Source organism: Micromonospora sp. NPDC006431, assembly GCF_042870725.1.
Taxonomy (GTDB): Bacteria; Actinomycetota; Actinomycetes; order Mycobacteriales; family Micromonosporaceae; genus Micromonospora.
This window is the reverse complement of record NZ_JBIAHQ010000012.1, coordinates 1-101,693: the sequence shown is the minus strand read 5'-3', so window position 1 is coordinate 101,693 and position 101,693 is coordinate 1. Positions and strand designations below refer to the sequence as shown.

Genomic DNA, 101,693 nt, shown 5'->3' with positions numbered 1-101,693 from the left:
TAGCCCGCGGTGGCGCGGGGCCGCCCCCGGGGGGCCTCCCCCCACCCCCCCCCCCGGGGGCCCGCAAAAAGGGGGGGGGTTGGGGGGGGGGGGGGGCGGGGGGCCCGGCCCCCCCCCCCCCCCACACCCGGCGCGTGAAGGCACCATTCGGCGGGGTACTCGACAGCGTCCTTGCTCTCCGCGCAGAGGCAGTAGTCAACCCGGACCCGTCCTACCTGGCCGCAGTGCGCCAGGGCCAGGTGTCGGTCGACGGTGGTAGCGGACTGGTCGGCGATGGCGGATGGCGTGTCACAGTTCGGCGATGGCTTCGGCGGTGGTGGGCGGTGTGCCAACGGCTTCGATGGGGATACGAGTTGCGGGCTGGGTTGTCGGGTGTGCGGCGCTGACGCGGTCGAGGCGGAGCCAGCGGATCGCTTGACGAGTGTGGCAGTGCCCGACGAGGTACCAGTGTCCTTGGGTGCGGGCCAGGAGCACGGGATCGAGTTGCCGGGTGCTGGGCGTGCCATGCCGGTCGCGGTAGTCCACGACGAGGACGCGCTGTGCGTGGAGTGCTTGCTCGATCGCGTGCCGAGTCCGGGCATCGCCGGGTGTGTCGGTGTGGTCGATCCAGACACGACCGTTCAACGCGGTGGCGTTTTCTCGTGCGCGGGTGTCCATCACGCTGAGCACCTTGACGAGGGCAGCGCGCGCGTGGCTGTCGAAGGGCTGTCCGCGGTGGGCGGCCACGGCGGCGGCGAGGCCGGAGACCTCGGCGTCGGTGAAGTTCACCGGCGGGAGGGTCGCGACGGCGTCAACCACGTAGCCACCACCGGGTCCGGGTCGAGCCCAGACCGGGAAGCCGCCGTGTTGCAGAGCCGAAATGTCTCGTTTGATCGTGCGGACGCTGACCTCGAAGACCTCGGCGAGTCGTTCCGCCGAACGCCCGGCGGACCCCGCGCGCCGCAGTTCCTCACGCAAGGCGTAGAGACGGTCGGTGCGGTTCATCCAATAAATAGTGACATACCGGTGACATCGCTGGGGGGTGACGCTGGTGTCATGAGCACTTCGCGCGACCCGATCATGTTCCTCAGCGGCGCCGGGCTTCCCGCCTGGATCTGGGATGACGTCCGCCGCGACCTCGGCGAAGGGCAGCAGACCTGTGTCGCTTCCCGACCGCAGGGCGGCCGAGCCCGGTTGCGCGACTACGCCCAGGCGGTCCTCGACTCCGCACCGCCGGGTGGGTACGTGATCGTCGCGCACTCGGCCGGTGGTGTGATTGGCGCCGAAGTCGCCCGGCTCGTACCCGAACGCGTCAGCGCGTTCCTGGCGATCAGTGCCGTGATCCCGCGGTCGGGAGAATCGTTCATCTCGGCGATGCCGGTGCCGAACCGGTGGGTGCTCAGCGCCGCGATGCGATTCGCCGGTACCCGGCCGCCGGACTCGGCGATCAGACGTGGCCTCGCCCATGGTCTGCACGAGGAGGTCGCCGACCGCATCATCGCCGACTTCACCCCCGAGTCAGCCGCCCTCTACCGAGACCGGACCGCTCACCGGTCGTGGAGCGGGTGGCGCGGTTACCTGCGCACCACCGACGACCATGAGCTGCCGATGGCGCTGCAACAACGCTGCGCCAAGCGACTCGGCGCAGCTTGGCAGAACGACCTGAATACAGGGCACCTACCGATGCTCGAAGACCACCAAGCCGTCGCGGCTGCGATCACGCGATTCCTCGATGCACGGCCGTGACACCGATCGACTGGGGCGTAGCTGGTAGTTGGTCCGGGAATGCCGGCTCGTCAGGCAGCTGCCGGGGGGCCGCGAGGCGTGTTCGGAAACCGGCGCGCTGAGCAGCCGCGAAACTCAGATCATGCGTCGTAGCGCGGTTTCCACGGCATCGATCAGCGGATCACCTTCGGTCCGTGGGTGCCGTGCGAGACCGAGCTCGACGTCCGGCAGGGTGGGCAGGGCTTCCGCGTCGTGGCAGGCCATGACTGGTTCGAGGTTCGCGGGCATGAGCGCCGCGACGCCGAGCCCCGCCCGTACCGCGGCGAGCACACCGAGCAGGGTGTTGCTTTCGAAGGCCACCCGCCAGCGCCGATCGGCACGTTCGAGCGTTTCCAGTACTGACGTACGCCAGAAGCACGGGTTCGAGAACAGCACCACCGGCAGCGGATCGGCAGCCACGTCCACGCCCTGGCCGATTGCCCAGACCAGCGGGCGGCGTACCGTCCAGCGCGGCGGCCCGGGAAGGTACGGCACCTCGTCGAGCACGAGTTGGACGCGGCCCGCGTCGTAGGCCTCCCGCATCGCGGCGTTGGAGAAGGTGAGCACTTCCAGGGTCGCGCCGGGGTGCAGCCGGGCGAGGTCGGCGAGGGCCTGTGGAAGCTGGGACGCGGCGAGGTCTTCGAGCAACCCGACGCCGCAGCGGCCGGTAAGCGCGCGCCCGGTTTCGGTGAGTGCCTGTGCGGAGAGCGAGAGGATGCGTTCGGCGTACGGCAGGAGCTCCTCACCTGCCCGGGTCGGCGAGACGCCAGACGGCGACCGGTGAAGCAGCGGACGGCCGACGACGCTCTCGAGCTTGCGCAACTGCTGGCTGAGCGCGGGCTGGGTATGTCCGAGCGCGGTCGCGGCGCGGCTGATGCTGCCCGCCCGGACGGCGGTGACGAACGACCGCAGCAACGCGGTCTCAAGATCCCTTGCCATAAGAATTCATTATGCCAGGTCCAAGCAGTTAACCACTTCCTATGAGCTCACGGACGACCTAGCGTCCCGCAGGTGACCAGATACCGACAGGTACTCGCCGTGCCAGGGCTGGCACCGCTGCTGGGCGTTTCGCTGCTCGCCCGTGCCGCGATCACGGCCGACGTGATGGCGCTGACGATGTATGTCGTGCTGGGCCTGGACATGAGCTACACGGCAGCAGGTGGTGTCGCGGCGGCCCTGACCGCCGGGGTGGCGCTGGGCGGGCCGCTGCTTGGCCGCATGATCGACTGGCGGGGCCTGCGCACTGTGCTGCTGATAACTGTCGTACTGCAGGTCGTGTTCTGGCTGAGCGTGCCGATCCTGCCGTACGGCATCCTGCTGGGCGCCGCCTTCGCGGCGGGTCTGCTGATGGTGCCGGCCCAGCCGGTGACCAGGCAGGCGATCGCCGCGATGACGACGGCGGGACAGCGCCGGGCCGCGTTCGCGCTGGAATCAGTGCAGGGCGAGCTGTCGTACATCGTGGGCCCGGCGGTAGTGATCCTGGGTGCGGCGAAGATGTCCCCCAATGTGGTCGCGTGGGGGGTCGGCGCCGCGATCGCGGCTGGCGGAGCCGGGATCGCCCTGCTCAACCCGCCGCTGCGTGCCGAGGACGAGGCGGATGCCGGCGCGGTCGCACGGCCCCCGCACCGGGAATGGCTGGGCGCCGGCATGATCGCCGTACTGATGATGGCGTTCGGCACCACGACGCTGCTCAGCGGCGTCGACCTCGCCATCGTCGCCACGCTCGAAGAAGCAGGTCAGGTGTCCTGGGCCGCCGTGGTCGTAGCCGTGTTCGGCCTGGCCTCCGTCGCCGGCGGGCTGATTTATGGCGCGCTGCCCCGACCGCTGCCCACGTGGCTGCTGCTCGGCTTGCTCGGGCTCGTGACGATTCCCGCCGGGCTTGCCCACGACTGGCCCTGGTTGTGCGTGGCCATTGTCGGCGCCGGGGTTCTCACCGCGCCGACCCTTTCCACGGTGGCCGACGCGGTGAGCCGACTGGCGCCGGCGAGCGTGCGCGGTGAGGCGACAGGTCTGCAATCCTCGGCGCAGAGCGCGGGTTTCGCGCTCGGATCCCCGATCGTCGGGCTGGCGATCGACGTCTCCGTGCCAGCGGGCGGCTTCGCGGCAGCCGGGCTGGCCGGCCTCGCCGCCGCGCTGACTGGATGCCTGCTGTCCCGCCGCTCGCCCGCCCGAACACCGGTGATCCTGTATCCGGTCAGTCGGTAACGCCGGCGGGGAACTGGTGGCGGGCTCGGCCGGCGGCGCGCAGCTCTCGCAGGTCGGGAATGTGGTGGTAGAGCGTGCCGGGGCTGATGCCGAGCGCGAGCCGGTCCAGTGCCGGGTATGACGAGGGTGTCGCCGGGGTGCATGAAGTCCAGGCAGGCGGCGAGCGGCGACCGCGCGGGGCGGCCGAGTCCGCACTGATCCATACCACCGCCGGGCTTAGCAGCGTTCCCAATATCTGTTCGGGCGATGTGCGTGCCGATCCGTCATTACCTGCTCAGGCGCGCATGACGGTGGCGATCGGGATGCGGGCGGCGCGGATGGCCGGGATGAGGCCGCCGAGCAGTCCGGCGATCAGGCCGGCGATGACGCCTGCGGCCCCTGCCTGCCAGGGGAACACGAGGTCCCGTAGGAGCTGCTCCCGATCGCCGAACAGTGTGCTGATCGCGGTGAGTGCGAGCGCGGACAGTCCGATGGCGGCGGCTGCGGTGAGCAGGCCGGTCAACAGTGTCTCCGCGAGGACGATGCCGGCCAGCAGCGACCGTGAGGTGCCCACCGCGCGCCGCAGCGCGAATTCCTCGACCCGCTCTCCGACGGTCGCGAGCCCGACGTTGAGGATGCCGGCGACGCCGATGAGGAGGACCAGGCCGGCCATGCCGAGGAAGATCGAGCGGATGAGTGCCAGCTCCTTGGCGATGTCCTTCCGTGCCTGGATCGTTTCGAAGTGGATCTGATCGGCGGGTATCCCGCTGGCCGTGAGGCGGATCCGCAGCAGCTGCTCCACGTCGGCTGCGGTGGGCGCGAGCATCACTTGCAGCCCGGGGCCGTAGTCGCCGCCGTTGCTCGCGCGGGGTACCCAGTTCTGCAGCTCATCGGCTCGGGTGTAGGCGGTCGGCTGCGGGTTACCGTCGTCGATGATGCCGATGATGCGCGGTGTCGGGTTGGCGGTCGCCCCGTCAACGCGCATTTCGGCTGGTACCTGGTGGCGCGTGAAGCCTTTGGCCGATTCGAGGTTGATGACGATCCGGGGGGACAGCGACGGGTCGGAGGAGAAGTCCAGCCACTGGCCGGACACCGGCCGGAAGGGCCGGAACTGGCGGATGTCGCCGGTCAGCGCGTTGAGGCTCAGCTCGATCGCCTTGCCGGGCACGGGAACGGCTGGGGCGTCGCCGGCCGCCTTCATCGGCTGGCAGTAACCGCGGGGGTCGCAGTACATGTCGCCGCCACCGGGACCCGCGTACTGTCCGCCGCCCGGCTGGTCGAACGGTGCCGCGCCGGGGTTGACCGGGCTGACGTTCGGCTCGCCGATGATCGCCTGGGTGGTGGAGACCGCGACCGCGTCGTTGCGTCCTTTTAGGGTGTCCTGACTGATCTGGATGGTGTCGGCGTTGCCCGGCAGGTAGGTCTGCCGGGTGCCGTCCTTGCCCATGTGCAGCTCCAGATCAGCCAGCCGGGCGCTTTTGGCGGTCTCGGCGCCGACCTGGACGACCACCACGGCCATCACTCCCAGGAACAGGCTCACCATCGACAGGAGGGTGCGGGTCTTGCGGGCCCGGATGCCCTGACCTCCGATGATCAGAGCCGACCGGAACCGCCCAGAGAGCCGGATCACGCGGCCACCCCGCTCGGCTCAGCATCGGCCCGCACCGTTCCGACCTCCGCTGTGTGCCGTGCTGGCCCGCTCACTGACGCACGCTCCTCGTGTCGGTAGCCGGGTGGAGTTTTCCGTCGCTGAGGCGTAGCACGCGTTGCATCTTGTTGGCGTGGTCCCAGTCGTGGGTGACCAGGATCAGGCCACAGCCCCGGTCGGTCGCCGAGCGCAGCACCTCGATCACCAGGTTGCCCGTCTCCGTGTCCAGCGCGCCGGTTGGCTCGTCGGCCAGCAGCAGACGCGGCTCCCGCACGAGCGCCCGGGCGATCGCCACCCGTTGCTGCTCGCCGCCGGACAGGCGGGCCGGCCGGTGCTTGGCGAGATGGGCGATGCCGACCCGGTCGAGGGCCGCCAGGGTCCGGGCCCTGCGTTTGCGGCGCGGTAGCCAGCCCTGGCCGTTGACCAGGGCCATCGCCACGTTCTGCGCGGCGGTCAGGTGCTTGAGCAGGAAGAACCGCTGGAACACGAAGCCGAACTCGGCGCTGCGCAGAGCTGCCGCCTTCCGTTCCGGCAGTCGGGTGATGTCCCGGCCATCCAGCAGATACTGTCCACCGTCTGGCCGGTCGAAGAGGCCGATCAGGCTGAGCAGTGTGCTCTTGCCGGATCCCGAGCGTCCGAGGATGGCCACGCTCTCACCACCGTCGACGGTCAGGTCGGTGCCGTCGAGGATGATGCGCGGCGTCTTCTGGCCCTTCAGCGTCTTCGTGATGCCGTGGAGCTGCAGCAACGCCGTCATTTTCCACCCATCGGAGCGGACGGGTCGCCCTCTACGCCTGGTTTGGCGGGTGGGAGGTTGGGGCCGGGGACGGCGACCGTCTCCTCGCCGGTGAGACCGGACTTGATCTGCACGACCTTGCCGTCGCTGAGCCCGAGCACGACATCCCTGGTCTCCCGGGTACCGTCCGGCTTGACCACATCCACCTTGCCGCGGCCCTGCCCGCCGGCGACCGCTTCGACCGGGAGTACCAGCGCCTTGCTGGCCCTCGCGGTCACCACCTCGAGCGTCGCGCTGGCACCGTTGATCAGCTTCACGTTGGTGGGGGCGGTGCACACCAGGCGCATCCCGGTCGGCTCCGACGGCTCGGTCCGCTCCTGCTGGCGTGGCGGCGCCTGGACGACTGGCGCGGCGGACGGTTGGCCGGACGGCGCGGCGGACGGCTCGACGGCCGGCGGGTCCGGGATGGTGCCGGCGGGCAGGGCGGCGATGGTGCCGAGCACCTTGCACGGGAAAGGCCCGGGGCCGTTCTTGATCTGGGCCTGGACCGTCGCGAGAGCATCCGAGATCTGGTAAGCCTGGGCACCGTCGATGTCGGCGACGAGCCCGTAGCCGACCTTCTTCGCCGAAACGATGGGCATTCCGGCGGTGACTTTGGAGCCGTCATCCACCAGTCGGCCGGCGAACACCGCACCCGCCGGGACCTCGATGCGGTGCGCCTTGCCGGACGCCCAGACGCTCGCCACCCTCGTCGGCTTGGTCGGCGTACTCCGCGGCGGCGTGACATCGCGATACCGCACCTGCCCGGCGACTGGGGCCACGATCCCGAATACCGGGTTGATGGTCACCTTGCCGGACAGGCTCACTTTGTTGGCAAGGTCTTGGCGGGTGGGCTGCACGGTGGTCATTGTCGTGCCGCGGGGTGCGAGACCAGGCGTCTCCGCCTGCGCGCTCGGCTCGCTGCAGCCGGTAGCGGAGGCCACAACCATCGCAAGGACGCAGAGTGACAACAGCCTTCGCACCCGTACCCCTAACTCGATCACTTCGGGCGAACATCTGACAAGACGCCTGGGCTCGGCGATCGGTTGCCCACAGAGCGGGGCGACCTCGACGACGGGTCGACCCGCCGAAGAGTACCGCCGGCCCTCCTGCTCCGCTGCCCGCCGCGCGTAGAGGCCGATATCTGCCAGATCCGCTGGAGCTGACTATTCCGAATCGGAGCTATTTTCATTCGCCCAAGCAGCGACCGCCGCTCACTCGCCTCAAACTCCCACCCGGCCTCGCCTCCGGACAGGCGGTTCGCCGGCGATTCGGCGGCGGTTTCCCGACCACCGCGGCGCGACTGCGCCGGTGCCGCCAGTTGCTGAATCCCGGGCCGTACCGACGCGTGCCTCACCTCCCGCCGCCGGCCCGCTCCGCGGCATGGCCGGACGTGACGGATCGGGCCGGCATCGGCGAGGATGAGGCGGTGAGGGGGCTGTGACGGTGGAGATCGAGGTTTCGGCACGGGAAGCCGAGGTGCTCGCCCTGCTGAACGAGCGGTGCAGCAACGCCGAGATCGGGCAGCGGCTGTTCATCTCCGTTCGCACCGTTGAAAGCCACGTCTCGTCATTGCTGCGCAAGTACGGCGTCGCCGACCGACACGACTTGTCGGCATTGACATCGACCGCCCCGGTGGCGACAACGAACCGGGCGGACGCCGTCGTCGCCGGACTCCCCATACCGCGGACCACCTTCGTCGGTCGCCGACAGGAACGGGAGTCACTGTCCAGAACGCTACGCGACGCCCGGCTGGTCACACTGGTGGGTGCCGGCGGGGTGGGAAAGACCCGACTCGCCGTCGAACTGGCGACCGATCTGGTGTCCCGGTTTCCTGCCGGCGGCGCCTTCGTCGACCTGGTGCCGGTGCGCGACGGCTCCGTGCCCCAGGCCGTCGCCGCCGCGCTCGGCCTCACCCCCACCCCGCGCCAGCCCTTGTCCGAGGCGATAAAGGACGAACTCGGCGCGCAACGGTCGCTGTTGGTGCTGGACAACTGCGAACACCTGTTGGACGCGGTGGCGGCATTCGCCGAGCAGGTCCTCAACGGGTGCCCCGGCGTCACCGTGCTGGCCACCAGCCGGGAACGGTTGGGCGTGCCCGGGGAGCAGGTCGTGCAGGTGCTGCCGCTGCCCGAGCCCGATGGGCGGGCCCTCTTCGACGACCGCGCCCGGGCGGCCGGCGCCGACGTGCCCGGCGACCCGATGGTGGTCGGTGAGCTCTGCGCCCAGCTCGACAACGTACCGCTGGCGATCGAGCTTGCCGCTGCCCGCAGCGCCTCGCTGGGAGTGGACGGCTTGCTCGCGGCGTTCAGCGATCCGCTGCGGGTGTTGACCGGCGCGCGACACGCCGATCAGCGGCACCGCTCGCTGCGGGCCGTCCTGGACTGGAGTTACGGCCTGCTGGACCCAGCCGAGCAGGCGCTGTTGCGGCACCTCTCCGTGTTCGTGGGTGGGTTCGACCTGGCCGCCGCGGCCCGGGTGCCGCTGGTGGGCGATGTGGCCGGGACCGCCGACCTGCTCGGCCGACTGGTAGAGAAAAGCCTGGTGACCCGGGACCGGGATATGCGTCGCTGGCGGATGCTGGGTACCGTCCGGGCGTTCGCGCGGGAACAACTCGTCGCCGACCCGACCCGGGGTGAGGTGTACGACCGGTACCTCGAATGGGCGACATCGACGGCCACCCAGCTCGTCGAGCGGTTGAACGGTGCGTGGCGCGAGGACTTCGACCTCGTTGCCGACGATTTGCGCGCAGCGCTGCTCGGGCCTCGCGGTGGCGTCGGCTCGGCCCCGCACCAACTGGCTCGGGCGCTCGGTCGCCTGACGTTCAGCCGTCGCTTCCTGGCCGCGTCCCTGGACTGTTACCGGCAGGCGGCCGCGCGGGCACCGAGCCCCATCGAGGCGGTGGCGGACCTGCGCAACGCGGCGGACTGCGCGCTGGTCGGCACCGCGACCGGACGGCAGGTGCTGGATCTGTTGCTGACCTGTGCCGACCTTGCCGGGGCGGCGGGCGACGGCAACGCCCAGGCGCTGGCCCTGGCCCGGGTTGTCGAGATGGTCCACCGGTTCGATGGCCGCATCAGCAGCGACATGTCACGCGAACGGTTGACCGTCCTGCTGGAACGGGCCCGAGCCGCCGGCAACCCCGCCGATCCCGCGGTCGCCGCCGCCCTGGCGATCGCCGAGGCGTGGTACGCCGGAGGCCGCCGGTTCCACCCGGACCCGGATCTCGCCGCCGTCGCCGCTGCGGCCGCCCGCCGCTGTGGCGTGCCGGTGTTGGTCAGCGCAGGTCTGGACCTGCTGGGTACGGCCGCGGCGCAGGCCGGACGACCAGCCGAGGCGCGGCGGATCGGGGCGGAGCGGTTCGCGCTGCTGAGTGCGCTCGACCCCACCGACCCGCAGGCGGCACCGGAGATCGGTGACACCTTCCACGTCGCGGCCACCGTCGCGTTCCAGGCCGGTGACCTGCCCGCCGCACTGAATGTCGCGCGACGGATGATCGATGACGACCTGCTCGGAGGCCGTACTCATGCCATCGGCACCCTCGTGCCGGCCCTGGCGCTCACCGGTGAACTCGACGAGTCGCTGGCGCAGGCGGAGGCCTTGTGGGAGGGGTGGCAGCGGGTCGGCCGGCCACCGACGGGGGACGTGGCGGGTGCCATGGCGTTCGCCATGCTGGCGTGCGGGTTCCGAGGCGATCGGGACAGCATGTCGCGGTGGCGGAACCGGCTCGCGGCGAGCGCCTCCGCCGCCGGCATCGAACTGTCCGCACTCGCGTCGGCGGTGTACGCGGACTGTCGCAACGCCCTTCACCTCGGCGAGTTCGACGACGCGTCCCGGCTGGTCGAGCTGGCATTCAACACCTTTCCCGGCTACCGGTACGAGACGTACGCCCGCGCCGCCGCCGCGGAGCTGGCGGTCGCCGCCAGCTTGCCGGGCGCGGCGCGGTGCCTCACGCTCGCCGAGGAGGCGATCACCGACAACGCGTGGGCGACCGCCTGCCTGGCCCGGGCTCGGGGGCGATTGACTGGGGACGTCGAGGCGCTCGCCGCGGGGCTGGCCGGGTTTCAGCAGGTCGGAGCCCGCATCGAGTACGCCAGCACGCTGGCGCTCCTGCCCGGCCGGGAAGCCGAGGGCCGAGCCGAGCTGAGGTCGCTGGGTCTGGCGGCAATGGGGGGCTGACCGCCGTCCCCGTTCCGTGGTGCGTTCCGTGGTCGGATCCGTGTGGCCACGGATGTGCCGGCGAGCCGGACGGCGGAGGCTGATCACCGACGGTAACGCCATTCCGGCGTTCGTGATCAGAGGAGTGGCCATGACGGGCACGGTGCAGCACCCAGGTGAAGTGGTTCACCGCATCTATCTCAAGGCCAGCCCCGAGGAGGTCTGGGCCGCGCTCACCCGCTCGGAACTGACCAAGCGTTACGGGTACGGCGGCCGGATCGACATCGACCCGCGCCCCGGTGGCGCCTACCGCGGCTACGCGAGCGAGGCCCTGGTAGGCAGCGGAGTCGACATGGTCATCATCGAGGGCGAGATCATCGAGGCCGAACCCGACCGGCGGCTCGCCCTGACCTGGCGGATGACCGCCGACCCCGCCATGGCGACCGAAGGACCCACCCGACTCACGTACGACATCGGCCAGGACGAGCGCGGACTGACCACCCTAACCGTGACCCACGACCTCACCGGGGCTCCACACACCGCGGCACTGGTCACCGGCGCCACCCCAGGCACCGGGGGCGGCTGGTCCTTCGTGCTCAGCGACCTCAAGTCGCTGTTGGAAACCGGCGCGGGCATCGCCGGTTGACCACACCGGGGTCGGCGTAGCCCTCACGCCGGCCCGGCCAGCACTCATCCCCATCGGCAACGCCCGCAAAGGACACCCAATGAGACATCCAAAGTTTCACCCGCTCGCAGCCGGCGTCGCGGCAGCACTGTTCCTTACCGCGCCCGCCCAAGCGGCGACCGCCCAGGCGCCGGCGGCGCAGTCCGGCCACGCCGGAGCACCCTCCTCCGCCGACTGGCGGGCGGCGTGGATCGCCGCCGCGCACCACCCGTTCGAAGGGTTCGGGACGCCGAACTGGTCAGTCAACGGGTTTACAAATCAGTCGTTGCGGCAGGTGGTCCGGGTCAGCGCCGGTGGCTCGACCGTGCGGGTACGAGTGTCCAACCGCTTCGGCGACCGACCGCTGAAGGTGACCGGCGCAACGATCGCGCTCGCCGCAGGCGGAGCGGCCGTGCGACCGGGCAGCCTCCGCTCGTTGACCTTCGGCCGATCGACGGCGGCGATCATTCCCCCCGGAGGCGAACTCACCTCGGACCCCGCGCCGCTGCCAACACGCGCGCTGGACTCCCTCGCGGTGACGCTGTACTTCGCCGGCCCCACCGGCCCGGCGACCGTCCACGAGAACGCGACGGCCACCACCTACCGAACGGCCGGCGACCGGCGGTTCGATGCCCGGGCCGGCGCCTTCGCCGAGACCAGCACATCCTGGTACTTCCTCGCCGGCATCGACACGGCCGGCCAGCCGGGACACGCCCACGGCGTGGTGGTGACGTTCGGCGACTCGATCACGGACGGGTACGGCACCACGGTCGACGCCGACAACCGGTACCCGGATGAGCTGGCCGAACGGCTCGCCTCCGGTCGTCGCCCGATGAGCGTGGTGAACTCCGGCATCAACGGCAACAAACTGCTCGCGGACTCGACCTGTTTCGGCGAGGCGGGCGTGTCCCGGTTCGGCCGGGACGCGCTGGACCAACCGGGAGTCCGCGCTGTGGTCGTCCTCCAGGGCGTCAACGACATCGGTGGCGGCGGCTACCCCGACTTCGGCTGCGGTGCGTCCCCGGTGGTGACTGCCGAACATGTCATCGACGGGCATCGGCAGCTGATCCGGGCGGCGCACGCCCGGGGCGTGCGGATCATCGGAGCCACCATGCTGCCCATGAAGGACGCGTTCGGCTACGACACGCCCGCCAACGAGGCGGTCCGCGACGCTGTGAACACCTGGATCCGCAATGGCGGCGAGTACAACGCGGTGGCCGACCTGGACCGGGCGCTCGCCGACCCGGCTGACCGGGATGCGCTGCGGCCAACCTACGACTCCGGCGACCACCTGCACCCCAACGACGCCGGCGCCGCCGCGATCGCAGCGGTCATCGCTCCTCTTCTCATCCACACCGGCCGGTAGTCCGGGCCGCTGCGTCACCCGGCAGGCGGTTTGGACCCGCCTGCCGGGTAGTGGAAGTCTGCGCCGATCGGGAGCCACTGCCTGCGGCTGTCCGGGGCGCGCGTACCGCTGACCGGCTGGGGAACCTTGCTGGCCGTCTGACCGTTATCCATTGCGGAGCCGCCCGGGGTCACGGTCTGGGCGGCTCTGCTCCTTGGTTGACCTATGCTCGCGGTCATGTCCCCGGTGAGTGCGGGCGGCGCGAGCCGCTGGTTCGGGTCGCTGGCGCAGTCCACCGGCGATGCGCAGGTCTTCGTCTTCCCGTATGCCGGTGGCATCGCCGCGTCGTTTATGGAGTGGCAGGCGATGGCTGAGCCCGAGATGTCGTTGCAGGTCGCGCTTCTGCCGGCCAGGGGAGCCCGGATGCACGAGCCGCCCGTGGACGACATTACGGAGCTAGTGGATCAGCTGACGACGGCGGTCATCGAGCGGGCGTCGGGGCCGTTCCTGCTGTTCGGGCACAGCCTGGGTGCGCTGATGGCGTTCGAGGTGACCCGGGAGCTGCGTCGCCGGGGTGCGCCCGATCCGCTGGCGCTGCTGGTCAGCGGGGCCGAGGCGCCGCAGACCCGGCTGATCACGCAGCGCTATCACCAACTCGACGACAATGGCCTGATCGAGGCGTTGCGCGACTTCGGGGCCACCCCGGCAGGATTGCTGGCGGACCGGGAGATGATGGAGGTCATCCTGCCGGGTGTCCGGGCCGACTTCGCCCTGTCCGAGCGGTACGCCTACCGTGCCGAGCCGCCGCTGGAACTGCCGGTGCACGTGCTGCTTGGCGACGGAGACGAGCACGTAGACCTGGACCGGGCGGCCGGGTGGGCGCTGGAATGCACGGCTCCGCCACGGCGACATGTGTTCGCCGGCGGGCATTTCTTCCTGACTGACTACCAGTCGGAAATCTTGGAACTTATGCGCCGCATCGTCACCAGTCACACCGCTGTGACGTAATCCTCGACAAAGGATGTGTAAGGACTCCTGCCCACACCAGGGGCTTCCATGATGTCGGGTGTTCGACATGGCGGACCGGCGAAATGCGGTGCTAGAGTTCGCCATCCGTTCATCGAAGGGACGTCGCTGACGAGGCGGCAAACCGTTGCGTGCGCCGAGGTGCTCATGAGCCCGTCGTACTTGCCGTCCTTGTTTCTGCGTGAGTACTTGCATACGGTGGCGACCCTCCACCCCCAGCTGCGCGAGGTGCTTGATTTCGAGCGCCCGGGTGCGGCCGCGGCGCTGGCGGAGCTGGCCACCACGGTGAGCGAGTTCGACACCGACTCCACCGGCCGGGGCGACTCTTATCGCCGGGCCCAGCGCGACACCCTGGTGCGCTGGACCGGGATGCGGCAACTGCTGGAGCTGGCCGCTCCGGCCGGATCCGAGCCGGTCACCCTCATCCTGGACGTGCTCGGCGGCGACGGCACCGTAGCGCGCGCGGCGAGCAGCCAGTCCGCCTGCTTCGAGTCCAAGCTGGCGTTCATCACCGGCGACCTGTCCGGCCACATGGTCGACAAGGCGCTCGCGCACGGCCTGCCCGCCGTACGTCAGGCCGCGCACTTCTTGTTTCTGCGCGACGCCAGCCTGGACGCGGTGCTGCTCGCCTACGGAACGCATCACATCCCGGCACACCAGCGGCCGCTGGCGGTGGGGGAGGCGGCCCGGGTGGTCCGCCCCGGTGGCCGGATCGTGCTGCACGACTTCGACGAGTCGAGCCCGATGGCCGGATTCTTCGGTGAGGTGGTGCATTCGCACGCCTCCGGTGGCCACGACTACCAGCATTTCAGCCGGGAGGAACTGGCCAGCCTGTTCGCCCAGGCCGATCTGCCGGTGCGCATCGTCGACCTCTATGACCCGCTGATCGTGCGCGCTGACACCGCCCAGTCCGCGTGCGCTCGGATTCGCGACTATGTCGGCGACATGTACGGGGTACGGGAGTTTTTCGCGACGCTGAGCGATGACGAGGTGTGGCGGTTGCTGACGCACCACTTCGACCACACCGGCTACCTGGCCGCGCTCGGCGGCCGTGACGGCATCCCGGCGCGGCCGGTGGTCTACCGGGCCGACGGGCAGTTCGTCGCCGAGGTGCCCCGGATGGCGATCGTCGCGGTCGCGACAAGGACGGCGTGACCTCCATGTCCAGCCCGCGCTACCTGCTCGATCTGGTACACCGGCCCTCGGGCGCCGACGCCGACCGGCCCGCGATCGTCGCCCCCGACGGTGAGCTGAGCTACGCACAGCTGTGGGAGCGGATCGGCGCGACGGCCGAACTGCTGCGCCGGGCCGGGATCAGGCCGGGTGACCTGGTCGGCCTCTACCTGCACCGGTCCGCCGACTACGTGACGTCGCTGCTGGCGACGCTCACGGTGGGCGCGGTCGCGGTGCCGGTCGATCCCGAGCTGCCCTCCGGCCGGGCCGAGCAGATGCTCGCCATAGCCGCACCCCGGCTCGTCCTGTACGCGGACCGGCCCGCTACCGTCGCCGCGCTGGCGGGCACTCGCTGGCGCGATGTGCGTACCGCCAAGGCGGCGGCGGGAACCGATCTGCGGGATCGCGCGGGCTGGCTGCCGCCGGGGGAGCAGGCCGCGCTGGTGTTGTTCACCTCGGGTTCCACCGGCCAGCCGAAGGGTGTCGTGCTGCACCACGCCGGGCTGGTCAACCGGCTGGCCTGGGGCCACGACTGGTTCGGGTTCGCCGCCGACGACCGGGTGCTGCACAAGGCGTCGATCGGGTTCGACGCGTCGGTGCACGAGATCTTCTCCCCGCTCATCGCGGGGGGCACCCTGGTCATCGCGGGGCCGGGCCTGCAATTCGACAGTCTCGGCCTGGTCCGGCTGATCCAGCGGGAAGCCGTCACTACCGCGCATTTCGTGCCGACCATGCTGCGGCACGTGCTCGACGAGCCGGAACTCGCCGGATGCGTCACGTTGCGGCGGGTGCTGTGCGGCGGTGAGGCGCTGGACATGCAGCTGGTCCGGCGGTGGCGTGAGGCGCTGCCGTGCGGGCTGTTCAACGGGTACGGCCCGAGCGAGACCTCGATCAACGTGTCCTACTGGGACTGCTCTGAGGCGTACGCGGGCAGCATCGCCCCGGTCGGTCGGATCATCGGCGGGGTGTCGACGCGGGTGCTGGACGAGCAGTTCCGGCCGGTCGCCGACGGCGAGACCGGTGAGCTGTGGATCGGCGGGGTCGCGGTCGGCCTGGGCTACCTGCGCGACGACGAGCGGACGGCGGAACGTTTCCGGCCCGATCCGGCACAGCCGGGTGCCCGGCTCTACCGCACCGGTGACCTGGTGCGGGTCGCGCCGGCGGGTTTCCTGGAGTTCCGGGGCCGGGTTGACGACCAGGTCAAGATCCGGGGCATCCGGGTGGAGCCGGGCGAGGTCGCCGCGATGCTGCGCAAGCATCCCGCCGTGCACGACGCGGTGGTCGTGGCCGTGCCGGACGAGGATTCCGGGCCGCGCCTGGTCGGGTACGTGGTGCCGCAGCCCCGGCGGGCCCCGGCGATCGGCGGGCTGCCCCGGTTCCGTCTGCCCAACGGCATGGCGGTGACGGCGGCGTCGCCGGACGAGGCGGTCTTCCTCTACCGGCAGATCTTCGACCATGCGGAGTATTCGCGGTTCGGCGTACGCCTTGGTGACGGTGCGGTCGTTGTCGATGTGGGCGCCAATATCGGCCTGTTCTCGCTCTGGGCGACGCGGCAGGCGCGCGACGTGCACCTGATCGCGGTCGAGCCGAACCCGGACACGCTGCCTTACCTTCGGGCCAACCTCAGCCTCTACGCCGAGTCCGCAACCATCGTGGAGGCTGCGGTGACCGATGCGGCGGGCACGGCCGAGCTGATCTCGTTTCCCGAGCTGAGCTACCTGTCCGGCCTGGGCGCCGACCGGGTCGAAGCCGCATCGGACCTGGTCCGGTCGCATTACCGGCAGGGCGGCGGCGACGCCGACGACGCCGAGCAGGCCGCGCTGCTGGCCGACGCGCACCGGCGCCTGACCGCGGTGGCGCACGTGGTGCCGACGGTGACCCTGTCCGAGCTGCTGGACCGGTTCGGGCTGGACCGGGTTGACCTGCTGAAGGTCAACACCGAGGGCGCCGAGCTGAGTGTGCTGCGTGGCCTACGCCCGGAGCACTGGCCCCGTATCGGCCAGGTGTGCCTGGAGGTCGAGCGCAGCAGCGTGACCGCGCCGCAGGTGCGCGATCTGCTGTCGGCGGCCGGGTTCGAGGTGCACGAGATCGGTGACTGGAACGTCGGCGCGGACGCCGATGTCAGCTACATCTACGCGATGCGGCCGCACGAGCAGCCGAAGACGGCCTCGCCCTGGGACGAGCCCGCCGACCAGCTGCTGACGCCCGGGCTGCTCCAGGGATACCTGGCGTCGGTGCTGCCGCCCGCGATGCACCCGGACCAGCTCGTCTTCGTCGACAGCCTGCCCCGCCTGCCCAACGGCAAGGTGGCCCGGCTGGAGCTGCCGCCGCCACCCCGCGGGCACGCGGAAGCGGCCCTGGAGCAGGGCAGCGGCCTCGCCGACCGGCTGCGCGAGGCGTGGCGGGTCACGCTCGGCGTCGATGCCGTCCATGACGACGACAACTTCCTCGCCCTCGGCGGGCACTCGCTGACCGCGCTGCGGGTGGCGCACCGGGTGCGCGACATGGCCGACCTGGAGGTGTCCCCGGCGAGCTGCCTGCGCGCTAGGTCCTTCGCCGACTGGTTGGCCCGGGTCACGGACGCGAGACGCGATGTCAGCCCCCCTCGATAACGCGCCGCGGCACGTCGTCGTGGTCGGCAGCGGCCAGCTCGCCCGCTCGCTGTGCGATTCCCTGGCCTCCATTCAAACCCCCCAGCCGGTACGCGTGACCGTGCTGGCCCGCGACCTGGCCGCCGCCCTCGGCGCGGCCCGGGGCGCGCAGGTGCGCGCCACGGTCGCCGGGACCAGGGTCAGCTTCACCGCCCAGCCGTTCACCGCCGAACCGTCCACCGACCCCGGCGACGGGTACGCCGCCGACGCCGCGTCGATGGCCCGGCTCCGCCCTGACGTGCTGGTCTGCGCCGCGTCGCCCCAGTCGCCATACGAGCGGGTGCACGCGCCGTCGGCCTGGACGGAGTTGGTCGCCACGGCCGGCTTCGGGGTGACGCTGGCGTTGCAGGCCGAGCTGGTGTCCCGGCTGGCCGCCGCGCTGGCCAGCGGCACACCGGACGCGTTGCTGGTCAACGGCTGCTTCCCGGACGCGGTCAACCCGCTGCTGGCAGCGCTGAATCTGCCCGTGCTGTGCGGCATCGGCAACGTGGCGACCCTGGCCGCGTGTCTGGACGCCGCGCTGGGCCGTCCCGGGCCGCGGCGGCTGGCGGTGCTCGGCCACCATGCCCACCTCGCCGCGCCCGGCACGGACAGCACCGGGGACGACACCGCCGAGGTACGCGCCTGGCTGGACGGCCTGCCCGTCCCGGACGTCACCGGGCTGCTGGCCGGCTACCGTGCCCTGCCCCGGCCGCAGCTGAACGCGCTGGCCGGACATGCCGCTGCCGCCCTGGTGGCGGGGCTCGCCGCCGACGCGGGTGAGGTCGTGGCCAGCCTGCCCGGGCCGCTGGGGCTGCCGGGCGGCTACCCGGTCCGGCTCAGCGGTGGCCGGGCCGAGCTGCGGCTGCCACCCGAGCTCAGCGCGGCGCAGGCCGTCGCCTGGAACACCGCCGCCGGGCACCGTGACGGCGTCGAGGTCAGCGACGGCCACGTGCGCTATCCGGAGCGTGCCCGGGCAGCGCTGTCGGCGTACCAGCCGGAACTGGCCGAAGGCTGGCCCGTGACCGAACTGCCTGAGGTCTTCGCCCGGTTCATCGCCCTGCGCGACCATCTGCGAACGGCGCCACCGACGCCGGCGCATGCCCCCCGTGTGTTGGAGGACTCCCCATGTCCGTGACCGCCCCGACCACACGCAACCTGATCACCGACTATTACGACGTCATCGCGTCAGCGGTGGATCAGTGCGGCGCCGTCCCCGGTGGCCCTGCCGGAACGCCCGGCTTCGCGCCCGGCTTCGACCTGCCCGAGCTGACCCCGGCGGTGCGCGAGTACTACGCCGCCGCCACCGCGAGCTGGTCCCAGCTGGGCGAATACGGCGGGCACCACCTCCAGCTGCTCGACCTGACAGCGAACCCGGGTACCCAGACCACCAAGACGTTCGCGTCGATGGTGATCGTCGCCCGCGCGGTGGAATACGTCCGGCGCACCGGAACCCGGCTGTGCATCTTCACGCCGACCTCCGGCAACAAGGGCGTCGCGCTGCGCGACTCGGTGGCCCGTGCCTACGCGGCCGGGCTGGTGACGCCGGAGCAGCTGTCCATCGTGGTGCTGGCACCGCAGTCGACCCGGCACAAGTTCCGCCACGACGCGCTGGCCGCCGACCCGCAGTCGCGCCAGGTCAACCCGCTGCTGCGGTACACCGGCAGCGACCCGGAGGGTGTCAAGGCGCTCGGCCGCGCGTTCGTCGACGAGTACGCCGCCACGATGCACGACAAGCACGGCGTCACGCTGTGGTACACCCTGGACCTGAAGAACTACCTGGTCGCGGACGCCGCCCGGGCCGCCTTCGAGGCTGACGTGGCCCCGGCCAGCGCCGCCCGGCCGCGCTGGCACGCGCACGCCGTCTCCAGCGCTTTCGGCCTGCTCGGCTACAACCTGGGCCGCGACGTGCTCGAAGCGGCGGGCAAGGCCAGCCCGGTCGACCGCCCCGGCTTCCTGCTCGTGCAGCACCTCGGTACGCCCGACATGGTGCTCAGCCTGCGCCACGGTTCGTTCGAGCGGGACAACTGCCCGGCCTACACGCTGGATGAGGGCGTGGGCGCCTGGACGCAGGACAAGGACGCGCACTTCCCGGCCGTCACCGATGACCCGGCCGAGGTGCTCGACCCCACCTTCTACACCCACCGCCCGGTGACCTCCCCGGCGATGAACGCGTTGATCGAGCGGCACGGCGGCGACGGCATCGTCGTGTCGCGGCGCGAATGCGCCCAGCGCTACCCGGTGGCCCGCGACTGGCTGGCCAACGCCGGGCTCGAGCTGCCCGCCGACCCCGAGCAGTTGCGGGAGTGGTCGATCGTGATGGCGCTGACCGGTGTCTGCAACGCCATCGACCGCGGCCTGGTGCCGGCCGGGCACGACATCGTGGTGCACGGCACCGGCAGCTACTCCAACGACTTCACCGTCGCCGACGCCGACGCCGAGGTGTCCACGGTCGCCGACGTCGTGGCGGCCGTCGTGAACAGATGGTGAGCCTGGCGTACTCCGGCAGCCCGCTCGGCCTGTCACCCGAGCGGGCTGCCTGGCTTGCCGCGCAGGCCCACGCCGCCGGGGTAACCCCGGCTGCGGTGGTCCTCACCGCGACCGCCCTGCTGGTACGCCGGTACACCGGCGCCCAGGTCGTGACGCTGCGGCACGGCGACGACCTGGTGGCGCTGGACCTGACCGCCGACGCCCCGATCCGTGAGCTGTGGCGGTCGGTGCGCCCGGCACCGCCGGGTTCCGCCGCCGACGCCAGCGTACAGTTGGGCCCTGACCTGGGCGAAGGCGCACTGTCGGGGCTGCCCGGTGACTACGCCGACGACCTGGGCGCCGACCTGGCCGAGTTCCTGTCCGCGCTGGACCCGGCCGCGTCGTCGGCCGACGTGCTGTCGTCGGCCCGCTACGAGCAGCGCCCGGCACCACAACTGGCTCGGCTGCACGGCGGCGACGGCACCGAAGCCGACCGTGTACGCGGTGACACGATCCCGTCCGCGTTCGCATCGGTCGTCGCCGCGTACCCGCAGCGGGTGGCGGTGCTGGCCGACGACGCGACCGTGACCTATCGCGAGCTCGGTGCCGCCGTGGCCGCGACCGCCGTGGCCCTGGCTGATCCGGGCAACGGCGGAGCGCCGCCTGCGCCGGTCGGGGTCCTGTGCCGCCATGGTGTCGCCACGATCACCGGCATCCTGGCGGTGCTGGCGTCGGGGTCGGCGTACGTGCCGCTGGACACCGTGTTCCCGGTGGTCCGGCTGGCCGGGATGCTGCGCGATGCCGGGGTGCAGGCCATCGTCACGGACCCCGAGCACGCGCGGCTCGCCGCCACGCTGGCCGCCGAAGCCGGGCTGCCGGAGCTGCCGATCGTGCACCTCCAGCCGGGCACCTCCCCGCCGGACCTGTCTGGGCTGCGGGGGCACGCGCGGCCGGACGACCCGGCGTACGTGCTTTACACCTCGGGGTCGACCGGGATGCCGAAGGGTGTGGTGCAGAGTCACCGCAACGTGCTGTTCGGCGTACGCAATCACGTGCGCAACTTCGCCATCCGGCCGGATGACCGCACCAGCGTGCTCACCTCGTTCGGCTACGACATGGCGGTCACCGACACGTTCAGCGCCCTGCTGTCCGGCGCCGCCGCCGTCCCCGTCGACGTTCGCGCACACGGCCTCGGCCACCTGAGCAATGCCCTCGCCGACCGGGGCGTCACGATCTACCACTCCACCCCGACCGTCTACCGATACCTGGTGGCGAGCCTGGGCGAGCGCGGGCGACTGCCGTCAATCCGTGCCGTCGTGCTCGGCGGCGAGGAGGTGACCAGGCACGACGTAACGCTGGCCCGGCGGTCGTTCGCGCCTGGTGTGGTGTTCGTCAACGGGTACGGCACCACCGAGATCAGCTTCGCCGCGCAGCACCACCTGCCGCCCGGTGCGGAGCTGGAGCAGGCCGTCGTGCCGATCGGGCACCCGCTGCCGGGCGTCGAGGTGGTGCTGGCCGACCCGGCCGGGCGCCCGACCTGCCTGACCGGCGAGGTGATCGTGCGTACACCGCACGTCGCGCTGGGGTACCTGGGCCTGCCGGAGCTCACGGCGGCCCGGTTCGTCGAGCACGGCGGGGTGCGGGCGTACCGGACCGGGGACATCGCGCGGCGGCGGCCCGACGGGATGCTGGTCTACCTGAGCCGCAGCGACCGGATGGTGAAGATCCGCGGCTATCGGGTGGAGCTGGGCGAGATCGAAGCCCACCTGGCCGGGTTGCCCGGGGTGGGCCAGGCGGCCGTGGTGGCCCGGCGCAGCGCGGCCGCGTCCGGCACCGGCGAGCACGAGATCCTCGCGTACGCGGTCCCGGCCGTGGGGGCGAGCATCGAGCCGGGACGGCTGCGGGAGCAGTTGGCGGCGGTGCTGCCAGACTTCATGATGCCCCGGGCTGTGGTGGCGGTGGCGGAGCTGCCGATGGGCCCGACCGGCAAGCTCGACCAGGCCGCCCTGCCCGATCCGGATGCCGAGGCCGTGCGAACCGTCCCAAGGACGGGCGGGCCGCCGTCGGGGCCGCTCGAGGAGACGATCGCGGCGATCTGGTGCGCGGTGCTGGGACTGCCCGCTGTGGACCGTCGGGTGAGCTTCTTCAAGTTGGGCGGGCATTCGCTCCAGCTCGCCCTGCTGCAGCGGCACCTGGAGGAACGCCTCGACCGGCGGGTGCCGCTGGCCCGGCTGATGGAGTTCCCGACGGTGGCGGCGCTGGCGGCACACCTGGCGGCGGCGGGCGCGGACGGCGTACCGGCGGATGGTCGTTTGGCGGCAGTCGGGAACCGGATGGCGCGGCGCAGAGCCGCGCGGGGCGGTGGCGGCGGGGAGGGCGAGACGTGAGCGAGGACGATCAGATCGCGGTGGTGGGCCTGTCCTGCCGGGTGCCCGGCGCGGACGACGCACCCGCCATGTGGCGAAACCTGCTGTCCGGGGTGGACTCGGTGCGCCGGTTGACCGCCGCCGAGGGCGCCCTCACCGACCCCGACTGGGTGCCGGTGTTCGGGCGGCTCGACGACCTGGACGGCTTCGACGCAGACCTGTTCGGCTATCCCGCCGAGCTGGCGGCGCTGCTCGATCCGCAGCACCGGCTGTTCCTCGAGGTCGCCTGGCGTGCCCTGGAGGACGCCGGGATCGATCCCGACCGCGACCCGGCCCAGGTCGGCGTGTTCGCCGGCTGCGGCCCCAATCGCTACCTGCACCATCATCTGCTGGGTAATCCCGCTCTGCAGCCCGGCTTCGGTGGCCTAGCTGAGGACTGGGACGACGCGTTGACCGGCTCGGGCTGCGACTACCTGCCTACGCGCACCGCGTACGCGCTGGGGCTGGCGGGACCGGCCGTGGCGATCCAGACGGCCTGCTCGACGTCGCTGGTCGCGGTTTGTCAGGCGGCGCAGAGCCTGCTGGACTACCGGTGCGACGTGGCGATCGCGGGTGGCTCGGCGGTGGTCTCGACCCGGCAGGCCGGTTATCGCCTGCGGTCGGGCGGCCTGCTGGCCACGGACGGGGTGTGCCGCCCCTACGACGCGGCCGCGACCGGGCAGGTGTTCGGCAACGGTGCCGGTGCGGTGGTGCTCAAGCGCCTCGCCGAGGCGCGCGCCGACGGCGACAACGTCTACGCCGTCGTCCCGGGCTGGGCCGTGAACAACGACGGTGCCGACCGGCCCGGCTTCACCACTCCGGGCGTGGCGGGGCAGGCGGCGGTGCTGGCGGAGGCGCTGGCGTCGGTGGGCTGGGACGCGGCCGATGTGGGCTATCTGGAGGGCCATGGCACCGGTACCACGGTGGGGGACGCGATCGAGGTCGACGCCCTGACCCGGGTACGCCGCGGCAGCCGCAGCCCGCTGCTGCTCGGCTCGGTGAAGGGCAACCTCGGCAACCTCGACGCCGCCGCCGGCGTGATTTCCCTGATCAAGGCCGTGTACGCCGTCCACACCGGACAAGTGCCGGGGACGGCACACTTCACCGGCGCGCACGGCGACGTCGACCTCGCCGCGGCGGGCGCCGAGGTCAGCGCGCAGACCCGGCCGTGGGCCGGAAAGCGGCGGGCCGGGGTCAGCTCGTTCGGCCTCGGCGGCACCAACGCGCACGTGCTGGTGGAGCAGGCGCCCGGCGCGAACGACCATGCCAAGTCGGAAAGCCCTGGCGGCGAGCCTGGACAAGAATGCCGCGATCGGGTGGTGCTGGGGCTGTCGGCGGGCAGCCCGGCGGCGCTGCGGGAACTGGCCCGGCGGCTGGCCGAGCGGCTGGCCGTGGGTGACCTCGCCGTGGCGGATGTGGCGCACACGCTGGCCGTGGGACGGCGGCGACTACCGCACCGGGGTGCAGTCGGGTGCACCGACGCCGAGGAGGCGGTGGGGCAGTTGACCGCGCTCGCGCAGGGTGGACCGGTGGCCGACGACGCCGGTGCCCGCTCCTGGCTGGACGGTGGCGAACTGCCCGTGGTGCCGGGGCGGCGGGTTCCGCTGCCCGGCTATCCGTTCCAGCGGACCAGACACTGGATCGAGGCAGTGCGATGACCAGCCCCCATCTGCCCTACCCCGAGCTGTGCCTGCCCGACCTGGTCGCCGGGCACGCCCAGCGGCGTCCCGACGCGCCCGCGGTCGTGCAGGGTGACCTGACACTGAGCTACGGCGACCTCGTCGGCCGGGCCAGCGCCCTCGCCGCGTCGCTGCGCGCTCACCGCATCGCCCCGGACGACCTCGTCGGTGTCTGCGTGGATCGCCGCCCGGACCTGGTGGTCGCCCTGCTCGGCGTGCAAGCGGCGGGCGCGGGGTATGTCCCGCTCGACCCGGCGCTGCCGCCGCAGCGGCTGCGCGAACTGGCCGCCGAGGCCCGCCTTCACGTCATCGTGGGTACGCCCACCACCGCGCCCGAAGCCTTCGGCGACCTGACCATGCTGGGCGTACCAGCCGAAACGGCGCCCTGGCAGCCGGCGCCCGCGACGCTGTCCACCACGGCGTACGCGATGTTCACGTCAGGGTCGACCGGGCAGCCCAAGGGTGCGGTGATCGAGCACCGGGCGCTGACCGAGAAGGTTATCAACATCGCCGACTTCGCCAACTTCGGCGAGGTGACCCGGTGCCTGGCCTTCGCCTCGATCGGGTTCGACGCGTCGGTGGCCGACATGCTCGCTCCGCTCGCCGCCGGGGGCACGGTCGTGCTGGCCGGCGACCCCGAACGGGCCGACCCGACCCGGCTCTACCGGGTGTGCGCCGCACAGGACGTCGACGTCGTGGTGCTGCCGCCGCCGATCCTGCCGTTGCTGGACCCGGCCCGGCTGCCCGGCGTACGGCTGGTGATGACCGGTGGGGAAGCGACCGGCCCGGAGCAGGTCGGCCGGTGGACCGAGGGGGGCCGCCGGTTCATCAGCGTCTACGGCCCGACCGAGGCGACGGTGCTGGTGACCTGGTTCGAGGGCAGCGGCATCTGGACCCGGCCCATCCCGATCGGCAAGCCCGCCGCCAACCACCGCATCCACCTCGTCGACGACAGCCTGCGCGAGGTCGGTCCCGGTGAGATCGGCGAGGTGCTGGCCGGTGGGCCAGGGCTCGGCCGCGGGTACCTGTTCGACCCCGCGCTCACAGCGGAGCGGTTCATCCCGGATCCGTTCACCGAGCAGCCCGGGAGGCGGCTCTACCGCACCGGTGATCTGGCCCGATGGTTGCCGGACGGGAGCCTGGAATTCCTCGGCCGGGCCGACCGGCAGGTCAAGATCCGGGGACAGCGGATCGAGCTCGGCGAGGTGGAGGCGGTGCTGCGCCGCCACCCTGAGGTGGGCAACGCCAGCGTCCAGGCGCGCGGCGGCCCCGGCGGCCAGGAACTCGTCGCGTACGTGGCGACCGGCCTGGACGTGGCGGACCTGCGCGCCTACTGCGCGCGGCTGCTGCCGCCCGCGGCCGTCCCGGCGCGGATGTTCACCACGGCCGCGCTGCCGATCACCATCAACGGCAAGATCGACACCGAGCGGCTGGCCGCACTCACCGCCGCCGAACCCGCCCCGGCACCGCAGGGCGAGGCACCGGCCACCGACACCGAGCGCCTGATCGCGCAGGCCTGGGCGGTGCTGCTGGACGAGCCGGCCGTTGGCCGCGACGCCGACTTCTTCGACCACGGTGGGCACTCGATCACCGCGATGCGGCTGGTCGCCGACCTGCGGGAGCGGCTGGGCCGAGACATCGCGATCGAAGACGTGCTGATCGGGCGTACGCTGCGGGGCATCGCCGCCCGCGCCGACGCCGCCGCCGAGGCCAGCGCGGCCACCGTCGCCCGGGGCCGTCCGCCGGCCCTGTCCCCGGCGCAGCAGCGGCTGTGGTTCCTCGACCGCTACTTCCACACCGCCGCGTCGGCCTACAACGTGGCCTTCGCCGAACGGCTAACCGGCCCCCTCGACATCGCGGCCCTGGCCGCGGCGCTCACCGCCGTCGCGGACCGCCAGCAGATCCTGCGCTGGCGCATCCCGGACACCGACGGCGTCCCGTACGCCGTGGCCGACCCGCCCGCGCCGGTGCCGTTGCCCGTGCGCGAACTGGCCCCGGGCGCGGACCTCGCCACACACCTCGCGGCGGGTGCAGCGACACCGTTCACGCTGGCCACCGACACGCTGTGGCGGGCCGAACTGATCCGGACCGGCGCCGCCGAGCACGTGCTGGCCGTCTACGCCCACCACGCCGTGTTCGACGGCTGGTCCCAGTCGCTGTTCTACGCCGACCTCGCCACCGCCTACCGCGCCGCGCTCGGTGACGGGGCGCCGCTGCCGCCACTGCCCGCCACCTACGGCGACTATGTCGCGTGGCGCGCCGACCGCTCCCGGCGACGCGCCGAGCAGGACCTCAACTGGTGGCTGGAGCACCTGACCGGCGTACCCGTCGTGGTGGAACTGCCCGGGCGACGAGACCGGCCCGCCGAACAGACCTTCACCAGCGCGACCGTGACCACCCGGCTGGACCGGGCCGCGACCGCCGCCCTCACCGACCTCGCCGCCGGGCTCGGCGCGACCCCGGCCGCCGCCGTGCTGGCCGCGTTCGCGCTGGTGCTGGCCCGCCGCACCGGCCACCCGGACCTGGTCATCGGCACGCCCACGGTGGACCGGCGAGCCACCGACTTCGAGCAGATGGTCGGATTCTTCATCGAGATTGCACCGCTGCGGCTGCGTCAGGCCCCCGACGCGGGCTTCGCCGAGCATGTACGCGCCGCGTGGGAGGAACTCCTCGCCGCGCTCGCGCACCCGGAAGCGCCGGTGGAACGCATCGTCGGCGGGCTCGGCCTCGGCGGCCTGCTGGACCGCAGCCCGCTGGTGCAGGTGCTGTTCAACATGTACACCTTCGACGAGCCGAAGCTGGACCTGGCCGGGCTCGGCAGCGAACCGGTGCCGGTGCCCGCGCCCGGGTCGCCGTTCGACCTCACCCTCTACGGCGTGAGCAGGGACGGGCAGCTGCGAGTGGAGATCGTCTTCAACCCGGATGTCTACGGCACCGGCCTGATGGCGGCCGTGCTCGGCGAGGTCGAACAGATGCTGCGGGCCGGAGCCGCCGATCCGCAGCAACCCGTGTCACAGCTGCCCGACTGGACGGCCATCCCGGCCGGGACGCCGGGCCACGCGACCCGGGCCGCCCGGGTCAAGCGGGCCGTGGGCCGGTCGGGCGCGATCACCGAACGCCCGGCCACCCCCACCGAACGCCAGATCGCATCGGTCTGGTGCAACGTGCTCGGCGTACCAGAGGTCGCGGCGACGGACAGCTTCTTCGACGTCGGCGGTGGCTCATTGGCCGTCGCCGTCGTGCAGCGGCAGCTCAACCGGCTGCTCGGCACGAACCTGCGGCTGGTGGACCTGTTCCGCCATCCGACCGTCCGCACGCTCGCCACGCACTTGGACAGCACCCGAGCGTCCACGGAATCACCTGGTGACAGCGCCGAGGACGCGGCGGTGGAACGGGCCACGCGCCGCGGTGCCGTCCGCCTGCAGCGCACCCGGCGCCGCCCGACCGGCGAGCCCGCCATGGAGGAGGATCCGGCGTGACGCACCTGGTCCCACTCGGCGACACCGGCTGGTCGGTCTGGCGTGACGTGCTGCTGCGCAGCGCCGGGTTCCCCGCCGACGGGCTGGACCGCTTCGCCGCACCGGACTGCGCCGACGCCGCCGACCGGCACCTCGCCGGTGACCTCGACGCGCCGGCGTTCACGGCCGCGTACGCGCACGCCACCCGGGCATCCTCGGCGGCGGTGTGCGAGATCGCCGCCGACCCGCTGTTCCGTGAGGCCGTGACCTGGCAGAACCCGGACGTCCTGGTGGCGCTCGACGGGCTGGTCAAGGACGGCCCGGACGGGCCACGCAACGTCCGCCGCCGGGGCCGGGAGAACGTCGTCGCCGGGTACTGGCAGCGCTATGTCGCCAAGTGCGAAACCATCGGCTTCTTCGGGCCGGTGTGCTGGGGCACCGTCGAACCCGGCCCGGCCACCATCACCACCAAGCCCGGCCCCGGCCTGCTCCGCCAGCGCTCCGTCTACCTCGAATACTGGGCCCTGTCCGCGTACTCGGACAGACTGGCGGCAGACCCGCGGGTGCGGGCGTGGCTGGCCCCGGCCCTGGCGCCGCACGCCTGGTTGGACGGGCGGGTCGTGCACCGGCCCGCCCAGCGCCCGACGCCGGTGTCGCTGACCGAGTCGATCGCGCTGGCATCGTGCGACGGCAGCCGCCCCGCGCGGGAGATCGTCGACGACCTGGTTCGCGACGAGCAGGCCGGCGTACGCCGGACCGAGGAAGGGTTCCTGCTGCTGGCGCACCTGGCCGAACGGGGCCTGCTGCGCTGGGACTTCGACCTGCCGCAGGGCTTCGCTGCAGAGGCGCGCCTGCGCGAGCGGATCGACGCCATCGGCGACCCGGCACTTCGGGAAAACGCCCTGGCCGGGCTGAATCGGCTGACCGGAGCCCGGAGCAGGGTCGCCGACGCCGCCGGTGACCCCACCGCGCTGGCCGACGCAATGTCCGCATTGGACGCCGAGTTCACCGACCTGACCGGGTTGCCGCCGCGCCGGCGGGCCGGGCAGAACTACGCCGGGCGGGCACTGTGCCACGAGGAGACCGCCCGCGACGTGGAGTTCACGGTCGGCACCGGCCTGCTCGACTCCCTGGCCCCGGCACTGGCCCTGCCGCTGCAGGCGGCCCGCTGGCTCACCGCCGAACTGGCCACAGCGTACGGCGACGCGCTGCGCGACCTGTACGCCGAGTTGAGCGGCGACGGACCGGTCCGGCTCGGCGACCTGTGGTTCTTCGCCCAGGGTCCGCTGTTCGGGCCCGGCGACCGGCCCGTCGATCGGGTCGCGCACGAATTCGCCTCCCGCTGGGAACGGGTACTCCGGCTCGCCGACCTGCCCGCCGACACCACGCGACTGCAGGTCAGCTCGGCCGAGCTGGCGCCCCGGGTGGCCGAGCAGTTCCCGGCGACCCGTCCCGGCTGGAGTGCGGGCCGGGTGCACAGCCCGGACCTGCAGATCTTCGCGGAGTCACCGCAGGCGCTGGCCGACGGCGAGTTCGCAGCGGTGCTCGGTGAGCTGCACGCGGCGTACACGACGTTCAACGCCGAACTGTTCACGCACTGCCATCCCGACCTCGACCGGCTGCGGCACGCGTACGCGGCGGACCTGGGCTCGGGACGGCTGCGCCCGATCTACCCGGTCGAATTCCCCCGGGTCGGCGGCCGGTTGTCGCCGTCGCTGTTCGGGCCGGGCGACCACCAGCTCGCGTTCGCCGACGCACCGGGGGCCGGGCGGGACCGCCTCGTGCCGGCCAACGCCGCCCTGGTGTCCGAAGCGGACGGTGCCCTGGTGGCGACCGGGCCCGACGGCACCCGCTGGCCGCTGGTCGAGGTGTTCTCCGACCTGATCGCGGTGCACGCCGCCGACGCGTTCAAGCTGATGACCGAACGCCCACACAGCCCCCGGGTCACCGTGGACAAACTGGTGCTGGCCCGGGAGACGTGGCGCACCACGGTCGGGCAGACCGGCCTGACCAGCGCCATCGACCAGGCACAGCGCTACCTCGCGGTACGCCGGTGGCGAGCCGCGCTGGGCCTGCCGGAGCGGGTCTTCATCCGGGTGGCCACCGAACTCAAACCCACATACGTCGACCTGACCAGCCCGCTCTACGCCAACCGGCTGTGCCTGCTGCTGCGGGCGGCACACCAGGCGGGCGGCAACGACGTGCCGGTGACGGTGTCGGAGCTGCTGCCCGGGCTGCCGCAGGCGTGGCTGCCCGACGGCCAAGGCCACCACTATGCCAGCGAGCTGCGCCTGCACATCAGCGATTCGGCCGAGCCAGAGGGAATGCCGTGACGAACGAGACAGTGGAGCCGATCGCGATCGTCGGGCTCAGCCTGCGCGTACCCGGGGCGTCGTCGGCGGAGGAGTACTGGCGCAACCTGGTCGACGGCACCGAGTCGTTCACCCGGTTCAGCCGGGCTGAGCTGCTGGCGCGCGGGGTCGGCGAGGACGAACTCGACGATCCGGCGTACGTGCCGGTGGCGGCGGTGCTCGACCAGTTCGACCATTTCGACGCGGGTCTGTTCGGCATGAGCCCGCGCGACGCGGAGCTGGCCGACCCGCAGCAGCGGCTGTTCCTGGAGCACGCGCACGCCGCTCTGATCGACGCGGGCTGCGACCCGGCCCGCTACGGCGGCGAGATCGGCGTCTACGCGGGCAGCAACGCCGACCTCTACCAGTGGCTCAACGTCCGGCGGAACCCGCAGGCGCTGGCGGGCGCGGGTGAGCTGCGGGTGTCGCTGGGCAACAAGCCCGACTACCTGGCCAGCACCGTGTCGTTCCGGCTCAACCTGCGCGGCCCGGCGATGACCGTGCAGACCGCCTGCTCGTCGTCGCTGGTGGCGATACACCTGGCCAGCGAGGCGCTGCGCAACGGCGAGTGCGACACGGCGCTTGCCGGCGGGGTGTGCGTGGAGCTGCCGCACGCCGTCGGGTACGTCGCCGACGACGGGTACACCTCCGCCGACGGGCACTGCCGCCCGTTCGACGCGCAGGCCAACGGCACCGTCTACGGCAGCGGCGTCGGGGTCGTCGTGCTCAAGCGGCTGTCCGACGCCCTCGCCGACGGAGACGACATCCGGGCCCTGATCATCGGCAACGCGGTCAACAACGACGGCATGACCAAGGCGAGCTTCACCGCGCCCAGCGTCAATGGCCAGTTGGAGGTCGTCGTGCAGGCCCTCGCGGTCGCCGGCGTCGCCCCGCGCTCGGTCAGCTACGTGGAGGCGCACGGCACCGGCACGGTCCTCGGCGACTCGATCGAGATCGCGGCGCTGACGGCGGCCTACGGGCGGCGCACCACCGAGCGAGGCTGGTGCGGGGTCGGCTCGACCAAGGCCAACATCGGCCACCTCAGCGCGGCCGGTGGCGTGATCGGCCTGATCAAGACCGTGCTGTCGATGCAACACCGGCTCATCCCGCCCAGCATCAACCACGACCGGCCGCACCCGGAGATCGACTTCGAGGCGAGCCCGTTCTACGTGGTGTCGACGCTGACCAAATGGGAGCCCGAGGAACAGCGGCCGCTGCGGGCCGGGGTGAGCTCGCTCGGCCTCGGCGGCACCAACGCCCACCTGGTGCTCCAGCAGGCACCGCCTCCCGCACCCGCCACGGCACCGCATCACGGCGGCGGCGAGCTGATCCAGGTGTCCGCCGCGACCCCGGCCGCGCTGGCGGCGGCGTGCGCCCAGGTGGCCACCCGGCTCACCGACCGGCCCGAGCTTCCGCTGCGCGATGTGGCGTACACCTTGCGGGAGGGACGGCCGGTCCATCAGCACCGGGCCGCCGTCGTCGCCGTGGACCCGGCCCAGGCGGCCGCGGCGCTGGCCGACCCGAAGCGTCGAGCCAGCGGGGACGCCGCCACGGCGCCCCGGGTGGGCCTGCTCTTCCCCGGCCAAGGCTCGCAACACCCCGGCATGGGCGCGCGCCTCGCCGCAACCGAGCCGGTGTTCGCGGCCGCCGTCGACGAATGCGCCCGGATCCTCGGCTGGGACCCGCACGAGCTGATCTTCAGCACGAAACCCGGTGCCGACGAGCGACTGGCCGAACCCCCGGTGCTGCAACCCGCCCTGTTCACCGTCGAATACGCCACCGCGATGCTGTGGCGACACTGGGGTGTCACACCCGCCGCGATGATCGGCCACTCCATCGGTGAGCTGGTGGCGGCGACCGTGGCCGGGGTCTTCGACCTGCCCGACGCGCTGCGGCTCGCGGCTGCCCGGGGCCGGCTGGTCCAGGCCGCGCCGCAGGGCCGCATGCTCGCCGTGCAGCGCGGCGCCGACGAGATCTCGCCCCTGCTGCCCGCCGGGGTCGCCGTGGCGATCAGCAACGGACCCCACACCTGCGTGCTGGCCGGCGCACCAGAGCCGGTGACCGCCTTCGCCAACACGCTGCGCGAACGCGGCGTCAGCTGCACGCTGCTGCGGTCGCCGTACGCGATGCACGTGCCGCTGCTGGACCCGCTGCGCGACGAGTTCGCGGCACTGGTGGCGGCGGTGCCGCGCCGGGCGCCGAGCCTACCGGTGTGGTCGGCCGCGACCGCCGCACCCTTCACCGACGGGCAGATCACCGATCCGGCGTACTGGGGGGAGCAGCTGTGCCGGCCGGTGCGGTTCGGGGCCACGGTGGCAGGGCTCGCCGCGACGGGTGCCGCCGACGAGTGGCTGCTGCTGGAGTGCGGTCCCGGCCGCCAACTCGCCGGGCTCGCCCGGCTCAGCCTGCCGCAGGGGGCCAGGGCGCCGCTGCGGACGCTGCCCACGCCGGGGGAGAAGCTGACCGACCGGCAGACCGCCTACGATGCGGCGGGCCGGTTGTGGACGACCGGGGTCCCCGTACGCCTGCCCACGCCCGGCAAGCCACGCCTGGTGCCCCTGCCCGGGTACCCGTACCAGCGGACCCGGCACTGGATCTCCCCGGCGCCGGTGGCCGCACCTGCCGAACCGGCCGCCGACCGCCGCTACGACGACGGGGTCGTCGAGGTGCCGGTCTGGCACCAACTGCCCGCCACGGCACCCGCCGAGGCGCCCGGTCAGCTGCTGCTCTTCGCGGCCGGGGAGCGCGGAACGGCCCTCGCGGCCCGGCTGCGTGAGCGCGGCACCGACGTCACCGTGGTCCGCCCTGGGGCTGCCTTCGCCGTCCGCCCGAGCGGCTACCAGCTGCGTGCGACCAACGCCGCCGACTATCAGCGGCTGCTCGACGAGTGCGCCGACGACGCTCGGGCCGCCCGGATCGTGCACGCGTGGGCGCTGGACGGCGACCCGGCCGGCTCCGATGTGGATGCCGTGTCGGCGGCCCAGGAACACGGGTATTACGCGCTGCTGACGCTGCTGGACGCGCTGCCGGCCGCCGGCGTGGAGCTCGACGTGGTCACCGCCGGAGTGGCCGACGTGACCGGGGCCGACCTGGTGCGCCCGGAGCACGCCACGGTGGCCGGGGTGGTGCGCTCGGTGCCGCTGGAACGCCCGCAGGTGCGCTGTCACTGGGTCGACGCCGACCCGGGCGACTTCGGCGTGGACGCGGTGGTGGACGAACTGCTCGGCACCGAGCGGGCCGAGACGGTCGCGCTGCGGCTGGGCGGGCGCCGCTGGACCCGCGATTTCGCTCCGGTCCGGCCGGCTGGCCGTACCACCTCCGGGTTGGGTATCCGCGACGGCGGGCGTTACCTGATCACGGGCGGGCTGGGCCGGGTCGGCGGCGCGTTCGCCGCCGAGCTGGCCCGGCGTGGCGCGCAGCTGGTGCTGGTCAGCCGCACCGCGCAGCCGCCGCTGGCCACGATCGAAGCCCTGAAGCAGGCGGGCGCCCGGGTGCGTCACCTCACCGCCGACGTGGCCAACGTAGCCACCATGCGGGCGGTACGCGCCGAAGTCCTGCGTGACCTCGGCGGCCTCGACGGCATCATCCACGCCGCGAAGCTGCCCGACACCGGCCTGTCCGCCGGGTCGCGGCTGGCCGAGGCGGCGGCGGAACTGCGGCCCAAGGTCACCGGCACGCTGGTGCTACGCGAGGTCTTCGGTGACCTGCCGCTCGACTTCGTGGCGCTGGCCTCGTCGGTGACCGCGCTCGCGGGTGGCCTGGGCCGGGCCGACGACACGGCCGCCAACGCGTTCCTCGACGCGTACGCGCGCAGCCCGCACGGCTGGCCGGCCCGCCTCGTGTCGCTGGCCTGGGGCGCGTGGCAGGAGGAGGGCGTGCCCGAACACGACGGGCTGCCCCCCGCGGCGGCCGTCGCCGCGTGGCAGCGGGTCCTCGCCGAGGGCCGCACCGGCTCGGTGGCGATCGGCGCCTACCCGGTGGCCGCGGTCGCGGGCCACGAGCGGCGACTCGGCTCGGCCGCCGCCACGGTGACCTCCACCGTGGCCGCCGCTGATGGCGACCTGACCGCCACCATCGCCCGGATCTGGGGTGACGTCCTCGGTGTCGCCGAGGTCAGCCCGCACGACAACTTCTTCCGACTGGGCGGCACATCCCTGGTGGCGGCGCAGCTGGTGCTGCGCATCCGCCAGGCCGTCGGCGCCCGGCTGTCCATGCGGGTGCTGTTCGACGCGCCGACCGTCGCCGCGATGGCCGCCCGGATCGAGTCGCTGCGCGGCGCCTCACCGGCCGCCGACGCGGAGGCACCCATCCCGCGCCTCCGCAGACCGGGGAAATCGGCATGACCGACTGCACCGCAGCGCAGCAAGGGCCAGGAGAGCATGCCGAGGAGGATCCGGCGTGACCGAGGTGCGGCACGACCTCACGGCGGTGGGCGACGTCTACACCGTCCCCGCCTCCTACGCTCAGGAGCGGGTCTGGTTCACCGCCCAGCTCAGCCCCGCGCAGCCGCTGTTCACGATGACCGATGCGGTCACCCTGCCGCCCGGCGCGGGGCCGGAGCAGGCGCTCGCCGCGCTGCGGGCGGTCACCGAACGGCACGAGGCCATGCGCACCACCCTGCGCCTGACCGACGGCGAGCTCTACCAGGACATCCACCCCACCGTGCCGATCGAGCTGCCGGTGACCGACCTGTCCGGGCTGACCGAGCCGGACCGGGAACGCGCCCGCACCGAGATCGTCGCCGAGTACGCCCGCCTCGACCTGCCGACGGACAGCGCACCGCTGTGGCGGGCGCGGCTGCTGCGGCTCGGCGCGGACACCTGGTGGATGCTGTTCGCCGGGCACCACGTCATCCTTGACGGCACCTCACTGCTCAACCTGCGTGCCGAGCTGACTGAGCTGTGCGCCGCTGCCGTCGCGGGCCGGGCGCCGGACCTGCCCGACCTGCCCATCCAGTACGCCGACTACGCCGCCTGGGAACGCGATCGCCTCGACGGCCCTCGGTGGGGTCAGCTGCGCGACTACTGGCGCCAGACGCTGACCGGCCTGCCCGCCGTGCACGCGCTGACCACCGACCATCCGCGCCCGTCGACTCGCACGTTCAGCGGCAGCGACATACGCCGCACCCTGCCCGAAGGCCTGACGCAGGCGCTACCCGAGCTGTCCCAGCAGGCCGCCGCAACCCCGTTCATGGTGCAGCTGGCGGCCTATGTCGCGCTGCTGCACCGGCTGTCGGGCAGCGACGACATCGTGGTCGGCATGCCGGTGGTAGGCCGCGATCGTACCGAGTTGGCGCCGCTGCTGGGCATGTTCATGAACATGCTGACGCTGCGGGTCGACGTTTCCGGTGATCCGCCGTTCCTGACCCTGGTCCGCCGGGTGCGCCACGTCGTGCTCGACGCGTGGGACCACCAGGACATGCCGTTCCAGAAGCTCGTCGAGGACCTGGCGGTGCGGCGCGACCCCGGCGTACCGCCGCTGTATCAGGTCACGTTCCACCATCTGCCGACCGGCCGCGGTGAGGCGTTCGGCGGCGCCATGGACGACCTGTCGCTGGAGATCGCCGGGGACGAACTGCGGCTGGAGTACAACACCGCACTGTTCGAGGCCGCCACCATGGAGGCGTTCGCGGACCGCTACCTGCTGCTGCTCGCGGCCGCTGCCGCGGCGCCGCGGACCAGGGTGGGCGCGCTGCCGATCATGTCGGACGCCGAGCGCGCCCGGGTCGTGACCGGCTGGAACGCCACCGACGCCCCGGTGCGCCAGACCACCCTGGCGGAACTGTTCGACGGCCAGGCCCGGCGTACGCCGGACGCGGTCGCGCTGGTCGACGGCGGCACCCGGCTGACCTACGCCGAGTTGTCCGCCGCCGCCGAGCAGGTGGCACGCCGACTGATCGCGCACGGCGTGGGGCCTGAGTCGATCGTCGCCATCCACGAGCCCCGCTCCAGCCGCCTGGTCGCCGGGTTGCTCGGCGTTCACCGGGCCGGTGCGGCGTACCTGCCGTTGGATCCGGATTATCCGGCGCAGCGGCTGGCCTACATGCTCGCGGACGCCGGTGCCGAGGTGCTGCTGGCCGACGAGGTGCCGGAGGGGTTGGCGGTACCGGGCGTGGTGCTGCCGCTGACCGGTCCGGACCAGCCCGAGACCGCTGCGGGCGTAGCCGCCGGGCCAGGCAACGCGGCGTACCTGATCTACACGTCAGGGTCCACCGGGCGACCGAAAGGCGTGATCAACGAACACGCCGGCATCGTCAACCGGCTCGACTGGATGCAGGACGCCTTCGAGCTCGGACCGGACGACGCCGTGCTGCACAAGACGCCGATCGGGTTCGACGTGTCGGTGTGGGAGGTGTTCTGGCCGCTCATCGTGGGTGCCCGGCTGGTACTGGCCCAGCCCGGTGGACACCGCGACCCGGCGTACCTGCGGGATCTGATCGAGCGGGAGCAGATCAGCACCGTCCACTTCGTCCCATCGATGCTGGACGCCTTCCTGGCCACGGCCGGTCCCGCCGACCGCGCCCGGTGCGGGTCACTGCGGCGGATCGTGTGCAGCGGCGAAGAGCTGCCGCTCGACCTCGCCCGCCGGACCGTGGCCGCCCTCCCGGCCGCCACGCTGCACAACCTCTACGGGCCCACCGAGGCCGCGATCGACGTCACCGCCTGGGCGGCTACGCCCATCGCGCTGGCCGGGGTCACCCGGGTGCCGATCGGCGGGCCCATCCGTAACGTCCGTACCTACGTGCTCGACCAGGCTTTGCAGCCGGTGCCGGTCGGCGTCGCCGGGCAGCTCTACCTCGGCGGGGTGCAGGTGGCCCGGGGCTACCTGCACCGCCCCGAACTCACCGCCCGCACGTTCGTCCCCGACCCGTTCGACGACACCGGCGGGCGGCTCTACGCCACGGGTGACCTGGCCCGCTGGCGCACCGACGGCACGCTGGAGTTCCTCGGCCGCATCGATGACCAGGTGAAACTGCGTGGCTTGCGGATCGAGCTGGGGGAGATCGTCGCCGTGCTGCGCGAGCAGCCGGGCATCGGCTCCGCCGCCGTCGCCGTACGCGGCGCCACGCCCGCCGAACAGCGGCTGGTGGCGTACGTGACGCTGGCAGCGGGGACCGAGGCCCTGGACCAGGCCGCGCTGCGGGAGGCGCTGAAGCGGCTGCTGCCGGAATACATGGTGCCGTCGGCGTTCGTGCCGCTGGACGCGCTGCCCCTGTCTGCCAACGGAAAGCTGGACACCGCCGCGCTGCCCGCGCCCGTGCACGACGGCAGACCCGCCGCCGTGCGCCGGCCACCGGTCACCCCGGTCGAGCAGGCCATCGCCGCCGCCTGGCAGGACGTGCTGGGGGTCAAGGACGTCGGGCTCGACGACGACTTCTTCGAACTGGGCGGGCATTCGCTGCTGGCGATCCGGATGCTGGCCAAGCTGCGCGACGCGTACGGGCACATCGACGTCGGCGTGATGGACGTGTTCCAGCACTCCACCGTGCAGGGGCTGGCCGCGCTGATCGACGGCCCGACGGACCAGGAGCGCCGGCGGCCGCTGCTCTACGAACTGACCAAGCCGGTCCCGGCGGGGCAGCGGGTGCGGTCCTACGTGTGCGTACCCTATGGTGGCGGGCTGGCCAGCATCTACCAGCCGCTCGCGGACGAACTGCCGCCCGGGCACACGCTGTTCTCAGTGGCGGTCCCGGGACATGACGTCGGGGTCAGCGACACGGAGCTGCCGTTCGATGAACTGGTCGACCGGTGCGTGGCCGAGATCCAGGACCGGGTGCACGGCCCGCTGGTCCTGTACGGCCACTGCGTCGGCGGCGCCCTGCTGACCGGTATCGCCCGGCGGCTGCACGAGCAGGGCCGCCCGATCGAAGCGATCTACGCGGGCGGCGTGTTCCCGACGGCCCGGCCGGACAACATGCTCGGCCGCCTGGTCGACTGGGTCGATTCCCGTGGCGCAGACCGGCGTTACGAGACGTTCCTACGCTCGATCGGCGCCGAGCTGGCCGACCTGGACCAGGCGCAGGTCGACCGGTTCGTCTACCACGTGCGGCGGGAGGCCGCCGAGGCGCAGGAGAAGTTCACCGAGTGGCTGGAGGCTGAGCCGGTCCAGGTGGCCGCGCCGGTGATCTCCGTCGTGGGTACCCACGACATGCTCACCGAGTACTACGAGGAGCGCTACCGCGAGTGGAGCTTCCTCGGCGAATCCACCGCGCTGGTGGTCCTCGACCAGGCCGGGCACTACTTCATCAAGCAGCGGGCCAAGGCGCTCGCCGAGGTGGTCACCCAGACCCATCTCCGTCTGGCCGAGCCCTCCACCGCGCAGGCCACCGCGGACCGGCTCGCCGGTGACGCCTGGGAACTAGCCGCCACCAGCACCGACCCCGTCACAGCCGATGCCGGCGCGCAGCCCGCCGTACGCCGCTTCCTGGCGCTCACCGCCAGCCAGCTGATCTCGGCCACCGGCTCGGCGCTGACCCAGTGGGCCGTACCCGTCTGGGTCTACCTGACCACCGGGTCGATGCTGTCGTTCGGGCTGTCCGGGGTGATCGCCTACCTCCCGGCACTGCTGACGCTGCCGGTCGCGGGTGCCGTCGCGGACCGGTTCGACCGGCGCAAGGCGCTGCTCGCCGCGTGCGCGGCCGCGGTGACCGCGGAGGCGCTGCTGGCCACGCTGCTGTGGACCGATCAGCTGGGGCTGGCCGCCGTCTACACCCTGGTCTGTGTGCTCGGCGCGGCGTCGGTGTTCCAGCGCATCACCTACCTGGCCGCCATCCCGCAGGTCATGCCGAAGCGCTACCTGGGGCACGCCAACGGTATCGCCCAACTGGCCGTGGGGCTCAGCTCGCTGGCGGTGCCGCTGCTGGCGGCAGGCCTGCTCGCGGCGATCGACCTGACCGGCATACTGCTGATCGACATCGTGAGCTACGCCGTCGCGATGACCGTGCTCGCGGCGGTGAAGTTTCCCAAGCTGCTCGGCCGCCGCCGCAAGGAGCCGTTCCTGGCCGAGTTGATCGGCGGGGCGCGGATGGCGTGGGCGGAGCCCGGGTTCCGGGCCATGCTGGGCTTCTTCTCGCTCTACAACCTGTGCCTGTCCAGCCTGCTGCTGGTGCCGCCGATGGTGCTCGCGTTCGGCACGATGGGCCAGGTCGGCACGGTCGCGTTCGCCGAGGCGCTGGGCGCTGTCCTGGGCGGACTCGTGATCGCGGCATGGGGTGGCCCGACCAGGCGCCGGATGCCCGCCCTGATCGCGATCGCGTTCGGGGTCGCGATCAGCCTGGTGCTCAGCGGCGTACGCCCGAACCTTGTGCTGGTCGCGCTCGGCAGCTTCGGCGTGGGACTGGGCCTGGGCCTGCACAACGGCATCTACCTGTCGATCATCCAGGTGAAGGTGCCACAGCGGTTCCACGGCCGGGTGCTGGCGATCATCCAGACGCTGACCTGGGCGACGTTGCCGCTGGGCTTCGCCGTACTGGTGCCGCTGAGCGGGTCGGTGCTGGAGCCGATGTTCGCTCCGGGCGGCGCCCTGGCCGACAGCGTCGGTGCCCTGATCGGGACCGGCGCCGGCCGAGGGCTCGGGTTCGCGTTCGTCATGTCCGGGCTGGCCCTGGCCGTGGTGTCGCTGGGCGCCTACGGCCAGCGCCGGTTGCGCCTGTTCGACACCGAGACCCCCGACGCTCCGGCGGATGCGACCGAGTGGCTACCGCAGCTGCGCCGCCGCCGGGTCGACGATCTGTAGCCGCAGTTCCGAGGCGTACGCCTGGCCGGCCGCGTCGGTCAGCCAGGCGTCGTCCGGGCCGGGCAGCAACTCGGTGATGGTCAGCCCGATCCCGTCGCCGCCCTTGGAGTGCGCGCCGCGCAGCAGGGTGCACAGCAGCCGGGTGTAGACGCCGCTGGTCAGGTCGACGAAGCTGGGTTTGAGCTCGGTGTCGACCCGGACGAAGATCTGCTCGGGCAGGCCGAGGGCGAGCCTCCAGCGCCGCACCGCGAGGTAGCGTTCCCGCTCGCCCTTCACCTTGTGCAGCCCGGTGTCGCCGACCGTCGTGCGCCACGTCTCGCGGACCAGCACGAGTCCGTCGACGACGATACGTGGGGTATGCCCGGCGTTCCCGGCCAGCTTCCACGTGTCGAACACCTGGTAGTCGAACAGCGGCGCGAACACCTCCAGCAGCGGCCACTGCCGACCGTCGCCCGCGTGCACCCGCAGGCTGCCGTCGGCTTCGGGCCGCACGGTGAGGCCGGTGATCGGTACGAGGCGGTCCGGGTCGGCGCCGGGGGCGCTGACGAAGCCGAGCTGCGCGTCCGCGGGTCCGTGCAGCCATTCCGCGATGCGGGCCGTGTGCCGGGGCCAGTCCACCGGGGCCAGCAGCCGCACCCGGCCCTCGGGCAGGTCAGCCCGCATACCGTCCCGCAACCGCCGCGGTTCCGGGTGCCCGTACGCGAAAAAGTGCGTGTCGAACGCGGCCAGGGCCACGTGTAGTTCGCCGAGCACGACGGTGAAGTCTCCCCGCAGCAGGGCCGCCTCGTCCGGGGCGCAGAGATGCACGTCGGGGCTGTGAATCCGGGCGGCGGCCCAGCCGGGCGCGGTGGCCGTGAACGCCGCGGCGACCCGCTCGGTCAGCTCGGCGGCGTCGAACCGCAGCTCCCGGGCGTCGGCATCGGCGTCGGCCAGGCCAAGCACCTTCGCCCACCGGGCCAGAAAATCGGCGGCGACGGCGGCGCTGGGCGGGTTTGCCCCGAACACGACCGCCTGAGCCAGGAACCACAGGTCGGGCAGGGGAACGTCCGCAATGGCCGAATCGGCCGACAGGTCGCGGTAGAGGGCGGCCAACGCTTCGGCGTACGCGTCGCCGATCGCTGCCGTCAACCACCGGACCGACACCAGCAGCGGCTCCACCGGAGCAAGCCGTTCCAGCAGCGTGTCACCGAAGCTGATGTCCAGGTCGCGCACGGTTTCCAGGTGGCACAGAGTACGCCCCGCGTACACCTCACCGGGGTGCTGCCGCGCGGCCTGACCGGTCAGCTCGACGAACTTGCGCTCCAGCGCGGACATGGCTGCCGCCAGGGCGTCCGGACCGTCGGCGGCGGCCACCGCGTCGCGCAGCGCGCTGATGGTGGCCAGCTCACCGAGCACCCGTTCACGGACCAGGTCGTCGCCGATCGCGGCGAGCTGTTCGCGCAGCACATCCTCGGCGGTGAGGTCGATCGGCAGGTCGAACCCGATCCGCAGCACGCCCCGCTCGGCGAGTTCGTCGAGCTGCGCGTACACGTCGGCGGCGCGGCGGAACCCACTCGCCGGGTCCGCGACCAGCGCGGAGGCGAGGTCCGCGACGCGCGATCGCCGCTGCGCCAGAGCGAGCAGCGCGGCCGCCGCCGCCGGCAGCGCCTGCGGCGCGCGGTGCGGATGCAGCAGCACCCCGCCCCGCAGCGTCAGCTGGGGCGCCAGCCGCACCGGCAGCCAGTCCCGCACGCCCTCCGCGCGGGCGAAGGCCGCGCCGAGCGCGTCCAGCGCCCACCGCTCCAGAAAAACCCGGCGGGTACGCGTCAAAGCCGCACCCGGGCGCACCGTGGCGACCGGACCGGGGCCGCCCAGTTCGGTCCAGCAGATGGGACCGAAGAAACCGACGGTGTCGTTCTTGAGGCAGTAACGCTGCCAGTATTTCGCGATGACCTCCTCGCGGTGCCGTCGACGCAGATTGCGCGGGGCGTGCGGGCCGTCGCGCCGGATCGCGTCGACCGCGAGCAGGACGCCCGGATTCTGCCAGGCCAGCGCAGTGCGGAACGTATCGTCGCAGGCGATGTCGTAGACGGCCCGGCCGAGATCCGCTGCGGCGGCGTCGAACGCGGCCTCGAAGGTGTCCGCGCCGCAGGCACCGGTGAGAAAGCTGTCGGCGGCCGCCGCGAGCGCGGGCGCGGCGAACCGCTGCATCCCGGCCACTGGGAATCCGGCCGACCGCAGCAGCGCTGAACGCCACACGTGCCACGGGGTTCCGGCGAGGGGCGTGAGATGCTCTGAGGGCATCTGGCAATGGTATGCATCCAAGGATCTGCGGTGGGACGGGCAACGATGAGCTTCGGGCTGGTGTCCTTTGGCGAGGCGCTCGGCGATCCGGTACCGGTGGCGGACGTGGTGGGGCAGTACACCGACGACGTGAACCGGATCCTCGGGTACGGCTACCGCCAGGTGCACCGCAGCGCGCCGGAGGTGGGCCTCACCGACCTCGCCGAGCGGGCCGCCCGCCAGGCCCTCGACGCCGCCACGCTCGCCGCCGCGGAGGTGGACCTGCTGGTGCTGGCCATCACCGACCTCACCGAGTACCTCTACTGGGACGCCGCCGCCGACCTGGCGCACCGGCTCGGCGCGGTTAACGCCGAAGCGGTGCTGCTCACCCAGGCATGCACGACGGGTGTGCTCAGCTTCGACACTGTCGCGGGCAAGTTCGCCACCCACCCGCGGTACGCCACCGCCCTGGTGGTGGCCGCGAACCGGACCTGTGAGGCGTACTGGAACCGGATGGACACGCAGCCGATGGTCTTCTCCGACGGCGCGGTCGCCACGGTGGCCCGGCGCGGGCATTCCCGGCTGCGCTGGCTCGCCACGGAGGCCGCCACCGACGGCCGCTACGCCCCGTTCTACCGGCTCGACGTGGGCGGCGCGGCGGCCCCCTTCGGCCCAGGTGCCGAACCGCCTGCCGTACGCGACGTGTGGAACGTGATGGAGTTCTTCGACTACGACGCCGAGCAGTTCGAGCAGTTCGCCCGGGACCTCGACGAGCGGGCCGTGCGGGTCACCGAGCGGGCCTGCGAGCGGGCGGACGTGAAGGTCGCCGACCTGGCGCGCCTGATCCTGGTCAGCGACAACGAGCGGTCCATGGCGTCCCTGGCACAGGCGCACGGGGTGCCGCTGGCACGTACCAACCGGGAACTGGCGGCCGAGCACGGGCATCTCGGTGCCGCGGACCAGCTTTTCGGGCTGAGCCGCCTGCTCGCCGCCGGTGAACTCTGCGAAGGCGACCGGGTCGCGCTGATCTCGCTGGGCCGGGGAATGCACTGGGCCTGTACCATCGTCGAGGTGTAAGCATCGATCGCTCGATCGGTTTTGACAGCGCGCCGCCGCTGCCGCCTGAAATCCGTTCTGGGAAGGGACACTGGATGTCCAGTCGCCTGGTGCGGCTCGTCGCCGACGTGCTGGCGTTGCCGGTCGATCAGGTCGACGCGCAGACCGGTCCCGCGACCACAGCGGCCTGGGTGAGCTTGCGCCACCTCCAAATCGTCGCGGCAGTCGAGGACACGTACGGGATCGCAATCACCCCACGGGAGATCCGGGCCGTTCGGACGGTGGCGGACCTGCGCGAGCTGCTCGCGCAGCGGGGCGTCGAGGAATGACGTTCGCCGCGCCGTCTCCGCTTAGCGACGCCGACCTCGGCACCGGGCTGCTCATCCGCCGCTTCGAGGAGGAACTGCTCCGCCTGTACGCCGACGGCCACATCACCGGCACCACGCACACCTGCGTCGGCCAGGAATACATCCCAGTCGCACTGGCCCCGCTGCTGACCGGGGACTTCGTGTTCAGCAACCACCGAGGGCACGGGCACTACCTGGCCCACTGCGCTGACCCGGACGGCCTACTGGCGGAACTGCTCGGCCGGGAGGGCGGGGTGTGCCAGGGGCGCGGTGGCAGCCAGCACCTGCGCCGGGAACGGTTCCTGTCCACCGGCGTGCAGGGCGAGAGCCTGCCCGCCGCGGTCGGCGTGGGGCTGCACCTCAACCGCACCGGGCAGAACGCGATCGTGGTGACCTACATCGGTGACGGCACCTGGGGCGAAGGCGCCCTCTACGAGGCGCTCAACATGGCGCAGCTGTGGCAGGTGCCGCTGCTGGTCGTGGTCGAGCACAACCGGATCGCCCAGTCCACCCCGACCACAGAGCAGCTGGCCGGGACCATCGGCGGCCGGGTCGCCGGGTTCGGGATCACCTTCAGCGAGTCAGACTCGCTGGACCTCAACGAGGTGCGTGCCGCCGCCGCGCCGCACATCGAGCGGGTCCGCGCCAACCGGCAGCCGCATGTGCTGGTGCAGCACACGGTCCGGCTCGGCCCGCACAGCAAGGGCGACGACTCCCGCCCCGCCGACGAGATTCGCCGGCTGCGCCACCTCGACTGGCTGCAGCGGTACGCGGTCGCGTGGCCGGCACAGTTTTCGGCCGCTGACGCGCAGGCCCGGCAGCGGGTCGCGGAGATCTCGGCCGCGGCGCTGGCCCGGCCCCTGGTGAGCGGCGGCGTGGCGTGACGCGCGCCGAACGAATGAGCCAGAACCTCAACCGCGCCCTGCACGAGCTGTTCGCCGCCGACGAGCGGGCCTGGCTGCTGGGCGAGGATGTCGTCGACCCTTACGGCGGCGCCTTCAAGGTCACCCAGGGCCTGTCGACGGCCTACCCGGACCGGGTGCTGTCGACGCCGTTGAGCGAGAACGGCATCACCGGCGTCGCGGGTGGCTTGGCGCTCTGCGGTGACACGGTCATCGTCGAGATCATGTTCGGCGACTTCGTCGGCCTCGCCTTCGACCAGATCATCAACTTCCTCACCAAATCCGTCGCCATGTATGGCGAGCACACCCCGATGCGGGTCGTGATCCGCTGCCCCGTCGGAGGTGGGCGGGGCTACGGCCCGACGCACAGCCAGAGCGTGCAGAAGCACTTCATCGGCATCCCGCACCTCGCGCTCTTCGAGCTGTCGCCACTGCACGACGCGGCCGACGTGCTCGCCGCCGCGCTGCGCCGCGGCGAACCGTCCATGCTGTTCGAGGACAAGATCCTTTACACCCAGCGGAGGTACGTGGACAACCGCGTCGACGACCGCCTCGCCTTCGAGCTGCTGGGTGCGGACCGCAACTGGGCCCGCGTCTACGACCCGGCTGCCGCCGCCGCGCCGACGTTGGTCATCGCGCCCGGCGGGGTCGCCAACCGGGCGATCGCCGCCGCCAAAAAGGCCTGGGAGCAGAGGCGCAATGTCGAGGTGCTGGTCCCAGCCCGGCTCTACCCCTTCGATGTCGACGGTGTGCTCGGCCTGCTCGACGGTGCGGACGGCGTGATCATCGCCGAGGAGAGCACGGCTGGCGGCACCTGGGGGAGCGAGGTCGCCACCCGGCTCTACGCCGCCGCGTGGCCGCTGCTGCGTCGGCCGATCGAACTTGTCAGCTCGGCCGCCAGCATCATTCCGTCGGCACCGCACCTGGAACGGGCGGTCCTGCTCAGCACGGACACGATCCTGGAACGGATCATGCACCGCTCCACTGGCGAGCCTGCCACGTCGGGAGCGGCGAGCCGCGATCGGGCTGCGCCGTCATGGGAAACGCCCGGCACGGTTGTGGCGCAGGTGGCGCCGGTTGTAGTGCTCGCTGGCGAGGCGCCCACGGAGCCGTTAGGCGCTGGTACGGCTCCGGCTCCCAGGGCCGGTTCGCCGCTGACCAGGTTGCGCCAGGCGCGGGCGGCGGAGCAGGGCGTCGCGGTGAGCGTACCCAAGCTCAACAGCAACGACGACACCTATGTGCTGCTGGAGTGGCTGGTCCCAGCCGGCGCCACCGTCGAGATCGGACAGGTGATCGCGGCGGTCGAGACCTCCAAGGCGATCGAGGAGCTGGCAGCGACGCACGCGGGCCTCCTGCGCCAGGACCTCGCCGCCGGGGCCAACTGCCTCCCGGGCTCGACCATCGGCTACATCCTGTCCGCCGATGCCTTCCCTGCTGCGGCACCTCCGGCCGCTGAGCCGTCCGTGGTGACGCAACCGGCGCTGCCGGGGCGGCCGCTGCCACCGTCGCAACGCCGCATCGCCGACGTGGTGGCGACCTCACACCGGGAGATCCCGGCCGCCTTCACCGCCGCGCGGGTCGACGTGACCGCCGCCCTCGCGTACGCGCGCCGGGCCGCCGACGATACCGGCGCCGATGTCAGCCTGACCGAGGTTGTCATCGCTGCCGTGGCCAGGTTGCACGAGCAGTTCCCCGCCCTCTACGCCGAGCTCACCGGCGACGGCTGGGTCATCGAGGCGGCACAGCCGTCGGTCGCGCTCACCGTGGACGTCGGCACCGGCCTGTTCCTGCCGGTGATCCGCGACGTGGCGAACCTGGACCTGGGCGACCTCGCCGACACCGTGGTCGAGCTGCGGATGAAGGCGCTGCGCAACCGGCTACGCGAGGACGACATGGCCGGGATGAACTTCCTGGTCGCGCTCAACAACACCCCCGGCGTGATCTACGCCCAGCCGATCATCCCGCCCGGCGTCACCTGTGCCCTGTCGGTGCCCGACGTGCACCGCGAGGTCGTGCTGGACGTCGGAGGTGAGCTGCGCGAGCGGATGATGGCGGACCTCGGGCTGGCCTACGACCACCGGCTGGTCAACGGGGCACAGGCCGGGGCGTACCTGGCCGCGCTCAGCGCCGCCCTGCAACTGTAACCGTGAAGCCCCACACGAGCATCATCCGCCTACGCCCAGCTGTCCGGCGACGAGGTCCAGCAGGTGCGCGCCAGGCGCTGGCGACTGGCACCGCAGCGGCGTTGCGACGAGAACGCCGTCACACCCATCGAGTTTGAACAATCAACCAGCCCGCCGTGATGCGCCAGAAGGCGGGCCGCCATGCCGGCCGGCCCGCCTTCTGGCTATGAGCGACGCTGCCTACCTCAGGCCGGGCGGCTGCCGCAGCGGGGCTTCCCCTTTCGCGACCCGCCAGCCGCCGTGCGGGCCGAACACGGAGATCCCCTTGCCAACGACCCGGTGCCCGGCACCTCGCCCGACCTCCTCCTGCCTTCCCTGGCGACAAAACGGTCCTTGTCATCAGGAGTTCGGACTCCGACGCAATTCCTATGCCCGTCGAGGCGAGGGCGCGGGCGCATGGACGGGGCAGCTCCACAGGGGATCGAACGGTACCCGAACGTCATAGCGGCTCGGACCTGTGAAAACGCTCCAACCCGCCGTCCCCGGCCACGACAAAAGCGCAGTTTCCCGCCGCCCTATAGACGCCCGTCAAAGCGCTGCTTAATATGGTCCCTGCCGTTCGGCGAATTCTCCCCATCCCTTCAGGAGACAGACTTGATCAGGCATTCGCTTTCACTGGTCGCGGCGGCTGTTCTCGGCCTTTCCGCCGTGGCCGCCCCCGCCCAGGCCGCTCCCGCCCAGGCAGCCCCGGCACCGGCCCACGCAGTGGCGCACTCCGACCTGGGCGTCCAGGCCGCCCCCACCGGTTGCACGACCTGGGTGGAGTGGGTCCAGGAGGGGAGTAACAGCTACTACTACGGTCGCGGCAACGTGCAGTGCGCCACCGGCCGGTACAAGGTCAAGCTCCAGTGCCGCAACATGCAGACAGGCGTGGGATACGTCGTCTACGGCGGATACGCGGTGAACGCCCCCGGTACGGCCACCACCCAGTGCTACAGCGGGAACGTCGCCGAAGGCGTGTACCCCGTCGAAGACCCGCTGCCCACAGTCGGTGTCACCGGTTGCGTCTCGTGGGCGGAGTGGGTCCACGAGGGTACCAACCACTACTACGGCCGCGGTACCGCCCAGTGCGACACGGGCACCTACCGGGTCCAGATCCAGTGCCGCAACGTGCAGACGGGCCAGCGGTACGTCGTCTACGGCCCGACGGTGAACGCCCCCAGCATCTCCACCACCACCTGCAACCGCGGCAACGTCGCGGACGCCGTGTCGGGCGTACCGGCGTGAGGGCTGACGTGGCGGCCCTGCACCGCCACCAGATGATTGATTTCTTGAAGATTCAGTAGTCGTAGGCGATGAGGGATCGTTTAACGGCGACGTCATGGAAGGGTGCTTCAACGGGCTCGCGCAACATTAAGCACCGCCGTCTCACTGCCCAGCCGGTGAGCCTGGCAATGGAGAACGCCGGCCCATCACTGGTGGGCCGGCGTTCTGAAGAGCATCAGACCAGGTCCCGCGATGGCCGTCTCTTACACCACCCGCGCGGACGCGACCGTCGACCCGGCCGCTTACCTGCAGGCGGCAGCGACTCCAACACCATCCACTGGGCGGTCAGGTCGTATCGCCTCGTCACCGCTATGGTGGCCTCAGGTCTCCGGTACTCAGGTTCTTCTTGGTCGATGAACCCTCTACCGGAGGCCTCGCCATCTGTCGATCACCGACACGCCCTACCCGACTTCGATACACAACCTAGCCCACCTCTGCGGCGCAGCACCAATCCCCGCCAGCTCAGGACGGGTACGCCGCCATCGCCTGGACCGAGGAGGCGACCGCGGCGCCAACCATGCCCTCCACACCATCGCGCTATGCCGCCTGTGCAACGACCAACGATGAATTGTCAATACCTGTGGATTGGGCAGTAGCTGTTGGGCCGCGGGGGATGCGTTCGGTCGTTCGACGGGTTCACCGTTGATCAACGTGGTGCCGGCGACCTACCCGACGTTGCGTCAAATCTGTGAGAGTCGGGCGACGAGGTCTCGCCCGACTACTTGACCTACTCCTTGCGGCCGCTGACGGCCAAACCGACGCCGAGCCCGACCATCGTGAGACCCGCCGCGCCGCCGACCAGGTCCAAGCGCCGCGCCGAGCGGGCGAACCAGGACCGGACCGCACCCGCCGCCACGCCCCATACGGAATCCATCGCCAGGGCGATCGCGGCGAACACCGCGCCCAGGACCACCATCTGAAGGGTGGCATGCCCGGCGGACGGGTCGACGAACTGCGGCAGGATCGCCGCGAAGAACACCACCGTCTTCGGGTTCGTCACGCCAACGATGAATCCCTGCACCAGCGTGCGCCCGCCCCCGATCGGGGCCGCCTGCGCCTCAAATGCCTCCCGCAGCGCCCGACGGTGCCGGATCGCCTGGACGCCGAGGTAGATCAGGTATGCGGCGCCGGCAAGCTTGATCACGGTGTAGATCACGGCGGAGGTCTGGACGATGGCGCCTACGCCAATAGCGACGGCCGTGGCGGCGGTGAAGCTGCCAGCCGCCCCACCGACGACGGTCGTCAGCGCGACCCGTCGGCCGTACGCCAAGGCGCGGCTGATCGCGAATAGCACGGCGGGACCCGGGATGAGGATCAGTACGAACGACGCGAGCGCGAAGGCGGCCAGACGATCAGGCGATGGCATGCGGCCAGGCTAGACGATCAGGCAACCTGCTCGGCAGAGCGCTCGACGAGATGGCCGTTGATGAAGGTAGCGCCGGCGCGTACCAGGGCGCGTGAGATGCAGCGGGTGGAGAAACTGCTCGAGGACGCCCAGATCAAGATCACCTCTGTGGTGAGCGACGTGTTCGGGGTGTCCGGGCGGCTGATACTTCAGGCGCTCATCGACGGGCAGCGCGACCCGGTGGTTCTCGCTCAGATGGCCAGGGGCCGACTGCGTGTGAAGATCGCGCAATTGCAGGAGGCGCTGCGGGGGTTCTTTACCGATCACCACGGCGCGATCCTGGCGATGATGCTGGACAACATCGACCGGCTCAGCGCACAGGTCGCCGCTTTGGACACCGCGGTTGCCGAGGCGGTCGCCCCTTTCGCCCACCAGGTGGCCCAGCTGGCTGAGATCACCGCGGTTGGCCCCACCGCCGCTCAGGAACTGATCGCCGAGGTGGGCGTGGACATGACCCGCTTCCCGTCCGACGCGCACCTGGTGTCGTGGGCCAAGTTCTGTCCCCAGACCCACGAGTCCGCTGGAAAGAAGAAGAACAAGGGCCGATCAAAAGGTAGCCCGTGGCTGGCCGCCACCCTGGGCAACATCGCAGGCAGCGCTTGCCGCACCGATACCTTCCTCGGCGCACGACACCGACGCATCGCCAAACGCCGCGGCAAACAGAAGGCGATCGTAGCCACCGGCAACGCCGTCCTGGTCATCGTCTACCACCTGCTGTCCGACCCCGCGGTCCGATTCCGCGATCTCGGCGCCGACCATTTCGCTACACGTATCGATAAACAGCGCCGGGCCCGCAACCTCGCCGCACAACTCCAGGCCATCACTGGTCAACAGATCACCATCCGCGATGGCAAAGCCGTCATCGCCGAACCCAAAGCCGCCTGACCCACCCACCCAAACCCGGCTCCGCTGCGCTGCGCCGGGTGCTGCCGACTACCCACTCACCGTTAGATTTTCGGGTCTGACAGTTAGTTCGGCGCCGGCCCGATCTAGGGGCCCTCTGGCCGAAAGCCCTCGGCCAGAGCGGCCTCGCGCAGTTCTTTACGCCGCTCGTCGGCGACGAGGAACTCCGTGATGACCAGGCTGACACAGACGGCCGCCAGCAGGCCGAGCGCTACTACTGCCGAAAGTTGGCTGGCGGCCGGGATGAGCGCCACCAGCAGCGCTGCGGTAATCAGTCGTGGCCAGATGACCCGGCTGAGCAGGCGCGTGATCCGCAGTTGGAAGCCGGCGTGGGAGAGCAGGAACAGGGCTGCTCCACCGTAGAGGGCGTAGAGGCCCAGGCTTTCCAGTCTCGCGGGCGAATGGTGTAGTTCGTTCTCTTTGATGATCGCCACCACTTTGTGCAAGCCGAGGGCGAACAGCATGATGCCGGCGATCAGCGGCAGGTGTAGATAGCTGTAGGCGTCGCGGGCGTAGGCGACCCGCCGCTGGCCGGGGTTCTGGCTCAGCGTCCGCTCGGCGGCGATCGCGACGACGTCGAAATAGGTCCAGCCCAATGCGGCGGCGGTGACGATGGCGAAGACGAGGGCCGCGATGAGCCATCGAGTCATCGGCACGCCGCTGCTGGTCAGGCCAACCGCTATGAGCGACTCGCCAAGGGCGACGAGCACGATGAGGCCGTGCCGCTCCGCCCAGTGCCGGGCCGAGATGATGTGCCACCCCCACGACCGCATCACCAGGGCACGGCCATAGTCGATGATGATGGCGAGTATCCAGAGCCCGGTCTGGCTCGCCTTGACCAGCCATGGGTCGTGGAACAGTCGCTGCGGCACGACGGCGGCGGAGAACAGAAGGACGGAGGCGACAAACAGTGGCGCGGCGATCAGCAGTACGATGCGCGGCCCCGTGTCTGGAATGGCGTACCAGCGCACCGCCAGATGCACCAGCCGAACGACCACGAAGCACGCGACGAACACCACCGGGCCGGAGACAGCCGCGCCCCGGAGGTCGGTGAATGCCTGCCGGACCGCCACCGCCATCACAAGGGCGATTACTGTCACAAACAGCAGCGCGATCCGGATCAGCCCGACCCGAGCTTGGAGGCTGTTGCCCAACCAGGCATAGATGGACCACGTCGACCACAACAGGGCCAGCGCAAGCATCCCGTTCAGCACGCCGTGACTGGTGAAGTCGTCTTCCATCAACGCAACGACCTGGATGAACGCGAGGACGAACACCAGATCGAAGAAGAGTTCCACGCTGGTTACGCCGACGCCCTCGCGTAGCGGTCGAATGCCGCGCGGCGCTCGCGCTGACCTGCCATCGGGCGCCCCGTCGTCCCTACCTACCACACGACAGAGTGTGGCAGCCGGCCACACCGAAGATGCCCGAATCACTGATCGCGGTCGACCTTGTCGCCGAGATCCCAGCGATGCCGCCGAGGTGATCTCTGCTGCCTGTGATGCTCTCGTTGACGGTCTCGACACGCCCTCGCTTCGGATGCTCGCCGCTGTGTCGGTTCGCGAGCTGCGCGGCTCAGGCCATCAAGTCGCCGAGGTGTTGCGGGCATCGCTGGAGGAATTGGGCATCGGCTATCCGCCACCAGGAAGCTTGGTTGGTCGGGAGGCCGCGGTGCGGGCTATGGCAGCTCGGCTGAGCCAAGTCGGCTGTCACAGTTGGCGGGATCAAATCGATCGGCATCTTGACGGGTGGGGCGGGATGTAACGTAGTGGATCGAGCGGCTCGAATCGATGCGGGTCGGCCGGTTGATCCGTCCGCCGCGGTCCACGTCGGCCCGCTACGGTCTGTGACGTCTAGGAGGCTTGTCCGTGTCTATGTCTCGCCGCCAGTTCCTGTCCCGCTCGGCCGGCGCCGGTCTTGCTGTGGCCGTGGTCGGTTCGGTCGACGCCCTGTTCACGGCGGCACCCGCGCTGGGGGTGTCCGGCCCGGAGGTCGGGTACGGTCCGCTCGTGCCTGACCCGGCCGGCATGCTTGACCTGCCGGTGGGCTTCCGCTACAGGGTGCTGTCGCGCGAAGGCACCGTCCGGGCGGACGGTGGCATCGTGCCGAGCCGGTTCGACGGTATGGGTGCCTTCGCCGACGAGGCGCGCGGCGCTCGCCTGGTCCGTAACCATGAGTGCTCCCCGACCGCGAAGATTACGGTCGTCGCTCCGCCGGAACGTACGTACGACCCGGCCGCCGGGGGCGGAACCACCACGCTCGCCGTCGACGCGTCGAACCGCGCCGTCTCTGAGCACGTGAGCCTGGGCGGCACGGCCATCAACTGTTCCGGTGGCCGGACGCCCTGGCATACCTGGCTGACCTGTGAGGAGACCGAAGACAAGGCGGGGACCCGCGGGTACACAAAGGACCACGGATTCATCTTCGAGGTTGACCCGTACGACGGTGCTCGCAACACCGATCCGACACCGCTGACCGCGATGGGACGGTTCCAGCACGAGGCGGTCGCGGTCGACCCGCACACCGGCATCGTCTACGAGACCGAGGACGCGTTCGTGGCGCCGCTGGGCAGCTTCTACCGCTTCCTGCCGAACCGACCGCTCGGCGGACACGGGAGCCTACGGGCAGGCGGCGTGCTGCAGGCTCTGCACGTCCCGGACCTGCCGGACCTGTCGGTGGTGACGACGGCGGGCACGTCCTTCTCCGGCATCGAATGGCTCGACGTGCCGGACCCGCTGGCGACGACGGAGTCGGTCCGTGCCCAGGACTACCGCAAGCCGATCACCGCTGGGTACAAGATCGAGGGCGCCTGGTGGGGGGAGAAGGACGGCTGCGCCTACTTCGTCTCGTCGTTCGCCCGGCGTGAGCTGGGTTCGGCCCGCGACCACGACGGCCAGGTCTGGCGGTACGACCCGCGAGCCAACACGTTGCGCCTGGAGACCATCTTCACCCGTCCGACGCCGGCGCCGGAGAACCCGGAGTTCGACGCCCCGGACAACATCTGCATGTCGCCGTACGGGGGGCTGATGATGTGCGAGGACGGGGTCGGGGATCAGCACATCCTTGGTACGACCGCCGACGGCAAGGTGTTCGCCTTTGCACGCAACCGGGTCAACGTCGGCACCGCCGGGGACCCGGAGTACGGCGAGCTGGCCGGTGCGACGTTCTCCGCCGACGGCCGGACCATGTTCTTCAACGTCTACAACCCGGGCATCACGTACGCCGTCACCGGCCCCTGGAACCGCCGCCAGGGCTGACCCCGCCGCCGCCCTCTGCGGTGCTCCCCGGTCCACAGGTGATCGGGGAGCACCGCCACGCCTGGGTCTCGGGGCGTGTGGGTGCCAGAAAGTGTCCGCGCGGATCGTTCTCAACCTTGAGGCGGCCAAGGGGTTAACGCGCCACCACGGCCGCAGTCGAAACCAGAAGCTCTATCTCTGCGCCCGGGACACGGTGGCCGGCCTGCAATCACCGGGCTGACCAGCTCCTGCGATAGCTACTTCGACCTGAAAAACCCCCGTTGAGGGCGCCGGCTTGTGCGATCACCGGTGGCGGCCTGGAGCAACATGGTCGCGCCGGTTGCCTGGTCGGGCGCCGCGCTTCGGGCGCCCGACCAGGCCATCCCTCGGTTACAGGTATGGGCGGGTGATCAGCTCGATCGCGTGACCGGCGGGATCCTTGAAGTAGACCCCTCGACCGCCGTGCTCGTTGTTGATCTCACCGGGGCGTCGCATTTGCGGATCGGCCCAGTGCGCGATGCCGCGATCACACAGCCGCCGATACGCCCGGTCGAACAGATCGTCGTCGATCAGAAACGCGTAATGCTGCATCTGGATCTCCACCGGCGGCTCGGCGAACTGAAGCAGCACCCCATCGTTGAGTTGGATGTTGGTGAACGGACCCCAGGACGGTGCTTCCGGAAGTTCCAACAGCTCCCGGAAGAACCGAGCCGACCCGTTGCGATCCTTGGCGGCGATGATGGTGTGGTTGAACCTGACTGTCATTCGGCTGACCTCGCTGTTGCGCGACACGAAGAACGGGCTCACGGTGCGCGAGCGCTGGGAGGTCCGCGTGCCGAACTGGGGTGCCTTCTCCGCACCCACCGTGCGATCAGCCCTCCACCGGGTGGCCAATCCGTGTGTGGCGTAGCGCCGGTCCGGTGTTCACGTCGGACGACGCTACTTGATCTCGCTGGCCGCGACAACAGCGCAGCGACCGGCTGTCGGGGGGCTCGTCACGCAGCTCTGGCCGGATATGCGGTCCACTGCCGGATCGGGGACTCGGGCGCAAAACGCGTCTTCGGCTCCGCTCGGCTGATCCGCCAACGGATGTAGGCGGCGATGACGGCGTTCTGCTCGTCGTGGCTGCGGTGGTCGGTGCCGTTGAAGGCGACGTAGCGCAGGGCCGCGAACTCGGACTCGATCCAGTTCAGTCAGGAGCCATAGGTCAGTAGGAAGACCAGTTCGATGTCGTTGTCGGCGGCCCAGCTGCGGACCTCGGCGTGCTTGTGCGGGGAGAAGTTGTCCAGCGCCAGGTACGGCTCCCCGTCGGCCAGCGCTCCCATAGGACCTTCAGCAGAGCGAGGAACTCCCGCCACCGCTTGCGCTTCCGGATCCGGTAGTAGATCTGGCCGGTGGCCAGGTCGAGAGCGGGAGCATGTGCATCACCCCGCCGTAGCGGTTGTACGTCGCCTGCAGTCGGCGGGGCCTGCCTGCCGGCCGCCAGGCCTTGCCCATGCGCGGTAGAGGTCGAGCGGGTCGAACTCGTCGACGCATATCACCCGCCCGTCGGTCGGCGGGGTGTCGAACAACGCCAGGATCCGGTGCAGCTTAAAGAAGTCCGGGTAGGTGAAGGCCTTCCAGGTGGTCGTGGTCTGCCAGGAGACCTGACCTTCGCGCAGGAGGTTATCGAGCTCGTCGAGCGACTGGACCCGGCCCATAGGGGGACGACGCTCGGGTCCGGGTCCGTTACGCGGGGCGCGCGGCGGTCTACGGCAGACGCGCGAGGTACGCGAGCAGCGCCTTGCGGCTGTCCGGCAGCCCGTACTCGTCAACGAGCATAGCGACGTTGCCGAAGTCCTGCCCGTCGATCAGCCAGGGATCGGGTGACCGGCTCAGCACCTCGACGAGCCGTTGCTGTCGCGGCGCCAACGCCGCAGCGGGCGCCGCCGCCGGCCGCGGCCCATCCGGGAACGCGAGGCGCAACGCCTCTCCCAGCACTGTCAACGACTGGTCGCCACTGACGGTGGGCAGCCGGCGGAGCAGCGCGTCGAAGGCGCGGTCCGCCTGCTGGGGGCCGAGCTGCCGCAGGGCGAGTCCGGCGTACCCACCCAGGTCTCCATTGAGGAACGGCACCCACCCCGCGTCCGCCAGCGAGTTCACCGCGTCATCGGGCGGGGCGGCTGTCCAGGCCAACAGCTCGTCAACCGTCGCCTCGTCGGCCTCCGCACCCAGTACCCGGGCCCGCCCGATCGCGACGGCCCAGCGGACCAGCGGGTGCGGGTCGGCCAGCAACCGGACGTCTGGCGCGGCGCCAAGCAACCCGGAGGCCACCAGCATGGTGGCCACCGCACCGGGCTCCGGTACGACCTCCACCCGGTCGGGCTCCAGTCTGGCCGCGGTCGCGTGAGTCAGCGCGGGCAGGCTGCCGGTGGCCTCCTCGGGGAACCAGGCGAGGGCGTGCGCCGCCCCGATTCGCACCCCCAGATCAGGGTGGCCCAGCAGAATGCGGAACAGCGGCACCCCGGCCCGTACCGCGTCGTACACCGCCAGTTCGATGTACGACCACAGCCGGTTCTGCTCCTCTGCGGCCAGGGACTGGACATACGCGTACTCGACGTACTCCTTCTTCGCCTCGTCCTCGCCGGTCCAGGGAAGTGGCTTGGCGGCCAGCAGCTCTCGCCCGCCTTCGGCGGCCCGTCGGAAGTCGGTCACCGGGAAGCCGTCCGGCAGGAAGTTCTCGTCGTAGCCGACCGCCAGGGAGGTCAGCAGGGCGAGTATCGCCGCCGGGTCCGGAGTGGCGGGGTCGGCGAGGAGTTCCAACAGGAACGGCACCGCGTAGGCGCTCGCCTGGTACCGGCTGCCCTGGTGGAAGATGTTGGTGTAAAGAGTGCCGAGGGCGTCATCTCGTTCAGCCGGATCGGGCGAACGCAGGGCGCGGATCTGGCCGGGCAGGTCGTCGGCCGCCCCGTAGGCGTGGCCAAGCCGCCGCCACTCGATGTCGTCAAGGCCTTCGAGCATCCCCTATGTTCCCCCGTCGCCCACACCGGCGTGCGGGTGGGGGTGGTCGCCCCGGACGCCGGACAGCTGGGGACGTTCACGGGCGTCGGCCGGGGCAGGCGAACCGTGTACGGTGCCAAAACCCTGTTCCAGTACGTGCACGACCAGGCAGACGACGCGCCCCAGTTGCGCACGGTCGGAGCGTGTCCACGGGCGAGACCGTGCTCCCAGACTGACCGGGACATGGATCCCCACTGGCAGTGGTCCTGCTGTTCAGTTGTTGGCGTCGGCGAGTTATGTACGGACTACTGAGAGTGTCGGTCATCGGCAATTTTCGGAGCGAAGTGATTGGACTTCGCAGATGCTCGATCCCGGGCCGCTTTGTCGCCCGTCGGTGGGAGGCAGCCGGTGGAAGGCAGCCGCGGCGCGGCGGGGGCCGGGCCGGGCCACCCGGTTGTCGTACCCGCACCCGCCGGGTCCGTACGGCCCCGAGCGGGTGACCTGCGACGTACCGGGCGGCCCGGCGAAGGGATCAGCCCCAGATGGCGGTGGCCCACTCCGGGTGGTCGATGAAGGGGTTGCGATTGCCCTGCCAGCGTTCGTAGATGACCTGGTTGCGGCGCTTCTCGAAGGCGTCCGGCGGGTCGAGCTGGTGCCATGCGAGCAGCACCGACAGTCGGCCCAGGTACGGGGTGGTGCCGTTGGCGGCGGAGTTGTTTATCTCCAGGTTCGGCCAGCCGTCGTCGCCCTCGTACCGGATCGCCATGTACATGATCATGCGGGCGACGTCGCCCTTGACCGCGTTGCGCGGCTCGAACGAGTCGGCGTCGGTGTAGCAGCCGGGGCACTGGGCGACGGCGGCGCCGCCGTTGTCGAAGTCCTTGTTGCCGCGCGTCGAGTTGACCGTGACGTCCTCGGGGCGCAGGTGGTGCACGTCCGTGCCCGGGCCGGTGGCGGTGCCGAAGTCGCCGTGCGACTTGGCCCAGACGTGCTCGCGGTTCCAGTCGTCAACGGCGCCGCCGTTGGTGGCCTTGCTCTGCGAGCGGCCACTGTAGAGCAGGATCACGTTGTTGGGATTTGCCGGGTCCTGGTCGGTGTCTTTCAGCGCCTCCCACACCTGGTCGTAGCTGAGCTTCGTCTGCACCTTGATGATCGAGTGCAGGGCGCCGCGCAGGGACGGGCCGGTCTTGCCGATCGCGCTCGCGTAGTAGGTCGGGTCATACGGCCCGCCGGTCGGGGTGGGTGAGGCGGTCGGCGTCGGGCTGGGGGTGGTGCCGCCGAGGGTCATCGCGGTCGGGTCCTTCAGCCCGCCATGGCTGAAGTACGCGGTCAGCGTGCCGGTCGCGGTGACCAGCTTGCCCCGCAGGCCCGGATTGGTGAGCAGCCCGAAGGCGCTCCGGTACGGCGCCGTGACCTGGACGTAGAGCATCCTGCCCGTACTGGTCTCGCCGGCGGTGTCGGCGATGGCGATCGCGGTGTCGGCGGTGTAGCCGGAGGTGATCACCGTGTTCGTCGCCGTCGGTTGACCGATGACGTAACCGGTGACGGTGGCGGTGCGGCCGTCCTGGGCAGCCAGCGCCTGGGCGACGGTGAGCGCGGTCGCGGCCGACGCGGAGGTGCTTGCCACTGCGACGCCGGTCACCAAAGCCACGACGAGCGCGAACGCCGTGACCAACCGCCCGGATCGCGAGCGGGTGATGCTCCGTGTATTCATGACTAGCGATGCTAGCGGCGGCGGTGTGAACGCTGGGAGGGCGGCGGGAAGAATCTTTCGTCGACGTCAGCCGGACGGGCGAGTGGTCGGGATCAGCGATCCGGCCCCTCGTGGGTCGCGCGGTCGTCTCGTGATCCTCACGGGCTGACCTGTTGCACGAGGGCTGCGAGCTCGCGGTCGGGGCTGACATGGCGCTGGTAGAGCGGGCTGCACGGTGTCGCGGCCAGCCGCACGGCGAGATCGAAAAGATTCGGCTTTGTGGCGTCACGCCAGGTATCGGCGAGGAAGGCGAACTCGTTCATGATGCCGACGACGCTGCGATTGGCCGTTGGCGCGATCCGCCACGAGCGCATCTGGTCGACCTCGGCTCGGATCACCAGGTCGGGCACGCTGTGAGCGGCGAGCACGTCGCCCACCTGGTCGGCGACTCGGGCCAGCATGGTGGCGGCCGGCGCGAGGGGCATGAGCACCGGCAGCAGCGTGCGCTCGTTGACAAGCAGTGCGACCTGCGTTCGCCACGGCAACCTGGTGGCGTACCAGTCGCCAAGCAACGTCGTGGACCGCTCGCCGTCATGCGGGGCGGACCGGCCGATGCGTTGGCGCAGCTTCACGGTTGCGCGCAGGAGGAACATGCGTCCATCCTGCCGCCTGCGCGTCCGCTTCGTGGTGCCGTCCGTGTCAGGCAACAGTTACCGCACGTCGTCCAGCGTGAGTCGGTGCCAGGCAGTTTTGGTGTGAACATGCAGGTCGGGGTCTGCGGGCGAGGAACCACGCCAGCGCGGTGTTGGCCGGACAGCCCGTGCTGGTAGCAGCATGTCGGGGCAGCCCTTCGGCTGGCCGCCCGGGGGCCGCGGTCGGCTCGGTGGGCATGGTGGTTCAGCACGAAACGCGGGACTGGCATAGGCTGCCGCGGTGTTTTCACTCAGCCGCGCCGAGCTGGACCCGTTGGTCGGCGAGTCGACGGTCGACGCTTACAACGATGACGAGCAGTTGACCGGCCTGTACACCATGATCGAGGCCGACCTGTCGGTGCCGTTCATGACGCAGGTTCTGGGTGTTGAGGTGGCGGTGCGGCGGGTCGATCTGCGCCACGGCGGAGTGGTTGCGATCTGCCATCGAGGTCGGATCCGTCAGGCGATCGGGATCCGGGATCTTCCTTTGCCGGAGCCATCACCGCCGGGAGCAGAGTGGATCGAGGCGTACCGGCCACTGGGCGGGCGGATGATCCCTATGGCGGAGGATATCGGCGGTGAGTGAGTACCAGTACTACGAGTTCGTGGCTGTCGACCGGCCGTTGACGCCTGCGCAGCAGCGAGAGCTGCGGGCGTTGTCGACGCGGGCGCGGATCACCTCGTCGAGTTTCGTCAACGACTACCAGTGGGGTGACCTGAAGGGTGACCCGCGGGAGTGGATGGAGCGGTACTTCGACGCGTTCCTGTACCTGGCGAACTGGGGCACGCACCGGATCGCGTTGCGGCTGCCGGTTCAGGTGTTGTCTCCGGACGTCGTCGCGGAGTACTGCGTCGGGGAGTCGGCCTGTTCGTGGGCGACCCGCACGCATGTGATCGTTGACCTGCACAGCGAGGACGAGGACGGCGACGAGGAGTACGACGGCGGTGGCCACCTCGCGGCGATCCTTCCCGTTCGGGCGGAGTTGGCCGCCGGTGATCGACGATTGCTGTACCTGGCATGGCTGTTATGCGTACAGGGCCGCGAGCTGGACGAGGACGAGAAGGAGCCGCCGGTACCGCCCGGTCTAAGGGACCTGTCTGGGCCGCTTCGGGCCCTGGTCGACTTTCTGCGGCTGGACCCGGATCTGCTCGCCGTGGCAGCCGAGACGAGTAGACCGCTCAAGGAGCAGACGCCATCGGTGGCGGCGCTGTCCCACTGGGCGAAGGCGCTGCCCGAGCCGGAGAAGGATGCGATCGTCGTACGGTTGTTGCGCGGCGACGACACGCACCTGCGGTCGGAACTACTGGCTCGTTTCCACGGCACGACCCCGAACGAGGGCACCGGCGGTGGCCGCACAGTCGGGGACCTGTTGGCCGCCGCGGGGGAGCGCTGGTTGCGACGGCAGCGGCTCGCCCGCGAGCGCGAGGCGGCCGAGCGGGAACGCCGACAGCGGGCGGCCGCCGCCGCCCGCGAACAACACCTGAACGCGCTCACCGGACGAGAAGAGCAGGCGTGGCAGCAGGTGACCGCGATGATCAAGACGAAGCGGCCGAAGGAGTACGACGCTGCCGTCGCGCTGATATCCGATCTGAAGGCGCTGGCCGATCGGGACGGCGACACCGAGGCGTTTCTGCAGCGTGTGCGGCAGTTGCGGGAGCAGCATGCCCGCAAGCCGAGCCTGCTGGATCGTCTCGACCGGGCCGGGCTCGGCTGACAAACCGGCGCAGGTCCGATCAGCGGCCCGCCGCTCTCAACGGCGGTAAGCCGAGTTGGGTGTAGGAGCGGGATCGTTTGCGCCACATAGCGGCGAGCACGCCGACGTGTTCGTCGATGTAGTCGTGGACCTCGACCGTGGTCTTGCCGAGGTGGGCGCGGCCGACGTACTGCCCATGCTGCCCTTGACCGACACTGGATGGGCCAGGAACAGGCAGCGGCTGCGCAGCGCGGACGCGTTGAACGGGACGATCTGGTCGTCGTGCGCGACCAGGACCGGGATGTCGAGCTTCGGGAGGTCTTCGTTCGAAGTCCGTCTCGGAGAACGCCTCGATGCAGCCGCCGCGCTCTTATGCCGACCCGCATGCCTCTGACCCAGCAGTCGTCGCGCTTGCCCTGCGAGACGGCCGCGCCGGGTGGTTGAAGCCCAAGAAGACCTCGGACAGGTCCTTGTAGACCTGCGAGCGGCCGCCGGCCACCACCTCGGCCCGGATGCCGGCGAACACTTCGGCCGGGGGCCCTCGGAGTTGGCGTCGGTCTTGAGTATCAGGGGCGGGGCGGCGGCGTCGAGGAGGACGCTCCCGGCGGCGATTCCCGGGCTGACGTTGCGTCGCCCAACCCAGTCGATGTCCACTAATCCCCGTACACGGGGTCGGGATGAAAATCGGCGGGAGGGTGGTTGTCGTTGCACGTGCCGCGAGCGGAACTCGGTTCGGGGCGCGCAGCGAGACCCTCGACCCGAAGGAAGCATGATGAGCGAGACCCTCGAAGTCACCGACAATCCTGCCGAGAGGCGCTATGAGGCGCGCCTCGACGGCGCATTGGCGGGGTTCGCGGAGTACATCCGAACGAGCAACTTGATCGCATTCGTGCACACAGAGGTGGACCCCCGGTACGAGGGTCGGGGGATCGGCGCCGCACTCGTCCGAACCTCCTTGGACGAAGCGCGCGCAGCTGGCCTCCCTGTGCTGCCGACCTGTCCGTTCTATGCGGGCTGGATCGCCCGCCACCCCGACTATCAGGACATCGTTTACCAGAGCCGGAGCCGCGTAGCGGATTGATCGAGGCGGCCCCGGCCGGACGTCGCGGCGCCGTCGGCATGGCGCCGAACGCGCGGCCCAAGCGCGGACGAACAGCGGATTTCTGAGCGGCGGACCAAGGTCGGCGGCGTCGGACGGCTGGGACAACGCACAGGGACCCGCCGCGACGCTCTTCGCCGTATCGGTGGCTTCTTGTCTCACCCATCTGGCATGTCCCGAGTGTCTGCATCGGTGAGGATGAGGGCATGTCTGCATGGAACAAATGGTTGCCCGGCTCGTCGCCGTCCTTGGTGCGGTCGTGCTCTCGGTGTTCGTGCCGTTCGCGGCGTGGGCGTCCACGGGGACCGGTGAGCGGGTGGTCGTGGCCGTCGGGAGCAGGCCGCGGGGCGGCGCGGGCCTGGTCTGCTGCCTGGTGGTTATCGTCGTGGGCGTGCTGCTGGTGCTGTGGTTGATGCGCCGCCGGAGGGGCAGGCCGCGCTGACGTGGTCGGGCGGGACGAGGCGCCCCGCGCGTGGTCGCCTCCGGCTCCCAGGCCACCGCTCCTTGATCTCTCAAATAGATCGAGCTGACCTGCGGGGACTCCGAGTCGAGCCGCAGGCCAATTTGCGGAACGGTCATCCGCCCTCGCTGGTCTGCCTGGCGGACCCTGTCGCCGGCGCCTGCCGGGTCGGCCTGCCCTGCGTGTGTACGGCCTGATCATGGTGCTGGTGCCCGGCGACCCTGATCACAGTCCAGGCGCCGGATAGCACGCTCAGCGAATGGAAGTACTCCCGGGACCTGCCGCTACTTGAACTCCTCACTTTTCAGTCAGCCTTCCATCGGCTCGATCCGGAACCCGCCCCTGCCGGCGATCCGGACCTCGTACAGCAGGTCGAATCCATCGACCTGCCGAGGGCGTCGCAGCCGCTTGAGCGTGTCATACACCCCGACGTCCGGCACCCGAGCTCGATCCTCACGGGCGGCGTTGCGGTCGAGCGCCGCAGGCAGATCGGGCCGGAACCAGTACCCGACCGTCCTTGCACCGTGGACGCGAGCGGCCTCGATCAGCGGTTGCCACTCCTGCGGTGAGGGATTGGTGTTGTCCACCACGACACAACGCCCCGCGGCCAGCGCCTCATCGACCAGACGCATCTGGCGGCGCTGACGATGGCGGGCATTCGGGAAAGCGTCCTTGCTGACCACCAGATGGGTGTCGGCCAACAGCCGCCGGCAGAACGCGGTCTTCCCCGATGCCTGCAGCCCGATCAAGATCGCCAGTTCCAGCCCGTCAGCCATGGACCGCCTCCGGTACCCGCTTCTCACGCACCGACAAAGACCTGAACGTTGCGGGGGCAAGCGGCGACCCGAGGAGCTGCAGCAGTTCGGTAGCGCGACAGCGTGGTGAGATGACTGCCCTCGTACACGAGCACTGCGCCCGAGCGGACCACGGGCCGTACGTGCGGTCTACCGCAGGTCAACCTCCGAGGTCGACCTCGATTTCCACCTCGACGTCGTCACGGACCCTGAGCGCGCCGAGAAACGCCGAGTACGGCTTGATTCCGTACGCCGACTGCGTCACCACCGTGGCGGCGCGGTACCGGTCGGGCGTCACCTCACGCACTTCGATGTCGATCGGGCCGGCGGCCCCATGCAGCGTGAGGGTTCCGCTGATCGTGGCATGGTCGTCGCCGACGACAACGCGGCTGGACTCGAAGGTGGCCGTCGGATGGCGATCCACGTCCAGCGTCCGCCGGGCGTTGTTCTCGATCTCGCCCCGATCCTTGTCAGTCAGCGGTCGCGCACCGCCGGTGCCCTGCCGCACGGCCAGCGATCCCAACCCGACGTGGGCCGTCGCGGTGGCATCCGCCGGTCCAGTCTCCGGAACATCCAACTCCACCGACCAGTCGGTCACCTCGATGGCCAGGTCGTGCCCGACGGTCGAGCCGATCCCCGCGCGGCGGGTCCGCAGCAGCATGCGCCCCTCGTCCGGGCCGAGTCGCAACCGTCCGGTTCTGATCTCCACCCGCCAAGCGTACGCGGACATACCAGATCAATTCCCTCTCTAGCTCCGACGAGGGCGAGTCGGCGACCAGGCTCGTCGCCGGCCCGCCCGCGCCGGTGCCCGAAGGACACGAGCATGTTCGAGTCCATCCGCCAGGGCCGCTGAGCAGCGACCTCCGACGCGGTCACCGAACTGACCGGCCGTAAACCGGCCTCCCTCCGGGACGTGCTCAACGGCGCGAGCCTGGGTGTAGGGAACCAACGACGTGATCCGCCCAAGCGTGGTCCGCGGCGTATTCTCGGTGGCTTGAGAGCTGCCACGGCCGGCGAAGGCGGAACGGATGCGCGATCCACACGACTTCGACCTCGAGGAGATCGCTACTGCGCTGGAGGACCAGAGCGCGTACGAGCACCGGTGGCTGATCGACCCGGCAACCGGAGAGGTGATGTTCTGGACCGCCGATGGCGGCATCGACGGTAAGACACCCGTCGACCTCGACGAACTCGATGTGGTGTCCATCGACTCGTTGCCGTCCTACGTGTGGTACGAGGACATGGTCGACTTCGCGGACCTGCTCAGCGACGAGCGCGCCAGCCGACGACTGCATCGAGCGATCGACGGCAGGGGCGCCTTCCGGCGCTTCCGGAACGAACTGTATGAGGAGTACCCGCACCTGGTGTCGGTGTGGCAGGACTTCCGCAACGCGCGTGCCCTCCGGCGAGCGATCGCATTCCTGGCGGACAACAACCTCATCGCGGAGGATGCGTCGGATCGAGCCCGGGCCGAGCACCCTGATCCGGCGGTGCCGTGATCCTCAGATCTCCGACCGGACACGCGCGCAAGCCTCGGGATCGTCCATCACCGCGGCGGCCTGCTCGGGAGTGAGCCACTGGAACTCGGCGAGGAGTTCACCGACCTCGCCGGCGAGGGCCATGGTGAGGTTCTTCGGCGTGTGGAACTGCTGCCAGTCGCGTTCCTCGGCGAAGCCCGCACGCGAGTCGTCAGGTCGTTCACCTGGAGCAGTCTTCCACGGCTGGCTCTGCTGGTAGTCGAGCTGCTTCCCGCTATCGCGTCGGGCTGTCCACGAAGCCGCCACCGTTGATCCGCTGCACGAAGCTGACCCACGCCGTCGGTACGAACCTTAGCTGCGCGCCAAGCTGGTCTTTGGAATCACGTACGGCGACGATGCCGGAGATGTTCGTGGCGACCTCGACGCACTCGCCGCCGTTGCCGCCGCTGCGGGTGCTCTTGCGCCAGACGGCGCCGGTCAGGTCAGTCATGCCGCAGCTCCCCGATGATCCGCTTGATCGTGTCCCTCGATTCTGCCTCACTTTGCGCGAGCTGAGCCACGCTCGCAAAGGCCCCCTCGTAGGCCCGCAGCTCAGCAGGCTTGTCGAGGTAAAGCGCACCGGTGAGCGACTCGCTGTAGACGACTGATGGCTCTGGCGCCGCTCGGCCTCCCTTGGCGATCGGAAAGTCGAGGATGACGAAGGACCCGGCGACGGCACCGAGGTGCGGCCCGGCGGCGAGTGGCACCACCCGCACTGAGGCGTTGCGCCGCTCGGAGGCTTCGAGGAGGCCGTTGAGTTGGCCGATCATGATGGCCCGTCCGCCCACTCTGCGCCGCAGCACTGCCTCAGAGATGACCGCGTCCAGCCTGGGCGGTTGCGGCAACCGGCGGGTCAGCAAGTTTTGCCGCTGCAGGCGTACCTGGACGGAGTGCTCGCGCTCCTCGTCGGTCGCCGCGGGCTGATCGATGCGCGCCAACGCCTGAATGTACTCCCGGGTCTGCAGCAGGCCCGGAATGACGGTCTCCTGGTACTGGCGAAGTTTGGCGGCGGCGGATTCCAGGCCGACGTACAGCTCGAACCAGCTCGGCACCGCGTCCCCGTACGCGTGCCACCAGCCCTTCGACTTCGTCTCGGTGGCCAGGCCCTTCATCGCCTCGGTCATCTCTTCCGAGACTCCGTACAGCTCGCACATCGCCTTGACGTCGAGCACCCGGACGGCGCCCAGGCCGCACTCGATGCGCCAGATCTTCTGCCGGCTGTATTCGAGGGCCTCGGCCGCGGCGTCCAGGGTCACGCCGGCCTCGGTGCGGTACTGGCGCAGCAGCCGGCCGAGCTGCCGGCGCGGCACGGTCGATCCGATCTCCTCGGCCATCCGAACACTCCTAGATTTCGTCCTGCAACACTGCGTGACGCCGCTCTGCAACACATACAGGTTTCAGTAAAGAAAGTCAATACATCTGGCGAGAAATCCGCTGTGGAACGTTGCGCTGGTGCTTTCCGGTGTCACAAGCTGACCACAAGAGCCGTGTTGCCGTACCGCTGAGTGGAGCTGCGGTGGCAGGGCCCGGGGTGGGTCCGCCTGTGCGGGGAGGGCGGGTGGCCCCACCCCATCCACCCACGACGAGCGAGGGAGACTGCGGAATGACCGTCCGCAACCAGCGACCGGCCCGGGGGAGCGGAGCGACCTACCGCTCCAACGCGTACACCAGTCTGCCGCCGTGGCAGGTGCGCGAGCGCCGCTTCAAGCCGGTCGGGCTCGGACGCCGCGGCCTGAACCCCGACGACGTATACGCGTTCCTCGACCGGGTCGCCGGCGACATGGCCGCCGTCTACGCCGCCCTGGCCGCCAGCCGCCGGGAGACCGCCGTCATCAAGGACGCCCTGCGCCGCTGGCAGTCGGACCAGGCACGCGCCCGCGACGCCCGGGGACACGAGCGGTGACCCAGCGGTACGTCATCCACCTGCCGGTTGTCGCCACCGACCTGGCCGCCGCGCAGCGCCTGGCCCGGGTGGTCGGCCGCTGGCTGATCGTCCTGCCGCAGACCGACGCGGGGGAGACCACCGTCTCCGCCGAGGACGACCAGAACGTACGCCATCGTGTCTTCTGCGACCTGCTCATGCCCGGTGGCCGGCGCTGCCTGCTCCGCGCCGACCACGACGGCCCCTGCGCCCGCCGGCTGCGCCGCTGACCCGCCGCAGCGCGCCTTGGTGATTCACCCGATGGGGATGAGGCAGGGTCACCCACCGGCGCAGGAGGCTGTTGGCAAGGCGCTGCGGCGCATTGGGGTCAAAGGCTCGCAATGGGCGGTTCGACGGCGATCCGGCCGGAGAGGAGATCAGGTGGAATACCAGGATTTCATCAACGCCGTGGCCACGCGGGCAAAGGTGTCGACCGATCAGGCGGCGACACTCACCGGCGCGACGTTGGAGATATTGGCAGATCGGATCAGCGCCGGCCAGGCTGAGGACATTGCCTATCAGCTTCCGGACGAGCTGGCCGATCACCTGAGCAGACCGCTTGGACGGGAACGGGCCACGTCGTTCGGATTCGAAGAGTTCCTGCGGCGGGTGGGGGACCGCCCGGACGTCGACCGTGCGCTCGCCGGTGCCGTCGTCCCCGCGGTGCTCACCACGCTGCGTGAGGCTGTTTCCCGTGAGGAGTTCGAGAACGCGATGGCCCAGCTGTCGAAGGAGTTCTGGCAGGTGATCGAACCGGTGGGTGCCGGTGGCGGACGGCGCCGCGGCTCGTAGCACCCACGTCGAGGCAGCAGATGTGCTCGCGTCGCACCGCGTCGGCGGGGCGGCCTGGGCTCCCGTCGGTGAACGGCAGCAACAATGAGGGCGGGGATCTGGAGGCAAGCCTCCAGATCCCCGCCCCGACTACATCTGGACCGTTATCCCGCTCGGCACGAGGCGAGCGCCCCCACAACGCCGACGCCCGGCGCGCGCAAGGGAAGCTTGGTCGAGGCCGCGGGGCACCGGGGCACCGCGAGGTCGTAGATGCCCCGACCGAACGAGGCGACACTCAACTGGCGGGTCGGCTCGTGGTAGCGCATGTACATCACGGCCGCGTTCGGCAGATCCGCGCCGAGGGAGGCCCACTCGCCGCCGTTCCAACCGGAGACGTACACCCCGACATCGGTTCCGACCAGCAGCAGCCCGTCCGAGGTCGGTACCACGGAGTTCACCGGCGCGTCGGGCAGGCCGCGGCCGATGTCCGTCCAGGTGCGTCCCCCGTCGGCAGTGACCATGACGTGCGGGCGGTCGCTGCCGGAGCGGAAGCCGGAGAACGTGGCGTAGGCGATGTTCTTGTCCTTCGGGTGCACCGCAACCCGGGTCACCCACGTGCCCGGCAGTTGCGCCTGATCGACCCGGTTCCAGTTCTGCCCGAGGTCGTCGGTCCACCACAGCCGGCCGTCGTCGGTGCCGACGTAGAGCTTGTCACCGTCGGTCGGGGCGGCGGCGAGCGTGCTGACGGTGCCCCACGGGTAGCCGGACGGGTCGTTGGGGCCGCCACCGGTGAGGTCCGGGCTGATCGCCTTCCACGTACGACCGTTGTCCGTCGACCGGTTGACGATGTTCCCGGCGTAGTACATGACGTTGGGGTCGCTCGGGTCGAACTGCAGTGGCGTCAGCCAGTTGCGCCGCTGCGACACCGTCTGGCCGGTGCTGATGCTCTGGCGAGGCGTCCCACCCGCGTTCTCCGACCGGTAGCAGGCGCCGTACTGGCTGCACCCGAAGACGATGTTCGGGTTCTCGGGGTGGATGATCACCTGGAGGCCGTCGCCACAGCCGATGGCGTTCCACGCGCCACCCGGACCGTTGTAGCCGCGGTTGCAGCCGTTGTCCTGGGCGCCGCCGACCTTCAGCACGGGGTCGGTCTCCGCGACATCCACGGTGTAGAACTGGGTGTACGGCTCGTGGGTCGACTTCACCCATCCGCTCGCGCCGTTGTTGTCGGACCGGTAGAAGCCGCCGTCGTTGCCCAGGTAGGCACGGTTGGGCGTCTTCGGGTCCCACCGCAGCACGTGCTGGTCGGCGTGCGGGCCGCCGACGGAGGAGAAGCTCTGCGCGCCGTTGGTCGAGCGCATCAGGTTGACCCCGGTGAGGAAGAGGTGGTTGTGATCCTTCGGGTCGACGAAGAGCTTGCCGAACCACCAGCTGAAGGTGGACTGGGATGCCTGGTTGGCGGTGACCGGGGTCTGTGTCCAGGTGTCGCCGCCGTCGTCCGAGCGGTAGAACGCGCGGAACGGGCCGAGGGCCGTGCCGACGTACGCGTACAGGCGGTGCGGGTTGCTCGGGGCGACCGCCAGCCCCCATCGGCCCTGGTCGGCGTCGGTCGGCAGGCCGTTGGTCATCCGCTGCCAGGTCTGGCCGGCGTCGTCGGAACGCCAGATGCTGGAGCCGGGGCCGCCGTAGGTGCGCTGGTGCGGCTCGCGACGGTGGTCCCACATCGCCGCATACATGCGAGCCGGGTTGCTCGGGTCGATGACCACCTCGGTCGCGCCGGTGGTGTCGTTCGGCGCGGCGAGGACCTGGCGCCAGGTGCCGCCGCCGTTTTCTGAAAGATAGACGCCCCGCTCGCCGCCGGGGACGAACAGGTTGCCGGTCGCCGCGGCGAAGATCCGCTCTTCGTTGCTCGGGTCGATGGCGAAGCGGGCGATGGCGTGGCTGTCCTTCAGGCCGACGTGCTGCCACGTCGCACCTCGGTCCTGAGAGCGGTAGATGCCGTCGCCGCCGAAGGTGATCGAGCCGCCGCCCGGCTGCGGCTCACCGGTGCCGGCGAAGAGCACACCGTTGCTGGTCATGGCGACCGCGCCCATGCTTTGGCCGGAGTTGCCCGGCCACGCGGCGGTGAACGTCGCACCGGCGTCGCTGGACTTCCAGATGCCTCCCGAGGCGGCGGCGATGAAGATCTGGTCCTCGACCTGGGGGTCCACCGCGATGTCGACCACCCGACCGCCGATGTTGGTCGGGCCGAAGAAGTTCCAGTTCCGGTCGGCCAGGTTGCGGTAGACGCTGCGGGTGTGCGCGGCGAGCTGGTTTGCCTCACCGCGTGCCTTGGCGTACTTGGCCGTGGACAGCTCTGTGCTGCCGTCGCTGAGCCGTTGGGCGGTCATCCATTCATCGGGCAGCTCCATCGGCCCCGTCGGCGTGCTCGTGGCCAACGATTCCTGGCCGTTGGCGGACGTGAGGGATGCCGTCAGCGCGACCGCGGTGAGCAGCGCCAGGCCTGCTGCCACCGTGAGGCCGCGACGACCTCGCAGGAGGGTTCGATTCATACAGGATCTCTCCCTGTCCGTCGGATGCGACCGGGATGACCGGTCGTCCGTACGCACCTTAGACACGGTGGCGGCAAACGTCACCAAGCAGCTGATGGGATTCGTACTGTCGGGTTAGGACAGCTGTTGAGCCGGTCCGGTGCCTAGTCGGTGTGGAACTGCGGAAGCCCCGCGTCGTCGGAGTCCGGGCCCACCACCGCGGTCAGGCTCGTGCCGTCCGCGCAGAGCGCGCCGGCCCGCAGGTACATCCGCCGCTGCGGCGTGCGGATCAGCACCTCAGCCTCGAACGTCTCGTCCTCGGCGCGCAGCAGGTCGATGTCGTCGCGGTTTTCGTAGTGCCCGCGTACGTCCAGTGGGGTCATCCGGACGGTGGCTTCAACCGTTGTCAGCACGCCCTGCTCGACCACCGAGGTGACCCGCGCACCGTCGGGCAGCACCAGCCCGGTGACGTCGGCGCTGATCTCAGGGTCTTCGTCGAGCGGCACCCGGTCGCAGCTGGGCAGGTTCGCGAGCATCGCCCGGCCGGGATCGGCGCCGCGGTGTGAGTCCGTGCCGCCGCCGCAGCCGGCGAGCGACGCGACCGCGACGACGAGGGCAACCACCCGGACTCTCACCGAAGCAGGATGTCACGCTCAGCGCAGTACGCGCCAGCGTCGCACCATCAGCAGTTGCAGGGTGATGATGACGCCGGTGACCGCCATGAGCATGATCGTGATGAGCGAACCGTAGGCGAACCCGGAGAACTCGAAGACCTGGTCGAATATGTACACCGGCAGGTACAGCGTGGCGTTGGCGGGCCGACCGTCGGTAAGGACGTACGCCGGAACGAAGTTGACCTGCAGGGTGAGGATCGTGTCACGCACCGCGAGTAGCACCAGTACCGGCGCGAGCAGCGGCAGCGTGAGCCGCCGAAGTTGACCGATCGGGCCGCAGCCTTCCAGCGCCGCGGCCTCGTACAGCCGGCCGTCCAGGAGTCGGCGGGCGGCGAGGACCACGATGAAGCCCTCCCCGATCGGGAACGCCAGCATGAGGACGACCCCGATCCGCGCGGTGGTCGGATCGGCCAGCCAGGTGTAGCCGGGGTGGCCGAATAGTCCGAGGAGTTGGTTCAGCGGGCCGTACATCGGGTTGAGCACCCAGAGGAACAGCACCGCCAGCGCCACGTCCGGGATGACCGTCGGCAGGTAGACAGCGGCCCGGAACAACCGACCACCCGGGCGCGGTGCGGCCAGTAGCAGCCCGAGCCCCACGGCGGCGAGCAGCCGGACCGGTACCGCCAGCGCCACGTGGAACAGCGACGCCTGCAGACTGTCGAGCAGGAAGCCGTCGGAGAGCAGACGACGGACGTTGGCCAGGCCCACGAACTGTGGATCGCGGGTGAGCCCGGTGTGGTCGGTGAAGGCGTAGCCCACATTGAGCAGGGCGGGAACCGCGATCAGCAACACGACCGCAGCGGCGTACGGTGCGAGAAACGCCCAGGCGGTGAGGGGACGCCTGGCCCGGCCAGTCTTCACCGGCGCCGCCCATTGTCGGCATCGAAGCGGTGGATCCGGCTCGGGTCAGGGCGAAGCCGTACCCGATCACCCGGCCGCACACCCGGCCGCGGCCCGGTTCGTACCGCCAACCGGGTACCGTCCGCAACCCGCGTGAGCACGATCGCCTCGCTGCCGAGCGCCTCCACCGCCTCGACCGCGGCTTTCAACGGTCCGTCGGCATCGAGAGCCAGATCCTCCGGCCGTACGCCGATCGTCACATCGGCCGTGCCGCCCAGCACGCCCCCACCGGGGACCAGATTCATCGGTGGACTACCGAGGAAACCGGCGACGAAGGTGTCGGCCGGCCGGTCGTAAACCTCCTGCGGCCTGCCGACCTGGCGCACCTGCCCGCCGTGCAGCACCGCCACCCGGTCGCCGAGCGTCATCGCCTCCGCCTGGTCGTGCGTGACGTAGATCGTCGCGGTGCCGAGCTCGCGGTGCAGGGCCAGCAGGTCGGCGCGGGTGGCGAAGCGCAGCGGAGCGTCCAGGCTGGCCATCGGCTCGTCGAACAGGTAGACGCGGGGATCGCGCAGGACAGCCCGGGCCAGGGCGACCCGCTGACGCTGCCCGCCGGACATCTGGTCGGGGTAGCGGTCGAGCAGGTCCGCGATGCCCAGACGCTCGGCGGCCTGCTGCGCCCGCTGTTCGGCCTCGCCGCGTCGGACCCGGCGCACCCGCAGTCCGAAGAGCAGATTGCCGCGCACGGTCAGGTGCGGGTAGAGCGCGTAATCCTGGAAAACCATCGCCACCGCGCGTCGGTGCGGCGGGAGGGCAGCGACATCCTGACCGTTGACGACAATCCGGCCGCCGTCAGGCCGCTCCAGTCCGGCGATCAGGCGCAGGATGGTCGACTTGCCCGAGCCCGACGGTCCGACCAGGGTCACCAGCTCACCTACCCGAACCTCCAGGTCGACGCCGTCGAGGGCGGTGACCTTTCCGTACGACTTGGCCAGTGACTCCAGCCGGATCGCGTGGTGCTCGATGCTCACCGGCCGGTTCCCACCTCAAGGGTGAACAGTGGCCGGATCTGCTCCTCCAGTTGACGCAGTCCTTCCTCCCGCCCAACCCGTCCGTAGAACACCTCTTCGAAAAGTTTGTCGGCCTCCCGCTCCACCCGAGCCCAGGTGGCAGTGCGTGGTGTGCTGCGCAGGTGCGGCTCGGCGTCCAGGAAGACACCCGACGAGCGTGGGGGCCGATCCGCGGCGAGAAACGCGGGGGAGTTGGCGACGTCGAGGCGGGAGGGCACCGTACGGCCCGACTCGGCGAGAATCTCCTGACCCTGCACCCCCATGGCGAACTCAATGAATCGCCAGGCGGCACCGTGGTCTGACCGGCCCGCGCCCATGCAGTAGGCGTCGCTGTGCAGGATCGAGGCCGGTACCCCTCCTGGCGCCACCGGCAGTGACGCCGCATCCCACTCGAAGCCCTTGATGGTGCGCAGTGTCGGCACCGCCACCCGACTGTTCAGGTACATGCCCAAGCCGCCGCGCAGGAACCGTGCCTCGCTTGATTCGCTCTGCTCCTCGGCGTCCGGTGGCACCACATGGTGCACCAGTTGGAGGTCGAGGAACCAGTCGAGGGCCTTGCGCGTGGCCGTGTTGCGGGTGAGGGTCAGCGCGGCGGGCTGGTCCGTGTCGTCGACGAGTTCACCACCGTTGGACCACACGAACGGCGCGACCCGGGCGATCGACGGCGCCACCCCGACACCGTACACACCGTCGCCGGTCAATGCCTGCGCCGCCGACAGGAAGTCCGCCCAGCTCCAACCCGCCTGCGGCAGCGGCACGCCCGCCTTGGCGAACAGGTCCGCGTTGTAGTAGACGACCAGCGAAGACATGTTCTGCGGGAGGCAGGTCAACGTCTCCCCGTCGAAGCGGAAGGCCTCCCGCGCTCGCGGGCTGAAGTCCTTTTCCTTCAGCACCTTGCTACCGTCCAGGTAGGACTGAACGGGCTCGATCGCTTTCTGCGCCGCGAACTGGCCGTAACGGCGGTAGTTCAACAGAAAGACATCGGGGGGATTCCCGCCCGCAAACGACGTGGTCAACCGAGCCATCAGTTCGTCCTGCGTGGCGACCGGGGAGAGCGTGACATCGATGCCGGGATCGGTCTTCTCGAAGGCGGCGACCAGGCTTCGGTAGCCGGCTATCTCCTCGGCGTTGCCCGCCAACACCACGCTGACGCCTGCCGCGTCGTCCGTGCCACGGGCGCCACCGCAGCCGGCGCCCGAGCCGACCATCAGGGCCGCGGTGGCGAGCGCCACCCACCGTCGTACACCGCCAGTCATCGGCGACCTCCAGATCTCAATGCCGTCAACGGGTTGTCGTTCAACAGGATCCGTTGGGCCAGCAGGAACACCGCCGCGCACGGCACGGTCGCGATCACGCAGCCAGCCATCAACAGCGGCCAGTCGGTGGGATTCAGCAGACGCAGGAACTGCAAACCCAACGGATAGGTGTAGCGGTCACCGTTGTGCAGGTACAGCAGCGGGTCGATGAAGTTCGACCAGTGGAAGGTGAAGGCGAGGACCGCCACCGCCATGGTCGCCGGACGTACCTGGGGCAGGGCCACCCGGCGCCAGACTGTCAGCCACCCGGCGCCTTCCAGCCGAGCCGCCGCCAGCTGGGTATCCGGTATGCCGCCGAAACTCCAGGCATACAGCAGCACAAGAAACGGGCTGCCGGCGAGCACCGCCGGGGCCAGCAGCGGGACATAGGTGTCGACCACGCCGGCCAGCCGGAACAGTTCGAAGCGGGTCGCCCACACCCCGGTAACCGGCACGAGAAGTACCACCAGCAGACCGAAAACCACCCTCCGCCGGGCTGCCGGCGTGAGCAACCGGAGACCGAAGCCGGTCAGCGAGGCCACGAGGACGGTCAACGGCACGGCAAGCGCGACGACCAGCGCCGAGTTCGCCAGGTAGGTGAACAGGGGTATCAGCCTGGGCAGCCGAGCATAGGCGGCCAACGTCGGCTCGGGCGGAAACAGTTCGAGCGTGCGCGGCGGGGGCAGGCCGGCCGGTCGCAGTGAGCCAACCACCATCAACCACAGCGGAGCGGCGAACAGCGTCGCGAACAGAGCCGGCACGACAAAACGCCCGATCACGCGAGTCCCCGCGACCCAGGACCGCTTGTCCACAAACGCACACCCGCCTCTCTTGCCAGCGGTCACACAGGTGCGCGTCCTCGCCTGCCGGCTGACCGCCGCCGATGGCCACCGCCCCGGCCTCTCGGCGCCGGTCGGAAGCTACCAGGCGGCTGTGCCAAACCTACGAATTGGCGGCTCGTCGATCATCGGGCAGCTGTTGAAGAACTACAGCGGCAGATCCTACGCCTGTCGCGCTTACGCCGGCCGGCGTTGCCTGCTCCGCGCCGACCACGACGGCCCTGCTCCCGGTGTCCGCGTCGCTGACCTGCCGCCCGGAGCACGGCCGCCACCCAATGGGGCGGGGCTCGCGGCGAGTCCGGTGCAGGCGCGCAGGTCGGCGTACTCCCGGCGGATCCGGGCCGCGTCCTCCCCGCTGGCGAGTTCGGGTCGACCGGTGCGTCGGGAGATCGCCGCGGGCACCAGTTCTGTCTTCGAGATCGCCGCATTGTCCAGGGTCACCCGCAGCACCCCCGTGTCGTTGCTGTACGCGTCGTCACGCCACCACAGGAAGTTGCCGAGTCCGTACTGGACGAAGGTCTTGCCGAGCCACCCGTCGCCGAGCAGTAGGTGGGCGTGGGTGCCGATCACCATCGTGGCACCCGCCTCGGCCATCTCGGCAGCGAACTCGCGTGCCTCGGCAGGCGGACATGCCTCGCCCTCGGTGCCCCAGTGGACGTAGACGACGACCACGCTGGCCTGGCGTCGGGCAGCGCGCACCGCCGCAACGGCGCGCGGCAGGTCGCGGGTCATCGCGATGCCGGCCCGGGTGTCGGTGGCTCTCCACTCCGACCACAGCTCGTCGACCTGGCTGAAGCCGAGGACAGCGATCCTGGTGCCGCGTATCTCGGTGATCCACGGTGCGTACGCCGCCGCCGCGTCGGCGCCCGCCCCGACCGCGGGCATCCCGACGGCCCTGGCTGCGTCCACGGTGTCGGCCAGTCCCGTCCGCCCGTAGTCCAGCGCGTGGTTGTTGGCGATCGACACGACGTCGATGCCGGCGGCCTTCACCGTGTCATACGCGCTTGTCGACCACTGAGTCCTCAAGGCATCAACCATCTAGGTGATGATCCGGCCGCCACTGATGTCGAGGGTCACGCCGGTGATCCATGACGCCTGGTCGGAGAGCAGGAACGCGGCGGCCGCGGCGACGTCGTCCGGCTGGCCGATGCGCCCCAGCGGGAAGGAGTTGGTCAACTGCGCACGCTGCGCGTCGGTCATGGTGGTGGCCATCTTCTCGTTGAGCACGGCGGAGGGCGCCAGGCAGTTGACCCGGATGCCGCGCGGGCCCATCTCGGCCGCCAGGTGCTTGGACAGCATCACCACGCCGGCCTTCGCGGCAGCGTAGGCGGCCGCCGCCTGGCCGGGCTGGCGGCCCGCGGACGAGGACATCGTGACGATGGCTCCGCCGCCCCGCTCGACCATCCCGGGCAGGACGGCGCGGACGGTGAGGAACGTCGAGGTGAGGTCACCCTCAATCACCCGGCGCCACTCGTCCGGTTCGACCTGTTCGGTCGGGCGGGGACGGCCGTTCCCGCCGGCGAAGGCGGCCAGCAGCTCGACCGGACCGAACTGCTCGCTCAGCTGCGCGTACGCCCGTGCTAGTTCGTCGGCGTCGGTGGTGTCCGCTGGGGCGGGAGCCGCTGTGCCTCCGTCAGCCCGGATTTGGGCCACGACGGTGTCGATCGCCGCTCGGTCACGGCCGCCGACGCCGACCAGCGCCCCGTGTGAGGCGAGTCGGCGGGCGGTGGCGGCGCCGATGCCCCGGGAGCCGCCGGTGACCATGGCGACCTTGCCGGCCAGGCCGGCGAGGGGGTCCGCCGTGGGGATCGCTGAGGGGCGCATCGTCACTGCCTCTCGACGGCGTCGCTGGGGGCTGCGGTCGGCCGCCTGGTGAGGGTCAGGGCGATGGCGAGCACCCACACCAGGCCGCCGAACCGGCCGACCGGAAGGAGCGGATCGAGCGCGGGGATCGCGGCGGTGAGGGCGGCCACCTCGCACACGCCCGCGATCACCAGGCCGAACCAGCCGACCCAGCGTGGGACCAGCCGTCCGGCGAGCGCGGGCACCGAGATCCCGGCCAGCAGCAGGCCGGAGAAGACCACGAAACCCGGACCGCCCGTGGCGAAGGCCAGCGCGTTGAGCGCGCGGATCGCGACGGGGCTGTCGGCCACGTGTGCCTGGGTCAACGCGAGGGTGGCCAGCCCGGACATGGCGAGCAGCGCGGCCGCGACCGTGCCGCCGACCAGGGCGATCAGCCGACCCGGCACGTCCAGCCCGGCGGCCCGCACCCGGTGCGACGCGATGGCGGTGAACACCACGAACGGCACGGCCGAGGCCAGCAGGAAGAACGCAGACAGGTGCGCCGCGCCGACATGGTGGGTGTAGAAGTCGATCAGGTCGGCGTCCGAGGAGTAGGGCGCCACCCCCGCCACGGCCGATGGCATGACGATGCCGGCGAGGGCCAGCACGACGTACGCGATCGCTGGCGGCAGCAGCGGCGCGCCGCCCAGATGCCGGGTCTGCGGCCGGGTGTGCTCGAGCGTATCCGGGTTCTGACCTGTCGGACGCTTGGTCATGTCAGCTTCCTCCGTTGATATCAGACACGAATGATTCGCTTCATGAACGATTCTCCCGGTACGCTATCTCCATGTCCCCCAGCACTGCAACCCAGGACGGCGAAGCGACGCGCCCGGGCCGGCGACGCGGCGGGGCCGCGTTCCTGCTGGCCCAGGTGGGCGCCCACGCCAGCAGCCGGTTCGCCGAACGGATCGCCGACCTCGGCCTGACCCCACCGCAGGCCGGGCTGATCCGCGCGATCGCCGCCGCCCCGGCCAGCAGCCAGCAGCAGTTGGCCACCCAGTTGGGGCTGCTGCCGAGCCGCGTGGTTGCCTTCGTTGACGACCTGGAATCACGCGGCCTCCTCCGCCGCGAACGCAGCAGCGTCGACCGCCGGCAGTACGCCCTGCACCTCACCCAGGACGGGGAGGCCCTGATGCGCCGACTCCAGCACGTTGCCCGGACCCACGAGCGCGACCTGTGCCAGGCCCTCGACGAGGCCGAACACGCGCAGCTTGTCGCCCTGCTCGGTCGCATCGCCGACCAGCAGGGGCTCACCGCTGGCGTCCACCCCGGCTACGCCCGCTAATGCAGAGCGTCGGCGAAGTAGGGTCCGGCAAAGCGGATGTTTCGCCAGCCGTTACGACCACCCCAGCGGCGACACGTGCCGGTCGCGCATCGGTGGTCTCCGAGGGCGTGGGTAGGCTGGCCCGGCCGCCCGGAGAACGCCGCCCGTAAGGACGAGGATGACCGCCAAGCCGTCGAGGCACACGTTCGGCCTGGACGAGTTCGGTCTGGACGACCGCATGCGCCTGTTCGGCTACGTCACCGCCGAGAACCGGTTCGCTTACCTCTGGCTGCTGCGCGCCTTCGAGACGGCACGCTCCAGCTACCACGTGATGCTGCCCACCGCCGACGTGGCCGCGGCGATGGAGGCGCTGCACCAGACCAACCCGGAGTGCCCGGATCCGGCCGATCTCGAGCTGCCGCGCCTGCTCGACGCGCTCGTGGACTGGAGGGTGCTCGACCGGGGCCAGGACGGCACCCGCGCGACGACCCTCGCCGAATACCGCAACCGGCACTCGGTCTACCAGTTCACCGAGGCCGGCTACCGGGCCTACCGGGCGGTGGAGACCGTGCTCACCGCGACCATGGACGACACCACCCTGTCCCGGCTGGTCTTCGCGGACCTGCTGGCCGACCTGACCGCGCTCGCCGCCGCCAACGAGGCGGGCGACGCGGAGGAGGTCTACCGCAAGCTCAACCGCCTCGACCGGGCGCTGGCCGACATCGCCGAGCGGGCCGCCCGCTTCTACCACATGCTCGGCGACCTGAGCCGCACCAACGACGTGAGTCCGGAGGTGTTCCTCGCCCACAAGGACGCCCTGCTGGCCCACCTGCGGGACTTCCACGACGAGCTGCAGCGCTACACGCCACGGCTGCGGGCGGCGGTGCACGAGGTGGAGGCGACCGGCCTGGACCGGCTCATCGAGGCGGCGGCCGAGGCCGACGAGCGGCTCTTCCACACACCGATGGAGCGGCTGGAGGATTGGCGGCGCCGCTGGCGCGGGCTGCGGTCGTGGCTGGCGCCGCCCGGGCCCGATGAGGCCAGCGAGGCCGACCGGCTCGCCGACGCCACCATCGGTGCGATCGGTGACGTGCTCGCACTGCTGCGCCGGGTGACCGAGGCCCGGCGCGGCGGGGTGAGCCGCGAGTCCCAGTTGCGCCACCTGGCCGCCTGGTTCACCCGGGCCGGATCCCAGGAGGCCGCGCACGCGCTCTTCGACGTCGTGTTCGGCCTGGGCGGGCCGCGGCACGCGGCGGTGGCCCACCCGGACCCGGAGGCGATCCCGACCCGCCTGTCGTGGTGGGAAGCGCCGGCGGTCGAGCTGTCACGCACCCTGGTGGCCACCGGCCGCGCACCCGGTACCGGTCGGGGCCGGCCGGCGCGGGTCGACCGCGGCGAGGACCGCCGGCACCGGCTGCGCGCGGACCAGCTCGCCCGGGAGCGCCAACTCGCCGACGCGGCGGCCGTGCTGGCGGAGGAGGGGCTCGACGGGCACCGGCTCGACGAGGCGCAGACCGGGGTGCTGCTGCGGCTGCTCGACATCGCCCTCGCCGCCCGGACCGGCGGCGCCGCGCGGGCGCCGCTGGCCGCGGCCGCGCACGGCGTCCGGCTCACCCTCACCCCGACGCCGGGCCGGTTCACCACCGTCGTCACCGCCGCCGGCCGGCTCCACCTCGACGGGTACGCGCTGACCGTGACCGCCGCGACCCACACCGCGGTCCGCCGCCCGGAGCTGGTCCCGGCATGAGCGAACCGACCCGGCACCGCTTCGCCGCCGACGTCAACGACTTGGAACTGGCCGACTACCAGCGGGCCGTCCGGCTGGTGCTGCGCCACCCGCTGATCACGGCGACCTGGCCCGACGAGCGGGCGCTGCCGCGGGTACGGCGGTTCGCCGCGACCCTGCGGCGGGACCTGTCCGAGGCGTTCGGCTACCGGCTGGAGCTGCACGGCGGCACGGCCCGGCTGATCCGGGCGAAGGACCGGCTGGACCCCACCCAGCCGGCGACGTCGCGCACCGGCCGCCCGTTCGACCGCCAGCGGTACGCGTACCTGGCCTTGTGCCTGGCGGTGCTGGGCCGCGCCGGCATCCAGATCACCCTCAGCGAGCTGGCCGACTCGGTGGCCGCCGACGCGAACCGCATCACCGGGCTGGGGCTGGATCCGGACCAGGGCGCGGACCGGCGGGCGTTCGTGGACGCCGTCGGCTGGCTGGAGGAGCGGGGCGCGCTGCGGGTGGCAGACGGGTCCAGCGCCGCCTGGGCCAGCGACCCCGGCGCGGGCGAGGCGCTGTACGACGTCGCACGGGACGTGGTGTTCGCGCTGTTCCGGCCGACGCGGGTGCTGCAGCACGTCGAGTCGGTGACGGCGCTGCTGGACCGGTCGGCGGCCCATAGCGGCAACGCCGAGCGGCGGCACGCCGCCCAGCTCGCCCGGCGGGCGCTGGTGGAGTCCCCGGTGGTCTACCTCGCCGACGTCGACCCGGCGATCGCCAACCACCTGCGCGGCGCGCCGCTCGTCGCCGACCTGGCCCGGCTGACCGGGCTGCGGCTGGAACGGCGCGCCGAGGGCGTGCTGCTGGTCGACACCGCCGGTTTCACCACCGAGCGGTTCCCGGGCACCGGCTCCGTGGCGCAGGCCGCGGTACTGCTCGCCGTGGAGATGGCCGACCGGGCCCTCGACCCGGACGGCCGCCGCGTCCGCCGGCTCGCCCCGCCCGACCCGCAGGCCGGGCACCGCGCGCTGGCCGACCAGCTCGATTCCGGCCTGCCCACCGCCACGCTGGTGCTGCTCGACGACGCCGGGCCACCACCGCCACCCGGCGACGAACCGGACGACGCGGCCGGCGAGAGCCGCCTGCCGTTCATCACCGACAGCTTCCTGCGGGACGCGGTCGCAGAGATCCTGCGCCGGTACAGGTCCGCGTTCGGCGCCCAGTGGCACGCCGACCCGGAGCGGCTGCGCAGCGAGGCGGTGGCGTTGCTGGACCGGTTCGGCGCGGTCACCCGGGTGCCGGGCGGCGTCCTGGTCCGGCCACTGGTGGGTCGCTACCGCCACACCGTCGCCACCCTGCGGCCGCGGCCCGCCGCCGACACCCTCTTCTGACCTGGGAAAGCTGCTGTGATCGAACAACGCGCCGTCCGCCGCTTCGCGCCCACCCGGGCCGGGATCATCAACCTGTGGGACTACCGCGACGAGGAGTTCCTCTTCGTCGACGGGTGGCTGGTGCTACGCGGGCCGAACGGCTCCGGCAAGACCAAGGCGCTGGAGGTCCTCTTCCCGTTCGTGCTCGACGGCCGGATCGAGCCGCGCCGGCTCAACCCGTTCGCCAGCGAGGACCGCACCATGAAGTCGAACCTGCTCTACCGCGGGCAGGACGTGGCCCACGCGTACGTGTGGATGGAGTTCGGCAACGGCGACTCGTACGTGACGGTCGGCATCGGGCTGCGCGCCCACCGGCACGTCGACCGCGTGACCCGCTGGCACTTCGTCACCGACGGCCGGATCGGCGTGGACTTCTCCCTGCTGGACGCCGACGACCGGCCGCTGACCCGGCGCGACCTGATCGACCAGCTCGGCGCCGACGCGGTGCGGGACTCCCCGGAGGAGTACCGGCAGCTCGTCGACGCCCGGCTGTTCGGCCTCGGCCCGGCCCGCTACGAGCAACTGCTCGACCTGGTGCTGACGCTGCGCAAGCCGCAGCTGGCCAAGGACCTCAACCCGGTCGAGCTGTCCCGCACCCTGCAGCGCGGGCTGCGCCCGATCGAGGACCACCTGCTCGTGGAGGCGGCCCGCTCGTTCGACGACATGGAAGCCGTCGCCCGTACGCTCGAAGGGCTGGCCGCCGCGGACGGTGCCACCGCCGCCTTCCTCGCGATCTACTCCACCTACCTGCGCACCCACGCCCGCGCCGCGGCCGACCTGCTGACCGCGCGCCGCACCGCGGTCACCGACCGGTCCGCGGCACTCGGAGAGGCGCGCCGGGAAGCCGCGGCGGCGGCCGAGGCGGAGAACGAATCCACCGGGTGCCTACGGGCGGTGGAGGGCGAGCCGGGCCGGCTGCGCGCACACCTGGACAGCCTGAAGAGCTCGGCGGCCTACCAGTCCCACGAGCAACTCGCCGACCTGGAACGGCACGTGCACGACCTGGCCGAGGCAGCCGAGCGCGCCCGCCGGTCCGTCGCCGTCGAGCAGGACGCCGCCGGGCGGCGGCGGGGCGAGTGGGAACGGGCCGTCCTGGCGACCCGGGACGCGCGGGCCGGCGCGGAACGTCTCGCCGGCGAGCTGCTGCTCGACGCCGAGACCGCCGGGATTACCTGGACCGCCGCCGACGGCGGCCCGGAGGGACTGGCCGCGCGGCTCGCCGCCCGGGCCGGAGCCCGCCGCGACGACGTGCACGCCGTGCGCGAGCAGGCGGCCCGGCACGCCCAGGCCGAACGCGACCACGCCCGGGCGGCCGCCGACGCGGCCCGCACGGCCGACGCGCTCACCGCGGCCGAGCAGGCCGAGCAGCGCACTGAGCTCGCCCTGACAGACGCTCGCGGGCAGGTGCGCGCCAACGTCGACCGGTGGGCGCAGGACAACGACGGCCTGCTGCCCGAACTCCATCGGCCGGACCTGCCGGCCCTGCTGGCCGCCGCCGTCGACGCCGCCGGCGAGCCCGGCGCGCCGACCCCCCGCGAGGTGTACACGGACGCCACCGCCCCGGCCGTCGCGCAGCACCGCGACCGGCTCGCCAAGCTGACCGCGCACCGCGCGGCACTGGCCGGCCGCGGTGCCGAGCTGGCAGCGGAACGGGACCGGATCGCCGCCGAGCACGACGACGCGCCACCGGCCCCGGTGACCCGTCCCGCCCCGCGCGCCGGCCGGCCCGGCGCACCACTGTGGCGGCTGGTCCGCTTCGCCGACGACGTGCCCGACGCCACCGCCGCGGCCATCGAGGCGGCCCTGCACGCGGCCGGCCTCCTGGACGCCTGGCTGCACCCCGACCCCGGCCTCGCGGCGGACGCGATGGCCGGCGAGGATCTCGACGGCTACCTGCTGCCCCTGCCGCCGCAGCGGCATCCCTCCGGCGCGACCCTCGCCGACGTGCTGCTCGCCGAGGAACAGGACGAGGTGCCCGCCGCACGGATCCGCGATCTGCTGGCCTCAGTGGCGTTGGCCGACGTGGTCGACCCGCAGGACGCAGCGGCGGTCACCGTCGGCGTCGACGGCCGGTACGCCCAGGGCGTCGGCGCCGGCCGGTTCGCCAAGGCCCGCTGCGAGTACATCGGCGCGACCGCCCGGGCGGCCCGGCGCGCCGCCCGGCTCGCCGACTGCGACCGGCAGCGCGCCGCGCTCGACGCCCAGCTGCGCACCGTCGACGAGGAACGGTCGGCGATCGAGCGGCTGCTCGCCGCCGTGGCAGCCGCCGCCGGGCAGCTGCCGCCACTTACCGCAATCCACACCGCGCTGCGGGAGGTGGAGCGTGCGGCGGTCACGCTGCGCAACCGGCAGGAGTCCGCAGCCGCGACGAACGCCCGCCTGGACCAGGCCCTGGCCGAACGGGCCGCGGCCACCGCCGCGCTGCACCGGCTCAGCGCGGAGCGGTCCCTCCCGCTGGACCGCCTGGAGGCCACCGCCGACGCCGTCGACCGGTTCGAGAAGCGGGGTGTACGCCTGGAAGGCGCACACCCGGCCGCCACGCGCGCCGCCGAGCAGGAGGCGCAGGCGCAGCAGCGCCACGACGAGACCGTCGACCGGCTCGCCGCCGCCGAGGACGCGGCACGCGCGGCAGCCGAGCGGCACCGGGAGAAGGCCGAGGCGTACCGGACGCTGCGGGCCAGCGTCGGCGCCGAGGCGGGACGGGTGCTGGCCGACGTGGCGCGCACCGCTGACGAGATCATCGAGGCGGAGACCGCCGTCGAGCGGGCCCGTGCCGACCTGAGCGCCGCCCAGCAGCGGCGGGCCGCCGCGGTCACCCGGGTGGAGCTGAGCGAGCAGGCCGTCGCCGCCGCGGTCGCCGAGGCGCACCACGACGCGTTGCGGCTACGCCCGTACGCCCGACCGGACCTGCTGGGGCTGCTGCGCTGCCCGACGGACCTGCGGTGGCCGGCCCGGGCGGCGGACGACGCCCCCGGCGCCGACCTGGATCCGCAGGTGGCCGCCTTGCATGAGGCGATCCTCGCCGCCACCAGGGAGCTCAGCCCGACCGAGACCTCGCTGAAGCAGAGCTCCACCCGGCTCACCACCGCGCTGACCGAACTGCAGGCGCAGCTGCCAGCGGCCGGGCTGGACCAGCGGCCCGAGTGGGACACCGACGACGGGGTCATCATCGTCCGGGTCGCCGACGAGCAGGGACTCACCCCGGTGGCGCACTTCGCCGACCGGATCGCCCGCGAGCGACGCGACCAGGAACAGCTGCTCACCGACGCCGAGCAGCGGGTGCTGGAGGACGCGCTGCTCGGCCAGCTCGCCCGGCAAATCCATCACCGCACCATCGAGGCTCGCGACCTGGTCGAGGCGATGGACACCCAGATGCGGGCCCGCCGGATGTCCTCCGGGCTGACCGTCGGCGTCGGCTGGCGGCTCGCCGACGACCTCGACGCCGACCAACGGGAGGTGTGCAAGCTGTTGGAACGCGACCCGGCCCGGCTGGGGCCGACGCAGCTCACCACCATCCGGCGGCACTTCGCCGCCCGGATCAAGGCGGCTCGAGCGACGCACCCCGAGCGGCCCTACCGGGAGCTGCTGGGTGAGGTGCTCGACTACCGGCAGTGGCGCACGTTCGCCTTCACCCTGCACAGACCGGGTGGCGGCACCGAGGCCCTGACCCGCGCCCGGCACAGCCAGCTCTCCGGCGGCGAACAGTCCGTGTCGCTGCACCTGCCGCTGTTCGCCGCCGCGAACGCCCTGTTCGGCTCGGCCCGGCCGGACGCGCCCCGCCTCCTCGGCTTGGACGAGGCGTTCGCGGGTGTGGACGACACCGGCCGGGGCGAGCTGATGGCGCTGGCGAAACAGTTCGACCTGGACCTGTTCATGACCGGATACGACCTGTGGGCCACCCACCCGGCGGTCCGCGGCGCGGCCCACTACGACCTGTCACACTCCACGGTCGAGCACACGGTCTCCACCCTGCTGCTGGTGTGGGACGGCTCGGTCAACGTCGCCGACTTCGACGGGACGCTGACCCGTGCGCTCGGCTCGCCAGAGACCCGCCGCGCGCCGGGCACCGCCGATCCGATCGACCCGTCCGAACTCGTCCTCGACCTCGCCGACGAATGAGCGCGCGCCCACGGCCGCCGGCCGGCCACGCCGATCCGGCTGGCCAGCCGGCCACCCAGGCCGGCCTCGCTTCCGGCCCGCCCGGGCAGACCGACTCCGGCTGGCGGCGGCTACCCGACGACCCGGGCTGGCGGCGGCTGCTGACCGCCGCCCGGCGCAGCCTCGAGCGCACCGGCGGACGGCTCGATGTCGCCGTGACCCTGACATCCCCCACCGACGACGAACGACTGGTGATCATCGGGATCAGCGGTGCCCACCGGTCCGCCGGGTCGGCGAGGCTCAGCGTGCGCCTCAGCGACGTGGACGACCACCTCCGCGCGGTCCACGGGGTAGGCCTGCGCGACTTGCTCTCCGCGGCCGTCCCCCTGCGCAACCGGCCCGCCGAGGCGGAGCACGAGGCCAGGGCTCGGGCTGCCCTGCTCACCGTCGCCCGGGCCAGCCGGCACGCCACCACCGGCTGGTACGGCGACTGGCTCGACGCCCTGCGCCGCGACGGCACTCTCACCCGCGCCGTCCGAGCCGGCCTGCCGTTCGGTGACGTGCTGCGCGTACTCGACGCCTTGCCCGCACCGGACGAGCCCATTCCGGTCTTTGCCGACCGGGTGCTCGACGACACGAAGGCCCTGGCCGAGGGCCCGCTGCGGGGGCTCGTGCTGCGGGCCCTCGCCGCCTGGCAGCAGATGCCGGTTCCCACCGGCGGCGAGCCCGAGCGGGCCTTGTGGGAATCCGTCGGACTGGTCCCCGACGACCTCGCCAGTCAGGTGCTGGTGCTCAACGTGCCCGCCATCGGCGGCCTGCTCGGACGGTGGCTGACCGAGACCGCGGATGCGGGGGTGCCGGTGCGGGTCACCCTGCACCAGCTTCGCCTCGCCCCGCTCACGCTGACCTGCGACGAGATCTTCGTCTGCGAGAACCCGGCTGTGCTCCGGACAGCCACCGCCGCGCTCGGCGCGCAGGCGCCACCGCTGATCTGCACCGAGGGCGTGCCCTCGGTGGCGGTGCACACCCTGCTGCGCGCGGCCCGCGGCGCCGTGATCCGATGGCGCAACGACCTGGACTGGACCGGCGTACGACTGACCGCTGCGGCGCTCGCGCGTTACCCGATGGCGGTTCCGTGGCGGATGACCACGACCGAGTACGAGACCGCCGCGGTGTCGGGTCCAGCCCTGGTCGGCGCCCCCGCCCCGACGCCCTGGGACCCGGACTTGGTCGACGCGATGCGCCGTGCCGGGCGTGCGGTGATGGAGGAGCGGCTGATCGACCTCCTGTTGAACGATCTGCGCGAAGCGGGGCGGCCCCGACCGCCCGGTTCAGCAGTGCCCGCCTGAACGCCGGCCTCGTCCCCGTCGACCGCGGCCGCCCGGGTCACCGCCGGCTCGCCGTCCGGTGCTGGACGTGATCTACCGCTGGTGGCGGGCAGTGCTGCCACAGACCGACCACCGCTGTCTGACGTGACCCGTTGGCCTGGATGGACACCCGCCGTCGGCCGCGGTGCTGTCGATCGGCCCACCTTGGGTACGGCGCGGGAGACGATCGCGGTGGACTCGACGGCGGCGTCGCTCGCCTAGGCTCGGAACGCCACGATCACCTGGGGTTCCTTGGCGAGAGCGCGCAGTACCAGCGCGGCGTAGCCGGCGTTTAGGCCAGCCGACGAGCGGGCTGAAGCCGGAGGCGAGCACGGCCGGCTCAGCGGGCACCGGTGAGGTAGCGCTCCAGGCTGGGGCCGACCCGGGCGGCGAGCTCGTCCGGCGTCATCGCCACGACGGGCGGTAGCTGCACGACGTACCGGCACAGGGCGAGGCCGAGGATCTGACTGGCGATGAGCCCGGCCCGCCGCCCGGCCTCGGCGGGGTCAGGGCAGCCGGCGGCGACGGCCGGGGCGACCTGGGTGGCGAAGATCTGCCGCATCCGCTCGGCGGCGGCGTTGTTTGTCACGGCCGCCCGCAGCAGCGCGGCGAGTGAGTCGTCCACCTCCCACCGGTGCAGGAAGTGGCGGACCAGCGCCTCGCCCAGCTTTTCCCGCGGGAGTTGGCGGGCGCCCGGCAGGTGCAGGTCGAACTCGGCCGCCGCGGCGAAGAGTTTCTCCTTGTTGCCGTAATAGCGCATCACCATCGCCGGGTCGATGCCGGCGTCGGCGGCGATCGCCCGGATGGTGGCCCGCTCGTATCCGTCGGCGGCGAACCGTTCTCTGGCGGCGCGCAGGATCGCCTCGCGGGTCGTGTCGGAGCGGCGGGCGCGGCTGGGAGCGGTCATGCCAACGAGTGTAGGTCAACGGGTGTTGACTCAATCTCGGGATGGGCCTACCGTCAATGTCAACGGTTGTTGACTTGCGGGGAGTTGTCATGATCAGCCAGCAGAACGACGTCGTGATCGTCGGCGCCGGCCCCACCGGTCTGCTGCTCGCCGGCGACCTGGCCGCCGCGGGCGTACGCACCACCGTGCTGGAACGCCGGTTTGAGGAGTCCAACCTCACCCGCGCCTTCGCGGTACACGCCCGCACCCTGGAGCAACTCGACGCCCGGGGACTGGCCGACGAACTGATCGCCACCGGTGCACAGGTGCCGTCGCTGCGACTCTTCGGCGGCGTCCGGATCGACCTCTCCTCACTGCCGAGCCGGCACCCGTTCGTGCTGATCACCCCGCAGTACCAGGTCGAGCGGCTGCTCCAGCGGCGGGCCATGGCGGCAGGTGCGAACCTGGTACGCGGCGCCGAGGTCACCGGCCTACGACAGGACGCCGACGGCGTCGACGTCGACGTGGCCACCCAGGACGGCCCGGTGACCGTGCGGGCGTCGTACGTCGTCGGGGCCGACGGCCTCCGCAGCCGCGTCCGCGCGGCCCTCGACCTGCCGTTCCCCGGCAAAGCCGTGGTCACCTCGCTCATGCTCGCCGACGTACGGCTGGCCGAACCGCCCCGGGACGTCCTGATGGTGAACGCGGTCGGCGACGCCTTCGCCTTCATCGCACCGTTCGGCGACGGCTGGTACCGCGTCTTCGCCTGGAACCGGCGCAACCAGCAGCCCGACAGCGTGCCGGAGGACCTCGCCGAGCTACGGGAGGTGACCCGCCAGGCGCTCGGCACCGACTTCGGCATGCACGACCCACGCTGGATGTCCCGCTTCCACAGCGACGAGCGGCAGACCCCGCAGTACCGGATGGGCCGCATCTTCCTCGCCGGAGACGCGGCGCACGTTCACTCGCCCGCCGGCGGCCAGGGCATGAACACCGGCCTGCAGGACGCGGCGAACCTCAGCTGGAAACTCGCCGCCGCGGTGCACGACCAGGCCACGGACGGGCTGCTGGACACCTACCACGCCGAACGGCACCCGGTCGGCCGAATGGTGCTGCGCGGCAGCGGCGCGATCATCCGGCTGGCCCTGATCCGATCACGGCCGGCCCAGGCGGCCCGCACCATCCTCCTCCGCACCGCGCTGCGGCTCAGACCGACCAGGCAAAGGATGGCCGGCATGATCTCCGGTGTCGGCATCCGGTACGCCGCCCCGCGCGGCACGCACCCACAAGTCGGCACCCGCGCGGAGGACCTACCGCTCGCCGGTGACCAGGCCAGCGGACGGCTCGCCGAGGTGCTGCGCGGCGGCAGGTTCGTCCTCCTCGTGCCCGCCGGGATCGACGCATCCGCCGCGCAAGCCTGGGGCGCCCGGGTCCGGGTGGCCACCCCGGCGGCGGACACGCCGCTCACCCTGGTCCGCCCCGACGGGTATATCGCCTGGGTGTCCGAGGAGACCGACCCCGGCCGACGGGATGAGCAGCTACGCGCCGCGCTCGGCGAGTGGTGTGGCGCGCCGGTCGTGTCGCAGGATTCCCATGCGGTCCGGTCGAGAGCCGGGCGGGATTGACATCGTCTCCCGCCTACAGGCGGGAGATGCCCGCTTTCAGCGCCGTGCGTCGACGAAGCTGGGTGGGTGCGTCGACAGGCCGCCTTCTGGTTCCTGTCCCCGACTGCCCGCCCGGCCGAAGGCGTCGCCACTGCGCCGGTCTGGTACTTCCATGCGATCGCGTCGATCACCTGCCGTGATCGCGCCGCAGGCCGCCACGACGGGGTGACCGGTCAGGGAGCAACGGCTCGATCCACGCCCACTGGGCATCCGTCAACGACATCCACACAACGATCAGACGATCTTCATGGCATGATCCAGGCGCCGCATCGGACGTGTCACGAGGCGCGCGGCAGCGCGAGCCAGTCCTGCCAGGTAATGTCGCGGCCCAGATAGCGGGGCTGCTGGAAGGGCCAGTCGGCGGCGATCCATTGCGGCACCAGCGCGTCGAGCGCGCGCTCCACCTCGCCGCCTACGAGGTCGTCCACCACCCACCAGGAGATCTCCCCGTCGGAGCCGGTGCGCTCGGGCGGGTCGATGTAGACGCAGCCGAGAATCGCGGTCTCCTCCTCGTCCAGCAGCGCGTAGTTGAACGACTGGTGCGCGGCTATCTCCTTCTCGTGCCGCAGCAAGTCGATGCGGTCCTCTTCATAGGTCATCGTCTCCTTGGGCCAACCCCAGGCCGGGCCGAAGATCTCCCACAAGCGCTCTCGGGAGCCCATCACGGCGGGGTAGTCGCGCGCGGCGTCCGCCTCCCGGATCGGCCGTAGGTGAAGCGTGGTGTTGGGCAGCGGCACGTAGACGGGGTGGACGTAGTCCTCAGGCAGCCAGCTCATGGGGGCCGAGGCTACCGCCGGTCGGTGCGGGGTGATCCAGGCGGCTGGACCAGGTGATCCAAGCGACAGGCCCCCGGGCGGTAGGGGCGGGTTCTAAATGCTTAAGCGGAAAGGGACTCCTTGCCGCTGGCGAGTGCCGGCGCGAGTAGATGGTCATGCGGTTCCGCGGGTGAGCGCTGCGAGGAAGTCGTCGACGAGTCGGGTCTGTGTCGCGGCCGGCAGCCGCTCGGGGTCGAAAAGTGCCTGGACCACCAGGCCGTGGGTGAACGACAGCACGATGATCGCGAGCCGGCCCGGGTCCCCGTCGGGAAGTTCGCCCAGTTGTTGCGCTTCCTCGATGGAGGCGCGCAGGCCTGCGCGGATACGTTCGTAGCGAAGGCTCTGGGCGGCGAACAGGTCGGGGTCGGACAGGGCGACGTCCCAGGAGCCGACCCAGATCCGGTTCATCGCCGCTGCGGCGGGGGTCAGCGGGAGGATGTTGAGCATCTGCGTGCGCAGCGCCGCCAGTCCGGGTGCGGGAGCGGCCCGCCGGGGGCGGTGCGCGGTGCGCTCCTCGAGGATGTCGAGGGCGTGGGCGATGAGTTCGCGCTTGCCCGCGAAGTAGTGGGTGACCAGTCCGGTCGAGGAGCCCAGGGCTGCTGCTACGGCCCGCATGGTGAGGCCGCCGAAACCGTGCTCGGCCAGGACCTGCCAAACCGCCTCGGAGACGTCCTGGCGGCGGGAGTCATGGTCGGTGCGTGCGGGGCTCATGGCCTGCTAGCGTACATGCCGAACGTTTGTTATGTACGGAGGTCATGATGTTCGCGCTGCCCCTCGCCGACTCGGCCGTGCTGCGCCCACTGGAACCGTGGCAGGCCGAGGAGTTTCTCGCACACCTGGACCGGGCGCGCGAGCACATCGCGCCGTGGGTCTCGCCCGCCTTCGTTGCCCGCGACGTCGGCGAGGCTCGAGCGGTGCTGCAGCGTTACGCGGACAAGCGGGCTCAGGACGGCGGCGGCATCTGGGGCATCTGGCTGGACGGCCGCCTGGTCGGCGGGGTCATGTTCGTCTCCTTCGACACCGCGCTGCGCGTCTGCGAAGCGGGCTGCTGGCTGGAGCCCGGCGCACAGGGCCGCGGGCTGATCACTCGCGCTGCAGAGCGGATCATCGACTGGGCCGTCGAAGAACGCGGCATTGCTCGCGTCGAGTGGCGCACCAACGCGCGCAACGAGCGCAGCATCGCAGTCGCGCAGCGGCTGGGCATGAGCCGCGACGGAACGCTGCGTCAGGTCTACCCGGACGGCGCGGGCGGACGGATCGACCTCGAGATCTGGTCCGTGCTGGCCGACGAGTGGCAGGCCCGCCACGCCGGCCGACCGGCCCCTCTCGCCTCCAGGGGCATCATGTCCGCTGCTGTGAAGGCCGAACTCGACGGCCTCATGGCCACCTTCCTGGGCGCCTTCGCCAACCCGGGCGGCGCCCGGCCGAACGTCGAGGCGATCTACGAGGTGTTCATCCCCGAAGGGATGATCATCAACAACGTCGGAGCAACCCCGGTGATCTACGACCTGTGCCAGTTCGTCGAACCTCGCGAGAAGATCCTCACCGACGGGACGCTGACCGAGTTCCGGGAATGGGAGACCTCGGAGACCACCGAAATCTACGGCGCGATCGCCCACCGGTTCAGCGAGTACCACAAGTCCGGCTACCTCAACGGCGAGTGGTTCGAGGGCCGGGGCATGAAGGCGACCCAGTTCGTCAAAACCCCGTCGGGCTGGAAGTTGAGCTCGCTGGCCTGGGATGACGACCCCGCCTGCGAACCCGCCGCGACAGATTCTTGAGCGCGACGGAGCACGGAAGCGGCTGCCGCGGCCGGCCCGGCCGCGACCGGTCGGCCTACCGGATGTTCCCGGTGTGGCCGAGGGAGTAGCGGCCGGGTTGGGGCCAGATGGTGAGGCCGTGTGGGCCTCGGCCGACGGGGATTCGGGCTAGTAGTTTGCCGTTGTCGGTGTTCAGGACGTATACCTCGTCGTGGTAGCGGCCGGAGAGCCAGAGTTGTTTGCCGTCGGCGGAGAGGCCGCCCATGTCGGGGCTGCCGCCGCCGGGGATCCGCCAGGTGGTGGTGGGTTTCAGGGTGGTCAGGTCGAGGACGGTGACGCTGCCTTCGTCGCGGTTGGTGACGTAGGCGAGTCGGGCGTCGCGGCTGAAGTAGATGCCGTGGGCGCCTCGGCCGGTGCGGATGAACCCGGTCTGGCGGGTGGCCTGGCCGTCGAAGACGTATACGCCGTGGGCGTGCATGTCGGCGACCAGGAAGTGTTGCCCGTCGGGGGTGAGTCGGGTGTCCTGGGGCATGCCGTCGGAGGCCTCGGTGAGCCGGAAGTCACGCAGCTTGCGGAGGCTGGTGGTGTCCAGGACCAGTACCCGGTTGGCGAACTCGCAGCTGAACAGCATGGTCTTGCCGTCGGCGGTGTAGTCCATGTGGTTGATGCCGCCGCACTCGGGGAACCGGACCGACCGCACCCGCTGCCAGGTGCTCAGGTCGTAGAAGTCGAGCCGCTGGTACGCCTCGGCGACCACGATGGCCTGCCTGCCGTCGGGGGTGAAGTAGAGGTTGTAGACGTCTTCGAGCTTGCGAAACCCGCCCGGGTCGCCGGTGCGCGCGTCGATCGGGACCAGGCCACCGTTGGGGATCTGGCTGGAGGCCACATAGAGCGTGCGCAGGTCGTAGGAGGGCACCACGTGCTGCGGCTCCGGCCCGCCGGGGAACTTCCGCACCACCTTGAACGTCGCCGGGTCGATCACCCACACGTCGTTGCTCTTCGTGTTCGGCACATAGACCGCCGGCCGGTCCCCGCGCACCGGGGCGGCGAGCTGGTCGGGGCCGGCCGCGGCGTAGACGTTGCCGGCCGCCGGATAACTCGGCATCCCCGACACCAGCGGCCCGAACGACCCGCCCGCCGACGGGCTGGTCACCGCCTCCCGGGTGGGCGCCCGGTCGGTGCAGGCCAGCAGCCCGGCCGACAGAACCAGGACCGGGACGGCAGCCAACACCTGTCGACGGGACACTTGTTCACGATAACGGACAAAAGCCTGCCGAGGCGGGGAGGGTCGCCGTCTCCACTACGGCGGTGATGACGACTGGCCACCAGGTCCGGGGGTCGGGTGCGGTCGTCCGGCTCGACCACGGTGGCTTCCGCGTCGGACTTATCGGCGCCACGCCGGCCGTTCGGCGTTGGTCACCGCCCGGAGGATCCACTCGACCGGGCCGTACCGGTGGGTCCTCATCCAGCGAGCGCTCAGCACAAGCTGTGCGGCGAAGATGCCAAGTGCGATGGCCAGTACGCCGGCCGGCGGTACCTGGCCGATCAGCCCGAGACCGAGCCCGGTGAAGATCAGAGCACAGATCAGGGACTGGCTCAGGTAGTTGGTCAACGCCATCCGGCCGGCCGGTGCGAGCGCGGCCGATATGTGACGCCCCGTCGGTGTCTGGAACAGCCGCAGCATCGTGGCGGCGTACGCCGCCGCCAGCGCCGTCCCGGTGAGGGTGGCCAAGGCAAGGCCCTCGACCGTGGTGCGGCCGCCCAGGGCTACGACGGCAAACGCGCCGGCGAGACCAACCGGGTATCCAACGCGCTGGATCAGGCGCAGAGCGCGAGTGTGTGGCGACACGTCGGCCAGCATCCGGCGACGGCCGGCGGCGAGCCCCAGAAGGAACATGGCCAGGGCGACCGGTCCCTGCAGCCTCGCCGTCCCGACGATCATGTGCGGTATCGAACGGACGTTCTGGGTGATGACGGAGGCCGGCCCGCCGGCCAGCGCCGCTGTGACGCTTTCCCCGGCCTTGAGGGCGGCCGACTGCTCGACCGGCGGCGCCTCCGCCAGAGCCATCGAGCCGAAGGAAAGTACGACGACCCCCACGAGCAGGCCGGTCAGGATCACCGCCGTGCGCGGTCGGATCGGGTGCACGGCGAGTAAAACCAGCCCGAGTACGGCGTAGGTGGTGAGGATGTCGCCGTGGAAGAGCAGCACGGCGTGCAGTCCGCCAAGCACGAACAGGCCGGCCAGCCGGCGCAGGAATCGCGGCCGGAAGGCGGTGTCCCGGCGCCGCGCCGCGTCGAGTTGGAGCGTGAAGCTGTAACCGAACAGGAATGAGAAGAGCAGGTAGAACTTCATCTCGAACAGCAGCGCCACGCTGTCGTGGATCCGATGGTCAAGCCAGGAGGGGTACGCCGGGTCAGGGATGCGGTGGAACACGTAGCCCGAGGCGAAGTACCAGATGTTGACCAGCAGGATGCCGAACAACGCGAATCCCCGCAGCGCGTCCACGTCCAGGATCCGGTCGAACGCATCACTGCTCGGTGGCGTCCGAGCCATAGGCCCCTTTACCCCCGGGACAGCGGTGTTCACCACGGCCCGAGCAGGACCCGCAGGCCGCCGCCTCACAACCGCCGGTCCCCGTCGCCCCGGTCTTTCTTCCCGTCGCGATGTCGGCACAACGGGGCATCAACAAGGGTTAAAGATCGTTCGCCCGTCCAACCTTCCCGTCACCTGTAGTCCCGGACGGAACGGGCACCCTTGGGCTTTTCCCGAGCTTCACACCCAACTGAGGACCAAGCCACCCATGCTGGGACTGGACAGGTCACGAACACGCTGAACGGGACTTCGCGGGCGAGCTGCACGTCACGCCGGCTCAGCCGTTCCAGCTGCTACTCCACCACGAGCAGGTGTGCCGGACGCCCGGCAAGGAGGCAACAGGCGCTGCTGAGCCACCAAATCCTAATGCTCCCCGGGTGCCGGACTCGAACCTTGCTTCGAAGGCATGTGGGTGCGGTTGGGACGCGTCGTCCTGGGCCGCCCATACACCTACGCTTGCGGCATGAGGGACCCCAGCTCGCACCGGACTCCCGCCGCGCCGGACCTCCCGATGCCGGCGGCGGTACCAGATCCGGATCGTCACGAGCGCGCAGGAGGATCGTCATGGCAGGGATCCGGCAGATCTTGTTCATCCAGGGCGGCGGCGCGGGCGCGCACGACGAGTGGGACGACAAGCTGTTCGACAGCTTGAGGCGGGAGCTCGGGGACGGGTACGAGGTCCGCTACCCGCGCATGCCCGACGAGCACGACCCGAGCTATGCCAGGTGGAGCGCGGCCATCCGGCGTGAGATGACGGCCTTGGACGACGGCGCGGTCGTCGTCGGCCATTCGGTGGGCGGGACGATCCTCATCAACGCGCTCGCCGAGCGGCCACCGGAGCCGGAGAAGCTCAGGGCGATCGTGCTGATCGCCGCTCCGTTCGTCGGTGCGGGCGGCTGGCCCGGCGACGAGTTCGAGCTGCCGCACGACCTCGGTGCGAGGCTGCCGCAAGGCGCGCCGGTGCATGTGTTCCACGGACTTCAGGACGATACTGCCCCACCGTCGCATGCTGACCTGTACGCCCGCGCCATCCCACAGGCACAGCTGCACCGGCTGCCCGGGCGCGATCACCAGATGGACAATGACCTGAGCGAGGTGGCGAAGACGATCAGTCCTGACGACCTCGGACCCGTCGCCAAGGGATAGCGAAGAAGGTGTGAGGCAAGTTCCGGTGATCCCGCCCACCACCTGCCCACGCCGACGGAGCGGCCCGCCCTGCCCAGCAAACTCCCGGACATCGCCACCCTGGAGGTAGATCATGTGTCGATGACCAGTGGAGCGGAGCTTACCGGCCTCCAGGAAGCCGCGACTCTGTGGAGCGTGGGTTCCGCCCCCGCAACTGACGTGATCGATGCCGCCTGCGCCTGCCTGGCAGCAGGCGCAGATACCCCGACCCTCCGAATCCTGGCCGGCGTCTCGCCTGTCAAGGGCAGCGAGAGTGACGAGCTGCGCCGCTGGCTGCCAGGCGCGCTGACGGAGCTTTCCCAGGCCTACTACCGCGTAGGAAGCCGAGAAGGGGAAGAGGAAGCCCTCCGGGTCATGGCCCGACGGCTGCTCGCCAAGAGCATCACACCTCGCGACCTCACGTCCTGGGCATCCGGGTTCATCACCTACGACGGAACTCCCCTGGCAATGGAGCTCATCGACCTCGAGAACACGTACGACTACCTTGACGCCGTCTACGAATGGCGGCCGTACACGAGCACCGTGGCCGAGGATGTCGACACAAAGGTCATCGTTGAAGCACGGCGCCTGCTCGGCGACGCCACCACAGCCGTGGTCGGCTGAGCTGCGGGCCCTCTCCGAGCACGTCGCCGATCTTGTGCTTCTGGGCCGCCGCTTCCGGCCTACCCGGGTCCGAATGCCGGCGGTCCCCACCCCGCTGGCGGGGGTGGGGACCGCGAAAGCCGATCAGTTCAGGCGTACGGATGTGGTATCGAGACCGCCGCGAACGCTCACGGCCTTCACCGCGACGGTGTCGCTGCTGGTCTTGATCACCCGGAGGCGGACCTTCTGCTTGTCGCCGCCGTCCAGGTAGAACTGCGGCGCGGCGCCGACGGTGCGGGCACCTTCGACCTTGACGGTGTCCGGAGCGACGATCTTGATTTCCTTTGCCTGCTCGAGAGCGGTCGGAATGCGGCCGGTGTTGTTGACAGTCGCCGTGATCTCGTGCGTCGCGCCGTCGCTCTGCGTACCCGTGAGCTTCTTGGCGGTGACCTCGGTCAGGTCGACCTGCGGCAGTGAATCGATCAGATACAGGTTGAACCGGGCCTGGTTGGCAGCCCACTCACCGATCAGATCGGCGGACGGGTTCTGCGACCAGAACTTCGGGTTGATCCCGCCGATCTCGACCTTCCCCAGCTTGGGGTGTTGCACCTCGGTCCACGGCAGGAAGCAGTTCGTGCGGCCGTTCTCGGCGCACCACCGCGACCGCTCCCAGTCGGCGTACCGGCCGTCCTTGTCGTAGTCGGTGTAGTCACCGCCGTTCCAGATCTCGTCGCCGTACCAGACCGCGCCGTACTGGAAGTAGCCGAAGTCCGGGCCGTGCCCGAACAGGGGAGTCGGCTGGCCACCGTTGCGCGTGGCGTAGTCGATGTAGACGCTTCCCGTGTTCCGGTAGCCGGTGAACGAGGCGCCCGCCTTGTCGAAGTGCTCGTAGAGCTTGCGGTCGCTCGCGTACATGCACTCCACGGGGTCGCAGGTCGACGGGCCCCGCAGATGCATGGGCACGCGGGTGTCCATGCTGTTCACCGCGGCGATGTTCGTGTGCGACATCAGCCAGGTGTATACATGCCGGGTTTCCGGCTCCGACAACGGGTATTCGCCGGCCCCACCCTGGGTCAGGTTCCGGCCGGTCGCGTCGTCCGCCGGCATGACATGCCAGTTGTACGGGTAGTTGCGGTGCAGGTCGAGGCCGCCGATGCCGTCCTCGTTGTAGCGGCCGTCGCCGTCGTTGTCGACGCCCTCGGAGAACATCAGGTAGTCGCCCTTGCCCGCGCCGACACTGAGCATCGCGTTCCCGGCCGGATCCCGCTCGTCGACGACGTGGGTGCCCTTGCCCGCGCCGACGTACTGGCGCATCTGACTCAGGTACCCGTCACCGTTGAGGTCCTCGCCCGGATCCTCGTCGCGCTTGCCGTCACCGTCACTGTCGTCCGGCCGCACCGTCGACCGGTTCGTCTGGGCCGTGTACAGGTACATGTCGTGCCCGTCGGGGTTGTTGACCGGCCGGATGTACACCGTCTTCTCGTCGAGCAGCTTGTCGACCTTCGCGTCCTTGCCCGCCTGGGTGATGAGGTGGTTCGCCAGCCACAGCGAACTCTCGGCGGACGAGACCTCGCCCGAGTGGCGGTTCCCCTCGAAGTAGGCCGCTGGCTTGTCGGTGTCGGCGCCGGTGGACTTGTCGGTGATGGTCAACTGGTAGATCGGCTGCCCGCTGTAGCTTTCGCCAACGATGTGCAGGTCGACGATGTCTGGGCGCTCGTGGGCCCACTTCTTCAGCCACCACTGGATTTCGATGCCGGTGTGGAAGTGCGCGAAGTCCATCTGGCCCGGGTTCTTCGGCTTCACCTGGTCGTACTTGACGACCTTGAACGTGCTCTCTCCGTCCCGCTGCCCGGCGATCGTGATGGTGGCGGAGGTGGGCGTCACGCTGCCGGGGAAAGGGCCCGGATCCTGCGGCGGCTGCAGGCCGACGGCGTAGGCGGGGGCCGCGGACATGGCCGCGTCGTCAAGCCCCTGCGCGGCGGCTGGCCCCCACAGCTGCGCGGTGCCGAGGATCAGGGCGCCCGCAGCCAGGGGCGCCAGTATGGAGACCGGGCGGATGCGCTGCAGGAGGCGCGCTTTTGGTGTGTGCTGGATCGGTGTGTCGTGCGAGGAGGCTTCTCGCTGACCGGATGAGTTATGTGAGGCGTCGGAACCCAAGGCAATCTCCCACTGTCACGTCAGCGCGCTCTCGTGCCCAGCAGGCACGACAGTCGCGCTGGGTAAGGGGGTGGCCACCCTTTGTACTCGAGTTCCGATCACCGTAGTCGATCATCAGACAGATGTAAATGCTTGATTGACGTTGACTCCTTACTGCCGCGCCCAGCGCTTGCCGGGTGGCCGGCCCCCGGCTGCTCGCCCCGCCGCAGGCCGATCCGGGGGAGCGCCGTCTCCGGCGAGAATGAGCCGTACCGGTGGAGCCGTGACGACGACGCGACACCGGCTCAACCTCAACCATCCGGAGTAGCGCCGAGATCTCCCGGCTCACCCGACTAAAAAGGAGCTGCGGCCCGTCCCCGACACGACGGGTAGGGACGGGCCGCAGGTGCGCGCACGGGTGGGCCAACGGCGGTGAGCCGATGATCAGATGGTGAAGCCGCCATCGACGTTGATCGTCGCACCGGTGATGTAACGCCCCTCCGGACCGGCGAGGAACGCCACCGCGGCGGCCACGTCGGCTGGTTCCGCGTAGTGGCCGAGGGCGGTGAATCCGTTGATCGTGTCGGCGTTAGGGCCGTCGGCCGGATTCAGTTCGGTGTTCGTGGCCCCTGGGTTCACGAGATTCACGGTGATCGCCCTGCCGCCGAGTTCACGTCCGAGCGCCTTGGTCAGGCCGATCAGCGCGGTCTTGCTCATCGCGTACAGCGAAAAGCCCGGGAAGACCGCCCGCTCGGCCATGTTGCTGCCGATGTTGATGATCCGTCCACCGGCCGACATGCGGCGCACCGCAGCTTGCGAGGCCACGAACGGTGCCCGGACGTTGACCGCGACGGTCTGCTCGAACTCTTCCAGGCTCAGTTCCTCCAGCGGTCCGAGCAGAAACGCGCCGGCGTTGTTGACGAGGATGTCCAACCGACCCAGCTCACCGGCGACCCGGTCCACCGCGGCGATCACTGCCGCCGGATCGGCACTGTCGGCCTGCACGGCGATCGCTCGCCGTCCCGCGGCCTTGATCTGGTCCACCACATCGTCGGCGCGCTGCTGATTCCGCTGGAACGTCAGCGCCACGTCGGCACCTTCTTCGGCCAGGCGTAGCGCCACTGCGGCGCCAATGCCACGACCACCGCCGGTAACCAGAGCCACCTTGCCATCAAGTGCGTTGTTCATGAGGCAAAGCCTGGTCGACGAAACCCCAGCCGTCCGGCGGTGATCGGACGCCGCGTTCGGCGCTACTCCCGGCCTCAGGGTTTCCGGCCCCAGGCCGAGATCATGGGCGAGGTGGCGAGATCGAGGAGCCCCGCCGCGACGTTGTCGAGATGCCGGTCGACTTCTTCGTCGGTAGCCAGGCCTGCGGCGACCAGCCGGTCGCGGATCTGCGCCACGGTGGCCTGCTCCAGCAGGGTGCAGGCAGCGCCGGCCATCGGGAAGAAGGCGTCGGCTTCGACGCCGACGAGTCCCGCGCCGCGCAGCAACCGAGGCAGCGTGCGCCCGTACGACAGGTCCACACCACGCTGAACCATCAGCGTGCGGAAGTCCCGCTTGAGTTTGTTGGCCAGCCGCTGGGCCGGCCCCGACTCGTCCGGGCAGACCAGCGGCTGCATGATCGGGTCGGCCTCCTCCACCAGCAGCCAGCCGCCGGATCGCAGCGCCGAGATCATGGCGGCCAGTGCTGCGGCACGCTGTGGCACGTGCACCAGGACGAGGCGCGCGTGCACCAGGTCGAATCCGTCCGCTGGCGGCGGCTCGACGCCGACGTCGTGGCGGCGGACCTCGTAGCCAGCGTCGGCGGCAGCGGTCATCCACGAGACGTCTATGTCGGTGGCGAGCACGTGCCCCGCCGGGCCGACGCGTGCGGCGAGCCAGGACGGCACGCTGGGGCCTCCGGCACCGACTTCCCAACACCGCCAGCCGTCCGCGATGCCGAGCGCGTCGATGTGCCGGAACGTGGAAGGGTCGAACAGCGCCGCCAGGGCGCCAAAGCGCGTCCCCGCTTCCGCCTGCTGATTGTCGAGCAGATAACCGCTGTCGTCGGCCACGTCCGCATCATCCCTCTCGCCGATGTTCAGGTTCAGCCACGCCGCGCGGAGCGACTTTGGCCGGCGAGCGGAGCAGCACGCTCAGATGCTGCCAGCAGAGCAGGGTGTCCGCGGCGCACCCACCCGTAGGCATCCTCCTAGGATGCCTACGGGTGGTGTGGTCAGCCGCCCGCCCGCGGGTTTCCACAGGCGGACGCGGGGAAGGGTCAGACTCCCACCTCGGCCTGTGCGGCCGTGGCCGCCTTCGGTGAGCGGCGCCCGGGCATCCACCAGTTGGCCTCGCCGCACAGTTCCATCACCGCGGGGACGAGGACCATCCGAATGATGGTCGCGTCGACGAGCACGGCGATCGCCATGCCCAGACCGATCTGCTTGACCGAGACGTCGGGGCCGAGCACGGCGGTCGTGAAGATGGCGATCATGATGGCGGCTGCGGCCGTGATGACCTTGGCGGTGCGCGCCAGCCCGCGAGCGACGGCCGTCCGGGTGTCGCCGGTGCGCTCGTACTCCTCACGGATCCGCGAGATCAGGAAGACCTCGTAGTCCATCGACAGGCCGAACAGGAGTGGGAACATCATCATCGGTACCCAGGTCGTGATCGGCATGTCGGTGGGGAAACCGAGGGCCGAGCCGAGCCATCCCCACTGCACGATCGCGACCAGCACGCCGTAGGCGGCGCCGATCGACAGCAGGTTCATCACGGCGGCCTGCAGCGCGATCGTGACCGACCGGACCAGCACGACCAGCAGCAGCAGGGACAGCGCGATGACGACCGTGATCATCAAGGGTAGGCGGGAGCTGGTGTCCGCGGCGAAGTCGATCGTGCCGGCGTTCGGGCCGCCGAGGTAGACCGCCTTGCCGCCGGATGTCTTGGACAGCACGTCGTGGCGGAGCTTGTGCACCAGGTCCGCGGTCGCCTTGTCCTGGTATCCGGTCGTGGGGAAGGCCATGAAGATGGCGGCCTGCCCGTCCTTGCTGATCCGCGGCTGAGTGGCGTAGGCGACGCCCTCGGTCTTCCTGACCGCTGCGACGACGGAACTCAGACCGGCGTCCGTGGAGTCGACCTCGGTGGCGAAGATCAGGGGTGCGCCGTAGCCGGGCCCGAAGCCCTCGGAGAGGATCTCGTATGAGGTGTAGCTGCTCCGGTCGCGGGGCTGGACGCTGGCGTCGGGCAGGCTCAGCCGCATCGACAGCGCGGGGGCGGCCAGCACCAGCAGACTCGCGCCGGCCAGGAGCGCGGCGACCAGCGGCTTGCGCTGCACCACGCCGGCCCAACGCTCGGCGGGGGTACGGCGCTCCCGGGACGGGACCCCGCCGGCCCCGCGCCGGCGGGACGTGCGACGGGGCAGGCGCAGCGAGTTGATCCGGTGGCCGATGAAGCCGAGGAACGCAGGCAGCAGGGTAACCGCGGCGATCATCGTCACCAGCACCGTCACCGACGCGCCGATGGCCACGCCGGTCATCATCTTCTGTCCCATGGCGATCAGGCCCAGCAGTGCGATCAAGACGGTCGTGCCGGCGAACAGCACCGCGTGACCTGCGGTGGTGATGGCCTTGACCGTGGCGCTCTCGGGCTCGTCGCCGTCCTGCAGGCTGTCCCGGTAGCGGGTCAGGATGAACAGTGCGTAGTCGATGCCGACACCGAGCCCGATCAACGAGCAGACGAGCACCGTGAAATCCGGCGAGGGGACCACGTGCCCCACGAGCTTCATCAGGGCGATGCCGCCGAGGACCGCCATCAGTCCGGTCACGAGCGGCAGGCCCATCGCCACCAGCGACCCGAAGGCGATGAACAAGACCACCGCCGCCGTCAGGAGGCCCACACCCTCGGCCGGGCCCTGCGGTGGTGTCTCCGCCTTCTCCGCCTTCTCCCCGCCCAGCCCCAGCGTCACGCCGCCGCCGGAGGCGTCCTTGACCCTGTCCACCAGGGGCTTGACCTCAGTCTTCGCCACATCCTTGTCGGTCAGCGGGACGGTGGTACGGGCGATACGGCGATCCCTCGTCACCAGATTCTCGTCCTGATAGGGCGAGATCACCGGCCCGGTGATGGGTGAGGCGTCCAGATCGGCGATGACCTTCTCGATCTTCTGCCGGGCGACGGGGTCGTCGATCCCGTTCTCCGCCTTGATCGCGAGAGTCAGCGTGTCCCCTTGCTGCTCGGGGAAGTGCTTCTCGATCAGTACCTGCGCCTTGGCGGAATCGGAGTCTCCACCGGCGTAGTCGTTGTCGGAGGCGGCGCCGTAGCTGAAGCCGACGAACGCCACGGCGATCACGCCGACGATCCAGGTCAGGAGGACCAGGCCGCGGCGCCGGAAACAGAACCGGGCTAGTCCCAACGCCGTTCAGTTAGGCGTGGGCGTGGCTGGTCAAGGGGCGTGTTGATCGGGGAGTGAGAAGCGGGGTTCCGGTATCAAGGTTTGTCACTCCA

76 protein-coding genes and 3 pseudogenes are annotated in these 101,693 nt (G+C 70.9%); 41 read left to right on the top strand and 38 right to left on the bottom strand.

Annotated elements, in window-relative coordinates; genetic code table 11:
* Nucleotides 1-288 precede the first annotated feature (288 nt).
* Nucleotides 289-984 carry a helix-turn-helix transcriptional regulator gene (locus ACFYM6_RS21365; RefSeq protein ID WP_387277935.1) on the bottom strand — a complete coding sequence of 232 codons (696 nt, stop codon included), beginning with the start codon at nucleotides 982-984 and terminating at the stop codon, nucleotides 289-291.
* Between the two features lie 51 nt (nucleotides 985-1,035).
* Here ACFYM6_RS21365 and ACFYM6_RS21360 point away from each other — a divergent pair, with 51 nt between their 5' ends.
* Nucleotides 1,036-1,725 carry an alpha/beta fold hydrolase gene (locus ACFYM6_RS21360; RefSeq protein WP_387277933.1) on the top strand — a complete coding sequence of 230 codons (690 nt, stop codon included), beginning with the start codon at nucleotides 1,036-1,038 and terminating at the stop codon, nucleotides 1,723-1,725.
* 114 nt (nucleotides 1,726-1,839) lie between these two features.
* Here ACFYM6_RS21360 and ACFYM6_RS21355 read toward each other — a convergent pair whose 3' ends face one another.
* Nucleotides 1,840-2,658 (bottom strand): LysR family transcriptional regulator, encoded by an 819-nt coding sequence (locus ACFYM6_RS21355; protein ID WP_387277931.1) that lies wholly within the window; start codon nucleotides 2,656-2,658, stop codon nucleotides 1,840-1,842.
* A 123-nt stretch (nucleotides 2,659-2,781) separates the two neighbouring features.
* Between ACFYM6_RS21355 and ACFYM6_RS21350 the strand changes: the two genes are divergently transcribed.
* A complete protein-coding gene (locus tag ACFYM6_RS21350; protein ID WP_387277930.1) occupies nucleotides 2,782-3,948 on the top strand; it encodes an MFS transporter in 1,167 nt (388 codons plus the stop codon).
* On the opposite strand, the gene ACFYM6_RS21345 is transcribed toward ACFYM6_RS21350, so the two are convergent.
* The 4 genes from ACFYM6_RS21345 to ACFYM6_RS21330 form a co-directional block, all read right to left on the bottom strand.
* On the bottom strand, nucleotides 3,938-4,156 hold the full coding sequence (locus tag ACFYM6_RS21345; protein ID WP_387277928.1) for a hypothetical protein: 219 nt from the start codon (nucleotides 4,154-4,156) through the stop codon (nucleotides 3,938-3,940). The two genes, ACFYM6_RS21350 and ACFYM6_RS21345, sit on opposite strands and share 11 nt — an antisense overlap.
* Nucleotides 4,157-4,222: 66 nt before the next feature.
* On the bottom strand, nucleotides 4,223-5,557 hold the full coding sequence (locus tag ACFYM6_RS21340; RefSeq protein ID WP_387277926.1) for an ABC transporter permease: 1,335 nt from the start codon (nucleotides 5,555-5,557) through the stop codon (nucleotides 4,223-4,225).
* Nucleotides 5,558-5,627: 70 nt separating this feature from the next.
* Nucleotides 5,628-6,332, bottom strand: coding sequence for an ABC transporter ATP-binding protein (locus tag ACFYM6_RS21335; protein WP_387277924.1), 705 nt, complete (start codon nucleotides 6,330-6,332; stop codon nucleotides 5,628-5,630).
* Nucleotides 6,329-7,333 carry an efflux RND transporter periplasmic adaptor subunit gene (locus ACFYM6_RS21330; protein ID WP_387277923.1) on the bottom strand — a complete coding sequence of 335 codons (1,005 nt, stop codon included), beginning with the start codon at nucleotides 7,331-7,333 and terminating at the stop codon, nucleotides 6,329-6,331. The genes ACFYM6_RS21335 and ACFYM6_RS21330 overlap by 4 nt, the downstream gene beginning before the upstream one ends.
* Nucleotides 7,334-7,796: 463 nt before the next feature.
* Here ACFYM6_RS21330 and ACFYM6_RS21325 point away from each other — a divergent pair, with 463 nt between their 5' ends.
* The 14 genes from ACFYM6_RS21325 (at nucleotide 7,797) to ACFYM6_RS21260 (ending at nucleotide 39,443) form a co-directional block, all read left to right on the top strand.
* Nucleotides 7,797-10,529 (top strand): ATP-binding protein, encoded by a 2,733-nt coding sequence (locus tag ACFYM6_RS21325; RefSeq protein ID WP_387277922.1) that lies wholly within the window; start codon nucleotides 7,797-7,799, stop codon nucleotides 10,527-10,529.
* Nucleotides 10,530-10,659: 130 nt separating this feature from the next.
* Complete coding sequence (locus ACFYM6_RS21320; protein WP_387277920.1) at nucleotides 10,660-11,154, top strand: SRPBCC domain-containing protein; 495 nt, start codon at nucleotides 10,660-10,662, stop codon at nucleotides 11,152-11,154.
* 79 nt (nucleotides 11,155-11,233) lie between these two features.
* Nucleotides 11,234-12,538 carry an SGNH/GDSL hydrolase family protein gene (locus tag ACFYM6_RS21315; protein ID WP_387277919.1) on the top strand — a complete coding sequence of 435 codons (1,305 nt, stop codon included), beginning with the start codon at nucleotides 11,234-11,236 and terminating at the stop codon, nucleotides 12,536-12,538.
* 216 nt (nucleotides 12,539-12,754) lie between these two features.
* Nucleotides 12,755-13,525, top strand: coding sequence for a thioesterase II family protein (locus ACFYM6_RS21310; protein ID WP_387277917.1), 771 nt, complete (start codon nucleotides 12,755-12,757; stop codon nucleotides 13,523-13,525).
* Nucleotides 13,526-13,741: 216 nt separating this feature from the next.
* On the top strand, nucleotides 13,742-14,698 hold the full coding sequence (locus tag ACFYM6_RS21305) for a class I SAM-dependent methyltransferase (RefSeq protein WP_387277915.1): 957 nt from the start codon (nucleotides 13,742-13,744) through the stop codon (nucleotides 14,696-14,698).
* Between the two features lie 5 nt (nucleotides 14,699-14,703).
* Nucleotides 14,704-17,328, top strand: coding sequence for an amino acid adenylation domain-containing protein (locus tag ACFYM6_RS21300; protein WP_387278124.1), 2,625 nt, complete (start codon nucleotides 14,704-14,706; stop codon nucleotides 17,326-17,328).
* Nucleotides 17,309-18,484, top strand: a complete 1,176-nt coding sequence (locus ACFYM6_RS21295) for a potassium transporter TrkA (RefSeq protein WP_387277914.1) — start codon at nucleotides 17,309-17,311, stop codon at nucleotides 18,482-18,484. The genes ACFYM6_RS21300 and ACFYM6_RS21295 overlap by 20 nt, the downstream gene beginning before the upstream one ends.
* A complete protein-coding gene (locus ACFYM6_RS21290; protein WP_387277912.1) occupies nucleotides 18,475-19,836 on the top strand; it encodes a DUF6002 family protein in 1,362 nt (453 codons plus the stop codon). Before ACFYM6_RS21295 ends, ACFYM6_RS21290 begins: the two co-directional genes overlap by 10 nt.
* The gene (locus ACFYM6_RS21285) at nucleotides 19,830-22,202 is read left to right on the top strand and encodes a non-ribosomal peptide synthetase (protein WP_387277910.1); all 2,373 of its coding nucleotides are present in this window, start codon (nucleotides 19,830-19,832) and stop codon (nucleotides 22,200-22,202) included. The genes ACFYM6_RS21290 and ACFYM6_RS21285 overlap by 7 nt, the downstream gene beginning before the upstream one ends.
* Nucleotides 22,199-23,878, top strand: coding sequence for a beta-ketoacyl synthase N-terminal-like domain-containing protein (locus ACFYM6_RS21280; RefSeq protein ID WP_387277909.1), 1,680 nt, complete (start codon nucleotides 22,199-22,201; stop codon nucleotides 23,876-23,878). Before ACFYM6_RS21285 ends, ACFYM6_RS21280 begins: the two co-directional genes overlap by 4 nt.
* Nucleotides 23,875-27,378: an amino acid adenylation domain-containing protein gene (locus ACFYM6_RS21275; RefSeq protein WP_387277908.1), complete on the top strand. Its 3,504-nt coding sequence runs from the start codon at nucleotides 23,875-23,877 to the stop codon at nucleotides 27,376-27,378. Before ACFYM6_RS21280 ends, ACFYM6_RS21275 begins: the two co-directional genes overlap by 4 nt.
* Entirely contained in the window at nucleotides 27,375-29,690 is a 2,316-nt protein-coding gene (locus ACFYM6_RS21270) for a lantibiotic dehydratase (protein WP_387277906.1), read from the top strand. Before ACFYM6_RS21275 ends, ACFYM6_RS21270 begins: the two co-directional genes overlap by 4 nt.
* The gene (locus tag ACFYM6_RS21265) at nucleotides 29,687-34,051 is read left to right on the top strand and encodes an SDR family NAD(P)-dependent oxidoreductase (protein WP_387277904.1); all 4,365 of its coding nucleotides are present in this window, start codon (nucleotides 29,687-29,689) and stop codon (nucleotides 34,049-34,051) included. Before ACFYM6_RS21270 ends, ACFYM6_RS21265 begins: the two co-directional genes overlap by 4 nt.
* A 55-nt stretch (nucleotides 34,052-34,106) precedes the next feature.
* On the top strand, nucleotides 34,107-39,443 hold the full coding sequence (locus ACFYM6_RS21260) for an amino acid adenylation domain-containing protein (RefSeq protein WP_387277902.1): 5,337 nt from the start codon (nucleotides 34,107-34,109) through the stop codon (nucleotides 39,441-39,443).
* Here the strand turns inward: ACFYM6_RS21260 and ACFYM6_RS21255 are convergent.
* The gene (locus ACFYM6_RS21255; protein ID WP_387277901.1) at nucleotides 39,405-41,726 is read right to left on the bottom strand and encodes a lantibiotic dehydratase; all 2,322 of its coding nucleotides are present in this window, start codon (nucleotides 41,724-41,726) and stop codon (nucleotides 39,405-39,407) included. The two genes, ACFYM6_RS21260 and ACFYM6_RS21255, sit on opposite strands and share 39 nt — an antisense overlap.
* A gap of 30 nt (nucleotides 41,727-41,756) precedes the next feature.
* Between ACFYM6_RS21255 and ACFYM6_RS21250 the strand changes: the two genes are divergently transcribed.
* The 6 genes and pseudogenes from ACFYM6_RS21250 to ACFYM6_RS21225 form a co-directional block, all read left to right on the top strand.
* The gene (locus ACFYM6_RS21250) at nucleotides 41,757-42,782 is read left to right on the top strand and encodes a 3-oxoacyl-ACP synthase III family protein (RefSeq protein WP_387277899.1); all 1,026 of its coding nucleotides are present in this window, start codon (nucleotides 41,757-41,759) and stop codon (nucleotides 42,780-42,782) included.
* Nucleotides 42,783-42,856: 74 nt separating this feature from the next.
* Entirely contained in the window at nucleotides 42,857-43,090 is a 234-nt protein-coding gene (locus ACFYM6_RS21245; RefSeq protein WP_387277897.1) for an acyl carrier protein, read from the top strand.
* Entirely contained in the window at nucleotides 43,087-43,992 is a 906-nt protein-coding gene (locus ACFYM6_RS21240; RefSeq protein ID WP_387277895.1) for a thiamine pyrophosphate-dependent dehydrogenase E1 component subunit alpha, read from the top strand. Before ACFYM6_RS21245 ends, ACFYM6_RS21240 begins: the two co-directional genes overlap by 4 nt.
* A gap of 14 nt (nucleotides 43,993-44,006) precedes the next feature.
* Nucleotides 44,007-46,154 (top strand): 2-oxo acid dehydrogenase subunit E2, encoded by a 2,148-nt coding sequence (locus ACFYM6_RS21235; protein WP_387277894.1) that lies wholly within the window; start codon nucleotides 44,007-44,009, stop codon nucleotides 46,152-46,154.
* A gap of 633 nt (nucleotides 46,155-46,787) precedes the next feature.
* Nucleotides 46,788-47,420 (top strand): hypothetical protein, encoded by a 633-nt coding sequence (locus tag ACFYM6_RS21230; RefSeq protein ID WP_387277892.1) that lies wholly within the window; start codon nucleotides 46,788-46,790, stop codon nucleotides 47,418-47,420.
* A gap of 465 nt (nucleotides 47,421-47,885) precedes the next feature.
* Nucleotides 47,886-48,023, top strand: a pseudogene (locus ACFYM6_RS21225) (transposase); the annotation flags it as partial.
* 163 nt (nucleotides 48,024-48,186) lie between these two features.
* Here ACFYM6_RS21225 and ACFYM6_RS21220 read toward each other — a convergent pair.
* On the bottom strand, nucleotides 48,187-48,825 hold the full coding sequence (locus ACFYM6_RS21220) for a LysE family translocator (RefSeq protein ID WP_387277890.1): 639 nt from the start codon (nucleotides 48,823-48,825) through the stop codon (nucleotides 48,187-48,189).
* A gap of 96 nt (nucleotides 48,826-48,921) precedes the next feature.
* On the opposite strand from ACFYM6_RS21220, the gene ACFYM6_RS21215 reads away from it, so the two are divergent.
* Entirely contained in the window at nucleotides 48,922-49,749 is an 828-nt protein-coding gene (locus ACFYM6_RS21215) for a transposase (protein ID WP_387277888.1), read from the top strand.
* Nucleotides 49,750-49,853: 104 nt separating this feature from the next.
* On the opposite strand, the gene ACFYM6_RS21210 is transcribed toward ACFYM6_RS21215, so the two are convergent.
* Nucleotides 49,854-51,065 (bottom strand): low temperature requirement protein A, encoded by a 1,212-nt coding sequence (locus tag ACFYM6_RS21210; protein ID WP_387277886.1) that lies wholly within the window; start codon nucleotides 51,063-51,065, stop codon nucleotides 49,854-49,856.
* Between the two features lie 576 nt (nucleotides 51,066-51,641).
* Here ACFYM6_RS21210 and ACFYM6_RS21205 point away from each other — a divergent pair.
* A complete protein-coding gene (locus tag ACFYM6_RS21205; protein ID WP_387278122.1) occupies nucleotides 51,642-53,024 on the top strand; it encodes an alkaline phosphatase PhoX in 1,383 nt (460 codons plus the stop codon).
* Nucleotides 53,025-53,393: 369 nt separating this feature from the next.
* On the opposite strand, the gene ACFYM6_RS21200 is transcribed toward ACFYM6_RS21205, so the two are convergent.
* The 6 genes from ACFYM6_RS21200 to ACFYM6_RS21175 form a co-directional block, all read right to left on the bottom strand.
* Entirely contained in the window at nucleotides 53,394-53,867 is a 474-nt protein-coding gene (locus ACFYM6_RS21200) for a VOC family protein (protein ID WP_387277884.1), read from the bottom strand.
* Between the two features lie 329 nt (nucleotides 53,868-54,196).
* Nucleotides 54,197-54,328 carry a hypothetical protein gene (locus tag ACFYM6_RS21195; protein WP_387277882.1) on the bottom strand — a complete coding sequence of 44 codons (132 nt, stop codon included), beginning with the start codon at nucleotides 54,326-54,328 and terminating at the stop codon, nucleotides 54,197-54,199.
* Between the two features lie 99 nt (nucleotides 54,329-54,427).
* Nucleotides 54,428-54,703, bottom strand: a complete 276-nt coding sequence (locus tag ACFYM6_RS21190; protein WP_387277880.1) for a hypothetical protein — start codon at nucleotides 54,701-54,703, stop codon at nucleotides 54,428-54,430.
* Nucleotides 54,704-54,752: 49 nt separating this feature from the next.
* Entirely contained in the window at nucleotides 54,753-56,003 is a 1,251-nt protein-coding gene (locus ACFYM6_RS21185) for a hypothetical protein (protein ID WP_387277878.1), read from the bottom strand.
* Between the two features lie 511 nt (nucleotides 56,004-56,514).
* Nucleotides 56,515-57,696 carry an endonuclease gene (locus tag ACFYM6_RS21180; RefSeq protein WP_387277877.1) on the bottom strand — a complete coding sequence of 394 codons (1,182 nt, stop codon included), beginning with the start codon at nucleotides 57,694-57,696 and terminating at the stop codon, nucleotides 56,515-56,517.
* A gap of 137 nt (nucleotides 57,697-57,833) precedes the next feature.
* Entirely contained in the window at nucleotides 57,834-58,328 is a 495-nt protein-coding gene (locus ACFYM6_RS21175; RefSeq protein ID WP_387277875.1) for a DUF6933 domain-containing protein, read from the bottom strand.
* 280 nt (nucleotides 58,329-58,608) lie between these two features.
* Here ACFYM6_RS21175 and ACFYM6_RS21170 point away from each other — a divergent pair, with 280 nt between their 5' ends.
* From ACFYM6_RS21170 to ACFYM6_RS21155, 4 genes are all read left to right on the top strand, one after another.
* Nucleotides 58,609-58,953, top strand: a complete 345-nt coding sequence (locus tag ACFYM6_RS21170; RefSeq protein ID WP_387277873.1) for a hypothetical protein — start codon at nucleotides 58,609-58,611, stop codon at nucleotides 58,951-58,953.
* Nucleotides 58,946-60,082, top strand: coding sequence for a hypothetical protein (locus ACFYM6_RS21165; protein WP_387277871.1), 1,137 nt, complete (start codon nucleotides 58,946-58,948; stop codon nucleotides 60,080-60,082). The genes ACFYM6_RS21170 and ACFYM6_RS21165 overlap by 8 nt, the downstream gene beginning before the upstream one ends.
* A gap of 625 nt (nucleotides 60,083-60,707) precedes the next feature.
* A complete protein-coding gene (locus ACFYM6_RS21160) occupies nucleotides 60,708-61,142 on the top strand; it encodes a GNAT family N-acetyltransferase (protein WP_387278120.1) in 435 nt (144 codons plus the stop codon).
* Between the two features lie 232 nt (nucleotides 61,143-61,374).
* A complete protein-coding gene (locus tag ACFYM6_RS21155) occupies nucleotides 61,375-61,602 on the top strand; it encodes a hypothetical protein (protein ID WP_387277870.1) in 228 nt (75 codons plus the stop codon).
* A 326-nt stretch (nucleotides 61,603-61,928) separates the two neighbouring features.
* On the opposite strand, the gene ACFYM6_RS21150 is transcribed toward ACFYM6_RS21155, so the two are convergent.
* Both ACFYM6_RS21150 and ACFYM6_RS21145 read right to left on the bottom strand, forming a co-directional pair.
* Nucleotides 61,929-62,396, bottom strand: coding sequence for an AAA family ATPase (locus ACFYM6_RS21150; RefSeq protein WP_387277868.1), 468 nt, complete (start codon nucleotides 62,394-62,396; stop codon nucleotides 61,929-61,931).
* A 178-nt stretch (nucleotides 62,397-62,574) separates the two neighbouring features.
* Nucleotides 62,575-63,123 (bottom strand): YceI family protein, encoded by a 549-nt coding sequence (locus ACFYM6_RS21145; protein WP_387277866.1) that lies wholly within the window; start codon nucleotides 63,121-63,123, stop codon nucleotides 62,575-62,577.
* 319 nt (nucleotides 63,124-63,442) lie between these two features.
* Between ACFYM6_RS21145 and ACFYM6_RS21140 the strand changes: the two genes are divergently transcribed.
* Nucleotides 63,443-63,913 (top strand): UPF0158 family protein, encoded by a 471-nt coding sequence (locus tag ACFYM6_RS21140; RefSeq protein WP_387277864.1) that lies wholly within the window; start codon nucleotides 63,443-63,445, stop codon nucleotides 63,911-63,913.
* Nucleotides 63,914-63,919: 6 nt separating this feature from the next.
* Here ACFYM6_RS21140 and ACFYM6_RS21135 read toward each other — a convergent pair.
* The 3 genes and pseudogenes from ACFYM6_RS21135 to ACFYM6_RS21125 form a co-directional block, all read right to left on the bottom strand.
* Nucleotides 63,920-64,116, bottom strand: a pseudogene (locus ACFYM6_RS21135) (nucleotide pyrophosphohydrolase); the annotation flags it as partial.
* A 50-nt stretch (nucleotides 64,117-64,166) separates the two neighbouring features.
* The gene (locus ACFYM6_RS21130) at nucleotides 64,167-64,382 is read right to left on the bottom strand and encodes a DUF397 domain-containing protein (RefSeq protein ID WP_387277862.1); all 216 of its coding nucleotides are present in this window, start codon (nucleotides 64,380-64,382) and stop codon (nucleotides 64,167-64,169) included.
* Nucleotides 64,375-65,265, bottom strand: a complete 891-nt coding sequence (locus ACFYM6_RS21125; RefSeq protein ID WP_387277860.1) for a helix-turn-helix domain-containing protein — start codon at nucleotides 65,263-65,265, stop codon at nucleotides 64,375-64,377. The genes ACFYM6_RS21130 and ACFYM6_RS21125 overlap by 8 nt, the downstream gene beginning before the upstream one ends.
* Nucleotides 65,266-65,534: 269 nt before the next feature.
* Here ACFYM6_RS21125 and ACFYM6_RS21120 point away from each other — a divergent pair, with 269 nt between their 5' ends.
* The 3 genes from ACFYM6_RS21120 to ACFYM6_RS21110 all read left to right on the top strand — a co-directional run bounded on the left by ACFYM6_RS21120 (nucleotide 65,535) and on the right by ACFYM6_RS21110 (nucleotide 66,644).
* Nucleotides 65,535-65,834, top strand: coding sequence for a DivIVA domain-containing protein (locus tag ACFYM6_RS21120; protein WP_387277858.1), 300 nt, complete (start codon nucleotides 65,535-65,537; stop codon nucleotides 65,832-65,834).
* Nucleotides 65,831-66,082: a hypothetical protein gene (locus ACFYM6_RS21115; RefSeq protein WP_387277856.1), complete on the top strand. Its 252-nt coding sequence runs from the start codon at nucleotides 65,831-65,833 to the stop codon at nucleotides 66,080-66,082. The genes ACFYM6_RS21120 and ACFYM6_RS21115 overlap by 4 nt, the downstream gene beginning before the upstream one ends.
* Nucleotides 66,083-66,233: 151 nt before the next feature.
* A complete protein-coding gene (locus tag ACFYM6_RS21110; protein ID WP_387277854.1) occupies nucleotides 66,234-66,644 on the top strand; it encodes a DUF2267 domain-containing protein in 411 nt (136 codons plus the stop codon).
* Between the two features lie 143 nt (nucleotides 66,645-66,787).
* On the opposite strand, the gene ACFYM6_RS21105 is transcribed toward ACFYM6_RS21110, so the two are convergent.
* The 9 genes from ACFYM6_RS21105 to ACFYM6_RS21065 form a co-directional block, all read right to left on the bottom strand.
* On the bottom strand, nucleotides 66,788-69,175 hold the full coding sequence (locus ACFYM6_RS21105; RefSeq protein WP_387277852.1) for a WD40/YVTN/BNR-like repeat-containing protein: 2,388 nt from the start codon (nucleotides 69,173-69,175) through the stop codon (nucleotides 66,788-66,790).
* 143 nt (nucleotides 69,176-69,318) lie between these two features.
* On the bottom strand, nucleotides 69,319-69,789 hold the full coding sequence (locus tag ACFYM6_RS21100) for a hypothetical protein (RefSeq protein WP_387277850.1): 471 nt from the start codon (nucleotides 69,787-69,789) through the stop codon (nucleotides 69,319-69,321).
* An 18-nt stretch (nucleotides 69,790-69,807) separates the two neighbouring features.
* Nucleotides 69,808-70,620: a carbohydrate ABC transporter permease gene (locus tag ACFYM6_RS21095; RefSeq protein ID WP_387277849.1), complete on the bottom strand. Its 813-nt coding sequence runs from the start codon at nucleotides 70,618-70,620 to the stop codon at nucleotides 69,808-69,810.
* 65 nt (nucleotides 70,621-70,685) lie between these two features.
* Complete coding sequence (locus ACFYM6_RS21090; protein ID WP_387277847.1) at nucleotides 70,686-71,699, bottom strand: ABC transporter ATP-binding protein; 1,014 nt, start codon at nucleotides 71,697-71,699, stop codon at nucleotides 70,686-70,688.
* Entirely contained in the window at nucleotides 71,696-72,970 is a 1,275-nt protein-coding gene (locus ACFYM6_RS21085; protein WP_387277845.1) for an ABC transporter substrate-binding protein, read from the bottom strand. Before ACFYM6_RS21085 ends, ACFYM6_RS21090 begins: the two co-directional genes overlap by 4 nt.
* Nucleotides 72,971-72,990: 20 nt before the next feature.
* Nucleotides 72,991-73,845, bottom strand: a complete 855-nt coding sequence (locus ACFYM6_RS21080; RefSeq protein WP_387277843.1) for a carbohydrate ABC transporter permease — start codon at nucleotides 73,843-73,845, stop codon at nucleotides 72,991-72,993.
* A gap of 204 nt (nucleotides 73,846-74,049) precedes the next feature.
* Nucleotides 74,050-74,910 (bottom strand): CapA family protein, encoded by an 861-nt coding sequence (locus ACFYM6_RS21075; RefSeq protein WP_387277842.1) that lies wholly within the window; start codon nucleotides 74,908-74,910, stop codon nucleotides 74,050-74,052.
* Nucleotides 74,911-75,696 (bottom strand): SDR family NAD(P)-dependent oxidoreductase, encoded by a 786-nt coding sequence (locus ACFYM6_RS21070; protein ID WP_387277840.1) that lies wholly within the window; start codon nucleotides 75,694-75,696, stop codon nucleotides 74,911-74,913.
* A 2-nt stretch (nucleotides 75,697-75,698) separates the two neighbouring features.
* A complete protein-coding gene (locus ACFYM6_RS21065) occupies nucleotides 75,699-76,430 on the bottom strand; it encodes a DUF4386 domain-containing protein (protein ID WP_387277838.1) in 732 nt (243 codons plus the stop codon).
* A gap of 71 nt (nucleotides 76,431-76,501) precedes the next feature.
* Here ACFYM6_RS21065 and ACFYM6_RS21060 point away from each other — a divergent pair, with 71 nt between their 5' ends.
* The 5 genes from ACFYM6_RS21060 to ACFYM6_RS21040 all read left to right on the top strand — a co-directional run bounded on the left by ACFYM6_RS21060 (nucleotide 76,502) and on the right by ACFYM6_RS21040 (nucleotide 85,569).
* Nucleotides 76,502-76,999, top strand: coding sequence for a MarR family winged helix-turn-helix transcriptional regulator (locus tag ACFYM6_RS21060; protein WP_387277836.1), 498 nt, complete (start codon nucleotides 76,502-76,504; stop codon nucleotides 76,997-76,999).
* A 157-nt stretch (nucleotides 77,000-77,156) separates the two neighbouring features.
* Complete coding sequence (locus tag ACFYM6_RS21055) at nucleotides 77,157-78,725, top strand: TIGR02677 family protein (RefSeq protein ID WP_387277835.1); 1,569 nt, start codon at nucleotides 77,157-77,159, stop codon at nucleotides 78,723-78,725.
* Entirely contained in the window at nucleotides 78,722-80,083 is a 1,362-nt protein-coding gene (locus ACFYM6_RS21050) for a TIGR02678 family protein (protein WP_387277833.1), read from the top strand. The genes ACFYM6_RS21055 and ACFYM6_RS21050 overlap by 4 nt, the downstream gene beginning before the upstream one ends.
* Nucleotides 80,084-80,098: 15 nt before the next feature.
* On the top strand, nucleotides 80,099-84,241 hold the full coding sequence (locus tag ACFYM6_RS21045; protein ID WP_387277831.1) for a TIGR02680 family protein: 4,143 nt from the start codon (nucleotides 80,099-80,101) through the stop codon (nucleotides 84,239-84,241).
* Entirely contained in the window at nucleotides 84,238-85,569 is a 1,332-nt protein-coding gene (locus tag ACFYM6_RS21040; protein ID WP_387277829.1) for a TIGR02679 domain-containing protein, read from the top strand. The genes ACFYM6_RS21045 and ACFYM6_RS21040 overlap by 4 nt, the downstream gene beginning before the upstream one ends.
* Before the next feature lie 358 nt (nucleotides 85,570-85,927).
* On the opposite strand, the gene ACFYM6_RS21035 is transcribed toward ACFYM6_RS21040, so the two are convergent.
* Nucleotides 85,928-86,494, bottom strand: a complete 567-nt coding sequence (locus tag ACFYM6_RS21035; RefSeq protein WP_387277827.1) for a TetR family transcriptional regulator — start codon at nucleotides 86,492-86,494, stop codon at nucleotides 85,928-85,930.
* A gap of 89 nt (nucleotides 86,495-86,583) precedes the next feature.
* Here ACFYM6_RS21035 and ACFYM6_RS21030 point away from each other — a divergent pair, with 89 nt between their 5' ends.
* A complete protein-coding gene (locus tag ACFYM6_RS21030) occupies nucleotides 86,584-88,098 on the top strand; it encodes an FAD-dependent monooxygenase (protein ID WP_387277825.1) in 1,515 nt (504 codons plus the stop codon).
* A 317-nt stretch (nucleotides 88,099-88,415) separates the two neighbouring features.
* Here the strand turns inward: ACFYM6_RS21030 and ACFYM6_RS21025 are convergent, their stop codons facing one another.
* Together ACFYM6_RS21025 and ACFYM6_RS21020 are read right to left on the bottom strand one after the other, a co-directional pair.
* The gene (locus ACFYM6_RS21025) at nucleotides 88,416-88,913 is read right to left on the bottom strand and encodes a GNAT family N-acetyltransferase (RefSeq protein ID WP_387277823.1); all 498 of its coding nucleotides are present in this window, start codon (nucleotides 88,911-88,913) and stop codon (nucleotides 88,416-88,418) included.
* Between the two features lie 153 nt (nucleotides 88,914-89,066).
* Nucleotides 89,067-89,663: a TetR/AcrR family transcriptional regulator gene (locus tag ACFYM6_RS21020; protein WP_387277821.1), complete on the bottom strand. Its 597-nt coding sequence runs from the start codon at nucleotides 89,661-89,663 to the stop codon at nucleotides 89,067-89,069.
* Nucleotides 89,664-89,710: 47 nt separating this feature from the next.
* Between ACFYM6_RS21020 and ACFYM6_RS21015 the strand changes: the two are divergent.
* Nucleotides 89,711-90,256, top strand: a pseudogene (locus tag ACFYM6_RS21015) (GNAT family N-acetyltransferase); the annotation flags it as partial.
* A 532-nt stretch (nucleotides 90,257-90,788) separates the two neighbouring features.
* Here the strand turns inward: ACFYM6_RS21015 and ACFYM6_RS21010 are convergent.
* Together ACFYM6_RS21010 and ACFYM6_RS21005 are read right to left on the bottom strand one after the other, a co-directional pair.
* Complete coding sequence (locus ACFYM6_RS21010; RefSeq protein ID WP_387277819.1) at nucleotides 90,789-91,958, bottom strand: cytochrome D1 domain-containing protein; 1,170 nt, start codon at nucleotides 91,956-91,958, stop codon at nucleotides 90,789-90,791.
* A gap of 138 nt (nucleotides 91,959-92,096) precedes the next feature.
* The gene (locus tag ACFYM6_RS21005; protein WP_387277817.1) at nucleotides 92,097-93,266 is read right to left on the bottom strand and encodes a DUF418 domain-containing protein; all 1,170 of its coding nucleotides are present in this window, start codon (nucleotides 93,264-93,266) and stop codon (nucleotides 92,097-92,099) included.
* A 603-nt stretch (nucleotides 93,267-93,869) separates the two neighbouring features.
* On the opposite strand from ACFYM6_RS21005, the gene ACFYM6_RS21000 reads away from it, so the two are divergent.
* Entirely contained in the window at nucleotides 93,870-94,451 is a 582-nt protein-coding gene (locus ACFYM6_RS21000) for an alpha/beta fold hydrolase (protein ID WP_387277816.1), read from the top strand.
* A gap of 120 nt (nucleotides 94,452-94,571) precedes the next feature.
* Nucleotides 94,572-95,093 (top strand): hypothetical protein, encoded by a 522-nt coding sequence (locus tag ACFYM6_RS20995; protein ID WP_387277814.1) that lies wholly within the window; start codon nucleotides 94,572-94,574, stop codon nucleotides 95,091-95,093.
* Between the two features lie 123 nt (nucleotides 95,094-95,216).
* Here the strand turns inward: ACFYM6_RS20995 and ACFYM6_RS20990 are convergent, their stop codons facing one another.
* The 4 genes from ACFYM6_RS20990 to ACFYM6_RS20975 all read right to left on the bottom strand — a co-directional run bounded on the left by ACFYM6_RS20990 (nucleotide 95,217) and on the right by ACFYM6_RS20975 (nucleotide 101,601).
* On the bottom strand, nucleotides 95,217-97,229 hold the full coding sequence (locus tag ACFYM6_RS20990; RefSeq protein WP_387277812.1) for a M14 family metallopeptidase: 2,013 nt from the start codon (nucleotides 97,227-97,229) through the stop codon (nucleotides 95,217-95,219).
* A 423-nt stretch (nucleotides 97,230-97,652) separates the two neighbouring features.
* Nucleotides 97,653-98,396, bottom strand: coding sequence for an SDR family NAD(P)-dependent oxidoreductase (locus ACFYM6_RS20985; protein WP_387277810.1), 744 nt, complete (start codon nucleotides 98,394-98,396; stop codon nucleotides 97,653-97,655).
* A gap of 74 nt (nucleotides 98,397-98,470) precedes the next feature.
* Complete coding sequence (locus ACFYM6_RS20980; RefSeq protein ID WP_387277808.1) at nucleotides 98,471-99,265, bottom strand: methyltransferase domain-containing protein; 795 nt, start codon at nucleotides 99,263-99,265, stop codon at nucleotides 98,471-98,473.
* Between the two features lie 206 nt (nucleotides 99,266-99,471).
* Nucleotides 99,472-101,601: an MMPL family transporter gene (locus tag ACFYM6_RS20975; RefSeq protein WP_387277807.1), complete on the bottom strand. Its 2,130-nt coding sequence runs from the start codon at nucleotides 101,599-101,601 to the stop codon at nucleotides 99,472-99,474.
* Between the last annotated feature and the right edge of the window lie 92 nt (nucleotides 101,602-101,693).

Excerpts from the sequence above, each read along its gene's own strand:
- ACFYM6_RS21365 (WP_387277935.1), bottom strand. The coding sequence starts at position 984 with ATGAACCGCACCGACCGTCTCTACGCCTTGCGTGAGGAACTGCGGCGC.
- ACFYM6_RS21360 (WP_387277933.1), top strand. The coding sequence starts at position 1,036 with ATGAGCACTTCGCGCGACCCGATCATGTTCCTCAGCGGCGCCGGGCTT.
- ACFYM6_RS21335 (WP_387277924.1), bottom strand. The coding sequence starts at position 6,332 with ATGACGGCGTTGCTGCAGCTCCACGGCATCACGAAGACGCTGAAGGGC.
- ACFYM6_RS21320 (WP_387277920.1), top strand. The coding sequence starts at position 10,660 with ATGACGGGCACGGTGCAGCACCCAGGTGAAGTGGTTCACCGCATCTAT.
- ACFYM6_RS21315 (WP_387277919.1), top strand. The coding sequence starts at position 11,234 with ATGAGACATCCAAAGTTTCACCCGCTCGCAGCCGGCGTCGCGGCAGCA.
- ACFYM6_RS21310 (WP_387277917.1), top strand. The coding sequence starts at position 12,755 with ATGTCCCCGGTGAGTGCGGGCGGCGCGAGCCGCTGGTTCGGGTCGCTG.
- ACFYM6_RS21300 (WP_387278124.1), top strand. The coding sequence starts at position 14,704 with ATGTCCAGCCCGCGCTACCTGCTCGATCTGGTACACCGGCCCTCGGGC.
- ACFYM6_RS21295 (WP_387277914.1), top strand. The coding sequence starts at position 17,309 with ATGTCAGCCCCCCTCGATAACGCGCCGCGGCACGTCGTCGTGGTCGGC.
- ACFYM6_RS21290 (WP_387277912.1), top strand. The coding sequence starts at position 18,475 with ATGTCCGTGACCGCCCCGACCACACGCAACCTGATCACCGACTATTAC.
- ACFYM6_RS21285 (WP_387277910.1), top strand. The coding sequence starts at position 19,830 with ATGGTGAGCCTGGCGTACTCCGGCAGCCCGCTCGGCCTGTCACCCGAG.
- ACFYM6_RS21275 (WP_387277908.1), top strand. The coding sequence starts at position 23,875 with ATGACCAGCCCCCATCTGCCCTACCCCGAGCTGTGCCTGCCCGACCTG.
- ACFYM6_RS21255 (WP_387277901.1), bottom strand. The coding sequence starts at position 41,726 with ATGCCCTCAGAGCATCTCACGCCCCTCGCCGGAACCCCGTGGCACGTG.
- ACFYM6_RS21245 (WP_387277897.1), top strand. The coding sequence starts at position 42,857 with ATGTCCAGTCGCCTGGTGCGGCTCGTCGCCGACGTGCTGGCGTTGCCG.
- ACFYM6_RS21240 (WP_387277895.1), top strand. The coding sequence starts at position 43,087 with ATGACGTTCGCCGCGCCGTCTCCGCTTAGCGACGCCGACCTCGGCACC.
- ACFYM6_RS21235 (WP_387277894.1), top strand. The coding sequence starts at position 44,007 with ATGAGCCAGAACCTCAACCGCGCCCTGCACGAGCTGTTCGCCGCCGAC.
- ACFYM6_RS21220 (WP_387277890.1), bottom strand. The coding sequence starts at position 48,825 with ATGCCATCGCCTGATCGTCTGGCCGCCTTCGCGCTCGCGTCGTTCGTA.
- ACFYM6_RS21215 (WP_387277888.1), top strand. The coding sequence starts at position 48,922 with ATGCAGCGGGTGGAGAAACTGCTCGAGGACGCCCAGATCAAGATCACC.
- ACFYM6_RS21205 (WP_387278122.1), top strand. The coding sequence starts at position 51,642 with ATGTCTCGCCGCCAGTTCCTGTCCCGCTCGGCCGGCGCCGGTCTTGCT.
- ACFYM6_RS21195 (WP_387277882.1), bottom strand. The coding sequence starts at position 54,328 with ATGGGAGCGCTGGCCGACGGGGAGCCGTACCTGGCGCTGGACAACTTC.
- ACFYM6_RS21190 (WP_387277880.1), bottom strand. The coding sequence starts at position 54,703 with ATGGGCCGGGTCCAGTCGCTCGACGAGCTCGATAACCTCCTGCGCGAA.
- ACFYM6_RS21185 (WP_387277878.1), bottom strand. The coding sequence starts at position 56,003 with ATGCTCGAAGGCCTTGACGACATCGAGTGGCGGCGGCTTGGCCACGCC.
- ACFYM6_RS21180 (WP_387277877.1), bottom strand. The coding sequence starts at position 57,696 with ATGAATACACGGAGCATCACCCGCTCGCGATCCGGGCGGTTGGTCACG.
- ACFYM6_RS21175 (WP_387277875.1), bottom strand. The coding sequence starts at position 58,328 with ATGTTCCTCCTGCGCGCAACCGTGAAGCTGCGCCAACGCATCGGCCGG.
- ACFYM6_RS21160 (WP_387278120.1), top strand. The coding sequence starts at position 60,708 with ATGTCCACTAATCCCCGTACACGGGGTCGGGATGAAAATCGGCGGGAG.
- ACFYM6_RS21155 (WP_387277870.1), top strand. The coding sequence starts at position 61,375 with ATGGAACAAATGGTTGCCCGGCTCGTCGCCGTCCTTGGTGCGGTCGTG.
- ACFYM6_RS21150 (WP_387277868.1), bottom strand. The coding sequence starts at position 62,396 with ATGGCTGACGGGCTGGAACTGGCGATCTTGATCGGGCTGCAGGCATCG.
- ACFYM6_RS21140 (WP_387277864.1), top strand. The coding sequence starts at position 63,443 with ATGCGCGATCCACACGACTTCGACCTCGAGGAGATCGCTACTGCGCTG.
- ACFYM6_RS21130 (WP_387277862.1), bottom strand. The coding sequence starts at position 64,382 with ATGACTGACCTGACCGGCGCCGTCTGGCGCAAGAGCACCCGCAGCGGC.
- ACFYM6_RS21125 (WP_387277860.1), bottom strand. The coding sequence starts at position 65,265 with ATGGCCGAGGAGATCGGATCGACCGTGCCGCGCCGGCAGCTCGGCCGG.
- ACFYM6_RS21120 (WP_387277858.1), top strand. The coding sequence starts at position 65,535 with ATGACCGTCCGCAACCAGCGACCGGCCCGGGGGAGCGGAGCGACCTAC.
- ACFYM6_RS21105 (WP_387277852.1), bottom strand. The coding sequence starts at position 69,175 with ATGAATCGAACCCTCCTGCGAGGTCGTCGCGGCCTCACGGTGGCAGCA.
- ACFYM6_RS21075 (WP_387277842.1), bottom strand. The coding sequence starts at position 74,910 with ATGGTTGATGCCTTGAGGACTCAGTGGTCGACAAGCGCGTATGACACG.
- ACFYM6_RS21070 (WP_387277840.1), bottom strand. The coding sequence starts at position 75,696 with ATGCGCCCCTCAGCGATCCCCACGGCGGACCCCCTCGCCGGCCTGGCC.
- ACFYM6_RS21065 (WP_387277838.1), bottom strand. The coding sequence starts at position 76,430 with ATGACCAAGCGTCCGACAGGTCAGAACCCGGATACGCTCGAGCACACC.
- ACFYM6_RS21060 (WP_387277836.1), top strand. The coding sequence starts at position 76,502 with ATGTCCCCCAGCACTGCAACCCAGGACGGCGAAGCGACGCGCCCGGGC.
- ACFYM6_RS21055 (WP_387277835.1), top strand. The coding sequence starts at position 77,157 with ATGACCGCCAAGCCGTCGAGGCACACGTTCGGCCTGGACGAGTTCGGT.
- ACFYM6_RS21050 (WP_387277833.1), top strand. The coding sequence starts at position 78,722 with ATGAGCGAACCGACCCGGCACCGCTTCGCCGCCGACGTCAACGACTTG.
- ACFYM6_RS21040 (WP_387277829.1), top strand. The coding sequence starts at position 84,238 with ATGAGCGCGCGCCCACGGCCGCCGGCCGGCCACGCCGATCCGGCTGGC.
- ACFYM6_RS21035 (WP_387277827.1), bottom strand. The coding sequence starts at position 86,494 with ATGACCGCTCCCAGCCGCGCCCGCCGCTCCGACACGACCCGCGAGGCG.
- ACFYM6_RS21030 (WP_387277825.1), top strand. The coding sequence starts at position 86,584 with ATGATCAGCCAGCAGAACGACGTCGTGATCGTCGGCGCCGGCCCCACC.
- ACFYM6_RS21025 (WP_387277823.1), bottom strand. The coding sequence starts at position 88,913 with ATGAGCTGGCTGCCTGAGGACTACGTCCACCCCGTCTACGTGCCGCTG.
- ACFYM6_RS21020 (WP_387277821.1), bottom strand. The coding sequence starts at position 89,663 with ATGAGCCCCGCACGCACCGACCATGACTCCCGCCGCCAGGACGTCTCC.
- ACFYM6_RS21005 (WP_387277817.1), bottom strand. The coding sequence starts at position 93,266 with ATGGCTCGGACGCCACCGAGCAGTGATGCGTTCGACCGGATCCTGGAC.
- ACFYM6_RS21000 (WP_387277816.1), top strand. The coding sequence starts at position 93,870 with ATGGCAGGGATCCGGCAGATCTTGTTCATCCAGGGCGGCGGCGCGGGC.
- ACFYM6_RS20995 (WP_387277814.1), top strand. The coding sequence starts at position 94,572 with ATGACCAGTGGAGCGGAGCTTACCGGCCTCCAGGAAGCCGCGACTCTG.
- ACFYM6_RS20985 (WP_387277810.1), bottom strand. The coding sequence starts at position 98,396 with ATGAACAACGCACTTGATGGCAAGGTGGCTCTGGTTACCGGCGGTGGT.